Raw genomic sequence first — 115,343 nt, forward strand, 5'->3', positions numbered from 1 at the left:
CTCGTCCGAGGTCACTTCCTTGCCGCCGTTCCGCGCCACGGCGCGCAGTTTGCCGGGGGCGAAGGTGACGTCCCACTGGCGCGGGGAATCGTTCTTCGGTTTGGCTTTCACGCCCAGCGAAGCGTCGTTGAGGAACAGTTCGACCTCCTCGGCATTGCTGTAGACCTGGACCTTGGCATCGTCGTAGGTATGGATGTCGGTCGGGGTCCAGTCAGCGCGCAGCGGCCCGACGCCGCTGTTATCCTGGCTGCGCACAATATGCACCACCGGCTTGCCGGACCACCAGCTGCGGCGCTGCAGGCCGCGCGGCTTCCAGTTGCCTGCGCGGTCGAACAGGCCCTGGTCGTAGGTCGTCATCGGCCAATCGGCTTCGCCCAGGTAGTCGAAGCCGACCCACAGGAACTGGCCTGCCATGAAAGGATTGTCGCGCAACGCCAGCCAGGCCGAAAGCGCATGGTTGTTTTCGGTGCCGATCACCTTGCGCGCCGGCTTGGCCTTGTGCGCCGCCACCAGTTCGTTCTCGCGATAGTTCTGACCGACGATATCCATCATGTCGGCAAAGCCGTTCTCATACACCTTGGAGAGGCCGGGGCGGAACAACGCCATGGTGACGGGGCGGGTCGGGTCCAGCTGGTGCACCAGGTCCTGCTGTTGCTTGTATTTGCGGAAGCCTTCCGGATTGTCCAGGTTGTCGTGGATCTCGTTGCCCACGCTGTACAGGATGATGCTCGGGTGGTTGCGGTCGCGCAGGACCATGGCGCGCGTATCGGCTTCCCACCAGTCGGTGAAGAAGCGGTTGTAGCCTTGCTCGCCGTTGTGCTTTGCCTCGTTCCAGGTGTCGAAGGTCTCGTCCATGACCAGGAAGCCCATCTGGTCGGCCAGGTCCAGGAATTCCGGCGCCACGGGATTGTGCGAAGTGCGGATGGCGTTGACGCCCGCCTCGCGCAGCAGCTCGAAACGGCGCCGCCACGCATCCAGCGGCACGGCAGCGCCCAGAGCGCCGGCATCATGGTGCAGGCAAACGCCTTTGATTTTGAGGTTGACGCCGTTCAGCCAGAATCCGGTATCGGCATCGAACCTGAAATCGCGGATGCCAAAGGTGCTGGTGTGCTGGTCCAGCACCGTGCCGCCATTGCGCAGCGTGGCCACGGCGCGGTACAGCTTTGGCGATTCGAGCGACCAGCGCTGCGGCGCTGCCACTGAGAGGTTCAGCGCGATGTCGGCGGAGGCGCCGGCGGCGATTTGCCGGCGCACCTCGCCGTCCTGCACCGCCTTGCCATCCGGGTCATAGATAGTTACCTGCAGCGTGTATTCGCCGGCGGCGCTGCCGGTGTTGCGGACGTCGGAACGCAGAGCGAGCTTCGCGGCGGCGGCACTGATTTCAGGCGTGGTGACATACACACCGCCGTCGCCGAATTGCACTGCCTCGGTGCTGACCAGCCGCACGTGCCGGTATATGCCGGCGCCAGTGTAGTAGCGCGAGGCCGGCTGGGCGGAGTTGTCGGCACGAACTGCGATGGTGTTGGACTGGCCTTTGCCGAACTTGAGGTGGGGCGTCAGGTCGTAGCTAAAGCTGCTGTAGCCGTAAGGACGCTTTCCAAGCAGTTTGCCGTTGATCCAGACTTCGCTGTTGGACATGACGCCATCGAACTCGATGCGCACGCGGCGCTTCGCTTCCGATGGCGGGAGCGTGAAAGTCTTGCGGTACCAGCCGATGCCGGCGGGCAGGTAGCCGCCGCCACGGCCGCTGGGATTGGCCTGGTCGTACGGGCCTTCGATGCTCCAGTCATGCGGCACAGCCAGGGCGCGCCACTTGCCGTCGTTGAAGGCCGGCTTCTCCGCCCCTTTGGCGTCCGCTTTCAGGAAACGCCAGCCGGCGTCGAAGTTGACGGTGGAACGGCCGTCGGCCAGGGCGTGGCCGGAAAGGGCGGCCGCCAGCAGCGCTGCAAGGAATCTGGTCTTCATGTCTCGTTGGCTTGTTATGGTTTGGTTGGAAGCTGCGCGCCTGCCAGCGCCAGGTTCTGGATGGCCGCAAGGCCCCATTGCGCGGTGTCGTTGGTCGTCATCCATGGCACTTCGCTGACCGGCACCAGCACGTCGGGACCCCTGATCGTGGTGCCGCGCAGCGCTGGCGTGCGGCCGCTGAAGAACTCCTGCCACGCCCTGCGCGCGAGCTCCGCATCCTTGCGGCGCCAGGCCGCGTAGGCGGTCAGGCGCGAATGGCCGACCCGCAGGGCATTGGTGCCGCCATGCGGCCCGCGGAGTTCGCGCTGCTGCTCCGCAGGACTTGCGTTGTAGAGGGCGCAGTAGCGCAGCCACGCTTGCTCGAAGCGCGGCTGGTCGAGCATGGCAATCAGTTCGGCGAAGATTTCCGGCGCGCCGAAGGCGACGTTCAGGTGGCTGGCGGTGACTTTGCCGCCCTGGGTGTTGTGCAGGTGGCCGCTGCTGCGGTCGTAGCCCATGGCATTGGCGCTGAAAAAGCCTTGCGGCATGGCGGCGATGTCGCGCATCCCGGCCAGCAGCATGTCGCGCCAGCGCTTGTCGCCGGTGCGCTCCCATTCCACCAGCCAGGTGCCGGCCAGCGAGCTCCAGTCGGTGCCGAAACTGGCGCGCGCCGTGTACGGTCCTTGCAGCGCGCCTGCGCGTTTGCGCAGCGGGTCGACGGCGGCCAGGCTGGCGTCGGCATCCAGCAGTTCCCGCATGATGTCGCCGATGCGTTCGTCGGCTGTCAGGTAGTAATAGTAGCGGCGGTACAGGGCCTGGCTGATACGCAGCTGCTTGGCGCTGCAGCCCCAGTGCTGCACGTTGTGGCGCGAGCCTAGGCCGGCGAAGCGGCCCAGATGGTAGGTGTCCACTTCGCTGGTGTGGCGCGCCATGGCTTCGGCCAGGCGGAAGATATCGGCTCGGCCGGTGCGAAGGAATGAGTACCAGAGCCACAGGTCGGGCGACAGTTCGGAATTGTCCCAGGCGTAGCCGCCGACGTCGTAGCGCCAGGTGTGGCGGTCGGCGTCGTAGGTGTGCATGACGTCGCCGTAGTCCCAGAAGCCGTACCAGTGGCGCTGTTCGACCTCGTTGCGGTAGAAGTCGAAGCGCTTGTCCAGCTCATTTTCGAGCTCCGCGCGGGCGGGGGAGGAGCGGTCGGGCAGGTCCCACATCGGGCCAAACACGCCGGTCGCCAGGTAGCGGGCGGGCGAGACCACCAGTTGCGGAGGCGTTTGCGCGGCGGCGGCCATGCGCACCATCTGCTCGCGCTGCGGCGTCGCGGCCAGCGCCCACAGCGTGATCTCGCTGCTGCGTGCCACGCCGACCGGTGTGCCGAAGCCTTTTTCGTAATCCTCGTAATTGATCTCCAGGCCTTCCAGTTCCTGCTCGTGGGTTTCCATGCCCATGCCGTCGTGATAGAAGCGCAGGTCCATGGCCGGGGCGTCGGGAGACCACATCCACATCGTCACTTCGGCTTTTTCCGTGTGGGCGCTGCGGATGTCGAGCTGGGTGGGGTGACGCTGCCAGAAGTCGCGCAGGCCGAATACGACGCCGCCGCTGGCGCCGCCAACGTAGCCGCAACCGGCGGCGCGACGGCCCCACGCGGCGTTGATCCAGCCGTGGCCAGGCTTGGTGCGCTTGCGGATCTGGAAACCGTCTGCCGACAGTTGCGACAGCGTGTAGTCGCCCCAGGCAGGGATCAGTTGCAGGCGTTCGCTGACCTGCTTGTTCATTTGCCCTAGCGGCGGCACGGGCAGGCCGGCTACCTGGGCCTGGCGGAACGCTGCGCCGGGATCGCGCCGCAAGCCAGTCAGCCCGCGCACGCCTTCACCCCATAGGCCGCCGTCCTCGCCGCTGAAGCGCACGTGCCGGTCGTGCGGGGCGTCGCGCATGGGAACTTCAAAGCGAAGGCCGATCCCGCGCAGGAAGTCCTTGTTTTCGTCTCCGTCGAACACGAAGGTGTGCATGATGCGGATGGATTCGGCGCCAGCGTAGAAGTACAGGCGCACGGTGAAGGGCAGCCAGGCGCGGTTGGCGCTGCGGTGGCGGCCTTCGATCTTCGCGACGGTGCGCAGGGGGCCGCGCTGTTCGATAGTAGTGCGTTCGATGGCGCTGGAGAAATGCTGCTGCCGGGTGGCGCCGTTGCCGGCGTCGGGCTGGTCGTCGCAGAGCGCCACCAGGCGGCACGCCTGCGCGATGGACCTGCAGTCGCGCGTGATGCTGCGGATCAGTTGCTCGCCCCTGCGCGGCAGCACGCAGCGGATGATGCCGGTGTCGATCGTGAACGCGTCCTGCGCTTCCTGCACCACGATGGCGGCGGCAGGACGGGAAGCGGGCTTGCCGGGCCGGACGCTCAGGGAGCCGCCGACGAGGAGGGAGGGCTCGGCCGGCATCGCATGGGCGGTCCACTTCAGCGAGCCGTCGGGCCAATAGGCGAGCGGCCAGCTTTGCATGGGGTGTTCACCGGCAGCGCTGGCGAGGACGAAGGTTTGCTGTTGTTTCTGTTGGCCGCGCGGCCACGGAACGGTAAAGGTCGTGCCAAGCGACAGCGCTGGAGCGGCGCCTTCGAGCCAGCGCAGGGGGACGTCGGGTTCCGAGGCAGCGGCAAGTGCCGCGGCATTCGCGGCCGTGTCGGAACTGTGCGCCGCCCCGCCGGCCCCGCTGGCATCGCCCGCACCGGCAGGGCCGGCGATGCCGGCCAGCGAAGCGAGCGCGGAGGCCTGGATAAACTGTCGTCGTGTCAGCTGCGCCATATCATTGAGCGCCCTTGTACGAGACCTTCAACGGCGACTTGATGCGCGCGGTCTCGGCGGCGATATGGCGATCCCAGTCAGCCTTGCTGGCGAACGGGCTGCCGCGCGACCATGTCGCGCCGGCGTAATAGCGCAAAGGCTTGCCTGAAACGACAGGCGCGGTGACCAGTTCATTCAGGTCGTCCTGCGCGTAACCCTCGGCGGACGGCAGGATGACGGCCACGCCAAACGCACCATTACTTTTCTGCTCGACCCACTGGCTTAGCGAGCCTGCGGCGCGTCCCGTCGTCACGACGGCCTCCTGGCCCTTGTCGGCCGGATTCCGGTTCAGCCCCAGGGCCGCCGTCAGCGAGGGAACGCCGTTGAACGTGAAAGTGCTTTCAACCTGGTCGAAATAGTGTCCCGCGTCGACGGTGAAGCGTTTTGCTTCCGAGACCTTGACGCCGGCGGCATCCCAGCTGTCGTAGGAGAGTTCGAAGACTGCTCGCACCGGTCCGTTTGCCAGCACCTTCCATTTTGCATAATTGCGCGCGGTGGACAGTGTCATGCCATCCCAGATCCCGGTACCGCCGGCCCCGCGCGAGCGGCCGACGTTGTACATGTCCATGCCTTCGCCTTCGTCATGGTGATAATGGTCGTGCCCCTTGTTGTACCAGCGGTCGACGATCGGGTATTCCACGCGTTTGAACCAGATATCGAGACCGCTCGTGACCAGCACTTCCTTGCCGCTGCCCGGTTCTGCCGGCGCGCCCAGCGCTGGCCCGTAGGTGCGGTGCGCCACCTTGTCGTTCTCCCACGCGAAGTCGTCCAGGCGTTCCGGCACGTAGCGCGCAAACACCTTGGAAGGGAACGGGGGCGACACGGCGCCGCTTTTCTCGACGGTGAAGGTAGCGCTACGCTCACCAGCCGCGAAGTCGTGCTGGAAGATCAGCTCACCGTAGGCGATGCCTTTGCCCTCGGGATCTTTCGCTTCCGGCAGAACGTTGGTCACCTGGTAGGGCAAGGCCTTGCCCGACGCATCACGCACCGTGATCTTCTGCAGCAATGCCCCGGGCAGGGCGCGATTGACTTCTGCCCATGGCACAGCGATCGTCTCGGAGGGGCGCGCCTGCGCCAGTTCATGGCTGGCAGTGATGGTGAGGCGTTCGGCGGCATGCGCGCTGCCGGCAGCGGCGAGAATAAGGAACAGTGCTTTGGCGCGCATGGTAGGCTGTGTTAAGGTTGATGTGATCACAATAGTGTTCCGAGTATTGGATTTCGCGCAGGGAGTGTCAACGGAGCAGGGCATAGTAATCATGTAAATGATCAGATACACGCTGAGGGAGAATTGCATGGCCGACCAAACCAACCTTGCAGCGCAAGCAGTGGAGTACTGGACCGACGCCTGGCAGCGTTCGATCCTCTTCATGGACGTGCTGTATCGCCGCGGGACCGAGCGCAATGCGCGCGAACGCGAGACCGCGCCGCATGTGCTCAATTTCGAATTCGAGACCGTTATCGATGGCCGTACGCTTCCGCGGCCGGTGAATTATTCGCTGATGCGGATCATCCCGCCTGAGGGCGTGGAGATCGACGAGAGCAAGCGACCCTTCATCGTCGTTGATCCGCGCGCCGGGCATGGCCCGGGCATCGGCGGCATGAAGCAGGACAGCGAGATCGGCGTCGTCCTGAAGGCGGGCAATCCCTGCTACTTCATCGGCTTCCTGCCGGCGCCGGTGCCGGGGCAGACCATCGAGGACGTCTGCCATGCCGAAGCCCAGTTCATCGAACAGGTGGCCTACCTGCACCCGCAGGCCGAAGGCAAGCCGGCCCTGATCGGCAACTGCCAGGCCGGCTGGCAGATCATGATGACTGCGGCGTTGCATCCCGAGCTGGCTGGGCCTCTGGTGCTGGCTGGCGCGCCCTTGTCTTACTGGGCCGGCGTGCGCGGCAAGAATCCCTTGCGCTACCTGGGCGGCCTGACCGGCGGCACCTGGATGACGTCCCTGGCGGGCGACCTTGGCAACGGCAAGTTCGATGGCGCCCACCTGGTCAGCAACTTCGAAAACATGAACCCTTCCAATACCTACTGGAAGAAGGGCTACCACGTGTATGCCAATGTGGACACCGAGGAAAAGCGCTTCCTCGAGTTCGAGCGCTGGTGGGGCAACCCGGTGCTGCTGAACGCGGAGGAAATCCAGTTCATCACCGACAACCTGTTCGTCGGCAACCGACTGAGCAACGGCACCATCCACGACACGGCCGGGCGCCGCATCGACCTGCGCAATATCCGCTCACCGATTGTAGTGTTCTGCTCCTGGGGCGACGACATCACGCCGCCGCAGCAGGCGCTGGGCTGGCTGCTTGACCTGTATGAAGACGATGCGGCGCTGGTGGCTGGCGGGCAGACCGTGGTGTACACATTGCACGAATCGATCGGGCACCTTGGCATCTTCGTGTCGGCTTCCGTCGCCAACAAGGAGCACGATGAATTCGCGCGCTCGATGGACTTGATCGACGTGCTGCCGCCGGGGCTTTACGAAGCGGTCTTTATCGACAAGGCCGGTGACGGCGTGCACAGCCCCGAGCTGGCAGCGGGTAATTACGTTGTACGCTTTGAAAGGCGCGACTTGAACGAATTGCGCGCGCTGGGCGGCAACGACGATGAAGATGAACGCCGCTTTGCCGCGGTGGCGCGGCTGTCAGAAATCAACCAGGGGCTGTATCGCACTTTCGTCAGCCCGTTCGTGCAGGCCGCAACCAATGAGCAGTCGGCAGAGTGGATGCGGCGCATGCATCCCTACCGCATGCGCTACGAGCTGTTCTCAGATATGAATCCTTTCCTGGGCGGGATCAGCGCCCTGGCCGAGCAAGTGCGCGGGCAGCGCAAGCCCGTTGCGCAGGATAACTTCTTCCTGAGGATGCAGGAGGCGGCTTCCGAGCAGATCGTGGCGGCGTTGGATCAGTACCAGGTGATGCGCGACCAGTCGGTGGAGCAGTTCTTCCTGTCCACGTATGGCCAGCCGCTGCTGCAGACGCTACTGGGCTTGCGCGCCGATTCGGCCAATATTCGCCGCCGCATCGGGCGCGATATTGCGCGCGAGTCGGTGGTGGCCGCGCGGCGCACCGAAGCGGCCAAGCGCCTGGCCAGTGGCGGCGAAAGGGAAGCGGTGGTGCGGTCGATCCTGTATATCGCCCGTAGTCCCGAAGTGCGCGTGGCCGACGAGCGGGCCTTTGGCGTGCTGCGTGAACTGCGCACACTGCTGCCGGCGAAGGAGCGCGTATCGCTGGCCCGCTTCAAGGAAGTGGTGCAGGAACAGAACATGATCCTGCAACTGGATGAAGAGCGCGCCATGTCGGCGGTGCCAAAGCTGCTGGCCGACGTCGACCGCAAGCGCGCGCTGGAAGGCATCCGCCAGATCATGACCGCCTCCGGCGCCCTGTCAGGCGAAGCGGCCCGCCGCATGTCCCGCGTCGAAGAACTCTTCGCTTGAAAGTCGGGGTCAGGTCTGGCAATCCGCCAAAATGGCGGATTGCCAGACCTGACCCCGACTTTCGCTATAATATGCGGCCCTTCTTGTTGACCTTTGCATTATGACCACCCCGATCGCCCCCAAGCCTTCCCGCCGCCTGTCCGTGGCGCCGATGATGGATTGGACCGACCGCCATTGCCGCCATTTCCATCGCCTGATCTCGCAGTACACCTGGCTGTACACGGAGATGGTGACGACCGGGGCATTGGTATACGGCGATGTGGAGCGCCACCTGCGCTTCAATGAGGAGGAGCATCCGGTGGCGCTGCAGCTTGGCGGCTCCGATCCGAAGGATCTTGCCATTTCCGCCAAACTGGGCGAGAAGTGGGGTTACGATGAAATCAACCTGAATTGCGGCTGCCCGTCGCCGCGGGTGCAGAAGGGCGCTTTCGGCGCTTGCCTGATGACCGAGCCGCAGCTGGTGCGCGATTGCGTCAAGGCGATGAAGGATGCGGTCGATATCGAGGTCACCGTCAAGCACCGCATTGGCATCGACCATGAGGAAAGCTACGGCTTCGTGCGCGATTTCGTCGGTACCGTGGCGGAAGCCGGCTGCACGACCTTCGTGGTGCATGCGCGTAACGCTATCCTGAAGGGCTTGTCGCCCAAGGAAAACCGCGAGATTCCGCCGCTGAAGTACGAATACGCTTACCAGCTCAAAAAAGACTTCCCCCAGTTCGAGATCCTGATCAACGGCGGCATCAAGACCCTCGAAGAAATCGATACCCACCTGCAGCACGTGGATGGCGTGATGCTGGGCCGCGAGGCTTACCATAACCCTTATCTGATGGCTGCCTTCGACCAGCGCTACTACGGGGCGAGCGAGCCTCCGCGCAGCCGCCAGCAGGTGCTCGAGGCGATGATGCCGTATATCGAGGAGCAGCTTGCGAAAGAGGGCGGCAAGGGCTTGAAGATCAACACCATCACCCGTCATATGCTGGGCCTGGCCCAGGGTTTGCAGGGCGCGCGCCAGTATCGCCAGACCTTGTCCGATGCCAGCAAACTCGCGGCAGGCGATCCGGCAATCCTGCTCGACGCTTTCAGTCGAACCAAGTAAACGCGAGTTGTCCTGCGTATTCACTTCCGATTTGCGCTGCTGCTGAGCTGTTTCTCCGAAGGAAGTTCAATTGCCAACAGGGTAAGCAAAATTTGCTTGCCCTGTGGAAACCTCACGTCTATAATTTCCTTGATACACACTTGCAATTTGCGGTTCCTACCGCGTTTTTGGGATGAAATACGACAGGTTTCATCCCGCGGCGATAGCGGTCTTTGCATTCGCAGTCATAGTTTGCTACTGTCGATACTTGCGTAGCAGCAAGGGTCAGTGGATGTGGTTAATGTTTCACTAAAGCATCCTTCAGGCAATCGAAAATCTTCTAATTAAGAGCCGAAATGAATTTGAGCAAAATGAAAGTAGGGGCCCGCCTCGCCCTCGGATTTTTCCTGGTACTGGCGTTTCTCGTCATTATCACCATCGTCGGCATCTGGCGCATGGCTCAGATTCAGGACCGCCTGGATCATGTGGTGAGTGTGAATGCTGTGGCTACCCGGCTGGTGGTCGACATGCGTAACAACGTTGAAAACGTCAGCGACCTGAAGATCCTGACGCTGATGTCCGAACCTTCCGACATGGAGCCGGAACTGGCCCGCATCAACAAAGAGCTGAAGGATTACCAGGACGCCGATGCCAAGCTGAGCGCCCTCTACGCCAAGGATGCCACGCCAGAAGAAAAAGCACTGCTGACGCAAGTGAAGGCGCAGGAAGCGCTGGTGCTGCCTGCCGTGAAGAAGGCATCCGAACTGTGGCTGGCCAATGATGCCCTGGCCGCAACCAAGATCTACCTGAAGGAAATCAAGCCGGCGCAGAAGAAGTGGACCGAAGCATTGGTCCAACTGGCTTCGCTGGAAGACAAGATCAACGAAGAAATGAAAGTGGAAGCCGCTGAAGGCTTCTCGTCGGCACGCCTGTTCATGATCGTGGCAGGCCTGGCCGCCACGGTAGTGTCGATCTTCGCAGCCTGGGTCATCACCCGCGGCCTGCTGAAGCAACTGGGCGGCGAGCCTGACTACACGGCGTCGATCGCTGGCGCCATCGCCAATGGCGACCTGTCGGTGCAGATCGACACCTCGTCCACCGACAAGGATTCGCTGCTGGTCGAAATCAAGGAAATGCGCGACAGCCTGGTGGATATCGTTGGCCAGGTGCGCCAGGGTACCGAAACCATCGGCACCGCTTCGCGCGAAATCGCTGCCGGCAATATCGACCTGTCGTCGCGTACCGAAATGCAGGCTTCGTCGCTGGAGAAGACTGCTTCCGCGATGGAAGAACTGACCTCCACCGTGAAGCAGAATGCCGACAACGCCCGCGAAGCCAACCAGCTGGCAGCATCGGCTTCCGACGTGGCGCTGAAAGGCGGCCAGGTGGTATCGCAAGTGGTCGAGACCATGAGCTCGATCAATGCTTCCGCCAACAAGATCGTCGACATCATCGGCGTGATCGACGGTATCGCCTTCCAGACCAATATCCTGGCGCTGAACGCCGCTGTCGAAGCAGCGCGTGCCGGTGAACAGGGCCGCGGCTTCGCCGTGGTGGCATCGGAAGTGCGCAACCTGGCCCAGCGTTCCGCTGGCGCCGCGAAAGAAATCAAGTCCCTGATCGGCGACTCGGTCGAGAAAGTGGAACGTGGTTCGAAACTGGTCGGCCAGGCTGGCGTGACCATGGATGAAGTGGTTGCTTCCGTGCGCCGCGTCACCGACATCATGAGCGAAATCGCCAGCGCTTCGCAGGAACAGAGCGCCGGCATCGAGCAGGTGAACCAGTCCATCATCGAGATGGATGCCATGACCCAGCAGAACGCTGCGCTGGTGGAAGAAGCTGCTGCCGCTGCGCAGTCGCTGCAAGACCAGGCTGGCGAGCTGTCGCGCGTGGTGTCGATCTTCAAGCTGGACGCTGAAACCGAATTTGCGCTGACCGCCGCCAAGCCGGCCGTCACCCAGACCGCTGTTGCCGTGGTGCCGAAGGCTCCGGCGAAACGCGCGGCTCCCGCCAAGCCGGGCGAGCGGCATGCCGCGAGCGCGCCAGCACCGAAGAAAGTGGTGGCCGCCACCGCCGGCAGCGACGAATGGGAAGAATTCTAATAATCGGGGACACACCCGCAGTCTTTTATAAATTTTGATTGGGATTTGAAATGAACAAGCGTCTGATTGGTTTTATCGCAGCATCCATCGTTTCCGTTTCCGCATTCGCGGGCGAAACCCCAGCAGTATTCGATGCCAAGAACTGCAAGGCTGAATACCCGAAAGCTTCCTTGATGAACGAGGAACAGGGCCAGGTCACCATGTCCTTCCTGATCTCGGCTTCGGGCGAGGTGATGGATTCCAAAGTGGATAAATCCAGCGGCTTCAAGAACCTGGACAAGGCGGCAGTCAAGGCCATTACCGCTTGCAAATTCAAACCAGGCACCAAGGACGGCGCCGTAGCCCAGACCTGGACCAAGGTCGACTACGTCTGGTCCCTGTAAATCATTTCTTTTCTCATTCGGTAGGGGAACATCATGATGACCAAGTTGAGTGTTATCACTGCAGCGCTCGCAATGGGCGCATCGGCCTTCGCGGCCGAAGTACCAGCATCGTTCGATGCCAAGAATTGCAAGGCTGAGTATCCAAAAGCGTCCCTGATGAATGAAGAGCAGGGCACCGTGAGCATGTCCTTCCTGGTTGCCGCCAACGGCGACGTCAAGGATTCCAAGCTGGACAAGTCATCCGGCTTCAAGAACCTGGACAAGGCTGCAATGAAGGCGCTGAGCGCCTGCAAGTTCAAGCCGGGCACCAAGGACGGTGCGCCGGCCGAGACCTGGACCAAGGTGGACTACGCCTGGAAGCTCGACTGACCGGTGTTCCTGTACAAGAAAACGGCCCCTCGTGGGCCGTTTTTTGTTAATCTGCGGGTATTACGTCTGGATAGCCCGTATGAAAGTTCTGTTTCTCGTTCCACTAGCCGGCATTTTGCTATCCGGTTGCGCCATGTGGCGCGACCCGAATGACCCGGTGCGCAACAAGCAGTATGTTGTTGTCGTCAATTCCATGACCTGGCCGAATGCGGCGAGCGGCAAGCTGGACGGTACTCGCACCGCCTGGCAGCTCCAGGAATTGAGTAATAACGAGGAAATCTTCCCCTTGGCCCAGCTCAAACATTGCCCGGATGCCCTGCCTTGCGCCTGGGGCGTGCTGCTTGCCTCGCGCAACGTCACGCGCTACGCCTTCGAGCGCGGCGGCATTACGCTCGACTTGGGGCTGAACGTCGACGTGCACCGCCGCCAGCAAGACCGCCGCCGCAACTTCCATACATCGATCGCGGTGCCGGCCGACGTGCCGGCCCTGAGCTACCAGCACGTGTTGCAGGAGACGGTATCCCTGCCGTATGGCAAGGTGTACCGGGTCGACATGGATTATGGGATCACTTACCGGCTATGTGCCCAGCGCGTCGATGCGGCGGGCAAGGCGGTCGACAATTGCGACATCCCGTATATTTGAGTTGCCCGCGGTAAGCATTTGTAAAACCTGCGACATGCGCGCGATTTTTCCCTATAGTTGAATCCTGGGAAGGAGAATGCCATGAAAACCTTGATGATCTTGCCGGTGCTGGCCCTGGGCCTGGCCGGTTGCGCCACCCAACAGCCGGTGCGCTATGCCTCCAGCAATCCATATGAATGGCGGACGGTTTCGGTGACGCCGGTGCCGAACGGTACCGCTGCGCGTTCCGGTTCGCAGGTGACCTATTCGAGCGAGCCGGTGTATGTTGAACAGCAGCCTGTGTATGTTGCGCCGCAGCCAGTCTATGTGGCGCCTGCGCCTTACTATGCGCCAGCGCCGGTGTATGCTTACCCGCCGGTGACAATTGGCTTTGACTTCCTGTTCACCAACCGCCATCGCCACGGCTATCGTGGCCGTCGCTGGTAATCAGTGGAAGAAGAGGGGGATGTGCGTCAGCACGTCCGCCGAGCACAGCAGCCAGGTTGCAGAGGCCACCAGGCTAAGCAGCACAGCGCTGCTGGCAAATGGATGGTGGGACATGGGATGCTCCTGCCTAAGATTATGATCTCATCTTAATCAAGTGCAAACAAAAAAGGCATCGGAGAGCTGCCGATGCCTTTGTAGGACTATTGCTCGTCCGCTATTTTTTACCCCATAACACGACAGGCGCCTCCGGCGCGGTATCCAGGGCGTTGGACAGGTTCAGCCAGTCGTTCAGGCGGTCCGGCTCCTTCAGCGTAATGCCGGCGCCGTCGATATAGCCAACCTGCTCCAGGAACCGGGCATCCATCTTGGCTTTGGAAACGGTCGGCGCCACGGCGACCATGCGATCGTATGCCTTGCGCGCCTTGTTTTCCCATTTGTGCAGGGAGGATTCGTCAAAGCGGTTGGCTTCGAAGTAGATGGTGAGCGAACCGTCCGGGTTGCCAAAGCCGACAATGCCGGCCCCCTTGCGGATGGTGGTGGAATTGGCGAGGTCGAACAGGTCGGTCGGGACGAACACGCCGGCGCGCCCGCCAATGGCAGGCAGGCCAACCGGGGTGTCCTTGCTGTAAGTGGATAGTTCTTTCAACTCAGACATGACTTCTTCCATATTTGCAACGTTCTCTGAGTCGATATTCTATCCCCAAAACAAATGCTGTAGCACAACGAATGTTGCCTAAATTTTCGTGTGGTAACGCAGGCGCGAACGATGCGTCGGTCGCAGCAGGATGCGTTCGGGCGGTTCGCGCAGCAGGTCGCGGGCCGGGTCAGGGAGTGCTTCCAGCGCTGGCGGCTGGCAGCCCGGTGCGGCGCTGCCCAGCCAGACCAGGTGCGGGCCATCGCCGCGCACCGGCAATTGCGGGAAGTTGTTCGGCATGTCGAGCGTGACAAGGGTGCCGGCGTCGCGCCAGCCGGCATCGCGCCAGGCCGCGAAGGCCGGCGCTGCCAGTGCGGCAAAGCGCTCCAGCTGGCCGGGCTTCACCGAACAGAGGACCGCTACCGCTTCGCCCTGTGCGCCTTCAGACTCCAGCACCGGATCGACGGCGGGCATGACGGGCACGCCGCTGCCGGGTTGCAAAGGGCGGAGCAGCAGCACGTTGTCGCTGTCGGTCATCAGCCCGTTCAGCGTGGCTTTGTGCTCCTTCCACACCGGGCCGTAGTAAAACGCGGCGTTGACCACGGCGCGCTGCTCCCAACTGGTGAAGCCGCGCATCCAGAGGAAGCTGTTCGGGTTGCCGCGCTCGGTGAACTGGCCGAGCGCCAGCGCGCCCAGCTGCTGGAAGGCTTCCGGGAACAGGGTTTCGAAATAGCGTGAGAACGCTGCCTGCCCGCCTTCTACAGTCGTGTAGCGGCGGAATTCAATGACGGGGTAGGTATCCATGCCGCCAGCTTAGGCGGCAATGCGGTCGGAATGCGCCCTATTTTCCAGTTCGAATGTGTTGCCAGGTCGGGCCGTACGAGCCGAGGACCACGGGCAGGTTTGTGAGGCTTTGCAGTTCATCGACGAATGCGTCGGCGTTGGCGATGGGCGTGTCGGCGTAGTTGGGGCTCGCAGCGCGCAGCTGCCCGCACAGCGTTTCCTGGTGAACCAGGTCGGGCTGGCCGGAGAGGGGGAGGTCGCGGATTTCACCGCCGTGAAGCTTGTAGCTGTGGGCCCAGCGCAGTTCGGCCCCGCCCCGGAATGCGTCGAGGTGGCTGACCAGCAGGCCTTCGATGCGGCCGGCGGCGGCAAGCGCGTAGCGCAGCAGGACGGCGTCTGGATGACCGCGGCGGAAGGTGCCTTGCCAGCCGCTATCGGCGTTATGCGGTTCAGCCAGGGCTTGCAAAGCCTGGTCTTCGGTCGGCATGGGACCTTGGCCGTGGCGGGTGAGGTAGCTGCGCATTGCTCCGAAATGCCTGATGCGTTCAGAGACGCCGTAGCCGGCCAGAGCGGCTTCGGCGGCAACGGGGCCGGTGCTGCTCCACGTCGTATGCGGGTGGAAGCCGTGCCCCTCATCGAGCAGCATTCCCTGGGCGCCTTCCATCACAATACTGCCAGGTCGCGCTAGTTGTGCGGCGACCTGTTCGGGCGCGGAGGGCGCTACCTTGGCGATAAGGCGTTGTACGTGTTCGAACCACAGCTGCCCGAAACCTGGATCGGCCAGGATTGCCGCGTCTTGACGGTCCAGCGCCGCCGCGCGGGCGGGAAGCGCAGCGCGCAGGTAGTGGCGCATGGCTTCCAGCTTGTTGCGGACGCGTGAGCGATGCAGCAAGTCGCCATAGCGAATCGCCTGTTCGGGCTGGGCCAGTGCATGGCCCACCGTTTCGCCGAAACCTACGCCACAGCTTCCGTGCGCAGCAGCGCCACGTGCGCGTTCGCGCAGGCGGCCGGCTGCCTCGTGGTATGGCGTGGTGACGAGGCAGCGGGCATCGATGAGCAGGCGGTCCAGCGCGTCGCTGATGCCCGCGCGCTGCAGGTAGGTTTCTTCGACCAGCAGCGCGGTCGGATGGACCACGACTGGCGCGGACAAGACGGTCGCAACGCCGGGATTGAACGTGCCGGCGCCGAACTGGGAGAAGGTGTGATGGCGGCCGTCAGGCAGGATCACGTTGTGCCCGGCCTGTGCTCCGCCGTTGAAGCGCATGACCGTGTGCGCCGACCTGGCGCGGCAAAGGTAATCCGTGAACAAGCCTTTACCGCAGTCGCCAAAGGCCAGTCCGATGACCGATACGATCCTACCCTCAACCAAACAGACGCCTCCACCAAGGGCGCTCGCCAAGCGCCACGGCCGGCGACGACACCGGAATGTCATGCGCCGTGCCGTTATCCAGCAGGGCTGCATACGGGCGCAAGGCGCGGACGATAGCGGACACGCGGCCGCCGTCAATGCCTTCGCCGGACAGAACGCCTGGCAAGGAGTCCAGCTTCGGCAAGGCGCCTTCGGTCAGGGCCACGATGGAGGCGGCAACTGCGCAGGCATCTTGCGGCGCTTCCATGCAGATCACATGGTCGCCCAGCAGCTCGCGCCAGCGCGCTTCGCATCGCTGGCGGCGCTGCAGGTCGGGAATCAGGAAGAACAAGTGGAAAGTCTCGGAAGCGGCTGCGATCACCTCTTCAATCGGCAAGTCCTGGTCAAGGCGGTCGCCGACCAGTGCTTCGACCTGGTGGCGCGACACCGCAGGGTAGGGCAGTTCATCGCCGGTCAGGAACAAGTAGCCTTTCTTGCGGCGCTTGGCCCAGCAATCGAGGTCGGTGTGCTGGGCCGCCATGTAGAAGGCCAGTTCATAGCTCTCCTCGCCCGAGCCGCCCCCGCCGCCTTCGATATAGCTCCAGGTCAGCCACTGGTCCATCAATTCCGCGGTCGATTCGAACTGGCCGACCTGCAGAGGCGCATGGTCGGATACCGCATCGCCGATTGCCATGAACTGGATTTGCGGGTCCGGGACGCCGCAAGCCATCAGTAAGCGCATGAAGGTCGGCAGCTCTTTCGTCGCCAGCTGCTGCGGGATGTCGCCCATCGAACCGGTGACGTCGAGCGCGAACACAATGCCCAGCGAATTCGGATGATCGGGATTATCGCGCGACTCGCGCATCTTGATGCCCTTGGGGTTCATCAGCGGATGACAGCTGCGCTGCTGGAATACTTCAGTACGCGATGCGGATGCACGGTCGGCGACCAGGGCGACGTGTGCGGAGAAGGAGTAGTTACCGTGTCCCAATTTGGCTCCTTTGGATACGTTTAGGGTGTTGGGTGAAAATGCAGGAAGCGCGGCGGGCCGAAAGCGGCTGCCGCTGCGCTGGTGACTTCGTAGTGCAAGCCTGCGGCACCTTGCGCCCGCAGCCAGCGGGCGTCGGAACAGGCGCGCTGCAGCAGCTGCGCCAATGGCGCCGGTACCGACGCCGGCAAGGCTGGCGCGTCGTCTCCAGCACGCTGGCCGGCGAGAAGGGCGCGCATGCTCCACGCCGACTGCAGCAAGTCGCGCGACTGGTCGCCAGCCCGCTTCGCGCCTGACCAGCCGATCATGAACACACCATGGTCGGCAGGGTGCACCAGCATATGTTCCAGGCTCACCGCGCCGTGGCTCCAGCCGATGCTGTGCACGTGCGCCAGCGCTTCAAGTACGCGGCGCCACATCCAGACCACATGGCGCGCATCAAGACCGGTTCCATTAAACCGGTGGACTTCGGCCAGGCTGCCCCAATAGCCCGGTGGATGGCGCAGTACGTGTACCGTGCCGCCATTGCCGTCCGGGCCCAGTGCGATCGATTCGGGCAGGCGCTGCGAGAAATATGCGGAGCCCGGCGAGGTGTCCGCCTGCAGTTGGCGCAGGATGTCGCGCTCGCGCCCCAGCTTGACCGCGTCGGCGTATTTCAGCACCACGTGTTCGCCCAGCCGCCCGCAGCGGCGTGCCAGCACGACACGCGAACCGGCGCCTTCGTATAACTGACGGATGATGCGGTAGCGCCGTTCGCCGCAGCGGGCATCCTGGCCGGCCGGGTCGTTCTGGAAGCGCAGGAGCGCTTCGCGGAAGCGCGCCACGTCGACGACGGCATCGGAACGGGTGACGGTGGCGGCGCAATAAGGGCACTCGACGGTGCGCCAAATGGCCTGGCGTGGCAGCACTCCGCCACACTGCGAGCAACTCAAAGACTGGAAGTCCACACGAATCCTGGAGGGTTGTCTGAAATTAATTATATTTCAGGGATGCCAAATTACCAACCGGGGGGCGGAGCGGAGGCCTTAGCCTGGGCGACCACTGCTGGTATCTATGCTTGCCATCTGCAAGATTTAAGATATACTTCGATGTGTACTATTTATTGTACAAGTCTTGGCTGTTCACAATACACCTGCGAATACGACGACACCTGCGATCACTGACTACTGAAAAAGTATTGAACGAACGGAGTACCAAATGAGAATCATCAACTTTTCTGATGCTCGCAACAGTCTACGGGCTGTCATCGACCAAGTGGTTGAGGATGCTGACGTAACGGTTATTTCGCGCCGAGATGCGCCAGATGCAGTAGTCATGTCCTTTGATCATTACAGCAGCCTAATGGAAACTGTACACTTGTTGAGCTCGCCGGCTAACGCGGCTCATCTTGCAAGATCCATCGCGCAGGCCCGCTCTGGCAAGGCGAAGCATCGGGAACTGGTAAACATTTCCGATGTAGAGGAACAGCAAAATGCGCAATCTGAAGTTCACAGATGAGGCTTGGGAAAGCTACATCTACTGGCAAACGCAAGATAAGAGAACTCTCAAACGTATTAATGACCTGATTCAAGCTGCCCGGCGGGAACCTTTTGAGGGCCCCGGAAAGCCTGAGCCACTGAAACATAGCCTGGCTGGTTGTTGGTCAAGAAGAATTGACGAAACGAACCGACTTGTATACGAAGTTTATGACGATGAGTTGGTCATCATTTCGTGTCGCTATCACTATTGATAAACCGGGGGAGCTAAGGCTCCCCTTCTTGTTTCCCCAGTCTGTCGAACAATAGGTTGTGTGGCAGATGAGTTTCAGATTTGCTGGATGCCGCTTCGATTCTCAATGAAATCAAAGGTTAAGAAAATTTAGGGGTGAATAGGCCCCCCACGATGAACTGCAGGGAAACTCCACGAAATAGTTAATCTTCAATCGCTGCGCTGCGCAGTAACACAGCGAATCAGGCCGGAAATTTGTGCCTGCGATACGATATGGCCACCAGCTGCGGCCTTCGCAATCCACATCAGCCCTAAATTGTCGTCCTTGGGAACGCCCGTGCCCTCGACGTAAGCACGGCCCATCCAGTGCATCGCGCTCACATCGCCCTGCTTGATCGCGAGTTCGAGCCAGTACAGCGCCTCCTTGTGCTTCTCTAGGTCACGAAAAAGTAGTGCCAGATCGGACTGGGCCTGCGCATGGCCCGCATCTGCAGCTAATACAAGCTGTAAATCCTCGGCAGTTAGCGTCACCCATAGGTGAGGAAGTATTGAATCCAGCACAACTGTCGATACTTCATTTGCTTTGACATGGTTCTCGGCGCCCCGCTCCACCGAACCGTCGGCAAATCTGCGCCAAAACGTGCGCTTGCTCCAACCGGTCAATGTGATGGCGGTGCTAATTTTGATCTGTTGGTTCATTTCTCATCTTCAGTAAAGTTTGCCAGCGAACATTTCACGAATGTTCTGGGCAGGAACTGACGGGGTAATAGTTGCCATGGCGCATCAAAGGCTGTGCCAAGTCCGGATGATACGCTGATTGTCGTGCCACGCCAAAACGGTGGCGCAGCATGGACCTGCGCCACCGGGCGTGATGCACCAAAGATATTGCCAAAAAACGGCAAAAACATCGCGAATTTGGCCTGGCACGCTCATTGCATAGTATGCGGTGTGCAGCAAAACTTTGAGCCGATGAGGCTCCCAACACTCAACAGGAGAGAAGCATGAAATTCGCACAATACAAGAAGCAAGCACAGCAGGGTTTCACCCTGATCGAACTGATGATCGTTGTGGCGATCATTGGTATTCTGGCAGCTGTTGCCCTGCCTGCTTACCAGGACTACACCGTTCGTTCCCGTGTTGCTGAAGCAATTACTGCTGCCGATGCCGCTAAAGTTACCGTAGCCGACAACGCTGCTAACGGCACTCCGTTCGCAAACGGCCTGAATCCAGGCGCAGCTACGCAAAACATCGCAACTCCACCTGCCGTGTCCACTGCCGGTGCAATTACCGTCGTAACGACCGCAAAAGCTGGTGGCGTAACCATCGTCATGACCCCATTTGATGGCGCTGGCACCGGCGGCACACCAGGCACCGCGCTGGTCGAAGGCACTGTTCCAACCAACCAACTGACCTGGACCTGCCACGTAGTGGACACCACCAAATGGAAGTACGTACCAGCAAACTGCCGTCAAGCTGCTGCTACCGCTCTGCTGTAATTAGCGAAGACTTCTGGTTTCATCAGTCGAGCTGGAGGATGTAATATCTTCCGGTTCGATTCAAAAAATGCCCGCTTTTGCGGGCATTTTCATTTGTCGCCCATAAGGTTGGGCCATGGCAAAGTATTCTTGAGCGTTGGCGGCTGACACATCAGCCTCGGGCAGTCCTGCTATCATAATCGCTATGCCCGGTACGGCAACTACATCGCCCATTTGCCCTGGCACGCTCATTGCTAAAGATCCTGTGTGAAGTAAAACTTTGAGTTGCTGTCGTTCTCAATACTCAGCAGGGGAAATATGAAATTCGCACAATACAAGAAGCAGGAACAGCAAGGTTTTACCTTGATCGAATTGATGATCGTCGTGGCGATCATTGGTATTCTGGCGGCAGTTGCCTTGCCCGCCTATCAGGACTACACCGTTCGCGCGCGGGTGACTGAAGCAATTGCTGTTGCTGATGCCGCTAAAATTGCCGTAGCCGACAACGCTGCAAATGGCACTCCGCTTGCGACTCCGTTTAATGCAGGTCAGGCGACGCAAAACATTGTAACTGCGACTTCCATCAGCGCTACCGGTGTAATTACTGTTAGCACGAGCGCGAAAGCAGGCAGTTTAACGATCACCATGACCCCATTTGATGGTACAGGCGCCGGTGGTGCCCCGGGTGCCCCGCTGGCCCAAGGCGTTATTCCAGCGCGCCAACTGACTTGGGCTTGCAGCGTTAATTCGGCAGATAAATTCAAGTACGTGCCAGCAAACTGCCGTCAAACAGCAGCTAACGCTCTGTTGTAATTGCCGGCTGATTCGGTTTTGGCAAAATGCCCGCTACGTGCGGGCATTTCTTCTTTATGCGGTCACGGCGACGGCAAGGTTAAATTGCTGGACGCCTTGTGTGTCGCACTGTCGCGAAGTATGGACGAAAAAAAGGCCGCAAGCGCGGCCATTTTCATCGTTCGTTTTCAGCTAAAGAAATTGGGGTGGCTGATGGGGCTCGAACCCACGACAACAGGAATCACAATCCTGGACTCTACCAACTGAGCTACAGCCACCACTGAAAACTTCTTTTCCATCGCACCGTAGCGCGACAGAGCCGAGATTATATAGGGACTCCGATAATCTGGCAAATATATTTCAAACGGCCACGGAATCGACCTGAGGATGCAGTCCGAGCAGGCTGGCAAACTGCTGCTTCAGAGCCTCTGCGTTGCCGCTGGTGTAGCCATGCAGGTGGGCTGGCGTGCCTCCTGGACGCAGCAGGCCGGCGCCTTCCAGCAGGCGTGCCAGTTGGCGGGCTACGGCGTCGCCGGTGTCGATCAGCGTGACCGCGGCAGCGTCGCCGCGTGCCGCAACGAGCTGCGCGATGGCGTCCCGCACGAACGGGTAGTGCGTGCAGCCGAGGACCAGCGTATCGGCGCCTTGCTCCAGCAGCGGTTCCACATAGCCCTTCAGCATGGCTGCTGTTTCGTCACCGGTCAGATCGCCCTGTTCGATGCGCTCTACCAGTCCGATGCAGGGCTGCAGCAGGAAGCGCGTACCGTTTGAGCCGGAGATCTGTTCGCGCAACGCCAGGAACTTCTCGCCGCGCAGTGTGCTTGCCGTTGCCAGGACTGCGACCGTGCCGTTGCGGGTGGCGGCGGCGCCAGGCTTCAGGCCCGGTTCCACGCCAACCACGGGCAGAGAAGGATAGGCGGCGCGGACAGCCTTGATGGCGGCCACGGTGGCGGTATTGCAGGCCACCACCAGCGCCTTGGCGCCCTTATCGAGCAGGAAAGCCGTCACCGCAATTGCGCGCTGCACCAGCCATTCGTCCGTCTTGGCGCCGTAGGGGGCAAAGGCGGAGTCGGCGAAGTACAGCACGTGCTCGTGCGGCAGCTGCGCATGGATATGGCGCAGCACGGAGAGCCCTCCGACGCCGGAGTCAAAGACGCCGATCGGCGCGTCGGCGGAGGAGGGGATCGGATGGACCATTTATGCTGGCTGCGCCGCCTTCAGGGACTCGATCTTCACCTGCCACTCTTTCGGGCCGGTGTTGTGCACGGAAGTGCCGGTGGAATCGACGGCGACGGTGACAGGCATGTCGACCACGTCGAATTCATAGATCGCTTCCATGCCCAGATCTTCGAAGCCGACAACCTTGGCGCCCTTAATCGCCTTCGACACCAGGTAAGCAGCGCCGCCGACAGCCATCAGGTAAGCCGACTTGTGCTTCTGGATCGATTCGATCGCGGTTGGGCCGCGTTCTGCCTTGCCGACCATGGAGATCAGGCCGGTTTTCTCCAGCATCATGTCTGTGAATTTGTCCATGCGGGTTGCGGTCGTCGGGCCGGCTGGGCCAACGACTTCTTCACGCACTGGATCGACCGGGCCGACGTAATAGATTACGCGGTTGGTGAAGTCCACCGGCAGTTGCTCGCCCTTGGCCAGCATGTCCTGGATGCGCTTGTGGGCGGCATCGCGGCCGGTCAGCATCTTGCCGTTCAGGAGCAGGGTCTGGCCCGGCTTCCAGGACGCCACTTCTTCCTTGGTCAGGGTGTTCAGGTCGACGCGCTTGGACTTCTCGGTGTCGGCAGCCCAGGTGACATCAGGCCAGTCGGACAGCTTTGGCGGCTCGATGTAGGCCGGGCCGGAACCATCCAGCACGAAGTGGGCGTGGCGGGTAGCCGCGCAGTTCGGGATCATGGCGACCGGCTTGGATGCTGCGTGGGTCGGGTACATATTGATCTTCACGTCCAGCACGGTGGTCAGGCCGCCCAGGCCTTGCGCGCCGATGCCCAGGGCATTGATCTTGTCGCACAGTTCGATACGCAGCTCTTCCAGCTTGTTCTGCGGGCCGCGCTTTTTCAGCTCGAACATGTCGATGTCTTCCATCAGCGACTCTTTGGCCAGCAGCATGGCTTTTTCGGCGGAGCCGCCGATACCGATGCCCAGCATGCCTGGCGGGCACCAGCCGGCGCCCATCAGCGGCACGGTCTTCAGCACCCAGTCAACCAGCGAGTCGGAAGGGTTCAGCATGACGAACTTGGTCTTGTTCTCGGAGCCGCCGCCTTTGGCCGCAACGGCTACTTCCACGGTGTTGCCTTCCACCAGTTCCATATGGACCACGGCCGGGGTGTTGTCCTTGGTGTTCTTGCGCTCGAAGTGCGGGTCGGCCACGATGGACGCGCGCAGCTTGTTGTCGGAGAAGTTGTACGCGCGGCGCACGCCTTCATTGACGGCGTCGGTCACTGTGCCCTTGAAGCCTTCAAAGCGCACGCCCATGCCGATCTTCAGGAAGACGTTCACCATGCCGGTATCCTGGCAGATCGGACGCTTGCCTTCCGCGCACATGCGGGAGTTGGTCAGGATCTGGGCGATCGCATCTTTCGCGGCCGGGCTTTGTTCGGCTTCGTACGCGCGCGCCAGGTGCTGGATGTAATCGGCAGGGTGGTAGTAGCTGATGTACTGCAGCGCGGCGGCGACAGATTCGATCAGGTCGTCTTGCTTGATGATGGTCATGATTGGCTCGTTGGCTAATTAGTGGTGCTTGGAATCGTTGTGCGTCAGGGTGGTGATGCGATCGGTGTACGCAATCGCCATTGCGGACAGCAGGAATGCGATATGGATCACGGTTTGCGCGATCAGGACCTTGGGCTCGTAGTCTTTCGCGTTGATGAAGGTCTTCAGCAGGTGGATCGAGGAGATGCCGATTATCGCCATCGCCAGCTTGGTCTTCAGCACCGAGGCGTTCACGTGCGACAGCCATTCCGGCTGGTCCGGGTGGTCTTCCAGGTGCATGCGCGAGACGAAAGTTTCGTAGCCGCCCACGATCACCATGATCAGCAGGTTGGAGATCATGACCACGTCGATCAGGCCCAGCACCACCAGCATGATCACGGTTTCGGTCAGCTTGGTGGGAGCGCCTTCAGCCCCGTGGAAGGTCACGGCGATAATGTGTTCCAGCGAATGGGCGTCGCCCAGCGCCGCGCCGATCAGGTCCTTCAGTTCGACCCAGAAATGGAACACATAGACGCACTGCGCCAGGATCAGGCCCAGGTACAGCGGCAGCTGCAACCAGCGGGACATGAAGATAAAGGCGGGGATAGGGCTAAGGCGTTTGCCGTTGGAGTTCTGAGGTTCGGTCATCTGGGGATATTGGTGGAGCGTTTGAAAAACAGCCGATATTCTACACTCGCAACGGTGGCGTGGTAGCGGGGCGGCTGTGCTACATTGCCGTTTTGTCTAATTTGCCTGAAGATTATGAAGCTCGATTGGGTGCAGGGCCTGCGCGGGTTCGCCGTGCTGCTGGTGGTCCTGACACATGGCCGCTTTTTCCTGGACGGTACGCCGAATGAAGGATTGGCCACCGCGCTGTTTTTGCCAGGGGCGATGGGCGTCGACCTGTTTTTCCTGCTTAGCGGCTTTATCATGGTCTACACCACCCAAGGCGCAGGCGGCCCGCGCGATGCGGCGCTGTTCGCGGCCAAGCGTTTTGCGCGCATCTGGCCGGCCTATGTGGTGGTGACGCTCGCCTGGATCTTCATCAAGCGCGATGGCCTGTGGTTCTTCCAGGATGCGGAACACCTGCAGGCACTGTTCCAATCATTGACCTTGCGCCCGGTGACGGCGCAGGATGCCCCGTTCTTTGGCCTGGTGTTCCCGCTGGCGTGGACGCTGGCGTTCGAGATGTACTTTTACCTGGTGTTTGGCGCCAGCTTGCTGGCAGGGCGCTTGCGCTGGCTAGCGCTGGCAAGCTGGATGGTGCTGACGCTGATCTTGCTGCCCTTGGCGGCAGGCGGGCCGACGCTGGACGTGCGCCAGTACCTGATGTTTGACACTCCTTACCTGCACCTGATGACCAACCCGATCATCTGGGAATTCGTGGCCGGCATGGGGATCGGCTTGCTTTACCTGAACCCTGGCATCCGCTTCCCCAATGCGGCGCTGGCCTGGCAAGCCGTGGCTTGCAGCGCAGGCTTCGTGCTGTGGTGGGGCTGGTCCGGCGTGGGCGGATTTCACGGGCCGGCAGGGTGGGGCTGGCCGCTGGCACTGATGCTGCTGGTGCTGGCCATCGCCAGCAAAGCGGTGACCTTGTGCACGCCGCGCTGGTTGCAGTGGGTCGGCAACGTCTCCTACTCGATGTACCTCACTCATTTTCTTGGCCAAGTGGTCTTGACCCGCTGGCTGGACCAGCACTACCTGCACACCCGAAGCTGGAATGAGGTCTATCTCGCGCTGTTGCTGGCGATTCCGCTTGCTTCGGCTTCGCACTGGTTGCTGGAGCGGCAGTTGGGCGGATGGGCGCGGCGCAAACTGGTATTGCTGGTCGACCGCGCGCTGCCAGCGCCGCCTGTACCAGAGGGGCAGGATGTGATTAAAATGGCAAAAGTAGCGCCTCGAAAAATGTAAGGGCGCAGTAAGCGACAAGCTCTATTGTTGCAAGCAAACCATCACTAACCGGAGACAAGCATGACCAACCAGGGCGCAGACCAACAGGGACCAATGGAATCGCGTATTTTCGCGCCGCCAGCGGCATTTGTCGAAAAGGCTGCCGTATCGGGCATGGACGCATACAAGGCGCTGTGCGACGAAGCGGAGCGCGACTACGAAGGCTTCTGGGCGCGACTGGCGCGCGAGCACGTGGAATGGCAAACGCCCTTCACCCGCACGCTGAACGAAGACAACGCCCCATTCTACAAATGGTTCGAAGACGGCAAGCTGAATGTCTCCTACAACTGCCTGGACCGCAATATCAAGAACGGCCTGGGCGACAAGACCGCGATCATCTTCGAAGCCGACGACGGCCAGGTGACCCGCGTCAGCTACCAGCAACTTCACGACAAGACCTGCAAGATCGCCAACGGCCTGAAAGCGCGCGGCATCAAGAAGGGCGATCGCGTCGTGATCTACATGTCGATGTCGGTCGAAGGCGTGGCTGCGATGCAGGCCTGCGCCCGTATCGGCGCTACGCACTCCGTGGTGTTCGGTGGTTTCTCCGCCAAGTCGCTGCAAGAGCGCATCATCGACGCCGGCGCCGTGGCCGTGCTGACCTGCGATGAGCAACTGCGCGGCGGTAAGCAGCTGCCGCTGAAAGCCATCGTGGACGAGGCGCTGGCCATGGGTGGCTGCGACACGATCAAGAATGTGGTGGTGTACAAGCGCACCGGTGGCAATATCGCCTGGACCGAAGGCCGCGACATCTGGTTGCACGACCTGGTCGAGGGCCAGGCTGCGACCTGCGAACCTGAATGGGTGGAAGCGGAGCATCCACTGTTCATCCTGTACACCTCCGGCTCCACCGGCACCCCGAAAGGCGTGCAGCACTCGACCGGCGGCTACCTGCTGTGGGCAGCGCTGACCATGAAGTGGACCTTCGACATCAAGCCGGAAGACGTGTACTGGTGCACCGCCGACATCGGCTGGGTCACCGGTCACACCTATATCGCTTACGGCCCGACCGCCGTCGGTGCGACCCAGGTTGTCTTCGAAGGCATCCCGACCTTCCCGCACGCTGGCCGCTTCTGGGAAACCATCGCCAAGCACAAGGTCAACATCTTCTATACCGCACCGACCGCGATCCGCTCGCTGATCAAGGCATCCGACGTGGACCCGAAAGTCCATCCAAAGAACTTCGACATCTCCTCGCTGCGCCTGCTGGGCACCGTGGGTGAGCCGATCAATCCGGAAGCCTGGATGTGGTACTACAAGAACGTCGGCGGCGAGAAATGCCCGATCGTCGACACCTTCTGGCAGACCGAAACCGGCGGCCACATGATCACTCCGCTGCCAGGCGCCACCCCGATGGTTCCGGGTTCGTGCACCTTGCCTCTGCCAGGCATCATGGCCGCCATCGTGGACGAAGCGGGGCACGACGTACCGAACGGCAGCGGCGGCATCCTGGTCGTCAAGCGCCCATGGCCATCGATGATCCGCACCATCTGGGGCAACCCGGACCGCTTCAAGGCCGGCTACTTCCCGGAAGAACTGGGCGGCAAATACTACCTGGCAGGCGACGGCGCAATCCGCAACGCCGAAACCGGCTACTTCACCATCACCGGCCGTATCGACGACGTGCTGAACGTGTCGGGCCATCGCATGGGCACGATGGAGATCGAATCGGCGCTGGTCGCCAACCCGCTGGTGGCCGAAGCCGCCGTGGTCGGCAAGCCGGACGAAACTACCGGCGAATCGATTTGCGCCTTCGTGGTGCTGAAGCGCGCCCGCCCGACCGGCGACGAAGCAAAGCAGATCGCCACCGAGCTGCGTAACTGGGTAGGCAAGGAGATCGGCCCGATCGCCAAGCCAAAAGAGATCCGCTTCGGCGACAACCTGCCGAAGACCCGTTCCGGCAAGATCATGCGCCGCCTGCTGCGCGTCCTGGCCAAAGGCGAAGCGATCACCCAGGACGTCAGCACCCTGGAAAACCCAGCCATCCTCGAGCAGCTGAAAGAAACCTCCTAAGCCTGAGTAGGCGGTGTCAGACCCAATGGGTCTGACACTGGTTTACCGGTTTCAGGAGAAAACCTTTGCACTCTCCAGAAACGCTGCTATAATTCGGGCCTCTCGCGATCAGCGTGAGAATGCAGGAGAGATGGATGAGTGGTTTAAGTCGCACGCCTGGAAAGCGTGTATAGGTTCATAGCCTATCGGGGGTTCGAATCCCCCTCTCTCCGCCAAGGACACCTAGTGCTTGAAGCACTTAAAGAAAATGCCAGCTAGATTAGCTGGCATTTTGCATTTCAAAGGCCTTTATTTTAAGTTGGGCGAGCACTGGGCTCGCGCTCTCCCTTACCCGGCTTCCAGTGAATTCGGAACGAAGCCCTCATCTGTCAGGGCCTTGATGACGCCGCGAAGCAAAACGTTGTTGGTGAAGCAGATCGCGTATTGTCTTGCGTTGGGATGGATTGGTTGAAGCATCTTGGCAGCGACCAGCTTTTTAATTTGGTACGTCCTCTGCGCATCATTAAGTGCTGGCATCACTTTTTGGAGATCTGCGGACTTCGCGGTCTTCAGGCGAACCACCTCTGCCAGCACATGGTATTCGTCAATAGTGATGAGCTGTCGCTCGCGCGAGATTGCTAGCGCAGGGTGAAGGATTTTTTGCTGAAGGTATTCGTACTTGGTCAGCCTGTCGACTTTTTGAAGTTCGAGCAGAATGCCTTCAAGAACGTAGGTACACCACGTATCGATCCCATCGGTCGTTCCCGTGTCCGCTGCGCTCAACATCTGGTAATAGCGTTCCCTGTCATTGCAGAAAACTGCAGTAGGATTCAGCACACGTCCGCCCTCCTTGACGTTAAATCCGTACTTGATCAGCAGTGCGTAGGTGATCAGGCGTACGACCCTGCCATTGCCGTTGGAGAATGGGTGTATCCATCCAAAGCGATGATGAGCAAGTGCAACCTTGATCAAGTCGTACTTCTGTTTCGCGGGTGTGTTGACGAAATCGGTAAGCTCCCGCATGTACTGCGGAACAGACAGCGCATCCGGCGGTAAATGGTTCGACTTCGCGATTTTGACTGGACCTTCGCGGTATGCGCCTGGGGTCTTGTCTCCCTCGCGCTTCAGATCGTCGACGGTCATGCTATGGAGTTCACGAATAAACGTTTCAGTCAGCGGAGCCCCAGGTTCCATGACATCCTCGACGAACTGCATTGCCCGTTCAATGTTCGAGATCTCTTTGATTTGATCGCTCTCGTCGCCCCCCAGAACCGTAGTCTCGACGTAGTCGGCGAGGGTAGTGTGGTTACCTTCGATTCGCGCGGACCCGAGACTTTCGAGCATGTGAAAGATGTGTTTCAATTGAAAAAACACCCCTTCAGGGGTACTGCCCTCGAGGCGCAGTCGCCTTAAGTATTCCAGCTCAGTTACAACATCGACGAGCGGCGAGTCGTACGCCGGGTTGTAGAGCTGGAGATCGAAGTGCTCAAACTTGGGGCTATCCATATCCGAAGGTTTGATTATCTAAGCAGGCCGGTAGGAGGTAACTCAAATTATTGAAAAAAATTGCTGTGTAATCAAATGGTTGTAAATATTCTTGAAGTACGTTATGTGGAATTATGGCATATGTTATGTAGAAAATCCTCCACCGATAAGTGGAGGCCCTGTTCTTGGATGCCAAGTCAGGAGTCCCGTTGGATCCATAGTCGAGTGTGGAAAAGTTGATAGAAATGCACGTAAACGTCGCTAGGGTGAAATCATGCCCCCATGTTTCCCGCACTTCTGGTGCATGGGCTCCCCTTGACACTGATTGGATAGCCTGGTTTCTGCCAACGCCATCCGTCGAAGGCTCTAATCAGACAATACCGCCGAAACAATCGATCTGCGCAGGACAGTCTTCCCGGCATCGATGCCGCGCTGCGAAAACGCCGGCGGTAAGTCGATGCCATGCGCGTCCTTAGCGGCCTCGCCTGGCGCGTCGCTCGGCGGCGCCACTTCTTTTACCAGCATGGTGGCGCTGTTCTGGACCTCGAAATACTCGTCCCAATGAACAGGGACCTGATGTGAACGGCCATCTCCACCGTGGACCGAAACGTAATGGATCCGTTCAACGCTTCCGAAGCCGCTGGCCGTCACGTGCACTTTCTGGGATCCATCGCTCTCCTCTTGCGTGGATGTCTTCAGGATGCTGCGTGAAACGCAATCCGGATGGTTGAACGTCGTCTCCCCGTGGTAATTGGCAATCGCTTCATGCTCCCAGAAACAGGGTTTTTGCGAGTAGGTGTCTTTGTAAATGTCCGCGTGCGACCGATGCTGCTGGTACAGCGGGATGGCAAGCAACGGGGCGATCCCAAAGTAGAACGACTTGAAGAAATCGTTGTGGTAGCCATTGAAGAACCTCCGTGCCTGCGCGAGTTCGTAGGCATGGAACTTTTCCGGCGCGCCGCTGATATCGGTTTGTTGCATATGCCCCGATTCCAGGACGTTGATCATGTGCGCTTTGTCGAACGCAAAAGTGTCGCCATAACCAATCTGGCTATCCTTGAGTAGCTTCAGCATTTCCTGCTGCGCCAACGGCGTGAACAGCAGCCGGAACTGCACTTCATGATTCCGGTCCGTGGCGCCAAATAGTGCATCGAATTCCCGATTGGCCATTACCGTAAAGGCACTTCCATCGTTGACATCACGGGACTTTGCTTCAAGCTTCTTGATGGCGCGATTCTTCCGCCACTTGTCGAATAAGCCGTCGTCCAGCTTGGAAAGCTCCGACGGGCTACGGCTGAACACGAGATCGGGCGCTGCTTCGTTACCGTAGACGATGAAGGTCCGGTATGCGTATTCGGGGAGCGGACGTTCGATCGACGCATGCAGTGTATCGTGGTGGGTTCGCGTTTCCCATTTACCTTCCGAATTACGGTGCTGTTCTGTCCAGGTGATATGGAGGGAGCCGTGGTAGGTCTTACTGCCCATCCAGTGCGACAACGTTCGCGCAAGAATGAAGGGATTGCCGTTCAGTACGCCGCTATGGGAGAACACGATGGATTGGTCATCGCCCAGGTTTCCGGACCAGCGAAAGCTGTTTCGCAGCTCCTCCATGCGCCCGTTGCTGAAATACGAGTCGAATGCGATGCGAGGCACCGTTTTCTGCACCAGCTTGGCCACGATATCCCAGTCGAACAGGCGGTTCAATGGCGCCATCTGGCCCCACGCGAGTGCACGCTTCTCGTCACAGGCTTCCCGCAAGTGATTCAGCTGGGCGTCGGAGTCGTTGATGATGCGGTTTAGCTTATAAATTGCAAGGGCAAAAAGGACTGCTGGAACCAGCAGCCACGGCCACTGGTAATTGGCGAAGACGTAGAGCGCCGCCAGCAGCATGGCCGCGATGGTGATGCCGCGCAGAATCCGCCACCATCTGTTGCTGGAACCCGTGCCCGCAGCCTGCGTTTCTAGCTTTCGTAGTTCCTGCACCGTCTTGATGTTTGCGTTCTCGTCTACCCCGGAACGGCGTACGAGGTCTTCGAAAAAGTCCGACGTGTTCTGGACGTGAGCAGTCTTGAACTGGGAAGAATACTGCTCCAATGGTTCATGGACGTCGTCGATCAAAAGAAGACGCTCCGTGCAGCTGCCTTGGTTTCGGCGGAGGCAGTGAAAGGAATGCGCGTGGTATAACCTGCGCGCGCCGCAACGATCTGCTTGGTCGGCCAGGCAAAGATGTCCTGGTTCCACATTGCGACGGTGTCGTTATAGAGCGTGCGAGCCGCGGTAACCTCCTTTTGAAGGTAACTGTTCTGGCGCATGGCATCCGCGATGACGGCTTGCGCTTTCAGGTCCGGGTAGGACTCGCAGGCCAAGCTGATGCGGGAAAAAATGCTGTCGATTTGCTGGGAAGCCTGGTTGCGTTCAGCATCGGCATTGTGTCCGCTCCGGTAAGCTGCTACCGACTTCATGACATCCTTGTCCAGGTCGATTGCTTTTGCAACCAGGCCAACCACATTGTTCAGGATGACGACGCGCTGCTCGAGGTAATTGTCGATCTCCGACGCATCGGCCTGGATCTTCTGCTGCAGCTTGCGCAGGTACGCCAGGGCGTTGATCTTCATGAACAGGAAAATCAAACCGGGCAGGGTACCCAAAACGAGGAGTCCGAGGCAGTATTCCCGCGGCAATGCGCCGGTCAGCAGTGCCAGGGCGCCGATTGCCGGAATGACAGTCCACAGGGCGATTTCGAAGATCAGCGACCCGATGCCAATTTGAACGGGGATTTGCTTGCTGATGACGTTGATATCGCGCCCATCCTCATTGACCGGGCCAGTTACTTCGTCCAAATCGTTTGCCATGCGTGTCGATCCTTTGTCGTGAGCGTCTTTCGCTCGGTTGCAAAATTTTTCGCTTCCGCCTTACGGCGCTCGGGCGAAATGCAGGTGCGTCGTGAAAGTTGCCAATAATTACTTTTCATTATCATCATATCTTGCTTAATAGGAAACAATCAAGTGCGGCGAAGCCTTTAAACAAAATCCGCGCGGGGATTCCAGCCGATCCCGGAGCGCGCGCGGGCTGCTTGATCTGCAAGCCCGTTCAAGCTGACTACCGGCAGCAGCAAAGCATTGGAACTGCACTCTGGTGTGATCAATGCCGTATGCCGTCGCGGACGTGTGACGCTGGAAGCAGGAATCCCCGTCCGTTAGGGCGGGGTGACGTCAATGCATAGATAGTGCGCATCTGGAGAAAGGCCGCCTTGATGGGCGGCCTTTTCATTCTTATCGATTTATACCAGGTTGATGGCCACATCGATATTCCCGCGCGACATTTTCGAGTACGGGCAAATCTGGTGCGCAGTCTCAACCAGCTCTTGCGCGACTTCGCGCGCCAGGCCAGGCAAGCTCACATTGAGGCGTGCCTGCAGCTGGAAGCCGCCCTCATTGGTACCCAGGTCGACATCAGCGTCGACAGCCGTATCGGCTGGCAGCAGCACGCGTTTGTCCTTGGCCGCGCGTCCCATGGCGCCGATGAAGCAGGCCGACCAGCCGGCCGCGAAGAGCTGTTCCGGATTGGTGCCCGGGCCGTTGGAGCCTGGTGGCGAAAGTTTGATGTCGAGGCGGCCATCGTTGCTGCGTGCGGCGCCATCGCGGCCGCCGGTGGTGCGGGTCTTGCCGGTGTAGAGAACGTTCTCAATCTTGTTCATGGTGTGTGTTCCTTTCGGTTGGTTGGGGGGAATCAGAAATGGTCGACTGCGATCACGGCATCGGCGAAGGCGCGCGGTGCTTCCTGCGGCAGGTTGTGGCCTACGCCGCCCGAGATCAGCAGGTGCTTGTATTTGCCGGTGAAGCGCTTCGCATAGCTCGCCGGATCGGGATGCGGTGCGCCGTTGGCGTCGCCTTCCATGGTGATGGTCGGCACGGTGATGGCAGGGAAGGTCGCCAGCCGCGCTTCCATTGCTTCGTATTGCGCTTCGCCCTGTGCCAAGCCGAGGCGCCAACGGTAGTTGTGGACCGTGATCGCGGCGTGGTCCGGATTTTCCAGAGCGGCGGCGCTGCGGTCGAACGTCTTGTCATCGAAGCGCCATTGCGGTGATGCGGTCTGCCAAATCAATTTGGCGAAGTCGCGATGGTTCTTTTCGTAGCCGATGCGGCCGCGCTCCGTGGCGAAATAAAACTGGTACCACCATTGCTGTTCTGCGCTCGGGGGCAGGGGATTCTTGCCGGCTTCCTGGCTGCCGATCAGGTAGCCGCTGACCGAAACCAGTCCTTTCACGCGCTGCGGCCACAGCGCGGCGACGATGTCGGCGGTACGCGCGCCCCAGTCGTAGCCGGCCAGGATGGCTTTGTCGATCTTCAGTGCATCCATCAGTGCCACCGTATCGGCGGCCAGCGCGGCAGGTTCGCCATTGCGTACGGCATTCGGATCGCGGAAACGCGTCGTGCCGTAACCGCGCAGGTGCGGAATGATCACGCGGTAGCCTGCCTTGGTCAGCCTCGGGACCACTTCGGCATAGCTGTGGATGTCATAAGGCCAGCCGTGCAGGAGGAACACGACCGGGCCATTGGCCGGGCCTTCATCCACATAGCCAACATTCAGCGGGCCGGCGTCGATCTGCTTGATGGCCTCGAAGGTAGCCAAAGCCGGTTTTTCGGCCTGAGCCTGGGCTGCGGCGGGGAAGGAGAGTTGCGTGCTGGCCAGGGCGAACAAGGCGGCGACGATGTGCTTTTTCATCTGCGTGCTCCAAAATTAGTTATCGAGATAATGATTTGCGAGATAACTATATCCCGGTCTGCGCAGCTTTTCAAGTACGATAATCATTATTTCGATAATTAATTTGAGCGGGGTGTCAAATGAGCAATAGGGCCAGGCTCGGCGACTTCATGTGCTTTGCCATTTATTCAACCAACCTGGCGTATTCGCGCGTGTACAAGCCCGTGCTGGAGGAGCTTGGGCTGACCTATCCGCAGTACGTCACCATCATCTGCCTGTGGGAAGAGGACAAGCAGACTGTCAAGGGCTTGAGCGAGAAGCTGTTCCTCGAGCCAAGCACGATGACGCCGATGCTGAAGCGGCTCGAGGCGATGGGCTACGTAACGCGGGAACGTGATAGCGAGGACGAACGCAGTGTGCGCGTATCGTTGACCGAGGCTGGGCGCCAGCTGCGGGAGAAAGCCTTTGACTATCGCGAGACGACGGCAAAGGCGGCCGGACTGTCGCCAGAGGAGTTCCGTGTGCTGCAAAAGGCGATCGTCAATCTGCGCACAAACCTCATGAACGCTGCCGGCCCTTAAGCCTGGATCATTGCAGGCCGGAGTGCTGGCGGGTTACCGCCAGGCGTTGGGGCTATCGGCTCAGGCCATCCAGAAGAAGACCGCCGTCAGGCGCTTGTCTGCGTGGTCGAAACCAAAGTATCCGGTGGCGGAGTGCACCAGGTTTGCCTTGTACAGCAGGATGCGATTGAAGCGATTCTCCACGCGCACGTCCTCCTGCCATGCTTCCGGAGGCAGGCCCTTTACCTTCAAGGCTTCGCGCAGGTTGGCATGCGGCGGCATGCACAGGTTGCCGCCCAGCGTGCCGTTAGGCTGGCGCTGGCGGTAGAACGAGGTTCCGCAATCGGGATCGGGGTCCGGCGTCAGGTAGATCACGCTGGCGTAGCGGCAAAGCTTGGTCGAGTCGGTGTGCGGGCGTGCGCCGGAATCGGGCATGCCAACCAGCTGCGCGTAGTTGTGGTTCAACGACGTGCCTTCGGGCGTCGCTTCCTGCCACAGGCGCTTGGCGCCGGTCATCTTCTTCACCCACGTTTCCACGTACTCCATCTCGGCTGGTGTAAGCGCGTTCGGTGTGCGCTTGCCGGGCCAGGGCTCGTTGGCGTAGGGCGCGCCCAGTTCCCAGTATTCCTGGGTGTAGCAGCGCTGAGCGATTTCTTCGGCGTTGGGCAGGAAGTCGTCCTGCACCCAGTAGTCACGGCCTAACTGGGGTTTGCGGTAGGGGAGGATTGGCAGCATGGCCAAGAGCGTAGCAAGAAAACAGCGTTTTAACGTCTTCTTAACGCGCGTACTGTGTTCGGATTGACACGCCGGTGCGTCGGATTGCAAGATTTGCATGCAATATCGTCCATAACCAGGCCTCACGAGGGCCTTTCCAAGGAGATGACGCACTATGATGAAGTGTTCATTTGCAGCGCTGGCCCTGCTGGCCGCCGCCCATGCCCAGGCAATCACCTACGGCCAGGCCGACGGCAGCAAGCACCCGCAGGTCGGGGCCCTGGTCGATTACGACAGCAAGGGTACGGCTTACGCGTTCTGTACCGGCACCATGATCAGCCCGACCGTCATGCTGACGGCTGCGCACTGCAATCCCGGCGTGGCAACGGTGAAGGTGACGTTCGACAGCAAGGTGCTGAATTCGGCGCTCATGTACATGGGGCAGTATCACGCTCATCCCGAATACCGCGCGCAGCAGAATGATCCGCACGATATTGCCGTCATCGTGTTCGACCGGCCGATTCCGGACGTGGCGCCTGCGCAGTTGCCCACCCTGGGCCTGTTCGATACCCTGAAAGCCAACGGCCTGCTGGCCAACACCAGCTATACGGCGGTCGGCTACGGTGGCCAGGAACGGACTTTCGACGGTAAGGGCGGCTGGACCATCGCCTACCAGGATACGCGTGAATGGTCGGTGTCGGGCTTCGGCACCTTAAACGATAGCTGGTTGCGGCTGTCGCAGAACAATGCGGTCGGCAATGGCGGCACCTGCTACGGCGATTCAGGCGGTCCGAACTTCTTTGGCAGCGGCACGGCCGAATCGAAGATGCTGGCTGGTACCACCATCACTGGCGATACGCCCTGCGTGCAAAGCAATGTGATTTATCGGCTCGACACCCCGTCGGCGCGTTCATTCCTGGGGAATTTTGTGGTGCTGCCATAAGCTAGGCGGCGAGGCGGTCAGGCCCGCGCCTTGCGTTGTCCTGCACCAGCACCTGTGCGCCGGTGCGGGCGGCTGCTTCACGCAGGGCGGGAGTGTCGTCCTTGACCAGCACTTGCACGTTCAGCGATGCGACCTGTGCGAGGACTTGCGTCAGTTCGGCGGCGCCCGCCCCGTGCAGGCTGGCGATGCGTATGGCGTCGACCCGTGCTGGGCCGAGGACGGCCGGTAACTGGGATGGGGTGGCGACTTTCACTGATATACGGAAGCCGTTGCGGCGGTAATTGTCGGCGACGTAGTTCAGCATCCAGTTCTGCCGCGCATTCACTGCGGGCAGTTGCAGGACGATCTGGTCCAGCGGCAGGCCCAGGGAGTCGAGGATGCGGCGGAACGCCATGCCGTGGTTGCTGCTCACGGCGCTGAGAAGGCGGTCATGCACATTCAGGTGCAATGCCTGGCCGTCGACGGTTTCCTTGCTGAAGAAATTGATTGCGTGGAGCGTGCGGCACAGACGGTCCAAGGCGACGGACTCGTCGTCGCTTGCTGCGCCATCGAGGTAGGTCCACAAAGGCAGTCCCTGGTCTTCGTCCGTGACGGCTCGTACGCGGCCGGCATAGCCGCTTACATTTCCGCTTCCGAGTTCGCGGAGCGGGTGGAAGGCGCTTCCCAGCCAGCAGTTGAAGATATGTCCCTGTACTTCGTCGTCGCCGCTTAGGCGCAGGCTGCTGGATGGCGTCTCGTCGGTCGCAAGACGATCCAGGTAGTCATTCAAGGCTGGGTAGCGCATTTGAGGCTCCTCGGGATAACGGGGGAGCCCAGTCTACGCCGCAGCCATCACCCAAGTGAACGAAGGTTTCGGCATATCCAACTGCACAATACTCAGAACGAGCCTGTGCAGGACCGTGCTTGTGGGAGAATACCGCCTGCAATGAAACAGAATCCCCTCACAGAAATCTACCGCGACCAATGGCTGCTGGCGGTGCACAAGCCGGCCGGCCTGCTGGTGCATCGCAGCCCGATCGATCCGCATGAAACCGAATTCGCCTTGCAGTATGCGCGCGAGATGAATGGCGGGGAGTACGTCTACGCCGTGCATCGCCTGGACCGGCCGACCTCCGGCTTGCTGGTCTTTGCGCGCGACCAGCAAACGGCCAGTGTGCTCGGCAAGGCTCTCATGGCGGGCGACGTGCATAAGCGCTACCTCGCCATGGTGCGCGGCTGGGCGCCGGAAGAAGGCCTTATCGACCACCCGCTGCGGGAAGAACCGGAGGACCGCCGCTGCAAGGATGAGGAGGCGCCGATACGCGAGGCAGTGACTCGCTTCCGCCGATTGGCGACGACGGAAATCCCGGTCGCGATTGAAGGCTACAGCAGCAGCCGTTACAGCCTGGTCGAGCTGTTCCCGGAAACCGGCCGCCGCCACCAGTTGCGGCGCCATATGAAGCACATCAGCCATCCGATCATCGGCGACGCCAATCATGGACGGGGGCGCCATAACCGCTATTTCGCCGAGCGCTTCGGCTTTGGCCGCCTGATGCTGGCGGCAGTCGGCATGTCGTTCAGGCACCCGGCGACGGGCGAACTGCTGGAGCTCAACGCCGCACCGGAAGCCAGCTTCCTGCAGGTGCTGTCAATTTTCCCCGGCGACAGCGGCATTCGCGATGCCGTAGGGGACGTGCCCGGTTGGGACGAACTCCCGCGCTGAATCGCAGTGCATGGTCTGGTCGTCGAAGAAGATATCGGCGCCGAAGGCCTTGAGGAAGGCGCCTTTCGGCATCCCGCCGAGGAATAGCGCTTCGTCGATACGGATATCCCAGGCGCGCAAGGTGCGGATCACGCGTTCGTGCGCCGGCGCCGAGCGGGCCGTGACCAGTGCAGTGCGGATCGGCGCATCATCCGCGCCGTGCGCCGCCTGGATCGCGTGCAGTGCCCCGAGGAAGTTCTTGAACGGGCCGCCCGGCATCGGGTTGTGCGCTGCTTCCCGTTCATTACGGGCAAAGGCGTCCAGGCCAAGCTGCTTGTAAATGCGCTCGGAGTCGTCCGAGAACAGCACTGCATCGCCATCGAAGGCAATGCGCAACTGGCCGGTGTCGTCTTCGCGGTGCGAAGGCAGGATGGTTGCCGCGGCGTGGCCCTGGGCCAGCGATTCGCGCACGTCGTCCGGGTTGGTGGACAGGAAGAGCTGCGCGCCGAAGGCTTCCACATAACGGTGCGTGCTGGCGCCGGAGCAGAAGGCGGCGCGCTTGATGTCGAGCTGGTAGTGCTCGATGGAGTTGAAAATGCGGATGCCGGTGTCGGCGCTGTTGCGCGACAGGAGCACCACCTCCACCAGCGGCGATGCCGGCGCGCCCTTGTTCAGGGCCAGCAGCTTGCGCACCAGGTTGAAGGCAGGGCCCGGCTCCAGCACCACATGTTCGTTTTCGCGCTGGTGGGCGCAATACGCCGCCACGCCCTGGGATTCGAAGATGGCATGGCTCTCATCCAGCTGGAACAGGGCGCGCGATGAAATGGCAACGACTAGCTTCATGTTTTCCTCCTTGAGCCTATTTTCGCAGACGCTGCGACAGATTGTGTCGCAGGGCCTGCGACATGGGCTGTCGGAAGCGCGCCCGATACTGCGGCATCTTCATTGAATAGAGGGAGCGCAGTTTGGGAGACGGGACATTCACGATGAACGAGATCGCAGGGGCCATCGATTTTGTGCGTGCGCTGGAGGCGGCGCGCGGCGGCTTGCTGGCCTGCCCGGTGTCGCGTTTGCAGGTCCGGTTCCGGCTTGGCTACCGGCGCGCCTGCGCACTGGCCGGGCGGCTGGAGGAGCTGGACGTGTGGGAGATCGTCGTGACGCCCAGCGGCATGCGGGGCGCGCGGCTTAAATAATTGCTACAATGAAATTCCTGATAACTGAGCATTGATCGGATGGCTTCCAAGGACTCCATGTTCCGGCAGTGGAATATGCTGCGGCTGGTGCCGCGCGCACCATTGAGCATTACGGCCGCAGAGATTACCGAACGCCTGGCGCAGGCGGAATACCCGATCGACAAACGCACGGTCGAACGCGACCTGAAGGCGCTGGAGTCGGTGTTCCCGCTGATGGTCGATGAATCGGCCAAGCCGTTCAAATGGAGCTGGCGGCGCGATGGCGCAATTTTCAGCCTGCCCGGGATGTCGGTGCCGGAAGCGCTGACGCTGACGATGGTGGAACAGCATCTGCACCGGCAGCTTCCGCCTTCGACACTCGATGCCTTGCAGCCGCACTTTTCCGCAGCGGCACAGACGCTGGCGGCGATCGATGAACGCGCGCAAACCAAGGCATGGCTTGGCAAGGTGCGCAGCATTCCGTCGGCGCAGCCTTTGCTGCCGGCGGAAGTGGACGAGCAATGCCAGCGCACGGTCTACGATGCGCTGATGAAGGACCGGCAGCTCAAGCTGCATTACCAGAAGCGCGATGGCAGCGCGCCGACTGTCTACGAATCGGTGCATCCGCTGGCCATCGTGCAGAAGGCCGGCACGGTCTACCTGGTCTGCATGTTTTCCGATTATGAGGATGCGCGCACGATTGCGCTGCATCGCGTGAAGCAGGCGGAAATGCTGTTCCTGCCGGCGCGCCGCAAAGCCGGCTTCGATATCGATGCATTCATTGCCGAAGGACAGTTCGGCATTGCGAACGGCGGCGAGATCCGCCTGCAAGCGGTGTTCGCTCGCGCGGCCGGCGAACACCTGGCTGAAACACCCTTGAGCAAGGACCAGGTGCTGTACAGCGAATCGGCAGACCATTTGCGCCTGATCGCCACAGTGCCGCGAACCCGTGCACTGACCTGGTGGCTGCTGGGTTTTGGGGATGGGGTGGTGGTGTACGAACCGGCCGACCTGCGGGAAGAAATCAAGCAGACTGCCGAGCGCATGGCCGCCGCATATCAGGACCGGCGCTGAGCTGACTTGCCCCGCAGCCGCCGCCACAGGCCGATCAGCCACTCGATGAGGGCTGCCATCGGCTTGCGCAGGAAGGGAATGTCGTAGGACAGCAGCAGCAAGCCGATTGGCACATCTTCCACACCCACAATCGGCATATACGGCGCCACTATCCCAACCGTGATCAACGCCAGGGCGAGGGGAATCCGCACCCAGCGCGCACGGTCCGAGCGCGCCCATTCGATGAAGCGCTTCGCCTTGCTCGGAACCTCATGTTCAAGATCGTCGACCGCATGGTCGAGCTGCTGTTTGCCGTCCTTAGCCATTCCAGAATGCTACCCCTCCTGGACTTTTCAGCGCGCCCGGCTATAAGTACTGAAATGAGCTATATGCTTTTGATCTAGAAACTTCGAAAGAATATATAGGTTTCATATTTCTAATTGCATAGAATGATTTCGGCTTATTTAACGATTGCAACTCGACCATGAAATCATTCGCGAGGAAATGGAAGGCAATAGCTGCGGCGATGCTGGCCGCGCTGTGCATTCCGGCCGCGCAAGCAATCGACATCAAGCAATCCACCATTGGTCCCGGATGGGCCAATAATTCGGTCAACGTGACCGTATTCCGCAAGAATTCCCTCGTTACGCATGATGGCATGCAGTACGCCGCCTATTACGACGCCGAGCGCTACGTGGTGCTGGCCAGGCGGCGTGTGGACAGCAGCGACTGGACGGTCCAGCGCAGCCCATTCCGGGGCAAGGCCGAGGACGCGCACAACGGCATCAGCATCATGGTTGACGGGGCGGGCTACCTGCACGTGGCCTGGGACCACCACGACAATCCCTTGCGCTATGCCCGCAGCAAGGCGCCGGGTGGACTGGAACTGGGCGACCCGTTGGCAATGGTGGGGCGCGACGAACAGGCCGTGAGCTATCCAGAGTTCTATCGCCTGCCCGATGGCGACCTGCTGTTCCTGTACCGCGATGGCGCGTCGGGACGCGGCAACCTGGTGATAAACCGCTATCGCCACGCCAGCGCGAAGTGGGAACGCCTGCAGGACAAGCTGATCGACGGCGAGGGCCGGCGCAACGCGTACTGGCAGGCGCACGCCGACGGCCGCGGCGTGCTGCACCTGTCCTGGGTGTGGCGCGAGTCGCCGGACGTGGCGAGCAACCATGACCTGGCCTATGCCCGCTCGCGCGACGGCGGCAAGAGCTGGGAACATTCGGACGGGACGCCATACAGGCTTCCCATTACTGCGGCCAGCGCGGAATATGCCTTGCGCATCCCGCAGGGCAGTGAGCTGATCAACCAGACTTCGATGGCCGCCGATGCGGAAGGCCGTCCTTATATCGCGACATATTGGCGGGATGCCGGCAGCGCGATTCCCCAGTACCGCGTGGTATTCAATACGGGGCAGCGCTGGGAAGCGCGCACCCTACCGCTGCACAAGACGGCTTTCAGCCTGTCAGGCGGCGGCACCAAACGTATTCCGATGGCACGGCCGCAGTTGCTGCTGGCCGATAAAGGCGGCCTGGTGGTATTTCGCGACGAAGAGCGCGGCAGCAAGGTGTCGGTCGCAGTCATCGAGGATTTCCAGTCTTTCCAGTGGTCTGTGCACGACTTGTCCGAAACTTCGGTCGGCGAATGGGAGCCGACGTTCGACAGCGAGTTGTGGAAATCGCGCGGCATCCTGAGCCTGTTCGTTCAGAAGGCGTCGCAAGTGGACGGGGAGGGCGTTGCGCAGCGGCCGGCAGAACCGGTGCGTGTGCTGGACTGGGAGGTGTCAAAGCAGGTTCGTTAAAAAAGAAGTTAACAAGGGAGACATAAGAAATGAGGAAGAAAGTTCTTGCAACGCTGGTGCCCCTGGCATTGGCAACAGCATATGGCACTGGGGCCATGGCGCAGGAGGCGGCAGAAGCTCCGGCAGCACCGGCCGCACCCGCGGCAGCTGCTGCTTCGGGCGACGTTGCGGCAAACGTGGATGCGGCCAACACTGTGGTGGTGACGGGCTTCCGTTCCAGCCTGCAGAAGGCCCTGAACCTGAAAGCCCAGGCAATCGGCGTGCGCGATTCCATCGTGGCGGAAGACATCGGCAAGTTCCCGGAGTCGAACGTGGCGGAATCGCTGCAGCGCGTGCCGGGCATTATCCTGAACCGCGATGAAAGTTCGGCCGAAGGGCAGCGCATTTCGATTCGCGGCTTGCCGACGGAGTATTCGGTCACCACGCTGAATGGGGCTCCGGTGAACACCACCAGTACCGGTTCCATCGGCAACGCAGCGCGCGGCTTCAACTACGACGTGTTTGCTTCCGAACTGTTCGGCCGCGTGGACTTCTACAAGTCGCCGCTGTCCGAACTGCCGGAAGGGGGCATGGGCGGCGTGGTGGACCTGCAGTCCCCGCGCCCGTTCGATAATCCCAAAGGCGCGGTGCGCTATTCGGTAACGGGCGCGTACAACACCATGTCCGAGAAGACCGATCCGGCGGCATTCGGCCTGTTCTCCAAGACCTGGGGCAACTGGGGCTTCCTGGTCGGCGCTGCGCATTCGAAGGCGATGAACAATCGTTCCGGCTTCGAGGCGACCGGCGGCTATAACAGCTCGGCGCGCGGCAGCAAGACGCCGGTGCAGGGCAACTTCGCGATGCAGCTCGATTACGACGATCCGCGCGCCAACCTGTCGGGCTACACGCGCGACCAGGTGGACAATGCGCTGCTGCCGCGTATCTACCGCTTCTACGGCTCGTCCAATGACCGCAGCCGCGATGGCCTGGTCTCTTCGCTGCAGTACAAAGACAGCACGCTGAACGTCAGCCTGGATACCATGTACTCCAAGCTGAAAAACTCGCGCGACGAGCTGTATTACGGCATCCTGATCCGCAACAGCAAGACCACCAACCCTAGCGCGCCTCCGGGCACGGCCGGCCACAATGGCCTGGTGCCGATCAACGTCCACATCGATCCGGGTTCGAACCTGTTGACCGGCACCTTCGGCAATACCTCGTACAGCAGCGGCGTCACCTACACCGAAGACGAGACGAAGTTCAGCTACGCGTCGCTGAACGCGAACTGGAAAGCCAACGACAGGCTGTCGCTGACCGGTCAGCTGAGCGTCAACAGCAGCAAGGCGCAAAGCTACCAGGACACGCTGTCCGGCCAGATTTTCGGCATCACCTCCACCATCGACTATGGCAGCGACCACGTTTATCCGTCGCTTTCGTCGACCAGCGATTACCTGAACCCGGCCAATTATGCCGGCTTCGGCATCGGCACCGGCCTGACGCGCGAGACCGACCGTGGCCGCCAGGGCCGCGTGATCGCGGACTGGGACTACAACCTGTGGGGCGATTGGACCGGCCACCTGAAAACGGGCCTGGTGTACGTGGAAACCGAGAAGGGCGTCCACAAGCGCAATGCCACGTCAGATATGACGGCCAAGCTGAATAGCCTGGGCAACACCGGCATGCGGCAGGGCATGGTGTTCGACCTGCCGATCAGCAACCTGGACATGGGCGCCGGCTGGCCGCACCAGTTCGGAACCTTCACCCGCAATTACACCTACTCGACTTTCGATCCGCTGGCGTACAACACCGAGGCGACCTTTACCCCGGCACAGAGCTTTACCGCGACCGAGAAAGTGACCTCCGGTTTCGTGCAGTCGGACTTCAAGGGCGAAGTGCTGGGCCACGGCCTGCGGATCAACGCGGGTGTGCGCTATTCGCGCACCGAGCTGGATATCGACAACTTCAAGAAGACCGGCGCCGGCGGCACCTACCAGCCTAACCAGGAAAGCGGCTCTTACCATAACCTGCTGCCGGCCATCAGCGGCGCCTTCGACGTTACCGAAGACCTGATGTGGCGCGCCTCCTTCGGCAAGACCATTTCCCGTGCTTCGCTGTCGATCATCGCAGCGCAGACCGTGGTGCCGAACCCGTTCGACAACTCGGCCACGGCGGGCAATCCGAACCTGCGTCCGCAGCAGTCGAAGAACATGGACACCAGCCTGGAATGGTACTTCCGCAAGGGCAGCCTGCTGTCGGCGGCATACTTCCGCAAGGTGCTGACCGATGCCACCGTGTCCAGCACGACCCAGACCACCTTCGGCGCTTTGGGCCTGCCGGATACCGCGATGGGCGCGATCTTCTACGGACCGGATGGCCGCGTGGACCCGAACCTGCCGATGACGCTGCGTACGTACAGCAACGCCGGACGCCAGGTGCTGAAGGGCTACGAGCTGTCGTACCAGCAGGACTTCGATTTCCTGCCTGCGCCTTACAAGGGCTTCGGCATGCTGGCCAGCTACACCCACATCGATCCGTTCAACAGCGCAAAGTGGATCACCAATGCGGGCAGGGAGATCGAGGTCAACTCGGTGCCGAAATATGCCTACAGCACCACCGCCTATTACGAAAACGGTCCGCTGGCGATTCGCTTCTCTTACAACTACAAGGGACGCAGCCTGCACGGCGACAATCCGAAGAATAACGGCGATGACCTGATCCGCTGGCGCGCGGCACGCGGCTACCTCGATGGCAATATCAGCTACAAGATCAACGACAACCTGGAACTGCGCCTCGACGCGCTGAACCTGTCGAACACCTTGTCGTACGATTATTTCGAGGATGCCACCGGCCAGTACGGCAGCGGCAAGAAGACCCGGATGGACTACGCGAAGTACGACGGCCGGACGATCAAGATCGGCCTGCGCGGCAAGCTGTAACAAACCTGGGGCGGTCTACTCTCTCTCCCGCTCCCGGTCTCCTTCGCCGAAGGCACGCAAGTGTCTTCGGCTTTTTTCGAATATGGACTATCGAAAACATGAAGCTAATCCACACAGTTTTTCTGTTTTTTGCGGCCGCTCTGGGCGGCTGCGCTTCCACACCGACGGCGCCGCAGCGGCAGGAAGTTGTCGGCATCATCGACAAGGTCAACACCTATTGGCAGTCCAACACGCCGGCCAGGGAATGGTCGTTCTGGAATGTGGCGGCCTACCACACCGGCAATATGGAGGCTTACCGCATCACCGGCAACCAGGCCTACCTGAAGTACTCGCTGGACTGGGCGCAGCATAACCAGTGGCAGGGCGCCAAATCGACCGACAAGGGACAGTGGAAGCTGACCTACGGCGAGACCGACGATCACGTGCTGTTCGGCGACTGGCAGATTTGCTTCCAGACTTACGCGGACCTGTACCAGCTCGACAAGGACCCGGCACGCATCGCCCGCGCCCGCGAGGTGATGGAGTACCAGATGTCTACCGTCCGCAACGATTACTGGTGGTGGGCGGATGGCCTGTATATGGTGATGCCGGTGATGACCAAGATGTACAACATCACGGGCAATCCGCAGTACCTGGAGAAGCTGCACGAGTATTTCCAGTATTCGAACAGCATCATGTACGACCAGGATGAAAAGCTGTACTACCGCGACGCACGCTACGTGTACCCGGCCCACAAGAGCGTCAACGGACGCAAGGACTTCTGGGCGCGCGGCGATGGCTGGGTGTTTGCCGGGATGGCGAAAGTGCTGCACGACCTGCCGAAGGACGCGCCGCATCGCGAGGAATACGTGCGCAAGTTCCAGGGCATGGCGGCGGCACTGAAGAAGGCGCAGCAGGCGGAGGGCTACTGGACGCGCAGCCTGCTCGATCCGCAGCATGCTCCTGGTCCCGAGACCAGCGGCACGGCCTTCTTCACTTACGGCTATTTGTGGGGCATCAATAATGGCCTGCTGGACCGCGCCGAATACGCGCCGGTCGCACTGAAGGGCTGGGGCTACCTGGCAAGCGTGGCACTGCAACCGGACGGCAAAATCGGCTATGTGCAGCCGATCGGCGATCGCGCCATTCCGGGGCAGGTGGTGGACAGGAATTCGACCGCACACTTCGGCGTCGGCGCATATTTGCTCGCGGCCGCCGAAATGGTGCGCTACATCGATAAAAGCAAATAGAAGGAGACACAGGATGGAACGACGTAATTTCATGCGCGGCCTGCTGGCTGGGGGAGCAGCGGCCGCAGCTCCGGCGATGGCTCTTGCGGCTGGCGCTGGCGCGGCTGCTGCTGGGGCGCCGGGCGGCGATCGCGCGTACATGGCCGGGCTGCTGCAAAAGATGGCCGATCCGGTGCTGGCCAGTATGTCAAAGGGGGAGCTGAAGAAGAAATTCGCCCTGGAACTTAGCCCTACCTGGGACGGCCGCGATTCCGGTGTGGCCTACCTGGAGTGCTTCGGCCGCCTGATCGCCGGCATGGCGCCCTGGCTGGCGCTTCCCGACGACGACAGCGCAGAAGGCCGCGCCCGCAAGCGCCTGCGCGAACAAGCCCTGCAAAGCTACACGCACTCCGTCGACCCGAAATCCCCGGATTACCTTTCGTGGAAAGTGCACGGGCAGACCCTGGTCGATTCCGCCTACTTCACCAATGCCCTGATGCGCGCGCCAAAAGCGCTGTGGGAGCCGCTGGACGCCGCCACCAAACAACGCATCATCGATGAAATCAAGGGCCTGCGCCGCATCGAGCCGCCGTACATCAACTGGATGCTGTTCGCGGCCATGAATGAGGCCTTCCTGCTCTCCATCGGCGAGCAGTACGACCCGATGCGCATGAACGTGGCGATCCGCAAGGTCAATGAATGGTATGTGGGCGATGGCTGGATCAAGGATGGCGAAACCTTCCACTTCGACTACTACAATTCCTTCGTGATGTATCCGATGCTCGTGGAGATCCTCGAAGTGCTCGCCCGGGCCAATGGGCCGTTCTGGAACGGCAAGCCGGCGGACCTGCTGGCGCAGGCGCAAAAGCGCATGCAGCGCTATGGCGAACACCTGGAACGTTTCATTTCGCCGCAGGGCACCTTCCCGCCGATCGGCCGCTCGCTGACTTACCGTACCGCCGCCTTCCAGCCGCTGGCGCTGCTCGCCTGGCGCAAGCAGTTGCCGGCCAGCCTGCCGGAAGGCCAGGTGCGCGCTGCGATGACGGGCGTGCACAAGGCGATCTGGACGGAGCCAAGCAATTTTACGAAAGAAGGCTACCTGACCATTGGCTTTGCGGGACACCAGCCGGAACTGGGCGACTGGTACTCGAACAACGGCAGCATGTATATCGCCGCATCGAGCTTCCTTGCGCTTGGCTTGCCAGCCGACGATTCGTATTGGACCTCGGCGGCGCAGGACTGGACGCAGAAGAAGGCCTTCGGGGGCAAGAAATTCCCGAAGGACTACCACGTCAGTTATTGAAGGAGACTTAACGCCGGTAGCGCGCCTGCGCGGCATCGCGCAGGGCTACCAGCATGGCTTCCGCGCCCGGCGACAAGCGGTGGCGCTTGCGGGTGACGATGCCGTACATGTCCATGCGCAGGCCAAGGTCCCAGGGCAGCACGGCCAGCAGGCCGGCATCCAGGTAGGGGCGCACGGTTTCCTCCGGCATGGCCGCGATCATGCGACTGCCGGGCAGCAGGTTGACCACCACCGGCATGGCCAGTGTTTCCACCACTTCGGTTGGCGGTTCCAGGCCTTGAGACAGGAACATCGATGTCAGGCGGTCGCGCAGGATACTGCCGGCCGGCGGCAGCACCCAGGGTTCGCGCGCCAGGTCGGCCAGTTGCAGGTCCTTGCGTCCCACGAAGGGATGGTCGGCTGCGGCGATCAGGCTATGCGGCTCGTCGGTGAGCGGCTCGAAATTGAACTCGGAAGCGACGTTGGAATCGAGCAGGCGCCCGATCACCAGGTCGAATTCGCCGGCACGCATGCGTTCGACAAGAATCTTGGAAGTGTCGACGGTAATCGATACCTGCACCTTGGCGGTGCGGTTCTTCAGCAGCTTGACGGCGTCGGTGACCAGGCCGGCGGAAGGCGTCAGCACCGTGCCAATGGAAACGCGGCCGGAAAGGCCCGAGACCAGTTCCATCACTTCCTGGTGCGCCGCATCCATTTCTGCCAGCGCGGTGCCGGCGCGCCGTATCATTACTTCGCCGTACCACGTCGGCACTACGCCTCGCGGCAGGCGCTCAAACAACTGGACGTTCAGTGCGTGTTCGATCTCGCCCAGCAGCTTGGATGCCGCGGGCTGGGTGAGGTTTGCCGCCTGTGCTGCATGCAGGATCGAGCGGTGCCGGCCCAATTCGACCAATAGCACCAGGTGGCGCGTTTTCAGGTGGGACCTTACAAATCGGTCCGAGCGTGGATCTGACATGCGGACAATAATAGGGCCGCTCCCCGGCAGCGTCAATCAGCGGCGTCGTCAAACAGGGACGGGGCCAATCCCTGCACGCCGGGTATCTCGATGGCGTGCAAGCCGCCGTCAAGGGCGCCTGCTGCCAGTTGTTCCAGCCCCAGTCCACCGAAGACCGGGCGCGAGGGTTGTGTTGCCGACAACGGCAGTTCGCGCAACGGCGTGCCGTCGGCGGTGAATTGCGCCAGGCGGCCGCGCCGTCCTTCTTCGCGCAGCGCAATCCATACGTTGCCGCCGGCATCCAGCGCCAGGCCGCCGGCACGGGCATCTCCCAGGCTGGCGAACCGTTTGATTCTACCGACTTCGGCACCTGCCGGGTCATACGTAGTTTCCAGTACTTCGCGGCCGTCGCCGCTGGCGAAGTACAGCGTGCCGCCATCGGGGCTGAAGCCGATTCCATGCGCGGCAACGACTGTCGGCAAGGCCAGCCGGCGCAGGCCGAAACGCCGCGAGAACTGGTAAAAGCTGCCGATGGGAGGAGAGTCGGGATTCAGGTTGGCAGTGCCGAGGACGAAGTTGCCGTGGCGGTCGGCACAGCCGTCGTTGATGCGAGTGCGTGCTTCGGCGGGATCGACGGCGGCGATGGCGAGGGGCAGGCGGCGCGCCAGTTTCAGGGCGCCCGGCGGGGTGCGTTCTGCCAGGTACAGCCATTTGTCGAGGCCAAGCAGCAGTTTGCCGCTGCGGCAGAAGGCGAATGCGGCAAGATGTTCCGGCAAGCGGCTGTTTTCCGGGGCGCCCTTGCCGCCCCAGGCCTTCAGGGCCGGCGTGGCGGCATCGCTCCACCACCAGCAGCTGTCGTGCCAGAGCAGTGCGCCAATGAGGGCGTTGGGCAGGAGCGTTTCAGGCTGGGCGTGCTGTTCCATCCTGCCTCCAGGCGGTGACGAAGGCGTTGGCTCGTTCGGCTACGGCTGCGGCATCCAGGCCTGGCTGGTACAGCGCCGAACCCAGGCCGAAGCCGCTGGCGCCGGCGGCACGCCAGGTGGCCATGCTGCCCGGCGTGACGCCGCCCACCGGCAGCAGCGGCAAGGCAGGCGGAAGCACGGCGCGCATGGCGCGCATGACAGTCGGCGTCACCAGTTCGGCTGGGAACAGCTTGAGCGCATCGGCGCCGGCGTGGGCGGCCGCGAAAGCTTCGGTCGGCGTGGCGGCGCCTGGTACGCAGAACATGCCGGCTGCCTTGGCGGCGCGGATCACGGACGTATCGGAATGCGGCATCACGATCAGCGCGCCACCGGCGTCGCGCACTTCCTGCACGGCGGTGGTAGTCAGGACGGTGCCTGCGCCCAGCACGGCGTCGGCCGGCAGGCTGCGCGCCAGGCGGGCAATGGAATCCAGCGGCTGCGGGGAGTTGAGCGGAACTTCGATCAGGCGGAAACCAGCTTCATACAGGGCGGCGCCGATGGCTTCCACCTCGTGCGGCTGGACGCCACGCAGGATGGCTACAAGGGGCAGCGTCTTGAAGGCGGTTTCGAAAGGTGTGGCGGAAGGTGCGGTCATCTCAATCCTTGAGCATGCCGGCGGCGCGTGCCAGGTGGTACAGGCCGGCGGGAGCGGTGTTATCGAGCAGCAGCGGCGCCGCGGCGTGGAAGCATTGCAGGGCAAGCGCGTAGCGCCGGCACAGGACCTGGCTGCCGACCAGTGCCAGCGGCGCACTCGCCAGGCCGGCCGCATCGCGCCAAGCCAGGCCGGCGCGCAGTTCGTGGCCGACCAGCAGGCCGGAAAGGTAATCAGCCAGGTCGCTGGCCGGCGCGCGGCCGGTGACGCCGAGGGTGCGTGCTGCAAAAATCTGGTGGCTCATGCCGAGATGGCCGTAATCGCGCGCGGCTTCGACGCCGGCGACGAAGGCATGTTCGGCGAAGGTTTCGCTGTCGCCCATCAGGCGGCCCAGCACGGAATGGGTGCGCAGCACGGCAAACAGTTCGCCCGTCATATGGGTCGCGAAGCGCATCAGGCGGCCGTCGTTCACCTGCGCCCATTTGGAATGGGTGCCGGGCATGACGATGCAGGATGCGTCGCGCAGCGCGGGTTGCAGCTGCAGGGCGCCAACCACCTGGGTTTCCTCCCCGCGCATCACGTCGGGCGGCAGGGCGCCGTCGTCGTACAGCATGCCGGGAACGATGCAGATTTCGGCGCCAGGGCTGGCCAGCATGCCGGCTGCCAGCGCGCCGGCGTTGGCGGGGCAGGCAGCGTATGGCACGTCGCGCCAGCCATGCTGGCTGCCGATCATGCCGCAGGCCAGAACCGGCAAGCGCGGATGCGCGGCCAGCCAGTCGCCGGCAATGCCGTCCAGCGCGGCTGCAAAGGCCGTCGCGCCGGACAGCGTGGACGCGCCTTTGCCGTTGCTGCGTTCCGCCAGCACTTTGCCGCCGGGGCCCAGCAGGAAGGCGCGCAGGCTGGTGCTGCCCCAGTCAAGGGCGAGCAGGCTGGCGGTGTTGGCGTTGCTTACCATTCCGCTACGCTGCCGTCAGGATGGCGCCACAGCGGATTGCTCCAGTCGGGCGCATTGCGGCTGGCTTCAATCACGCGCTGTTCGTCGACCACCACGCCCAGGCCCGGCTTGGGCAGCGGCTTGATGTAGCCGTTTTCGATCTTGAAGTCTTCCTTGTTCACCACGTAGTCGAGCAGCTCGCCGCCCTTGTTGTAGTGAATGCCCATGCTCTGCTCCTGCAGCACGGCGTTGTACGACACAAAGTCGACGTGCAGGCAGGCGGCCAGCGCCACCGGGCCAAGCGGACAATGCGGGGCCAGGGCAACGTCGTAAGCTTCCGCCATGCCGGCGATCTTCAGGCATTCGGAAATGCCGCCGGCGTGCGACAGGTCGGGCTGCACGATCGAAATGCCGCCGGCCTGGAAGACGTTCTTGAATTCGAAGCGCGAGAACATCCGTTCGCCGGCCGCCAGCGGGATCGAAGTCGATTCGGCCAGGCGCGGATAGTACTCGGCCTGTTCCGCCAGCACAGGTTCTTCGACGAACAGGGGACGGTAAGGTTCCAGTTCGCGCAGCAGCACCTTGGCCATCGGCGCGGCGACGCGGCCGTGGAAGTCGATGCCGAATTCGATCTGGTTGCCGAAGGCTTCGCGGATCTCGGCGATACGGGTGACGGCGGCATCCACGGCGGCGGAACTTTCGATGATGCCGAATTCCTCGGTGCCGTTCATCTTGAAGGTATCGAAGCCTGCTTCGCGCAGGGTCTTGATGCCGGCGATGACGTCGGCCGGGCGGTCGCCGCCTACCCAGCTATAGGTCTTCATGCGGTCGCGCACCAGGCCGCCCAGCAGCTCGTACACCGGCACCCCGAGGGCCTTGCCCTTGATGTCCCACAGCGCCTGGTCGATGCCGGCGATGGCGCTCATCAGGATGGCGCCGCCGCGGTAAAAGCCGCCGCGGTACATGACCTGCCACAGGTCGTTGATGCGGCGCGGGTCCTGGCCCACCAGGTATTGCGAGAACTCGTGGACGGCGGTTTCCACGGTACGTGCCTTGCCTTCGATGACCGGTTCGCCCCAACCGACTACGCCTTCGTCTGTTTCAATCTTGAGCAGCATCCAGCGCGGTGGAATGCGGTAGGTGGTCAGTTTTGTGATCTTCATTTTTGTTCGTTTGTGAAGTGGTAAGGCAAGTCTATCTTGGCGAGCTAGTTCAGAAATATGAGAAATTTATCGTCTTGTATATCGATTGGGCATAACGCCGACTTATTCCCCCGGGTCCACCAGCTGCGCGCCAACGTAGGCGTTGAAGCGCTTGATGCGGCCCGTCACCTTGTCGTCGCCCTGGCGCGGCGTATAGCGGATGCCGGCCACTTCGACGGTCTTCTCGAGGTCGATCACCAGGCGGTGCGGGTGGGTTGGCGCCGGGGTCTTGCCTGCGAACGCGGTGTGCCAGAAATCGCTGGCCTGGCCGTTGATGGCATTCAGCGCCTGCCCGTCTTCGCGCTTGCCTTCCTCGCTGCTCACGTAGGCGATGGTCCAGGCGGACTGGTTGATCGGCTGGCCCTTGGCGTCCAGCAGCGAGATTTCGGCCACGGCCGCGTATTGCTTACCGTCGAAGGCATCCAGCGATTCGAGGCAGAACTGGCGCCCGCTGACCGGGGCGGCGAAGCGCACGTCCTGCGTGGCGCTGCCGGGCTGGAACTGGCCACTGTAGGCAGGCGTGACGCCTTCCAGCTTGGGCTTGGCCTTGTTCGGAGGGCGGGGCAGGTCGCGTTCCGGTTGCAGGCGGTCGAGAATCGGGGTTTCCAGGCCGCGCAATTCGGCGCGCTGCGGGCCGGTCAGGTCAAGCACCACGACTTCATTGCGGCCCCGTTTCAGCCATGGGCCGGGCAGGTACATGGTTTGCGTCGGGCCGATGCTCCAGTAGCGGCCCAGGCAGCGGCCGTTGATCCAGACAACGCCCTGGCCCCAGGCCGACATGTCGAGGAAGGTATCGGCGGTTTTGGCCGCGTCGAAACTGCCGCGCCAGAAGGCGGGCCCGCGCGCGCGCTGCTGTTTCCATTGCAGCGGCGGCAGCACGCCGTCGGCGTCGAAGTCGATGGCGCGGATTTCCCAGTTTTCCAAGGCGACCGGCGCGGCGCCTTTCGGCTGGTATTGCACCGGGCCGTGCAAACCTTTGCGGTCGTGCACTTCGGGACCGAAATTGACGCGGGCAATGGTGTACAGCAGGATTTCCAGCGTGGCGGGCTTGTCGCGCGCGGGCAGGTCGATGCTGAAGCGGCGGTGCCGGGTGTCGAAGGTCCCGGCCAGCTTGCCGTCGACATGTACCCAGGCCAGGTCGCGCACCTTTGCGGCGGTCAGCTTGCCGGCCGGGCCGGCAGGCAGGGTAACGCGGTAGGACACCATGCCGCGGCTGATGTCGTATTGCTCGATCGGCTGCGGCGATTTGTCGCGTATCGCTTCCTGCGGCAGGCTGGCGAAGACCGCAGCCGATTCCTTGAGCGTAAAGGCGGGAATCGCCATCACAGGCTGGCGCGCCGGTGGCGAAGGCAGTGTTTCGCCGGGCTGCAGGAACGGCTCGATGCCTTTGCGGTAGGCCTGGAATTTTTCGCCGGTCCATCCCGCTTCGCCGATCGGGGCGTCGTAGTCGTAGCTGCTGGTGTCGGGGCGGAAGGGACGGTCGCAGCCGCCCCACAGGCCGAAGGTGGTGCCGCCATGCGCCATGTACAGGCTGAAGGAGCCGCCCACTTTCAGCATCTGCTGGATATCGGCTACGGCCTTGGTGGCGGCGCCGCGGCGGTGCGGGTTACCCCAGGTATCGAACCAGCCGGAATAGTATTCGCCGCACATCAGCGGGCCTTGCTGCACGGCTTTCAGTGCCTTGAAGCCTGCATCGGGATCGGTGCCGAAGTTCGCTACCGAGAACAGTTCCGGGATATGGGTGCGTGAGACGGCATTGGTCGGATTGCACTGGAATAGCGGCACGTCGAACTGGGCGTCGAGCAGGGCCTGGCGCATGCCGCGCATGTATTCCAGATCGTCGCTGAAGAAGCCATATTCGTTTTCGACCTGCACCATCAGGATAGGGCCGCCGCGCGTGACCTGCTGCCCACCCAGCACGCGGCCGACTTCCGCCAGCCAGCGCTTGGCCGGCTTCATGAAGGCTTCGTCGCGGGTGCGCAGGAAGGCGTCGCTGCTGCTCTTTTTCAGCAGCCACCAGGGCAGGCCGCCCATCTCCCATTCGGCGCAGGCGTAAGGGCCGGGGCGCAGAATGACCCACAAGCCCTCCTGTTGCGCCAGGCGGCAGAATTCGGCGGCGTCGCGCTGGCCGCCCCAGTCGTAGCGGCCTTCGCGCCATTCGTGGTAGTTCCAGAACAGGTAGGCGCAGACGGTGTTCAGGCCCATGGCCTTGATGGCTTTCAGGCGGTGCTGCCAGTATTCGCGCGGCACGCGGGCGAAGTGCATTTCTCCGCAGCGGATCTGCAGCGGTTTCCCGTCGAGCAGGAAATCGTCCTTGCCGATGCTGAAGCGCGCGCTGGCGGCAGCATGCACGGTGGCGGACATGGGCAGCAAGGCAGCGCCGGCGCTTGCTGCGGCGCCGGCCAGGACGCGGCGGCGGGTTTGGTTTGTCATTGCGCGGCTCCTTGCGGCGTGATGGTGAACTGGTAGGTGGTTGGCTCCAGCTTGATGCGGTATTGCGTGTGCGGACGGCCTACCTGGCTCCAGCCGGTGTCGCCGCCTACGCCGGTCTGCACCGCGTCAACCAGCAGCGAGCCGTCGCCGTGCGGGCGGATGTCGGAACTATGCCAGGTGCCGCGCGGGCGCGGGTACAGGTCCTCGTATGGGAATGGCAGGGCGTTGACCGAGAGCGCCTGCGTGCCGCGCAGTTGCAGGCCGCTGCCGCCACCTTTCAGCGTCAGCCAGCGCACGCCGGTCTTGTTGCCGCTTTCCTGTGGACGGATGTAGTTGTGGTACTGGTCGGCCAGCTTGCCGCTGTATCGGCCAAGCGGCGCGCCGGTGATGCGGTCGCTATACGATTCCTGTGGGCCGCGGCCATACCATTCCACCGTGTCCAGGGAAGGATTGCTGTCGAAGCGCATGCCGATGCGCAGCGGGTCCGGCAGGTCGCCGCGCAGTGGGGCGAAGGTGGCGGTAACCTGCACGGCGCCCTTGCTGTCCATGCGGTAGGTGGCGTCCCAGCGCGCGGAGCCGGCGCCGAAGATGTATTCGATGCGCACGCCGTCTTTCAGGACATCGAAGGAGCGCACGTTGCGTTCCTCGCTGAACTGCTTCCAGATGGTATGGGTTTTGTTGAGGCCAGTGCCGAGGTCGTTCTCCGTCAGCGCGCGCCAGAAGTAGGGCATGCCGCCGGCCAGCAATTGCTTGCCGCCTGCAGAGTAGGCCAGCTTGCCGCTAGCCGCATCGACCTCCAGCACTGAGCCTCCCGCGCGCAGCTCGACGCTGTTCCCGGCGCGTACGGGCACAACCCAGGCGCCGTTGCCCGCCGTAACGGCGGCAGCGGTTGGCGACTGCAGCACGAACTGGCTGAAGCCGAGCACCATGCCGGCCGGAACGCCGCGAATGGCGCCGTCGCGGGCCTTGGCGCGCAGCGTCAGCACGTACTCGAAGCGCGGATCGCGTTCCAGCCTCGGCAAGTTCAACGATACATCGGCAGACGTCTGTGCGGCTGCCTTGACGCCAGCAAGCGATCCGCCCGCGACTTGCGTGCCGTCGCGCGCAATCGACCAGTCAAAGTCGAACCCGGACAGGTCTGCGAAATCATAGCGGTTGACGACTTTCAGGCGCCCGGACGCCGGATCGCCTTCAAAGACCACCGGCGAGTAAACCTTTTGCACCTCGTAATACTCAGGATCGGGCGTGCGGTCCGCCTGCACCAGGCCATCGCCGACTTCCGACATGTCCTTGCGCGGATTCGGGCCGTAGTCTTCGCCCTGCGCCCAGTAGCTGCGGCCCTGCTTATCCTTGAGCAGCATGGCCTGGTCCACCCAGTCCCAGATAAAGCCGCCCTGCAGCTTGCGGTGCGAGCGGATCACCTGCCAGTAGTCTTCAAAGTTGCCGAGGCTATTGCCCATCGCATGCGCATACTCGCACTGGATCATCGGCTGCTTGTAGCGTGGGTCCTGCGCGTAGTCGATCATTTTTTCGATCGGGTCATACATCGGCGCGTAGATGTCGACGTAATCGTTCGGCAAATGCTCCTCGCCGATGGTGCCATGACCAAGGTAGCTGATCAGGCGTTCCGGATCCTGTTCCCGGATCCATTTGGCCGCGTTCTCGAAGTTCGGCCCGGTGCCCGCCTCGTTCCCCAGCGACCACAGGATCACGCTCGGGTGGTTGCGGTCGCGCTGTACCATGCGGCTCACGCGGTCCAGGTGGGCGGCCGCCCAGTGCGGCTGGTAGCCCAGCTGGATCTTTTCGCGCTGGCCGGGGATGTTGCGCGCGTGGTCGCCCATGCCCATGTACTCGTGCGACTCGATGTTTGCTTCGTCCATCACGTACAGGCCGTACTCGTCCGCCAGGTCGTACCAGCGCGGATCGTTCGGGTAATGCGAAGTGCGGACTGCATTGATATTGGCCTGCTTCATCAGCTCTATGTCCTTGCGCATCGACTCTTCCGACATGACGTGGAAGGTGTGGGGATCGTGCTCATGGCGGTTGACGCCCTTGATCATGATGCGCTTGCCGTTGATGCGCACTTCGCCGTCCTTCACCTCCACGGTGCGGAAGCCGACCATGCGCGAGGTGGAGGACACCAGCGCGCCCTTCGCATCATGGAATTCGAGCAGCAGGCGGTACAGGTTGGGCGCCTCGGCCGACCATTGGCGCACGCCGGGCACGGTGCCGCGCAGCGGCGCAGCCTTGCCGCCGTGGACGCCGCTTTCGAGCGACAGCACGGCCTTGTCGCCGTCCAGCAAGGTGGCGGTCAGCTTGCCCTGTGCGGCGCCCGTGAATTCAGGCTGCAGGGTCAATTCGCCGTCGCGGTAGGCGGCCTTGTCCAGGGTGGCGCGCACCACGTAGTCGCGCAGGTGGGCCTTCTGCTCGGCATACAGGTAGACGCTGCGTTCGATGCCGGAAACGCGCCAGAAGTCCTGGTCCTCAAGGTAGGAGCCGTCCGCGAAACGATACAGCTCGATGGCGATCGTATTGCTGCCGGGGCGCAGGAAGCGCGTCAGCTTGAACTCCGACGGCAGCTTGGAGTCTTCCGAGTAGCCGACCCGCTGGCCGTTGACCCAGATGTAGTAGGCGGCGCCGGCCGCGCCGATGTGCAGGAAGACATCGCGCCCATCCCAGTTGGCCGGCAGGTCGAAGTTGCGGCGATAGGATCCAACCTCGTTCATGCTGTGCAGGATGTACGGCTGGTTGGGCGGGAAAGGGTAGTCGCTGTTGTTGAACAGGGGCTGGCCGTAGCCCTGCGCCTGCATCATGCCAGGCACCTGGATGGTTTTCCAGCGGCTCACGTCGAAGCCGGGCTTGTAGAAATCGACCGGCCGCGATTCCGGATTGCGGGAGTAGGCGAACGACCAGGTGCCGTCCAGCGAGAGGTAATACTGCGAAGCCGCCTTGTCGCCCTTCAGCGCAAGGTCGCGCCGTTCGAAGTTGAAGAAGGTGGTTTTCATCGGCTCGCGGTTCACTTGAACCACTTCCGGTTGCTCCCATTCGGCATACTTGCTTGCGGGAGCGGCGCTGGCGGCCAGGGGGAAGGCTGTCGCCAGCGCACTGGCCAGGGCCAGCAGGGCGGGGAGTCGCGGTGTCGTCATTGGTGCTTGTCTCGTAGTTTTGTGTGTTGGACGGTATCCGGCAGCACAATCCTACGGTTGGCAGCAATAGCTTACCAATGGCTTATTTCGCGGCTCCTATATCGGTTTGATATACCGATCCCTACAACTTGAAGGTCAGGCCGGCATACACCGAACGCCCCATGCCGCGCACCCCGATTCCATAGGGAACGCCGTTCAGCGCCATGGTCATGCCCTGGCCGACATAGGCCCCGCCCAAAGGCAGGTCGTAACGGCGGTCGAACAGGTTTTCCACGCCAAAGTCGAGCTCCACCTTGTTCCACGCATAACTGGTGCGCAGGGCGGCCAGGGCGTAGCCGCCGGTGCGCAGTTCGTTGTGCAGCGACGAGACGCGGTCCTTGGCCTTGACGGCCCGCAGTTCCAGCGCGTTGCTCCACGCACCGAGGCGATGGTTCAGCGCCAGGCCGGTGTTCAGCGGCATCATGTTGTACAGGTTGTCGCCCGTGCTGCGGTTTTCGCCGCGCACGTAGTTGACCAGCATGTCTCCCGACAGCGTGCCGTAGCTGCCCGAGGCCAGCGCCGCGTGCGCCGACACCTCGGTGCCGTACAGCTTCCCATCGACGTTGGCAAAGCGCAGGTTGACGAAGGCGCCGGCCTTGCAGGTGGTGAGGCAGCGCGCGTCGATGTAGTCATCGACCCTGGTGTAGTACGGGGAGATGGCGAACGACCATTTTTCCTGCGCCGGATCGTGCCATTCGATGCTGCCTGTGGCCATGTGCGCCGTTTCCGGACGCAGCGACGGGTCGCCGACATAGCCGTTGCCGTCGCCGGCGATATTCACCATGGCCATCGCCATGCCGCCGGTGGACCAGGTATAGCGCTCGTACAGGTTCGGTGAGCGGGTCTTGCGGGCGTAGCCGAATTTGACCGTCATGTCCTGGGAGGGCACGTAGCGCGCCTGGGCGGTCAGGTCCAGGTTATGGTCGTTGCGTTTGCGGTCAAGGGCGTTGAAGACCGATGCATCCTTGCTGTAGCCGGCGTTATAGCCCTGCACCGTGCCGGTGTCGCTGGTCACCAGTTCGCCGCGCACGCCGAATTGCGTGAACCAGGCCGGATTCCAGCGGCGGTCCCATTCGGCGAAGGCGCCCAGGCGGTCGCGCTGGCCGTCGCGGATGTTCCAGAACGTGTCCGGCGCCATTCCGCCGCCTGAGGGATCCCACCAGTCGTCGAGCCGGTAGCGGCGATAGTCGGCGCCGACGCGCAAGGTGTCGGGCTGCGACAGCGGGATGGTGGCTTTTACCGAAACGCCGGTGTTCTTGCCTTCGGTATCCATCGGCATGCCGGGGATGTTCTTCTTCGCGCCGTACCAGAATTGCTTGTCCGGGCCGAAGTTCATGGCGTGGCGGGTGTGTTCGTGGTAGGCGCGGCCTTCCAGCGTGCCCCAGCCGAAGCGCTCAAGGTAGCGCAGGTTGACCTGTTCGCTGTCGTTGCGGGTGAGGTCCATACGCTGGTTGGGGAAGCCCTGGTAGGGCATGCGCTGCAGGCCGAGCTTGAGCTCCAGCAGGCGCGCTTCGGAACGCATGGCCAGGGTTAATGAATGGTTGCGGGATTCGTAGGCGGAGGAGCCGATTTTTTTGCCGTCGCCATCTTCGTAGTTATGGGCCTTGATCGCGGCGCCGCGATAACTGGCGGAGAACGTGTCGCTGGCCATGGTGGCTGCCAGGCTGGCGTCGCGCACATTGCCGTTGCTGCGGTAGACGAAAGTGGCCTGGCCTTCAAGCAGTTGCGCGCCGGCTTCGGCGAACTTGGGGTCGGCGGAGCGCACGCGGATGGTGCCGCCGATGCTGTCGCCGCCAACGCTGACGGGCGTAATGCCAGGCAGGACCTGGATCGATTCGACTTGCGATGGCGCGATGTAGGACAGCGCGGGATTCATGTGGTTGGCGCAAGCCGAGACCAGATCCATGCCGTCGACCTGGATGCGCAGGCGGTCGTCAGCCAGGCCGCGGATCGACGGCAGGCCGGACACGCCGCCGCCGCTGACCATGCTGACGCCGGCCACGGATTGCAGCAGGTTTGCGGTATCGCTGGGGAAGCCTTTCTTGCTGACGTCTACTTGCATGACGTCGGGATTGGTGCCGGTGATGATGACGCTGGGGAGGGTGGTTTGCGCGTAGCAGGGAAGGGCGGTGGCAACAGACATTGCAAGCAGGTGCTTGCGTAACTGCGGATTCATTTTTATTCTCCGGTGTGACGAGTCGTGCGCCGCCGGGGGCGGCGGCGCATTGGAATAAGAGCAGGTGTCACACTGCGGATGGAGGCCCTCGCGCCAGGTGCGGCAGATGGGATTCGCCATCGTACTGCGCCGCGATGATGGCGGTCCGAGGACCTGTGAGGTCATGCGGTGCGGGAGCAGAGGGCTTGCTGTAGCCGGGAGCCATGGCCAGTGCGCCGCACAGCGTGCACTGGGTGAAGCAGTCCGCCATCCCATGTTGGTCGTGGCCTTCATGATGTTCAGCGCATGCAGCGTGATCCATCATCGGCATCGCTACCTGCGCTGCGGCTGCGTAGCCTTGCAGTGCTACATACAGCAGCAACAGCAGTGTTACGAAGCGGCGAGTGGTGCGGTGCGAGAACATGTGCCCATCGTAGCGATTGGGCTGTTGTCAAACCATGAACTCGGTCAAGTTTTTGCGATCAGCGCATTTTCTCGATCAAGGCCGGCGTGATAACACCGGAGTGGGCCACACGCTGGCCCTGTGCGTCGTACCAGTAGCTGCGCGGTTTCTCGCCGCGCCAGCGTGGATCGATGGCGTAGCGCAGGCGTTCCGGGGCAAGGCCTCCGAAGCTCCAGGCATCGGCCAGCAAGTCGATGCCGGACAGGCGCTTTGCCACCAGTTGCGACAGCGCTGCATCGGACAGCGGGTCGGTGGTGATGGTGACGATGTCGAAGCCAGGATTGGCGGCGCGTGCTTTGGACAGGACGTCCAGGCTGTGCTGGCAGAATTCGCAATCCATGGACCAGACCAGGACCACGAAAGGCTTGCCTTTGTGGCTGGCCGCGATCTGCTCCACGCTTTGCGGTGCGAAGGCTTTCAGGCCCGCATTGCCGGCGGCGTAGGCGCTGGGGGATGCCGCCAGGGCGGAAAGGGCGGCGATGGCAGTCGCCACGACTGCGGCGGCCAGGGGATGGAGCATTTTCATGATCATTCCTCGAGTTTGCGAACAACGATGCCTTCATCGGCGGTGCGCCACAGCAGCCAGAGTTCGGCGCCGCGGCGCATGATGTGGGGATGGTCGGAACTGCCCTCGGTGGTGGCGACGGTGTGCTTGCTCCAGCTTGCGCCGCCATCGGGCGATACCTGCGCGTGGACGCCGGTTGCCGTGCCGTCGAACTCTTTCCAGACGACGGCGACACGCTGGCCGGCTGCCGCAACCTCCGCGTGTTCCGCCTGCGGGCCGCCAAGGCGCATCAACTGTCCGTTCCCGGAATAGAACGCGCCGCCTTCATAACCGGCCGCGCTGAACCAGGCCTGGTGGCGCTGGCCCTTGGAATCGAAAGCCAGCGACGGGCCGTGATGCGGGCAGGCGTCGATCTTCCAGCCGTCCTCCGTAGCGCGCGCCGGCGCGGCTGGTTTGCCGTTGGCCGGCAGCCAGGCTACGGCATGGTCGCGGATATTCGGCTCGAAAATATGGCGCCACATGGCGGCGACCCGTCCATCCGGCGCCACGGCGGTGGCGATGCGGCAGCATTCGCAGGTGTGGTCGGCCAGCTTGGCGTCTTCGCCGAAACTGGCCCCGCCGTCGGTGGAGACGGCGTAATAGATGGCGATACCCCGGTAGGGGCGCTGGGCGGCCTGGGCGGCGTCCTTGTCGCGCTGGTCCAGCCAGGCCAGGAAAATGCGGCCCTGAGGGTCGACCTGGATGTCGTCGAAGCGGTGGCCGATCGGGGCGCGGTCGCGCTGCACGGTGTACGGGGGCGAAAAAGTCCGCCCGCCGTCCAGTGAACGGGTGAAGCGGATGTTGCCGGTGTGGCGTTTGCCCAACGTTTGGGTGTAGCTCAGATAGAGCTGGCCTTGGGGGCCGAAGGCGATCTTGGGGCGCGCTTCGCCGTTCGCCTCCACCGTTTCCGGCTTGGGCAAAACCAGGCGCGGCGGGGTCCAGCTGCGGCCCTCGTCGGCGCTCGATTGCAGCACGATGCCGTTGTCGCCAGTGTGCGCCACCCACAAGCGGCCCTGCTGGTCAAAGGCCCCCGAGGTTCCGAGGGTGGAAGCGGCAAGGGCCGCCAGGAGTGTCAGGTTCATGGTCTGGAGGGCGAGAAGGGTCACTGCCAGTCATAATCCTGCATTTTCCTTACCTCTTTCCATGACCCAGATCAACCAGGGTGACATATCGGTTTTGATATCGAACTTTGATAAAAATTGATTAGTTCGATCTCAATGATTTACCTAAGATGAGTTCAAAGAACAGGTAACTTACAAAAACTATAGTCAGGAGACCCTATGAAGCGCCAAGCATTCGCGCCTGGGCTGGTTGCACCGCGCCGTCCGATCGCACTTAAAGTATCCGTAGCTGCATTGGCCGGCATTGGCTTGTTCAGTACCGTTCCCGCCCTTGCGCAGCAGGCTGCCGAAACCGAGATCGCAGTGGTGCAGGTGAGCGGCGTGCGCGCCGCGGCCCAAAGTTCGCTCGATATCAAGCAAAAGGCCGACAATGTGGTCGATTCCATCGTCGCGGACGATATCGGTAAATTCCCTGACACGAACGTTGCCCAGACCCTGGCCCGCATTCCGGGCATCCAGGTGCGCCGCGACGCGGGCGAGGCGAACTCGGTCCTGATCCGCGGCCTGCCCGGCATCGCCACCATGCTGAATGGTCGCGAAATGTTTACCACCACCGGCCGCTATATCCAGCTGGCCGATATTCCGTCCACCATGCTGCAGCGGGTGGACGTTTACAAATCCCAGAGCCCTGAATTGGTTGAAGGCGGCATTGCCGGCGTGATCGACGTGCGCACCAACCGCCCATTCGACTTCAAGGGCTTCACGCTGAGCGCCAACGGCGGCGTGAAAAACCAGGACAAGGCGCACAAGACCGATCCGGAAGCCAATGGCCTGATCTCCAACCGCTGGAAGACCGAATACGGTGAAATCGGCGCGCTGTTCGGCGTTTCGTATGTGCGCAACAATTTCCACGAAGAGCGCAGCTTCAATACCTTCCCGGTCGAGAAAAGCTGGCTGCTGCCGAACCTGACCGGCCCGGACCTGGTCGGCCTGCAAGGCATCTACGGTGAGCGCAAGCGCACGGCCGAGAACTTCGCCCTGCAATGGCGTCCGAACAAGGATACCGAGATCTACGCCGAAGGCCTTTATTCCCGCTACAAGAACCAGGACGAAACCGACTTCTTCGTCGGCCTGCCATGGTGGGCGCCGGGGGGCGGCATCAGCGGCACCAAGATCCCGGGCACCGACCAGCTGGACGAGCTGACTTCGCATGATGCCAACACCATCCTGTCGACCCAGGCGCGCGCATCGCAGAACACCACCTGGCAGACCGCTGTCGGCGCCAAGTGGCGTGCCGCACCGGGCCTGCGCCTGAGCACCGAGCTGGCCCGCACCAAGTCGAAATACGACTGGCGCAACCCGATCATGGACACGATCGTTACCGTGCCTGACGTCTTCCTGAAGACCAATGTCAACGGCGGCGCCTTCATGCGCTACGGCGGCATCGACATGACCGATCCGAAAAACGTGTACCTGTTCCAGTTGTTCGACCGTTACGGCGACGACAAGGGTGCATCCACCGATTGGCGCGCCGACGCGACCTATACGCCTGACGGCAACGGCATCTTCCAGGAGTTCAGTGCCGGCGTACGCTTCAACAAGCGTAGCGCCGAATCGATCAAGTCGATCGAAGGCAGCATGGGTGCGCCGGATGCTTTCAATGCCGCGACGCGCGTTTCGGCTGCGACCCTGCCTGGCATGAGCTGCACCAACCGCGAGCTGTCTGAAGATTACGGCACGCCATACTGGTACACACCATGCGCCAGCTTCCTGCTGAATAACACCAGCGAGGTTCGCAAGGCAGTTACCGGCTCCACCGCCGCCAAGGCACTGGACCAGGGTTCCTTCTTCTCCGTCAACGAGAAGAACTACGCCTTCTACGGCAAGGCGCGCCTGGGTTGGGAGTGGGGCAGCGTGCCGGTCGACGGCGTGGTTGGCGTGCGTGTCTCCAAGACCGATTCGGACCTGCTGGGCTACAGCATGGTGAATGGCGTTCCAGTCGCTACGCCGAAGGAAAGTTCGGGCACCGATACCCTGCCTAGCGCCAGTTTCAAGGCGACGCTGCGCAAGGACCTGATCGCGCGCCTGGCATACGCCAAGACGCTCAGCCGTCCTGACTTCGCCCAGTTGAACCCGGGGACAGCCTATGTGAACTCGAACGGCAACACCGTGCAGGCTTCTGCGTCGGGCGGCAATCCGGACCTGAAGCCGGTCACCGGCCAGAACGTCGATGCGGCGCTGGAGTGGTATTTCGCGCCGGCGGCAATGGTCAGCGGCACCGTGTTCCGCCATAACTTTGACGGCTATATCGTCAGCCGCGCCCAGCCCGAGGTGTACCAGGGTGTGACCTACCAGACGAGCCGTCCTTTCAATACCGACAAGGGACACCTGCAGGGCGTGGAGCTGTCCTACCAGCAGTTCTACGACAAACTGCCTGGCTGGCTGAGTGGTTTCGGCACCCAGTTGAACTACACTTATATGGAAGGCGGCGTGACGTCGTCGTCCATCGGGCCGGGCGACCTGCCTTTCCCCGGCATGTCCAAGAACTCGTATAACATTGTTCTGCTGTATGAGAAGAATGGCATCTCCGGCCGCCTGGCCTATAACTGGCGCTCGAAGTTCACGCAGATTTATGGCGACGGGTCGGCAATCCAGGGGGCTGCGCCGAGCCGCAACCTGGTCGCAGGTGCCACCAGCAGCCTGGATGGTTCCCTCAGCTACAAGTTCACCCCGAACCTGTCTGTGACGCTGACCGGCACCAACCTGCTGAACTTCAAATACAAGGACTACTGGACCGACGCGAACGTGTATCCACGCGATATCCGCCGCTACGACCGTACCGTTGGCCTGATGTTGAACTGGAAGAACTGATTTACCATGCAAAACCAAAAGATGTCGGTGCTCGAAAAGGCGGGCTTCGGGGCAGGGGATGCGGCACTCAATGTCGTGATCTCGTCCATGATGCTGATTATTACTTTCTTCTACACCGACATCTACGGCTTGCGAACGCAAGACCTGGCGCTGTTGTTCGTGCTGGTGAAGATTGTCGGCGCGGTGGCCGACCTGACGATGGGGCAGATCACCGACCGTTTCACCAGCCGCTTCGGCCGCTATCGCCCCTACCTGCTGTGGCTTGCGGTTCCTTACGGCGTAAGTATTCTCTTCGTGTTCTCCACGCCGGACTGGAGCTACGACGCCAAGCTGGTGTGGGCTTACTCCACCTACATCATCATGACCGTGATGACGGCGGGTGTTGGCATTCCGTATATTTCCCTGCCAAGTGCGCTGACCAGCGATCCGAAGGAAAGCCTGTCGGCCAACGGCTACCGCCTGTTCTTTGCCAAGATTGGCGCTTTCCTGGTGACCATCGTGGTGCCGCTGCTGTCGGAGCGCTGGGGCGAGGGTAATGCCGCCCACGGCTACCAGATGGCGATGGCGGTGATGGCGGTGCTGGGCGTGGCGCTGTTCCTGTTCTGCTTCTTCACCACCACCGAGCGCGTGCACCATGTGGTGGTGCGACAGTCGCTGGGCGAGCAGTTGAAGGTGCTGATGAAGAACGACCAGTGGCTGATCCTGTGCGGCGTGTGCGTGACCGGCACCATCGGCTATGTGGTGCGAGGTTCGGTGGCGATCTATTACGCCAAGTACTATCTGGGCCTCAATACGGCGCAGGTATCGGCCTTCCTGTCCACCGGCGTGGTGGCCGCCATCCTGTCGATGATCGCATCGACTTGGATCACGAAGGTCTACTGCAAGGTCAAGCTGTTCCGCTGGACGCAGTTGATCGTGGCGGGCATCAGCCTGGCGATTTACCTCCTCGTCAAGCCGGGCGATGTGATGCTGGCCTTCATACTGTTCTTCGCACTGTCGTTCATCGTCGACCTGCATGCGCCGGTATTCTGGTCCGCTATCGGCGAGACGATCGACTACGGCCAGGTCAAGACCGGCAAGCGCGTTTCCGGGTTTGCTTTCGGCGGCATTTCGGTCTGCCAGAAGGCGGGCATGGCGATCGCCGGCGGCCTGGTTGGCATCCTGCTCACCTATTTCCATTACGTGCCTAATCAGGCGCAATCCGAATTCGCACTGAACGGCATCGCCCTGATGCTTTCGGTGATTCCTGGCTTCTTCCACCTGCTCATGGGGCTGTTGATGTTCGCCTATCGCATCAGCGATGAGTATTACGGCACCGTGAAAGAGAGCATGAAGTCCAACGGCTATGTAAGCGCTTGAACATGCAAAAACTGTCTCCCTTGATCGAGCAACGCGCCGATCCCTATATCGTTCGCCACAGCGACGGCTATTACTACTTCACCGCCTCGGTGCCGCAATACGACCGCATCGAACTGCGTCGCGCCGCCACCATAGAAGGCTTGCGCGATGCGCAGACCGTGGACGTATGGCACAAGCCGGACACCGGCGCCTACAGTGAATTGATCTGGGCGCCGGAACTGCACTACAACCAGGGCGCCTGGTACGTCTATTTTGCCGCCGCACCGAGCCGCGAGATCAAGTACAAGCTGTTCCAGCACCGCATGTACGCGATCCGCAACCAGAACGCCAATCCGCTGGAAGGGGAGTGGGAGTTCATGGGGCAGGTCGATTCCGGCATCGACACCTTCTGCCTGGATGCGACCACCTTCACCCACAAGGGCAAGCTGTATTACCTGTGGGCGCAGAAGGACAATGAAATCGAAGGCAATTCCAATCTCTACATCGCAGAGATGGAAACGCCGTGGCAGATCAAGGGCAAGCCGGTGATGCTGACCAAGCCGGAGTTCGACTGGGAGATCCGCGGCTTCTGGGTCAACGAAGGCCCGTCCGTCCTGCAGCGCAACGGCAAGGTGTTCATCAGCTATTCCGCCAGCGCCACCGACGAGAATTACGCCATGGGCCTGCTGTGGGCCGATGCCGATGCGGACCTGCTGGACCCTGCCGCCTGGACCAAGTCGAAGGAGCCGGTACTGCAGACCTGCTTCGAGCACGGCATCTACGGCCCTGGGCATAACAGCTTCACCGTGGACGCGGACGGAAACGTGCTGCTGGTGTACCATGCCCGCACGTACACGGAAATCGTCGGCGACCCGTTGTGGAACCCGGACCGCCATACTTTCGTCAAACCGCTGCGCTGGGATGCGCAGGGCATGCCCGTCTTCGGACGGCCCTCAGTTATCGAGTAAGCACACATGATCCAGAGCGCGCCATTCGGCCACGCACCGGACGGCACGCCGCTGTCCCTGTTCACCCTGACCAATGCCCAAGGCATGGAGGTCAGGATCACCAATTACGGCGGGATCGTCACCCATATCCTGGCCCCGGATCGTGACGGCCGCTTGGCCAATGTCACGCTGGGCTTCGACACGGCGGCTGAGTATTTCGGCCGTTCGCCTTATTTCGGCGCGCTGATCGGACGCTGCGGCAATCGTATCGCGCAAGGCCGCTTCACGTTGGACGGCGCCGAGCACCAGTTGGCCGTCAACGATGGCGCCAACCACCTGCATGGCGGCGCGCAAGGTTTCGACAAGGTGGTGTGGGATGCCGACGTGGAAGGCGAGGCCCTGGTGCTGCGCTACCGCAGCCCGGACGGGGAGCAGGGCTATCCCGGCAATCTTGACGTGCAGGCAAGCTACACGCTCAGCGACGATGGCGCGCTGACTGTGGACTTCCGCGCCACCACAGACCGCGCAACGCCGGTCAACCTGACCCACCACGCCTACTTCAACCTGGCCGGCAGCGGCACCATCAACGATCACGAAATGTGGATCGATGCGCCGCATTACACGCCGGTCGACGACGGTTTGATACCAACCGGCGAACTGGCCGCCGTGGCGGGAACGCCGTTCGATTTCCGCGAGCCGCGCGCCATCGGCGATGCGGTCTACGACCATAACTTTGCGCTGGCGCCGGCCGAGGGCATGCGCTGCGCGGTACGGGTGCGCGAACCGCGCTCCGGGCGGCAGTTGGAAGTGCTCACTCACGAGCCGGGCATCCAGTTCTACAGCGGGAATTTCCTTGACGGCTCGCTGGGTTTCCCGCATCGCGGCGGCTTTTGCCTGGAGCCGCAACACTTCCCTGACGCGCCCAATAAACCGCATTTCCCCAGCGTGATCCTGCGCCCGGGAGAGGTCTATCGGAACACCCTGGCCTTCCGTTTTTCTCGATATTGATTTTGATATTGATAGGAACAAATAAGTCATTAGAAATATATTGCTCTGAGCCGTAACATTTCCTCCATCAATAAGCGGAGGAATCCATGTCAGAGACAAAGAAAACGATAAAACTTCGCTCGGCCGAATGGTTCGGGACGCAGGACAAAAACGGCTTCATGTACCGGAGCTGGATGAAGAACCAGGGCATTCCTGATCACGAATTCCGCGGCAAGCCAATCATCGGCATCTGCAATACCTGGTCCGAACTGACCCCGTGCAACGCACACTTCCGCCAGCTCGCGGAACACGTCAAGAAGGGCATCCTGGAAGCGGGCGGCTACCCGGTCGAATTCCCTGTGTTCTCCAACGGCGAATCCAACCTGCGCCCAACCGCCATGCTGACCCGTAACCTGGCCAGCATGGACGTGGAAGAATCCATCCGCGGCAATCCGATGGATGCCGTGGTACTGCTGGTGGGCTGCGACAAGACCACCCCGGCGCTGCTGATGGGCGCCGCCTCGGTCGACCTGCCGACCATCGTCGTGACCGGCGGCCCGATGCTGAACGGCAAACTGAACGGCAAGGACATCGGTTCTGGCACCGCCGTCTGGCAACTGCACGAGCAGGTCAAGGCCGGCGAAATCACCATGCACCAGTTCATGTCGGCCGAAGCGGGCATGTCCCGTTCCGCCGGCACCTGCAACACCATGGGTACCGCATCCACCATGGCCTGCATGGCCGAATCGCTCGGCACCTCGCTGCCGCACAACGCTGCGATTCCTGCCGTCGACGCGCGCCGCTACGTGCTGGCGCATATGTCCGGCATCCGCATCGTCGAAATGGTGTGGGAAGACCTGCGCCTGTCCAAGATCCTCAAGCGCGAAAACTTCGAGAACGCGATCCGCGTCAACGCCGCCATCGGCGGTTCGACCAACGCCGTGATCCACCTGAAAGCCATCGCCGGCCGCATCGGCGTGCCGCTGGAGCTGGAAGACTGGACCAAGGTTGGCAAAGGCATGCCGACCATCGTCGACCTGATGCCTTCCGGCCGCTACCTGATGGAAGAGTTCTACTACGCCGGCGGCTTGCCGGGCGTGATCCGCCGCATGGGCGAAGCAAACCTGCTGCCGCATCCGGATGCGCTGACCGTCAACGGCAAGACCATTGGCGAGAACTGCTCCGAAGCGCCGATCTACAACGATGAAGTGATTCGCAAGATCGACAACCCGCTAATCGCCGATGGCGGCATCTGCATCCTGCGCGGCAACCTGGCGCCGCGCGGAGCAGTGCTGAAGCCTTCCGCCGCCTCGCCGCACCTGATGCAGCATCGCGGCAAGGCCGTGGTGTTCGAGAACTTCGACCACTACAAGGAGCGCATCATCGATCCGGACCTGGACGTCGACGAGAACTCGATCCTGGTGATGAAGAACTGCGGCCCGAAAGGCTATCCGGGCATGGCGGAAGTCGGCAATATGGGCCTGCCGCCAAAGCTGCTGGCCAAGGGCATCAAGGACATGGTCCGCATTTCCGACGCACGCATGAGTGGTACCGCCTACGGCACTGTGGTGCTGCACGTGGCGCCGGAAGCGATGGCCGGCGGCCCGCTCGGCGCCGTGAAGGATGGCGACTGGATCGAGCTCGATTGCGCCAACAACAAGCTGCAGCTCGAGATTAGCGACGAGGAAATGAAGGCGCGCCTCGCCGAGCGCGCCGCGCAGCAGGAGCCGCCGAAGTCCGGCTACCAGCAACTGTATATCGACCACGTGTTGCAAGCCGACGAAGGCTGCGACTTCGACTTCCTGGTTGGCTGCCGCGGTTCGGCCGTGCCGCGCCATTCGCACTAAGGAGAACCCATGCTGCTCGTACAATTCACCAATGAAGCCGGCTCGCGCCGCGTAGCCTCGCTGGACGGCGACGTGCTGCGCGTGCTGGACGGCGTGTCCACCACCTATGAACTGGCGCAGCGCGCCATCGGCAGCGGAAAAGGCCTGGCCGCCGTTGCGCAAGCTGCCATCGGCACCAGTACCGAAAGCTACGAAGCCGTGGCGACCGCCGGCCGCATCCTGCCGCCGCTGGACCACGCCGACCCGGCGCACTGCTACGTCACCGGCACCGGCCTGACCCACCTGGGCAGCGCCGATGCGCGCGACGCCATGCACCGCAAGATCGGCGGCGACGTCGAGTCGCTGAGCGATTCCATGAAGATGTTCCGCCTCGGCGTGGAAGGCGGCAAGCCTGCGGAAGGCCAACGCGGCGTGCAGCCGGAATGGTTCTACAAGGGCGACGGTTCGATCGTTGCCGCCACCGGCCAGGCGCTGACCATGCCCGAGTTCTCGCTGGACGGCGGCGAAGAGCCTGAGATCGCCGGCCTGTACGTGATCGGCGAAGACGGCCAGCCTTACCGCCTCGGTTTCGCCATCGGCAACGAGTTTTCCGACCACGTGACGGAACGCCAGAACTACCTCTACCTGGCGCACTCCAAGCTGCGCAACTGTGGCCTCGGCCCGGCCCTGCGCGTGGGCGAACTGCCGCAGCATATCGACGGCGCCTCGCGTATCGTCGGCAAGGATGGCGCGGTGCGCTGGCAAAAGGCCTTCGTCAGCGGCGAACAGAACATGTCGCACACCATCGCCAACCTGGAATACCACCACTTCAAGTATGGCCTGTTCTGCCGCCCTGGCGACGTGCACATCCATTTCTTCGGCACCGCCACCCTGAGCTTCGCCGACGGCATCTCCGTGCAGGCAGGCGAGACCTTTGAAGTCGAGGCACCGGCATTTGGCCCGGCCCTGCGCAATCCGCTGCGCATCCAGGAATCCCGCTACAAGAAAGTGAACCAACTATGACCATTACCGGCGAAGCACTCATTGGCGGCGTGGCCGTGCGCGGGGAGGGCGCCGCACAGCGCGCCTTCAATCCCGGCCTGGAGCAGCAGTTCGGCGAAGAATTCAACGCTGTCAGCGTCGAGCAGGTAAATGACGCTTGCCGCCTGGCCGGCGCCGCATTCGACACCTTCCGTGCCACCAGCGACACCGCGCGTGCGGAACTGCTGGACGCGATTGCCCGCAACATCCTCGACATCGGCGCGGAACTGATCGAGCGGGCCATGGCCGAAACCGGCCTGCCGCAAGCCCGCCTGGAAGGCGAGCGGGCGCGTACTTGCAACCAGCTCAAGATGTTCGCCGCGTTGTTGCGCGAAGGCTCGTGGTGCGATCCGCGCATCGACGTGGCCCTGCCGACCCGCACGCCGCCGCGCGCCGACCTGCGTTTCCGCCTGATCGGCGTTGGCCCGGTTGCCGTCTTCGGCGCTTCCAACTTCCCGCTGGCGTTCTCTGTAGCCGGCGGCGATACGGCTTCCGCGCTGGCGGCCGGCTGCCCGGTGGTGGTGAAGGCGCACTCCGCCCACCCTGGCACTTCCGAGCTGGTGGCGCGCGCCGTGGTGGCCGCCGTGGCCCAGTGCGGCCTGCCGGCGGGCGTATTCGCGCTGCTGACCGGCAGCGGCAGCCACATCGGCCAGACGCTGGTGGCGCATCCTGCGATCCAGGCGGTCGGCTTTACCGGTTCCCGCAGCGGCGGTACCGCGCTGATGGTTACCGCCGCAGCGCGCAAGCAGCCGATTCCCGTGTACGCTGAAATGAGCAGCATCAACCCGGTCTTCCTGTTGCCGGAAGCCCTGGCTGGCCGTCCTGACAGCATCGCTGCCGGCTTTGCGGCATCGCTGACGCTGGGCGTCGGCCAGTTCTGCACCAACCCCGGCCTGGTGCTGGGCATTGAAGGCCCGGGCCTGGAGCGCTTCTGCGCCAGCGCCGCGCAGGCATTGGGCGGCGTCGCACCTGCGACCATGCTGAGCGCAGGCATCGCCGGCGCCTACCAGCGCGGCGTGCAGGCGCTGGCCTCGCGCAACGACGTTGAAACTGTCACTGCCACCCCGCACGGCGGCTGCAAGGGCGGCGCTGCGCTGTTCCGCACCACAGCGAAGGCCTTCCTGTCGCAGCATGCGCTGTCGGATGAAGTATTCGGCCCGGCTTCGCTGGTGATCGCCTGCCGCGACATCGACGAGATGATCGCCGTGGCGGAACACCTGGAAGGCCAGCTGACCGCTACCCTGCAGATGGCCGACGGCGATGCCGCGACTGCGCGCAAGCTGCTGCCGGTGCTGGAGCGCAAAGCCGGCCGTATCCTGGCCAATGGCTATCCGACCGGCGTCGAAGTCACCAGCGCGATGGTGCACGGCGGCCCATTCCCATCCACCTCGGATGGCCGCAGCACCTCGGTCGGCACGGCGGCAATCTACCGCTTCCTGCGCGCCGTGTGCTACCAGGACTTGCCGGCCTCGCTGCTGCCGCCGGTGCTGCAGGATGAAAATCCGGGCAATACCTGGCGGCGCCGCGACGGCGTCCTCGGCCAGCACTAGAAAAACAGCAATAAAAATATGGAGACACCATGACACAAGCAGCAAACTACCCGAGCCTCCAGGGCAAGCGGGTATTTGTCACCGGCGGCGGCACCGGCATCGGCGCCAGCATCGTCGCGGCCTTTGCAAAACAGGGCGCCCGCGTGGCGTTCGTCGATATTGCGAAAGAGGCCAGCGAAGCATTGTGCGACGCTGTTGCCGCCAGCGGCGCCGAGCGCCCTCAGTTCCGCGCCTGCGACATCACCGACATCGCGGCGCTGCAGCGCACGATGAAAGAGTTTGCGGCGGAACTGGGCGATTTCGACGTGCTGGTGAACAATGCGGCGAACGACCAGCGTCATAGTGTCGAAGATGTGACCCCGGAATACTGGGACCAGCGCATCGCCATCAACCAGCGCCCGCTGTTCTTCACCTGCCAGGCAGTCCTGCCGGGCATGAAGGCCAAGGGCGGCGGCTCCATCATCAACATCGGTTCGATCTCCTGGATCGCCAAGGGCGCCGGTTATCCCGTGTACGCGACCGCCAAGGCCGCAACCCACGGGCTGACCCGCGGCATGGCGCGCGACCTGGGCAAGCACAATGTGCGCGTCAACACGGTCACGCCAGGCTGGGTCATGACCCAGCGCCAGGTGGACCTGTGGGTCGACGCTGCGGCGGAAGAAGAGATCGCCCGCAGCCAGTGCCTGCCGGGCAAGCTGCTGCCGGAACACATCGCTGCCATGTGCCTGTTCCTGGGCGCCGATGACAGCGCCATGTGCACGGCGCAGGATTTTATCGTTGACGCAGGCTGGGTTTAAAAGGAGATTGCCATGATCAAGCTCGCCCTTCCGGCATTGCTGGTGGCAGTCCAGTCGTGGTCCTTCGCGCACGACATCGCCAGCCCTGACAAGCAGGTCAAGGTGCAGTTCGAACTATCGCCGCGCGGCGAGCCGACCTATGCGGTCGCCCGCGCCGGCCAGCCGGTGCTGCTGACTTCCCGCCTTGGACTCCAGTTGCAATCGGCCGACCTGACACGCAGCCTGCGCCTGGCTTCCGCCGGCGCAGTGCAGCGCATTTCCGAAGACTACACGCTCGCTACCGGCAAGCGCCGCAACAACCATTACGAAGCCAACGAACGCCGCTTCTCCTTGCGCGACAAACAGGGGCGCAAACTCGACATCGTGTTCCGCGTTTCCAACGACGGTGTCGCCTTCCGCTACGAGACCGCCGGCGGCACCGTGCGCAGCGAGGCCACCAGCTTCGCCTTCGCGCCAGCTGCCCGCGCCTGGCTGCAACCGATGTCGGTAGCGCAGACCGGCTGGGCGAACACCAATCCTTCCTACGAAGAATACTACCGGGCCGACATCCCGGTCGGCACCGCATCGCCCCTGCCGTCGGGCTGGGTCTTCCCGGCCCTGTTCCGCAGCGGCGACAACTGGGTCGCGCTGACCGAGGCCGGCATGGACGGCAGCTGGCACGCCTCGCGCCTGCAGGACAAGTCGCCTGGCGGCGAATACCGCATTGGCGGCCCGAGCGCTCCGGAAGTGTTCCCCGGTGGCGCGCTGATGGGCAGCGGCGCGGTCTCGCCATGGCGCGTGCTGGCCCTGGGACCATTGGCCACGGTCATGCAGTCGACGCTGGGCACCGACCTGGCTGCGCCTGCGATCCCGTTCGATGCCGCGCTGGTGCAGCCGGGCCACGCTTCGTGGAGCTGGGCCATCCTGAAAGACGATGCCACCGTGTTCGATGTGCAGAAAAAGTTCATCGACTATGCGGTGCAGATGAAGTGGGATTACACCCTGGTCGACGCTGACTGGGACCGCAAGATCGGCTACGACAGGATGCGCGAGCTGGCCCAGTACGCGGCAGGGAAGGGCGTCGGCCTGCTGGCCTGGTACAACTCCTCCGGCAGCTGGAACAAGACCGAGTATTCGCCCAAGGGCAAGCTGCTGACCCGCGAAGCGCGCCGCGCCGATTTCGCGCGCTTGCGCGAAATGGGCATCAAGGGCGTGAAGATTGACTTCTTCGGCGGCGATGGCCAGTCCTTCATCGCCTACTATGTCGACATCCTGAAGGACGCGGCGGAAGCCGGCCTCCTGGTGAACTTCCACGGCGCCACGCTGCCGCGCGGCTGGAGCCGTACCTACCCCAACCTGATGACGGCGGAGGCGGTACGCGGTTTCGAGTTCTCCACCTTTGAGCAGGACGGCCAGGACAAGGTGGTCAAGCATGCAGCCATGCTGCCTTTCGCACGCAACCTGTTCGACCCGATGGACTTCACTCCCATGGCTTTCGGCGACATCCCCAAAATCAAGCGCGCCACGCGCAACGGTTTCGAGCTGGCGGAAGCGGTGTTGTTCACGTCCGGCATCCAGCATTTCGCCGAAACCCCGGACGGCATGGCAACAGCGCCGGCCTATGTGCAGGACCTGCTGCGGCAACTGCCACGCAGCTGGGACGACGTACGCTTCGTCGACGGCGTGCCGGCACGCTACGTGGTGCTGGCGCGGCGCGCCGGCGACACCTGGTACGTGGCAGGTATCAATGCGCAGGACAGCGCGCAGGAAGTAACGGTGGAACTCGGCGCGCCAGGCACGCTGATCACCGATGGCGCCGGCGAGCGCGAATTCAGCCAGCGGGAGGTTGCCGCCGGCAAGCAGAAGATCACGATGCAGCCACACGGCGGCTTCGTTGCGGTATTCAAACAATAAACTAGGAGATGCTATGAAGAAGACGATGATCGCGTTGGCCTTGCTCACCGCAGGCCTGGCGCAAGCTGCCACCACCGTAAAGATCGACACCGCCAAACCCGGTCCGGTCATCAACAAGGAGGTCTACGGCCAGTTCGCCGAGCACCTTGGCACCGGCATCTACGGCGGAATGTGGGTCGGCCCGCAATCGAAGATCCCGAATACGCGCGGCTGGCGCAACGACGTGATCGGTGCGCTGAAGAAGCTGCACGTGCCGCTGGTGCGCTGGCCAGGCGGCTGCTTCGCCGATGAATACCACTGGCGCGAAGGCATCGGCCCGCGCAACAAGCGTCCGGTCAAGATCAACACCACCTGGGGCGGCGTGGACGAGAACAACGCGGTCGGCACTCATGAATTCTTCGACTTGGTCGAGCAGCTGGGCGCGGATGCCTACGTGAACGGCAACCTGGGCACCGGCTCGCCGCAGGAAATGGCGGAATGGCTGGAGTACATGACCTCCGATAACAAGTCGACCCTGCCGGAATTGCGCCGCAAGAATGGCCGCGACAAGCCGTTCAAGGTAGCCTACTTCGCCGTTGGTAACGAAGCCTGGGGCTGCGGCGGCAATATGAAGCCGGAGTACTACACCAACCTGTATCGCCAGAGCGTCACCTTCCTCAAGACCCCGGCCGGCGCGCGTCCGAAAATGGTCGCCAGCGGCGGCAACGACAACGACACCAGCTGGACCGAAGAACTGAGCAAGTCCGCCAAGAATATGACGGACGGCATCAGCTTCCACTACTACACCATCCCGACCGGCAAGTGGGAAGTGAAGGGCGCGGCCACCGGTTTCCCCGACAATGAATGGTTCTCGACCCTGCATGCCACCATGCGCATGGAAGACCACATCCGCAACAACGTGAAGGTGCTGGACAAGAACGATCCGGAGAAGAAGCTGGGCTTCTATGTCGACGAATGGGGTACCTGGTATGACGTGGAGAAGGGCACCAACGCCGGCTTCCTGTACCAGCAGAACACCCTGCGTGATGCAGTGGTGGCCGCGCTGAACTTCAACATCTTCCACGACCATGCCGACCGCGTGCGCATGACCAATATTGCGCAGATGGTCAATGTGCTGCAGGCCATGATCCTGACCGACAATGAGAAGATGCTGCTGACGCCGACTTACCACGCATACGAAATGTACGTGCCGTTCCAGGGCGCGACCACCCTGCCGCTGTCGCTGGAAGGCAACCGCAAGTACAGCTCCGGCGACAAGAGCATCCCGCAGCTCAGCGCTTCCGCCGCACGCGGCAAGGATGGCAAGATCTACGTGGCGCTGGTGAACACCAATCCCGTCGAGGCTGAAGAAGTGAACATCGATGGCGTGGGTGCAGGCAAGGCCAGCGCACGCGTGCTGACCGCCAACGCCATGGATGCGCACAACACCTTCGCCAAGCCGGACGCCGTGAAGCCGGCGCCGATCGCCGTGCAGTCCAGCGGCGGCAAGCTGACCGTGAAGATGCCGGCCAAGTCGGTCGTCGTTGTGGCCGTCGGAGACTAAGATGGAAAACATCTCCGTGCAACGCCGGGCGTTTCTGCGCTCGGCGGCGGCCGGTGTCGCCCTGGCGGGCCTGGGCGGCTGCGGTGGCGGCGGCGGTGGCTCGTCCACCGCCGTGGCCCCGGCGTCGGCGCCACCCGCGGCGTCGCCAGTGCCGCCAACTACGCCATCGGTGACGACGGTCGCCTTCGCCAACGTATCGGTGCATGACCCTTCGGTGATCAAGTCGGGCGACGCCTATTACGTATTCGGTTCCCACCTGGCGGCGGCAAAAACCACCGACTGGATGAACTGGACGAAGATTGCCGATGGCGTCAACGCCGGCAATCCGCTGTTCAACAACGTTACCGTGGCGCTGACGGAAGCGCTGACCTGGGCTCAGTCCGACACGCTGTGGGCGCCGGACGTGGCCAAACTGGATGACGGCAAGTTCTACATGTACTACTGCGCCTGCAAGGGCGACTCTCCGCGCTCCGCACTCGGCGTGGCGGTGGCGGACAAGGTGGACGGCCCTTACGTCAACAAGCAACTGCTGCTGAAGTCCGGTATGTGGGGCGAGGTCAGTCCCGACGGCACCATCTACGACGCCACGAAGCATCCCAACGTGGTGGACCCCAACGTCTTCCGCGACAGCAGCGGCAAGCTGTGGATGGTGTACGGCTCCTACTCCGGCGGCATCTTCATCATGGAGATGGACCCGGCGACCGGGCTGCAGAAGCCCGGCCAGGGCTACGGCAAGCACCTGATGGGCGGCAATCACGCGCGCATCGAGGGCGCGTACATCCTGTACAGCTCTGACAGCAAGTACTACTACCTGTTCGTATCGTTTGGCGGGCTGGATGCAAATGGCGGCTACAACATCCGCGTTGCCCGTTCGCTGAACCCGGACGGCCCGTATGTGGATGCAGCGGGCACCGACATGGCGACCGTCAAGGCCAACCCGGCGTTGCCGCTGTTTGACGACGCCAGCATCGCACCGCACGGGCAGAAGCTGATGGGCAGCCACCAGTTTGCGCTGGCGGCGGGCGAGAGCGGCACGGCGCTCGGCTACGTATCGCCGGGCCACAACTCGGCGTACTACGATGCGGCTGCCGGCAAGTACTTCCTGGTGTTCCATACCCGCTTCCCGGGTCAGGGCGAGGTGCATGAGGTACGCGTGCACGAAATGTTCATCAACGCCGACGGCTGGCCGGTGGTGGCGCCATTCCGCTATGTTCCGCTGTCGAAGAATGCCACCACGCTGTCGGCAGACGTTACTGCGGCTGACGCAGCGGGCACGTACAAGGTGATCAACCATGGCAAGGACATTTCGGCAACCATCAAGCCATCGCAGGTCGTGACCCTGGCCGCCGGCGGCGCCGTCAGCGGTGCGCTGGCAGGCACCTGGACGCACCAGGGCGCAAACAAGGTCGGCATCGTGCTGGCCGACGGTACAGTCTACAATGGGATCTTGTCGCGGCAGTGGAATACCAACGCCGGCGCCTTTGAGGTGACCTTTACGGTGCAGTCGAAGGCAGGCGTATCGCTGTGGGGCGCGAGAACGGGAACTTGAGATGACGATGAAATGGATGTTTGGCGCGGCCCTCGTGCTGGCGCAGGCGGCGATGGCTGCGCAGGTGAGCGTGCATGATCCGGTGATGGCGAAGCAGGGCGATACCTATTACCTGTACTCGACCGGGCCTGGAATTACCTTCTACAGCTCGAAGGACATGCTGAACTGGCAGCCGGAAGGCCGCATCTTCGCGGGCCATCCACCGGCCGCCGCCAAGGCTGCGCCGGGCTTCGACGACCATGTCTGGGCGCCGGACATCCAGTATCACAATGGCAAATACCTGTTGTACTACTCCGTTTCGGCTTTCGGCAAGAACACCTCGGCCATCGGCGTGACGGTGAACAAGACCCTCGACCCGCGCTCCCCAGACTACAAGTGGGAGGACCAGGGCATCGTCGTGCAATCGGTGCCGGGGCGCGACATCTGGAACGCGATCGATTCCAATGTCATCGAAGACGACAAGGGGACAGGCTGGATGGCCTTCGGCTCGTTCTGGGGCGGCATCAAGCTGGTCAAGCTGAATGAAGCCTGGACGCGCCCGGCCGAACCGCAGGTCTGGAGCACCATCGCCGCCCGCGAGCGTCCGGCTTTCGTGAAGGATGACAGCGGCGGCCCGGCGGAGATCGAGGCGCCCTTCATCTTCCGCAAGAACGGCTGGTACTACCTGTTTGTTTCGTGGGGCCTGTGCTGCCAGAAAGAGAAGAGCACTTACCACGTTGTCGTCGGCCGTTCGCGCACGGTCACCGGCCCTTATCTCGACAAGGATGGCAAGGACATGCTGTTTGGCGGCGGGTCGCTGGTCGTGCAGGGTAACGCGGACTGGAAGGCCCTCGGCCACAACAGCGCCTACACCTTCGACGGCATGGATGTGATGGTGCTTCACGCCTACGAAACGAAAGACAAATACCTGCAAAAGCTGAAGGTGATGGAAATGCGCTGGGATCGCGCAGGCTGGCCTGTGGTCGACACCGCAGACCTGGACCATTACCAGAGCGTCCAGAAATGAACGCGCCAAAGTTGGCCCGGGCATTGCAGCGCGGTCTTGCTGTGCTGCTTGCGGCCGGCGCAAGTGCAGCGGCATTGGTGCCGGGTGCTGCGAGCGCCGCCGAACTATTCCCCCTGCAGCACGTCCGCCTCCTGCCTAGCCCCTTCCTGCAGGCCCAGGAAACCAACCGGCGCTACCTGCTGGCGCTCGACGCAGACCGGCTGCTGGCGCCGTTCCGCCGCGAGGCCGGCCTGCCGCTGCCAAAACCATCCTACGGCAACTGGGAATCCAGCGGCCTCGATGGCCACATGGGCGGGCATTACCTCTCTGCGCTGTCCCTGACGTGGGCTGCCACCGGCGACGGCACCGTGCGCGAACGCCTCGACTACTTCGTGCAGGAGCTGAAGAAAGCACAAGCGCCGGACGGCTATCTTGGCGGCATTCCCGGAGGCCGCGCGGCCTGGAACGATATCGCCAACGGCAAGCTCCATGCCGACAACTTCTCGGTCAACGGCAAATGGGTGCCCTGGTATAACCTGCACAAGATCGCCGCCGGCCTGCGCGACGCCTGGCGTTATGCCGGCAACGAAGATGCGCGGCGGATGCTGGTCAGGTTTGCCGACTGGACGGTCGCGATGACCAGCTCCCTGAGCGACGAGCAGATGCAGTCGATGCTGCGCGCGGAGCATGGCGGCATGAACGAGGTGCTGGCGGACGTCTACCAGTTGAGCGGCGACCAGCGCTATCTCGCTGCCGCCAGGCGCTTCTCGCACCAGGCCATCCTGCAGCCGCTGGCGGAGGGCCGCGACGAGCTGACCGGCCTGCATGCCAATACGCAGATCCCGAAAGTGATCGGCTTCGAACGCATTGCCGAACTGACCGGCGAGCAGCAATGGCACAACGCCGCCAGCTTCTTCTGGCGGACCGTGCACGACCACCGTACCGTCGCCATCGGCGGCAACAGCGTCAAGGAGCACTTCCACGACGATAAGGACTTTTCCTCGATGAGCAGCGAGGTGGAAGGGCCGGAAACCTGCAACACCTACAATATGCTCAAGCTCACCGAGCTGCTGTACCAGCGCGACCCGAGCGCGGCGTATGGCGACTATTACGAGCGTGCGCTGTACAACCATATCCTGTCCTCCCAGCGCCCGGAGAGCGGCGGCTTTGTGTACTTCACGCCGATGCGCCCCAACCACTACCGCGTCTATTCGGAAGTGGACAAAGGCATGTGGTGCTGCGTCGGCTCCGGCATCGAGAGCCACGCCAAGTACGGTGAATTCATCTACGCCCGCGACGGCGATGCCTTGCTGGTCAACCTGTTCATCCCCTCACGGCTCGAATGGCGCGAGAAAGGCGTCGTGCTGACCCAGTCCAACAGTTTCCCGGACCAGGCCAGCACCCGGCTGTCCATCGACAGCGGCGGCAAGTTCACCATGAAGATCCGCTATCCAGGCTGGGTGGCGAAAGGAGCGCTGGCCGTGCGCGTCAACGGCAAGGCGGTGACGGTGCAGGGCGCACCTGGCGGCTACGTGGAACTGGCCCGAGTGTGGCGAAAAGGCGACACTGTCGACGTGCGGCTACCGATGCGCACCACGCTTGAGCAGATGCCCGACAAGTCGAACTATTACGCCGTGCTGCACGGCCCGATCGTGCTGGCGGCGAAAACCTCGCCTTTCCCCGGCGAGCAATTGAATTTCATGGCCGACGACTCGCGCATGGGCCATATTGCGCAAGGCCAGGTCTGCCCGCAGGAGGCGGCGCCGGTATTCGTCAGCGATCGCAAGGATTTCCTCGACAAGTTCAAGCCTGTGCCGGGGCGGCCCCTGACATTTACTGCGCCGGGCCTGGTGCAAGGGCAGGGCGCAAGCGTGCTGCGTTTCATTCCGTTCTTCCGCCTGCACGATTCGCGCTACATGATCTATTGGCAGGAGACCACGCCGGCCGGCCTGGCGGCGATGCGCACGAAAGCAGCGGCCGCCGAGGCTGAGCGGCTAGCGCTCGACGCACGGACTGTCGACCAGGTGGCGCCCGGCGAACAGCAACCGGAATCGGATCACTCCTTCAAAGGCGAAGGGGCGGACGCGGGCCTGAATGGCACCCGGCATTGGCGCCATGCCAGCGGATGGTTCAGCTACGAGCTGAAAGACCTTGAAGGCGCGGGCCGCGTGCTGCGCCTGACCTTTGCATCCGGCGACGCTGGCCGCAAGTTCGACGTGCTGCTGAACGGCCGGCTGCTACAGCAGGTCATCATCGAGCGTAAAGGCGATGCATTCTATTCCCTGGACCTGCCGGTTCCGGCCGGCGCCGCGCGCGATGGAAAGCTGGAAGTGAAGTTTGTCGCCCATTCCGGCTCGATGGCTGGCGGCCTGTATGGCCTGCGCCTGCTGAGATAATAAAAATGATATGGGTCCTGCGAAAAAATGAATTAGATCGGCATGACGGATTCTCCTAATATTGATCTACTATAATTTTGGAGACCGGCATGAAAGTCACCCGCAGGACTATCCTCGGCGGCGCGTTCGCCCTCGCCTTTGCTGCTTCGGGCAGCGTGTTCGCAGCCAAGCCTCTGGTAATGGGCTTTTCCCAGGTTGGCGCCGAAAGTGAATGGCGCACGGCCAATACAACCTCCATCAAGGATGCCGCCAAACAGGCCGGCATCACCCTCAAGTTCGCCGACGCCCAGCAGAAGCAGGAAAACCAGGTCAAGGCGATCCGTTCCTTCATCGCCCAGCGCGTGGACGTGATCGCGTTCTCTCCGGTCGTGGAAACCGGCTGGGAAACCGTGCTGCGCGAAGCCAAGGCAGCCAAGATCCCGGTCATCCTGACCGACCGCGCTGTGAAAGTGGCCGACAAGTCGCTGTACGTCACCCTGATCGGCTCCGACTTCGTGGAAGAAGGCCGCCGTGCCGGAAAATGGCTGGTGGACTATGCGGCCAAGCAGAGCAAGCCGGTACTGAATGTGGTGGAGCTGCAGGGCACCGTGGGTTCGGCGCCGGCGCTCGACCGCAAGGCCGGCTTTGAAGAAGCCATCAAGGGCAACGCCAAGCTGAAGGTGATCCGCACCCAGACCGGCGAATTCACCCGCGCCAAGGGCAAGGAGGTGATGGAAGCCTTCCTGAAAGCCCACGGCAAGGACATCAACGTGCTGTACGCGCACAACGACGATATGGCGATCGGCGCCATCCAGGCCATTGAAGAAGCGGGCCTGAAACCGGGCAAGGACATCATCATCGTTTCCATCGACGGTGTGAAGGGCGCTTTCCAGGCCATGATCGCCGGTAAGCTGAACGTGTCGGTCGAATGCAGCCCGCTGCTTGGCCCGCAACTGATGAAGGCGGCGCAGGATGTGGTCGCCGGCAAGCCTGTGGCGCCGCGCATCGTGACCGAGGAACGCGTGTTCCCGGCGGAAGTGGCAGCTAAAGAACTCCCTAACCGGAAATACTGATGATGGCCACCGCAGCGGCGGCCCCGGTGCTGGAGCTGTCCGGCATCCATAAGGCCTTCCCGGGCGTGAAGGCGCTGAGCGAGGCGGGGCTGCGGCTCTACCCTGGCGAAGTGCATACGCTGATGGGGCAGAACGGGGCGGGCAAGTCGACCCTGATCAAGGTGCTCACCGGCGTGCATGCGCCGGACCAGGGCAGCATCACGCTTGAAGGCCGTGCGATCCATCCGCGCTCGACGCTGGAGGCGCAGGAGCTGGGCATTTCCACGGTGTACCAAGAGGTGAACCTGTGTCCGAACCTGTCGGTGGCCGAGAACATCTTCATCGGCCGTTATCCGCGCAAGTGGGGCACGGTGGACTGGAAGGGAATGCGGACGCGCGCGGCTACCTTGCTGCGTGAGCTGGAGATCGATATCGATGTGACGGCGCCTTTGTCGCGCTATCCCTTGGCGATCCAGCAGATGGTGGCGATCTCGCGTGCCTTGAACATTTCCTCGCGCGTGCTGGTGCTGGACGAGCCTACTTCCAGCCTCGACGAGGCGGAGGTGCAGTTGCTGTTCCGCGTGCTGCGCCGGCTGCGCGAGCAGGGCATGGCGATCCTGTTCGTGACCCACTTCCTGGACCAGACTTACGCGATTTCCGACCGCATCACCGTGATGCGCAATGGCGAACGCGAAGGAGAGTATGCCGCGGCCGACCTGTCGCGGCTGGCCCTGGTGAACAAGATGATCGGCAAACCGGCCGACGCCGCCGATCCGGCTGCCAGCGCCGGCCCGGTGGCGGAACGTGGTGACGTAGTGCAGCAACCTGCTGCGGCGCGCGTTGTCCTCGAGACGCGCGGCCTGGGCCGCAAAGGCGTGCTGCAGCCGATGGACATGCAGGTGCGCGAAGGCGAAGTGCTTGGCTTGGCAGGCTTGCTGGGCGCCGGGCGTACCGAGCTGGCGCGCCTGCTGTTCGGCGCCGACCGCGCCGACAAAGGCGATATCGCCATCGGCGACAAGGTCTACGGCACCTTCGCCAACCCGCGCCAGGCGATTGCCGCCGGCATTGGCTTCTGCTCGGAAGACCGCAAGCTGGAAGGCGCGATCCTGTCGCTCTCCGTGCGCGAAAACCTGGTGCTTGCGATGCAGGCCCGCCAGGGCATGCTGCGCGCCATCCCGATGCAACGCCAGCGCGAACTGGCGGAAGAATATGTCAAGGCGCTCGGCATCAAGACTGCCAGCATCGAAACGCCGATCGGCGCACTATCCGGCGGAAACCAGCAGAAGGTGCTGCTGGCGCGCTGGCTGGCCACCGATCCGCGCTTGATGATCCTGGACGAACCAACGCGCGGCATCGATGTGCGCGCCAAGCAGGAAATCATGGATTACGTAACAACGCTGTGCAAGCGCGGCATGTCGCTGCTGTTTATCTCGTCCGAGCTGCCGGAAGTACTGCGCTGCAGCGACCGCATGATTGTCATGCGCGACCGCGCAGCATGCGGCGAATACCAGCGCGGCGAGCTCGATGAAACCACCGTGCTGCATGCCATTGCAGGGGAGGCAGCATGACGCAGAATACCGCCCACCTGGCTGCTGCGCCGGCCTCGCGCGCAGCGAACGCCGGCCCGGGCATGGCTGCGCGCCTGTTGGCCCACCCGCTGGCACGTCCGCTCGGCGCATTGGCCGTGCTGCTGCTGATTAACCTGTTCGCCGTGCCCGGCTTCTTCCACCTGGAAGTGAAGGATGGCCACCTGTACGGCGCCATGGTTGACATCCTGAACCGCGCCGCGCCATTGATGCTGGCGGCTACCGGCATGACCATTGTGATCGCCATGCGCGGCATCGACATTTCGGTCGGCGCCGTGGTAGCGCTGGCCGCTGCCGTCGCCTGCACCGTGGCCGCCGCCGAGCAGCCGCTGTGGCTGGCCTTTGCCGCAGCACTGGGCGCCGCGCTGTTATGCGGCGTCTGGAACGGCCTGCTGGTAGCCAGCCTTGGCCTGCAGCCGATCGTCGCCACCCTGGTGCTGATGGTCGCCGGACGCGGCCTCGCGCAGCTGGTTACCGACGGCCAGATCATCACCGTCTACCGCGAAGATTTCTTCGTGCTGGGCAGCGGCTACCTGCTTGGCCTGCCGGTGGCGCTGTATCTTGCGCTGGCAGTGGTCGCAGCCGTCGCGCTGGCGATGCGCAAGACCGCGCTCGGCCTGTTCACGCAAGCGGTCGGCGTCAACCCGGTTGCGGCGCGGCTGGCCGGCATCCGCGCCGGGGCGCTGATTTTCGCCAGCTACGCCTTCTGCGCGGTATGCGCCGGACTGGCGGGGCTGATCATCAGCTCCAACATCAAGAGCGCCGACGCCAATAATGCCGGCTTGCTGCTGGAACTGGACGCCATCCTGGCCGTCACCCTGGGCGGCACCTCGCTGGCCGGCGGCAAGTTCAACCTGGTCGGCAGCGTGATCGGCGCCCTGATCATCCAGACCCTTACCTACACCGTGTATTCGCTCGGCGTGCCGCCGGAAGTCAACCTCGTCGTCAAGTCGCTGGTGGTGTTCGCGGTATGCCTGTCGCAAAGGAGCAAGGCATGACCCGCGCCCCGTACTTTACTTCCCTCGTTACTGTCGGCCTGTTGCTTGCATTGCTGGTGGCAGGGGGCATCGCCTATCCCGGCTTCCTGTCGCTGCAGGTGATGCTCAACCTCCTGATCGACAATGCCTTCCTGCTGGTGATCGCCGTCGGCATGAGCTTTGTCATTCTGTCCGGCGGCATCGACCTGTCGGTAGGCTCGGTGCTGGCGCTCAGTACCATGGTCGCCGCATGGCTGCTGCATGCGGCGCACTGGCCGCCCGCGGCCGTGATGGTTGCCGTGCTGCTGATGGGCGTCGTGTTCGGCGCCGGCATGGGCGCCCTGATCCACTTTTTCCGCCTGCAGCCTTTCATTGTCACCTTGGGCGGCATGTTCCTGGCACGCGGCCTGTGCTACCTGATCAGCGTGAATTCGATCCCGATCGAGGACCCGGCCTTCGTCGCCATCTCGCAGGCGCAGGTCGGGGTCTTTGACGGCTTTATCTCGCCGGGCGTGGTGATTGCGCTGGTCCTGTTGGCGGTGGCCATGGTGGTGGCGCATATGACGCCGTTCGGCCGCGCCGTGTATGCAGTCGGCGGCAACGAGCAATCGGCCCACATGATGGGACTCCCGGTGGGCGCCACCAAGGTCGCCGTGTACGCCATCAGTGGCGGCTGCGCGGCGCTGGCCGGCCTGCTATTCGCCTTCTACATGCTGTCGGGCTACGGCCTGCACGCGCAGGGCACCGAACTCGATGCGATCGCCGCCGTGGTGATCGGCGGCACGCTGCTGACTGGCGGCTACGGTTACGTGGCCGGCGCCCTGACCGGCGTGCTGGTGCTGGGCGCCATCCAGACCCTGATCGTGTTCGACGGCACGCTCAGCTCGTGGTGGACCAAGATCGTCATCGGCGTGCTGTTGTTCGCGTTCTGCGCGCTGCAACGCCTGCTGGCCTGGAAACAGAAAAACTAAAAGGAGACTTCATGTTCAAGAAATCGGCCGTCGCATCGGCATTGGCGACGATGTGTACCCTGGCGCAGGCAGCCAATCCGCTTGTATCGAATATCTTCACTGCCGACCCGGCGGCACTGGTCGACGGCAACCGCGTCTACCTCTACGTTGGCCGCGACGAAGCGGCGCCGGAAGGCAAGGACTACCTGATGCGCGAATGGCGCGTGCTGTCCTCCTGCGACATGAAGAACTGGACCGACATGGGGTCGCCGCTGAACGTGAAGACCTTCAAATGGGCCAAGGCCGACGCCTGGGCTGCCGACGTCACCAAGCGCAATGGCAAGTACTACTTTTACGCCCCGGTCGAACACGATGCGAGCAAGCCGGGCAAAGCGATCGGCGTGGCGGTGTCGGACAAGCCGACCGGCCCCTTCGTCGATGCGCGCGGCAGTGCCCTGATCACCAACGACATGACCAGGGAAACCGATATTCCCTGGGACGATATCGACCCGGCGGTCTTCATCGACAAGGACGGCCAGGCCTACCTGTACTGGGGCAATCGCGTGCTGAAATACGCCAAGCTGAAGCCGAATATGATCGAACTCGATGGCCCGATCCATACCGTCGGCATCGACAATTTCACCGAAGCGGCGTACCTGCACCGCCACGACAAGACCTACTACCTGACCTATTCGCGCAACTTCCCGGAGGAGACTGCCTACGCCACCGGTCCTAGCGCCACCGGCCCATGGACTTTCCGCGGCAAGATCATGGACATGAACAAGGTGGTGAAGACCATTCACCAGGCGGTGATCGACTTCAACGGCAAGTCCTACATCTTCTACCACAACGACAAGCTGCCGACAGGCGGCGAATACCGCCGTTCCGTGGCGGTGGAAGAACTGCACTACAACCCTGACGGCACCATTGCCTTCATCCCGCAAACGGCTGAAGGCCCGGCCGCCAATCCTGCGCCGGGCTGCAAATGAGGCGCGACTTATTGGTCGATAACGGCGGTGGTATCATGCCTCGCATGACTACCCCGAATCCGAACTGGTTCCTGAAGGCGAGGTTGAAAACTCGTCAACTGCTGCTGATGATCGCGCTGGATGAACACCGCAACATCCACCGCGCTGCGGAAGAACTGCACATGACGCAGCCCGCCGCCTCCAAGCAACTCAAGGACCTTGAGGACATGCTGGACGTGAAGCTGTTCGAGCGCCTGCCGCGCGGCATGGAGCCGACGCTGTACGGCGAAACCATGATCCGCCACGCCCGCATGGCCCTCACCAGCCTGGCCCTGGCGCATGACGATATCGTGACGCTGAAAGCCGGCTTGTCCGGCCAGGTGGAAGTCGGCGTCATCATGACGCCGGCGATGAACCTGCTGCCCAACGCCATCACCCGCGTGAAAAAGGAAGCGCCGCTGCTGCGTATCGGCGTGCAGGTGGAAGCCAGTAACGTGCTGATGGAACTGCTCCAGCGCGGCACGCTGGATTTCATGATCGGACGCATCCTGGAAAAGGAAAGCACGGCGGGCCTGGTGTACGAGGAGCTGACCGAGGAGCCGGCATGCGCCGTTGTGCGCACCGGCCATCCACTGCTGGAGCGCGAGAAGCTGCAATTGAAGGATATCGCCAACCGCCCGTGGATCCTGCCGCCGCAAGGCAGCATCCTGCGCCACCGCTGCGACATGATGTTCCGCCGCGCCGGCCTGGAACCGCCGGTCGACGTGGTCGACACCACTTCCCAGCTCCTGATTACCGCACTGCTGCAGAAGACCGATGCCATCCACGTGATGCCGGTGGAGGTGGCGCGTTATTACGCAGAGCTGAACGTACTGTCGATCCTGCCGCTGGAACTGCCGTTCCGCATGGACGCATTCGGCATCATCACCAAGGCCGACCACCTGATGTCGCCGGGCGCCAACCTGTTGTTGCAGGCTGTGCGCAGCGCGGCGAAAGAGTTGTACTGACTTAGCCGAAGGCGTTGGCCGGCAATCCCGGCACGTCGATGCGGGCGCTGAACAGGGCGCCCGCCAGCGGTTCCTGCGCCAACTGTTCCGCCGACAGGCCTTCCCGCGCCGTGGTGATGTACAGCGTGCGCAGGTCTTCGCCGCCGAATGCCAGCGACGCAGGATGCGATGTCGGCAGCTGCACTTCCGCCAGCAGTTCGCCTTCCGGGCTGAAACGGCAAACGCGTTTGCCGCCCCAGGTGGAAATCCAGATGCATCCTTCGCTATCCGCCTGCATGCCGTCCGGCGAACCGCCGTCGGTATAGCGGCGCCAGGTTTCGCGTGGTCCAAGGCTGCCATCGGCTGCCAGCGGGTAGCGGTAGGTCACGTCGAGGAAGCTGTCCGAGTGATACAGCGCGCTGCCATCAGGCGCGAAGGTCGGGCCGTTGCAGATGTGGTAGCCCTCGTCGGCCACGCGCAGGCTCTGGTCCGGATCAAGGCGGAACAGCTTGCCCACCTTTTGCCGGTAATCGGTATTGTGCATGGAGCCCAGCCACAAGCGGCCGCTCGGGTCGACCTTGGCGTCGTTCAGTCGCTGGCCAGAGGCGCCATCGACTACGCGCACGACCGTCTCGACGCGCAGTTCCGGCTCCAGCCACAGTCGCACTACGCTGTCGCGCAGGCCGGCCATGAAGCCATCGCCGTCGCGGCGCGGCACCAGCCAGCAGATATAGTCAGGCAGCAGCCAGCTGCGGTGCTCGTGGACGCCGGCATCCCACGCATGCAGGATGCAACGCTTGAGATCCACAAACAGCAGGCGATCCTGCCCTGGCAAATAGAGTGGTCCTTCGCCCAGCTCAGCGGCAAGGGGCAGGACGCATTGGGCGGTATAGGATTTCATTCCTGCATTCTATGCGGCGAAGCGCAGGACGCGTGATTCATTTTTTCAGGCCAGCTATAACTAATTTGGCATGGGGTGACGATTGGAGAGAATCAGATGCGTTTTCGCGCACTACAATGAAATACCCAACCAAAGTGTTTAGCCCGCCACTGGCGGGCTCTTTTTTTGCGGCAGCGGAGCGGCAGCGCAAGCCAGCACGGTCAGCGTCAGCAGTCCAATCGCGGCCAGCACCAGCCAGGGCAATGCAGGCGTGTGCACGGCGCGGCTCCAGTCCAGCAGCCAGCCGCCTGCCGTGTAGCCGAACAGGCCTCCCAGCGCAAGCCCGAAACGGCTCAAGCCCATATAGCTTGCCCGCGCGGAGGGCAGCGCGTAGCGTGATACCAGCGACTCGCGCGCCGGTTCGGCCACCAGCGAACCGGTATAGAACACGGCGATACAAACGAACATCGGCAGCAACGCAGCTGCCACCGACATGGCCAGCACCGCGCCGCACATGATGCCGATGCCGGCCAGCAGACGCGCTTCCAGCGTCAGGTAGCGCTCGCCCAGGCGCGCCATCGGGTACAGCAGCATCAGCGCCAGCAGGGCATCCACCGCATACATCCAGGCCACGGTGCGCGGTGTGCCGGAAAGCTCGGTCAGGGTAACCGGCACCAGCATCATCAGCTGCACCGTCATGATGTAATAGCCGCTCAGCGTCAGCACCAGCATGATGAAAGGCTTGTCGCGCAAAGGAATGCGCATGGCTTTGACCGCCGAAGTGCCGGGAGTGGCGACGCGGTAGGCTGGCAGCAGCCAGGCGTTCGCCAGCGCCGCCAGCACGAAAGCCGCACAGCCGCCCAGGCCCACCCACCGGAAATCGACGCCGAGCAGCATGGTGCCGAGCAGGGCGCCAGTCACGGCGGCCACGCTTTCCTGCATCATGAGGACGGAGTAGAAGCGGGGCCGTTCGGCAGCACGGGTCAGTTTGACGACCAGGGCGCCGCGCGCCGGGTCGAACAGGGCACCGCCCAGGCCGGACAGCACGCAGGAGAGCACCAGCATGGCGGGATTGACGGCATAGGCCATCGTTGCGAATCCCAGCGCCCGCAGCAGCATGCCGCCTACAATCATCGGCTTGGCGCCGAAACGGTCGGACAGCGAACCGCCGAACAGCGCCATGCCTTGCTGCGCCATCTGGCGCACGCCGAGGGCGAGGCCGACCGAGGCCGCGGCCCAGCCAAGCTGGCCAACAAAGTGCAGTGCCACCACGGGAAATACAAGATAGAAGCCGGATACCACGAGCATGTGGTCTGTCATAAGGAAACGCTTGCCCAATTTCCTTGCCCGTGCCGCTGCCGCCATGCATGCCTCCGTGAGTGATGCTGACAGTTTAGATAGCGTTAAGACATAATAGAAGCAGTTATCTCATGATATTTCATATTCAAATTTGTTATGGCACTCAACTTTGATGACCTGGCCCTGCTGGTGGAAATCGTGGAGTCGGGCAGCTTCTCGCAGGCGGCGGCGCGGCGCCGCTGGTCGCAGCCGCAAGTGAGCCAGCGCGTTGCAGCGCTGGAAGAGCAATTGGGCGTGCAGCTGTTTACCCGCCATCGCCGCGGCGCCACGCCCACCCCGGCGTGCCAGACCTTCCTGCCTGCGGCGCAGCAGGCGCTCGATGCCATGGCAGCCGGCAAGCTGGCGGTGCAGGGCGCGCCGGCATTGCCGCAAGTGGTGCTGGACTGCGTGCCTTCGCTGGCCTCGCTGGTGTTCGGTCCCCTGTTGCTCAAGCTGGCCGATGCGCCCCTGGAAATCCGCTGCACCACCGATCATTCGCCCGTTATCATGGAAAAGCTGCTGACCGGCCGGGCGCACCTTGGCTTCGTCTTAAAGTGCCCAGCCATCGCAGGCATCCAGCTGGAACGCTTGTATAGTTCGCCGATTGTCGCGGTGGTCCGGCGCGGCCATCCGTTAACGCGGCGCAAAGTATTGAAACTGGCCGATGTGGCTAATGCGCGCCTGGCGCCGCAATTCTGGGGCGAGGCTTGCGACGAACTGATACGCATGCTGCGCGCCCATCGCCGCAACGACAGCGCGATCCATGCCATCCAGCCGGCCAGCGCGGCAATCGAACTGGCGCTGGAACATGGCTTTCTTACTTTCATGCCGGAGATGGCTGCCGCGCGCCAGCTCAAGCTGGGCAGCTTGGTGAAACTGGAGATTGTGGATTTGCCCCGCTGGGAATGGGAGGCGATGGTGGCTTGGCGCAGCGGCAAGCGGCCCGATGCCGCCAAGCTGCGCGTGCTGCAGGCGGTGCGTGAATTAAGCTAGTGGACCGAAGGGCCGCAATTGCGGCGCTGCCCAGGGTAGGCCAGCACGCGCAGGATCACGCTGCGCGGCACGTGCATGGTTTGCATGTAGATCCAGGCGTTGGCCGCGCCCATCCGGGCGAGCAGTTCGATGCCCTTGTCCACCTGGACTGCCATCTGCTGGTCATAGCGCGTATCGCTCATGATGCTCGCCTCTGCGGGATTGTTATCCGGTCATTATCGACCAACGGTGTCAAGCGATCAAGCGCTGGTTTTCGAGGAAGCCGAGCAGCGCCTGGTTGACGTCGGCCGCGTGGGTGATCGGCGCCATATGGCCGCCGGCGGTCAGCGTGAACTGCGCTTGCGGCAGTGCGGCAGCCAGGGTTTCGGCCACGCGGCGGGTGGAGGCCGGGCCTTTGGCGCCGGCCATCACCAGTGCCGGCAGGTCCAGTTGCGCCATGTCTGGCACGCGGGCCGGTTCGCCGAGCAGGGCGACGAAGTCCAGCTTGACCTTGGCGATGCCATTGGTGAAGCGGTGGCGCTGAACTTCCGGCAGGGAGTCGAAGGCGCCGGCGCGGTTCCAGTAATCGATGAAGGTACGGGTGGCGTCTTCCGCGCTTTCCGCAGCGTTGATACTTGCCACCACGGCCTCGATTTCCTGGCGCCCGGCATCGCTGGCTGGCAGCAGGTGGAAGGCGACCGGTTCGAACACGGACAGCGACAGGACGCGGTCGCGCATCTGGCGCGCCAGGCGCAGGGCGGTGGCGCCGCCGTAGGAATGGCCAACCAGGTGGAATTGCTCGCCGGCATCAAGATGGGAAGCCAGGGCGGCCGCCACGGCATCGGCTTCATGCGCCAGGGTGTAGCCGGCGGCAGCAGCTTCGGTCGGGAAGGCGGACTTGCCATAACCCAACAGATCGATTGCGATAAAGCGATAATTGGCTTCTTGCTCGGCCATCAGGGTGGTCCACTGGCTGCGCGAACTAAGCGAACTGTGCAGAAGTACAACGGCGGGGCGGGTGTCTGGCGTAGTGTGCATCTTCTTCTCTGAAACCGATATCCAAAAGACAAGCCCGCTATTATACCGCGCCGCAACATTCACCCGCCGGCTTCAAGCGTTGGATGTCGAAATTCCTTACAGAAATCGAGCAATTCCGCAACGCACGGCCCGGTTCCCCCTGACACATAAGCGTGGCATAGAAACTGCTTTGTTACTTTCAGTGACGATGGAGGCCAACGTGATCATGGAACGCTCAGCCTTGCCCGCGCTTCTACTGACGTTATTGCTCGGGTTGCTTATGCAAGGGATGCTTGCAGGGGTGCACTTTGCCACCGCCCGTTCCGAATGGGTGTACCGCGCCCTCTACCTGGTGGCACTGCTGCTGAACCTGCTGGCGGTGCGCCGCCTGAACCCCGCCAACTTGTCGGCGGCGGTATTGCCCTTGGCGCCCATTGTGATGGCAGTGGCAATCACTTACTTCTCCGTCAGCGATCCGGAGGCCCCTGCCCAGATTACCTTGCTGCTGCTGCCGATCGTGCATGGTGCAGCGGCAGGCTGCATGCTGTTGCTGCCGCTGGACGAGGAGAACAGCCGGCGCTAAGGCTGGCCTTATTTTGCGCTGGCGACCTTGTCGCGAAGCTCGAGGACTTGCCGCGCCATGCGCAAGGTCTGAACATCGATTTTCGGCGAGACGTGAACCGGCGCTTTATTCACCCACTGGCTGCGCGTCTGTTCGGATGGCGGCAGGACGAAATGCTCCTTTTCCAGCATGGGCCGGGCGCCATTCGGCACGTTCTCACAAGGCCGGTCGGTCAGCATGACGACGCCCTGGTTGTCGACGCAGCGGAAGAAATTGTCCTCGGCGGTTGCCGGCAGCGCCATGGCGCACAAGGCGCAAGAGATCAGTAATTGCCGCATGGCCCACCTCCTTTCGCTTGGTGAGGCCAGTATGCGGCGGGCCCTGCTTATGGTCTGTGCGGCGCCTCACCGTGGGCTCGCAGCACAGCGTCCCATGCCGGAACAGCCGCGCGCCAGAAGGCGTCGATATTGTCGGCCTTCACGTCGAGCCCGAGGAATCGCGCGGCAGGCAGCAATGCGCTGCCGAGCAGGCTTTCGGCCGGCGCACCGGTATCGAAGGCTTGCGCGCCGGTCTGCTTGGACAGCTTCTCGCCGTCGGCAGTAACCACTAGTGGCAAATGCAGGTAACGCGGCTGCGGCAAGCCAAGCAGCTGTTGCAGGAAAATCTGGCGCGGCGTCGAGTCAAGCAGGTCGGAGCCGCGCACGATGTCGGTGATGCCTTGCGCGCCATCGTCCACCACGACGGCAAGTTGATAGGCCCAGAAGCCGTCGGCGCGTCGTACCACAAAGTCGCCCACTTCAGCCGTGATGTCCTGGCTGATGTCGCCGGCGAATCGGTCGTGGAAGTGGATCACGCAGTGTGGTTCCTGCGGCGTGCGCAGGCGAAGCGCGCGCGCCGTGCGGCCGGGCGCCAGTCCGTTGCGGCAAGTGCCGGGATAGACCAGGTTGGGGTTGCCGGCTTGGCCCTGGCGCAGTTGGGAATCCGCGATTTCCTTGCGCGAGCAGCCACACGGATAGATGTTGTCGCCCAACTGGCGCAGCGCCGCTTCGTATAGACCCTCGCGTTGGGTTTGCCAGGTGACTTCGCCATCCCATTGCATGCCGCAGCGTTGCAGCGAAGCGAGGATGTGCTGGTCGGCGCCTTCCACGTTGCGGTCGCGGTCAACGTCTTCCACGCGCACCAGCCATTGGCCGCCGTGGACCCTGGCGTCGAGATAACTGGCCATGGCCGCCACCAGGGAACCAAGGTGCAGCGGTCCGGTCGGGGAGGGCGCAAAGCGGCCGATGTAGGGCGAATGATTCATAGGGGCCGTAGAATACCACCCCCGCATCGCGCGCTGCGGCCGCATCATTCCGTCAGCCGCCCGGCAGCTGTGAAAAAAAACTTACTACATCGCTAAACTTTTCTAAAAATCCATGGATATATTGCTTGAGGACATGCGAAATGCTGCCTCAGTAATTGTAAATTTATTAAGATAAGGTAGCCATGGTAGCGGTTGTTAGCGGTAACGGTCTGGGTCTGAATCTGGTGTCGGCATCGACCCTGGGTGGCGGGGTTTTAGGAAATGCCAAGTTGGGCGGGAGCGGCGAAAGGGCCTATGTCAATAGCGCCACCGGCAACCTGGTCTTGCAGGACCGTGACGACCTGATCGCCGGCCATGGCTTCGACATCGCCACCGTGCGCACCTATAACAGCCAGGGGGCACTGGATGCCGCCAACGGCAACTGGCATATCGGCTTCTACCGCAGCATCGTCAACTTTACTGGCACGCTGAATCAGAATGGCAGCACCGTCACTCGCGTCGACAGCGATGGTTCTTCTGCCGTCTACAACTGGGACTATACCCGGTCAGCGTACGTGACCGCCGCAGGCGAAGGCAATTTCGATATCCTGACATTTGCCGGCTCCCCAGACCGCTGGACCTGGACCGACGGCAGCACCGGCGTCACCGAGACCTACGACTGGTTCAATGGCCGTGGCAGGCTGGCTGTGCAAGCCGACCGCAGCGGCAACCAGATTACTTACAGCTACGTTGGCGACCAGCTCAGCGAAGTAGCGAACCAGGACGGCGAGAAGACCGTGCTGGACTACACCAACGGCAAGCTGGCCAGCGTACATTCGGTCGACAAGGCCGGCCTGCCGCATACCCGCGTGCGCTACGCCTATGACGACCATGGCCGCCTGGCCAGCGTCACCGTCGACCTGACCCCGGACGACAACAGTATTGCCGACGGCAAGGTCTACATCACCAATTACTCCTACGATGGCGACAGCCAGCGCATCGCCAGCATTGCGCAGACCGATGGAACGCTGTTGCGTTTCGATTACACCGAATTCAAAGGCGCGTGGCGCGTGAGCAAGCTGCGCCAGATGATCGACGGCGCAGAGCGCGTCACCTCCTATGACTACTCGGACCTGATGAACGCCGTGCCGGCCACGGCGGATGTGGATGGCAGCAAGCTGTCCACCATTGGCGACATCACCAGCAACAACTCCGTCCCGCTCGATACGACCAAGGTCACCACCTCCGAGCCGCAGGCCAATAATGCCGCCGCAGGCGTGGATCGAAGCAAGCTGGTGACTGGGGAAACGAAGGTAGTTGACCTAACCGCGAGCCTTATTGGCGGCAGGTTGTCTACCACCGAATCCCAGGCTGGGACGCGATCTGCAACCATCGACTCCAGCAAGACCTCGAACACCGAGCCGCAAGACACCGACCACACGGTAGCGGTGAATGGCAGCTATCTGTCGACCACCGAGGCGCCGGTCAAGGATCAGAGTGTCAATCTCGACAGCAGCAAGCTCGCCGGCGTCGACGAGCCGCCGTACTATCAGGTCCAGCAGCTCGATACCTGGCCGGCTATTACGCAATACCTGTACGGCACCACGGAACAGGATGCCATTGAAACCCTGCGCAACGCCCTCGGCTATCCAGTCCTGCTGCCAGGCGCCAAGCTGACGATGCTGCCATCGACGCTGGTATATGGCCTCAGCAAAACAGTAGCCCCTTACTTCCTGATCCGCGGCGGCGATACCTGGAACACCATTGCCAATACCCTGTATGGTTCCTACGCGAACGATTTGGCGGCTGCGCTGAAGGATGCACTGGGCAACCCACCTTTGACAGCAGGCACCAAGCTGACCAACCTGCCGGCAACGATCACCTACACCACCCACACGGTGACGGTCCCGACCTACTACCGCATCCAGGAGGGCGACACCTGGGACAGCATCGCGCTAACCCTGTACCGCAGTAGCGACCCGATGCTGGTTGCCGCCTTGAAAAGCGCACTGAATAATCCGCCGTTGATTGCGGGGGGCAAACTGGTCGGCCTGCCGTACTCGTTGGACTACACCAGCGACCGCGTGCCACCTTATTACCGCATCAAAGCTGGCGATACCTGGGCCAGCGTAGCCAGTTACCTGTACGACTCGAGCGCGGCAGCATCCGCGCTGCAGGCCGCCGTGGCGCCGCAAGAACTGGTGGAGGGGGGCAAGCTGACCGGCTTGCCGAGTCCTTTGCGCTATCAAGTGACCCAGGTGGTGCCGGATTACTACGTAGTCCAGCCGGGTGATACCTGGGACAGCCTCATCTTGAAACTGTATGGCACCAGCGAAGCGAGCGCTGTGCAGGAACTGAAAAACCGCATAGGCGGCAACCTGACCACGGGCCAACGGGTGACCCCGCCGGCATCGCTGGCCTACCAAGCCACAACCCAGGTTGCGGTGCCACCGTACTACACGGTGAAAGCCGGGGATACCTGGCAGGGCATCACCTTGGCCTTGTACGCCACCGACCATCCGGCCGCACAGGCGGCTTTGAAGGCGGCGCTCGGCAACCCGGCGCTGACGACGGGCGCCAGGCTGCGCAACGTGCCGGCGCCGCTGCAGTATCAGACCACCGCTTCCAATGTGCAGGTGCCGCCGTATTACCTGGTAAAAGAGGGCGACAACTGGGAATCGATTACCCAGGCGCTGTATCACACCAACCAGGCCAGTGCCATCGCCGCTCTGCGCGAAGCGCTGGGCGATCCGGCGCTGCATGCAGGCGACCACCTGGCCAACCTGCCGGCCAAGTTGGGCTTTGCCCTGGCTTCGCCGCTCGGCATCCAGACCCGCGTCACGGATGCGCTGGGCAACCTCACCACGTTGACCAGCGATGCATGGGGCCGCCTGATCAAGATGCAGGCGCCTGCATTGGCCAATGGCACCAGTCCTTCTGTCGCGTACAGCTATGACGCGGCAGGAAACCTACTGACCCAGGTCGACGGCGTGGGCGCCGTGACCCGCTACGAATACGACGGCGCAGGCAACCAGACTAAAGTCACCGACGCCCTGGGTAATATCACCGAGCGTACCTACAGCAATGGCTTGTTGACCAGCGAATCCATCAGCTTCAACCAGTATGTGTCAACCCCGGGGTACCGCAAACCGCAGACCGCACGCATGGTGTACGACGCGGCACGCCGCTTGCGCTTTGCCATCGACCGCGAAGGCGGCGTCACCGAGTACCGCTACGATGCCAAAGGCCAGCGCATCAGCAGCATCATCTATACCGGCGATGCCTATGCCGCAACCGTATATGGCGAAAACGACCTGGCGAACTGGGTCGCCGGCCGCGACAAGTCGCGCACGACACGCACCGACACCGCCTACGATTTCCGTGGCCAGGTCAGCCAGATCACCAAGTGGAATGCGATCGACGCCAGTGGCAACGGCGTTGCCGACGGCAAGCAGTCGGTCACCAATTTCGTCTACAGCCAGGCCGGCCAACTGCTGCAGACCATCGCGCCGGATAGCGGCACCACCAGCCTGACCTATGATGGCCTGGGCCGCGTACTCAATCGCATCGACGATTCGGGCGCCGTTACCAGCACTGTTTACGACGATGCTGGCCACAAGTCCGTCCTGCGCATGGCTAATGGCCTGGTCACCACCTCGACTTTCAATGAAGCCGGCCTGCTGGTTTCGCTGCTGCAAAGCGACGGCAGCCAGGCCCTGGGCGAGAGCAAGTACTTCTACGATGCCGATGGCCGCCTGCGCGTGACGCAGGGCGCCGACGGAGCCAAGAGCGCCGTATTGTATGACGCGGCGGGCCGCAAGGCAGGGGAGGTGAGCGCCACCGGCGCACTGACCGAATACATCTATGATGCCAACAACCGCCTGGTGCATACGATCCGCTACGCGGCGGCGGTGCAGCCGGAGTTGCTGGTAGCGGCAGGCACCGACCTTGGCCTGGCCGACAACCGTGCCGCGCTGGAGCGCGTGCTGGGCTGGACGGTCGACGCGCTGCGCCCGCAAGCCGGCGCGCAAGACGTGAAATCCTGGAACCTCTATGATGCTCTCGGACGCCTGAACTGGCAGGTCGACGGCATGGGCTACGCCACTCAGACGCTGTACGATGGCGCATCGAATGCCTACGCAGTGAACCGCCTGTCGACGCCGATCGATACTTCGCAACTGGGCGATGGACTGGGGGTGACGCTCAGACTGGGCGGCAACACCACTTCGCTACAACTGGCCGAGATGCGCGGCACGGGCAATACCCGTACTTTCACCGCAATCGTCACCGGCCAGATCCCGGTCGGTACTGCCGGCGCGCCAAGTGGCACCGTTACCTTCTTTGCCGGTTCGACCGTGCTGGGCAGCGCTATCGTGCGCGGTGGCGTGGCCAGCTTTACCGGCACCATTCCGGCCGGCCACAGCGACATCAGCGCAGTGTATTCCGGCGACGGCGGCAACTTTGGCAGCACTTCCAATACCATCGGCGCCGATGCGGCGCCGCTGCCTGCCACTTCCATCACGCTGACTGCCGACAGCGCGAGCGTGCGTTTCGGTTCGCCGCTGCAATTGACTGCCACCGTGGCGGGCGCGGCGCCGGGCGGCGTGGTCGCATTCTATAGCGGCGAAGTGGCGCTGGGCTTCGGCGTCCTGGTTAATGGCGTAGCGCGCCTGAGCGCCACCAATGTGCCGGTTGGGCAGGACAAGCTGACCGCTGTCTACCTGGGCGATGCAGCCAATGCTGGCAGCACGTCGGCCGTAGTGGAGGAGACGGTGGAAAAAGCGCAGCCTGTCATCGTGCTGTCGACTTCCCGCGACCAGACCGAGTCCGGTGCGCGGATTACGTTGACAGCGCTAGTGGATGGCCCCAACCCGCAAGGCACGGTGACCTTCTATGACCAGGCGAATGCCGTCATCGGCACCGCCAACCTGATACGCGGCCGTGCCGAACTGGTGGTAACCAACCTGCCGGCAGGGACCGAGAAGCTGGTGGCGGTCTACAACGGCGACGGCAACAACGCCAGTGTGGCCTCGGCAGCCATCGATGAACGAGTCGCGCGCGCCACCAGCCACACCAGCCTGTACGTGGCGCGCAACGATACGGTATTCGGCAACGTCACCACCTTGTTTGCCCGCGTGACCGGCTTCAATCCGGCCGGCATCGTGTCCTTCTTCGACGCTAACCGCAACCTGCTGGGCACCAGCAAGGTGATCAACGGCGAAGCGCGCTTGAGTGTCGTCAACAGCAACGCCGCCCTGGCCGACTTCACGGCCAGCTACGCCGGCGACGCAGCCAACACGATCAGCACCTCCGACCAGGTGAATCATGTTCGTACCGGCACGGGTTTTACCCACAGCGAACCCAATCCGACCTCAAACTCGACTGTGACGGCGGGTGACGATTTTCATTTCGGCTTTTCGACGGATGGCCCGCGCCCATCTGGCGGCGCCAGCCTGTATGACATGCGTGGCAACCTGCTGGGCAGGGTTGACGGCGAGCTCATTGCAGGCATGGGACTCTACCGCTTCTATATCAAGAACATCGCGCTGCCGGCTGGTGACCATGTCCTGACCATGGTGCAGGATGGCGATGTCAATATCGCCCCGGCCGTCGCCACCGGCGTCCTGCATGTGCGCCGAGGTTCCCTCCAGCTCAAGGCAACCACTTTCGACAACAGCAACGTTGAGGTGGGGCAGACCAAGACTGTGACCGCCACGCTGGACAATTCTGGCAAGCGTCCGATTGGTGGCACGGTCACCTTCACCGACCTCACTACCAACGTGGTAATCGGCTCGGCGCAGGTTGTCAATGGCGTGGCCGCCCTGGCCGTCGAGGCGCAATGGAATGGCGGCAGCCATGTGATCCGCGCAGATTATTCGGGCGACGACTACAACAACGCAGTCGCCATGAACAGCGAGTCTTTGTCGGTGGTGGTGACCGCAGATCCTGCGCCGCCGCTCAAACCGGCAATGACCCTGGCCAGCAATGTCGGCACGGTGATCCAGGGGGGCAATGTGACCCTGACCGCATCACTGTCCGGTCAGAACAACGTCGGCACGCCGCTGGTCGCCGTGCTTTACAGTGGCACGCGCTGGCTGAATAGCCAATCGTTCGCCAACGGTTCGAATACGGTGTCGTGGACCATGCCGCTGGACCAGGTCGGCACGATGCCGCTGCGCGTGGTGTACTACCACAATGACTACAACAGCCTGTCTGGCCAGTACAAGCTGGTGGAGCAGAATGTTTCGAATGAGATCAGCGTCCAGGTCACGCCGAATGCAGCGTACGTGCCAACGGTTAACACCAAGCCGGCGCCGCCGCTTGCCATCAGCATCGATACCAAGAGCGCGGCTGCTGTCGGTGGCGCCTCGATCATTGATGAGCTGATCTTCAAAGCCACCTTCGGCGATGGCTTTACTTCTCGCCAGGGCGAGGTGGTGTCCTTCTTCAATGGCGACAAGCTGATCGGAGTGGCGCAGGCCCAAAACAACGGCGGTACCGCCATCCTGAAAGTTGGCCACCTGCCGCCGGGCGACTATAAACTCACCGCCAGGTTCGCCGGCGACGGCAATGCACGACCGGTTGAATCGCCGGTCATGAATTTCACCGTGGCGCGCGCCGTGACCAGCACTTCGCTGATCGTGGCGCAAGCCGTGAACAGGCCGAAGAATGCCGTCACCCTGCTGGCGAAAGTGGCGGGCCCGCTGACGACTGGCGGCCGCATGAAGTTCTTCAACGGCAGCCAGCTGATTGCCGAAGTGGACGTGAAAGCAGGGCTGGCCAAGCTCGAAACCGTGCTGCCCGACGGTGTGGCAGACCTGCGTGCGGAATATGCAGGCGATGCCGCCAGCCAGGGCAGCGTTTCCAGTTCCGTCAGCCGTGAAGTTACCGGCGGTCCCGCGCAGGTGAGCCTGAGTGCCTCCACCCTGACTAGCGAAGTCGGCGCGCCTGTCATGCTGACAGCGCGCGTGACCGGGAACCAGCCCGGCGGTGCGGTATCGTTCTTTGCAGGTAATAAACTGCTGGGCAGTGCCTACCTGGTTGGCGGCGTCGCAACCCTGAGCGTTGACCAGCTGTCGCTGGGCGAACAGCAATTGGTCGCCGTGTACGGTGGCGATGGCAATAATGCCAGCGCCGCTTCCGGCACGGTGACCGAAACCGTGGTGCGCAGCAGCAAGCCGCTGGTGCTGACGGCTTCCCGTACGAATGCCAACGCGGGCACGCTACTGGCGTTGCGCGCTGCATTCGGCGATGCCAGCGTGACCGGCAAGGTCAATTTCATGAACGGCAACACGTTGCTGGGCAGCGCCGATATCGTCAACGGCGAAGCGGTGCTGGAAGGCGTGCGCGTGCCGGCAGGCAGCAACGCCTTGCGCGCTGTTTATGCTGGCGACGACCTGCATGTTGCCGTCAACTCGGATGTCGTGAAGGAAGAAGCGGCCGCCGTGCCTACCCTGGTGCATTTCACCACCAACGGCCGCGTGCCGTATGGCTCGCCGATCGTGCTGACTGCGCGGGTCGACGGCGATCATCCAACCGGCAAGGTGGTGTTCCACAGTGGCCACTATGGTGACCCGCCATATGGTGAGGCCGAGATTGTTGACGGCGTCGCTACCTTGGTGGTGACCCGGCCGATCAACGTCCAGAACCGTCCAATGGTAACCGCGTATTACCTTGGCGATGCCTACAACGCTTCGAGTGTATCGTGGTCTAATGTATCGGATGTAATTCCGGCGTCGCCGGTGGTGACCATGGCCGCCTCACCGGTATCGGTGCGCCTGGACGAACCGGTAGTGATCACGGCGTCCATGCCGCGCATCGGCGCCATGTACCCTGAAGGAACCGTTTCCTTCTACGATGGCAACACTCTGTTGGCCACGGTGAATACCTCGGCTGCCAGCGGCGTGGTGCAGGTTACCTTGCGTAACCTCGGCGCGGGCAGTCACAACGTCACTGCGAAGTTCACCAAGACACATGCCAACTTCGCCGACTCGCTCATGAGTGCACCGGTTGCGGTGCAAGTGCAGGCAGTGGCGACCACGACGATGACCATGGCTGCCGGTTCCGCCACCGCTGTTGGCGCGAACCAACCGTTCACAGCCAGCGTTACCATCGCCGGCGGGACCTCGCCGTCGGGGCTGGTGACCTTCTCGGTACGCGACAACAAATCGGTACCGGCCACGGTGCGCGTGGTAGGCACCGCTGCCGTGGTGAACGGTGTTGCCAGCCTGACGCTGGCAGCATCGGCATTCTCGACGCCGTCTGGCCAGGCGGCGATCATCGCCAGTTATGCAGGCGATGCGAACAACAAGCCTGCCGTCAATTCGGTTGGCACCGTCTTGGTCACCAACCCCGTTGCCGTGCAACCCGCGGGCGCAGGCGCGGCCACCACGGTGTCGCTGGGCAGTTCCAATCAATCCGCTCCGCACGGTAGCTTGACCGAGCTGGTGGCGCAACTGGGCGCGGTAGACGGAGCCCCGGCTACCGGCACCGTGACGTTCTTCAATGGTACCGACCTGCTGGGCAGCGTCACGCTGGTCGACGGCGTAGCGCGCTTCAAGACCAATGCGCTGCCAGTGGCCACCAACAAGCTGACCGCTGTTTATTCCGGCGATGCGAACTACGCCCAAAGTGTCTCCAACCTCGTGACCCAGACCACGGTGGTTGCCAGCGATAACGCCGAGGTGGAAGTGACGCGCTCGAGCGATAGCGTGAGCACCAGCAGCGGCAAGATATCGTTCAAGGCGAGACTGGTGGGACCGCACCAGAACGGCACGATGGAGATCTATCTTGATGGCAGGCTCGACAGCACGCAGACGATGGTCGACGGCGTCATGCGAAGCTACGAATCGGGCTGGACCTGGGACTATTCCAAATTTGTTGGCGTGGGGCCGCATACGGTCCGCCTCGTGTTCAAGGCCGCTGGCGGTACGGCCACGACGACGACGGATGTCAAGGTCAATGTTGTGCCGAACCTGCCAACGCCAGGGATCACGCTCACACCTTCCGTTCCGGACCCTGTGTTCGGGTCCGAGCTGACCCAGACCATCCGTGTCACGGGCAACAATCCGACCGGCACGGTCTACCTCTGGAATTGGAGCACTTCGAGCTTTGGCGATGTCCCCGTATTAGCGGCAATGGAGTTGGTCAACGGGGTGGCGACGTTTACCACTCGTAATACCGCCGTCAACAACGTGAATGAATGGCAAGTAGCGTACTCCGGCGATGCCAACAACGCCGCTACCTTTATCGGCAGCCGCGGAGCTGTCGCCAAGATCAACTCGTCTGTCACGTCGCTCCAGAGCGAGACGGCAGCGACCGCAAATGGCACGGAACAGCGCCTGACTGCCCTGGTAACGGGCGACCACCCATCCGGTACCGTCACCTTTTACGACCAGTACGGCAACGTCCTCGGCATGGTCGATGTCAAGGAGTCCGAAGCGCGCGGGCAGGGCATTGCGACGCTGACCCTGGCCAATGTGCAGCCGGGCCGCAGCTGTGTCCGCGCCAGCTATTCCGGCGACGCCGCCAACAAGACCAGCGTGGCCAGCCTGACCGATGACCTGCCGGAACCGACTACCCTGACGATCAGCAGTTCGGACCCATTGCCAAGGCAGGGCATGCCGCTCACCCTGAGCGTGCGCGTCGATGGCACGCAGCCGGGTGGTATCGTCCAATTCTACGATGGCACCAACAATCCGATCGGGCGCGCCGAGCTTGTTAATGGCGTTGCCACGCTCACGTTGGACAAACTGCCTGCCGGCCAGAACACCTTCACTGCCCAATACCTGGGGGACCTGAAGAATGCGCTCAGCGTTGGCAGCTTCGTGCAAAACGTAGCGCAGGCGCAGACCCACATCTCGCTCATCACGCCGCACCAAAACTGGCAGCAGGGACAGCCACTGGTACTGACCGCCAAGGTGGAACGCACGGGCGCCGGATTCGCTTCCGGCACTGTCACCTTCTATAACGGCGCCGAGATCATCGGCACCTCGGATGTGTACAACGGCCTGGCTGCCATCACTGTGACCACGCTGCCGGTCGGAGTCAACGCCCTGAGCGTGCGATTCTCCGGCGACAACAATAACCAGGGTTGCGCTTCCGAGCCGATTGCGCAGGCAATCGAACTGGCGCCGCAACCAAGCTCGCTGAGCTTCTCCAGCAGCGTCACCGGGTCGGCGCCGCAAGGCACCAGCATTACGCTGACAGCCAAGGTCAATGGCTCCGCTGGCGTCACCGCGGGCGGCATGGTGACGTTTATGCAGGGCAGCGATGTGCTGGGTACTGCCGCAGTGGTGGATGGGGTGGCCAAGTTCACCTTCGTTGCCAGCAAGGTCGCTTCCGGCGCGCTGGGCGCCGTCTATTCCGGCGATGCGGCCAATGCCGGCAGCGCCATGATGAACAACGCCAGCTACAACCTGCAGGTAACGCTGAAGGCGGGCGCCGTCCTGCCGCCGGCATCCACGGCCACGCCGACCAGTGTCGTGCTGTCGGTGTCCAACACTGCGCCGCTGTATGGCGAAGCGCTTGTCCTGAGCCTGCGCGTGTCGGTGCGCGACGCCGCCAAGCCCGCTACAGGCATGGTGATGTTCTATGACGGCGCCAACGTGGTTGGCTGCGCGATGGTCAAGGACGGCATTGCCACGTTCACCTCGACGACCTTCAGTGGTTCCGACCATTACTTCAAGGCGGCATACTCGGGCGATGACTACAACGCGCCTGTGGTTTCCGGGCAAACGAGCGTGCATGTCAAATACGCCAAGGTCACCCCGACACTGATCCTGTCGAGCGATCACACGAATGCGGGCGAGTTGGTACGCGTGGTGGCGCAGATCAAGGACCAGCCGGGCATTCTCGAACGCCCAAACCTGGGCAATTACGCAGGCGCGGTACACTTCTACCGCGGCAGCACTTACCTCGGTGTTCGCCAGGTCCAGAATGGGCTGGCTTATCTCGACTTCAATAGCGGTATTGCCATAGGTGAACCGATCAGAGCGGAATACGAAGCGAACTGGGTTTGGCGTGCCGACAGCGTTTCGGCGCTAACGCCGCTGGCGACCGACACGTTGCCGACGATCCCACGCATGCGTTATTCGTCCTCGTCGTCGTCGGCCTACGGCACTGCGGTGTCGTTCTCTGCCGAGCTGGTCGATCAATCAGGGGCGACGCGCTCAAACGCCGGCGGTACTTTCACCTTCTACAACGGCAATCAACTGATTGGCAGCGTCAAGGCAGACAACTATTCCCGGGGTACGGTCCTGCTGGAGAACTTGCCGATCGGCGCCAACCAGTTGCGCGTAGTCTATTCCGGCAACGGCAGCGAACAGCCCGTCAGCAGCCTGGTCGTCATTCAGAACGTGACCAAGCCGGAGCCTGATATCCGTCACACGGGACAGGTTGCGCCAGACGGTACCGGAACATATACCGTTACCATCGGGAATGGAAAACAGCCGCTTCCGACGGGTACTGTTACTGTGTTCTCGCGCGAAGGGCGCCAGCGGCTCGGCTCCGCAATTGTCGTTGATGGCAAGGCCCTGGTCACCATCCCAGCGGGCCGCTGGCCCGGCGACGCCAAGTCCCACGGCTCCTACTATTACGACGTCGCTTATTCGGGTGACGAGAACTATGCTGCGCGCACCAGCGGCAATGCCACATATACGCCAGGCCAGTACGGCTCGGCGTCCTTGACCAGTGTTCCAGGTGCAGAACCGGGCACGGTGGTCCTGGCGGCCAAAGTCACCGGCACGAATCCGGGCGGCTATGTGAGCTTCAAAGACCAGTATGGCAATTTCCTGGGCAGTGCGGCACTTAGCAATTCGCTTGCGCGCATCACGGTCAGGAACCTTCTCGGTGATCTGGCGGGGGTGAAGGCCTATTACTCCGGCGACGAAACTAACGGTGCGCTCACGATCAGCTACTCGCCGAACGCCGACGCGACCAGGCAGCCAACCGTCACCACGGTGTCGACTGCGCCGGCAGTAGTGCAGCAGGGCGGCAAGGCGACCCTGAGCGCGCGTGTCAGCGGTGGCAACGGCAACCCTACCGGCACAGTCAATTTCTACGACGGCACGATCCTGCTGGGCGTGGGAACGCTGGTCAACGGTGTGGCGACTATCAGCACTGGCGCACTCGTGGCTGGCCTGAACCAGGTCACCGCCGTGTACTCGGGCGATGCGGCCAACGCGACCAGCATGTCCGGCTCCATCGACCAGACGCTGATGGCGGCCCCGGTTTCCGTCATCCTGAACAAGGTAACGGCGCCGGTGGTGCAGGGCGCTTCGCTGACGCTGACTGCGGCGGTCACCGGCAATGTACCGTCCGGCAAAGTGACCTTCATCAGCGGTAACACCGTGCTTGGTGTCGCAGACGTGAATGCAGGTGTGGCCACACTGTGGTTGCCGCGCGTCGACCTGCCGGCCGGCGAGAATACGATCATTGCCAGCTATTCCGGCGACACGGAAAACCAGGCGAAGCTGTCGTCTTCCTTCACGCTGACGGTTACGCCAGGACTGAAGACCGTTTCGCTGGGCCAGGACACTACCGACCGCAAGGTCCAGCAGTATTTCAACAAGAATGGCCAGGTGCGCGCCACGATCAACGCCGAAGGCTTCATGACCGAGTACCGTTATGACGCGGCCGGGCGCCTGGTGGAGACCATTGCTTACGTCAATGCCCCGCCACCCAAGGCCGTGGACCTGGCTACGTACGATGCGGACCTGTTCAGCATGGCGCCGATCCCGGCCGCCAATGCAGCGGACATCCACAGCTTCGTCTATTACAACAAGAAGGGCCAGAAAGCTGGCGAGGTCAATGGCGAAGGCTACCTGACCGAATACGCGTACGACACCAGCGGCAGGCTGGAAACTACCCGCCGCTACGCCAACAAGGCGCTCGGCACGCCAAGCGCCGCCTCGGCGCTGGATGCACTGCGTCCGGCCGCCAGCGGCGAAGACCAGGTCACGACCAGCAAATGGAACAAGCTGGGCCAGCTGGCCAGCCTGACCAATGCCGACGGCACGATCTCCACGTTTACCTACGACAGCGTTCGTGCGCTGATCGGCACCACGGTGGCGAAGGGCAGCAGCGACGAGCGCACGGTATTGAAGCGCTACGACCTGCAAGGCCACGTCGTGGCCGAACTGCCCGGCACCGGCGTCGCGCTGCTGCGCGGCGACATGGACACCGCGGCGGTGGATGCGGTATGGGCGGCGCACGCCACCACCTACACCTACGACGCCTCGGGCCACCGCACCAGCATGAAGGATGCGCTGGGCAACCGCAGCCTGTTCTTCTACGACGATGCGGGACACCTGCGCTTTGCCATCAACGCCGCCGGCAACGTGACCGAATCCGAGTACGACACCCTGGGCCGCCTCAGCGTGACCACGGCTTACGCCACCAGTGTGCCTGCCGACGTACTGGCGGGCCTGCAGGGCGGTGTGCTCTCCGCTGCCGCAACTGCGCTAGCGGCACTGGCCACGGCGAAATCCGCTGCCTCGGCGCAGAACAGCGTGACCCGCTTTGCCTACAACACCGACAATGAACTGGTGCAGACCACCAGCGCCGCCGGTGGCGTGAACAAGGCTGTCTACAACGCCTTTGGCGAAGTGGTGGCTTCGACGGAGGGCATCGACAACGCCGGCAACGGCGTAACCACGCTACACAACTACGACCGCCGTGGCCTGGAGACCGGCACCAATACCCTGCGTGAAAAGGTCTACCACGCCACCAGCGCGCAATACGACGCCTTCGGCCGCCTGGTACGTTCGGTCGATGCCAACGGCAACGTCTCGCAGCTGGGTTACGATAAGCTGGGCCAGGTGGTCACCACCACCGACCCGCTGAACGGCAAGCGCTTCGCCAGCTACGACGCCTTCGGCCGCGTGCTGACCCAGACCGATGCCCTGTCGCGTGTCACCACCCACAGCTACAACACTGCAGAACGCAGCAGCACTGTGACCACGCCGGAAGGCGTGACCGTGACCACCACGCAGACCCGCTCCGGCCAGGCGCACAGCGTCAAGGATGGCAACGGCAACGTCACCATCTACAGCTACGACCAGGACGGCAAGCTGCTGGCGGTCGACAGTGCGCTGGCAGACAGCAGCTCGGAGTACGATGCGGCCGGCCAACTGGTCAAGAGCCGCGACGCCAACGGCAACGAGGTGACTTACACCTACGACAGTGCGCACCGCCTGTTGACCCGTACGGTCGATGTGGCCGGAATCAAGATGGTCACGCGCTACGGTTACGATGGCAAAGGCCAGCGCGTCAGCGTGACCGATGCCAACGGCACCGTCACCCGCATGGAGTACGACCTGACGGGCCAGGTGATGACCCAGGTGGTCGATCCGGATGGACTGAACCTGACCACCTGCTACACCCACGACGTGCGCGGCAACACGCTGACGGTGACCAGTGCGGGCGGCACCACCATGCAGTATGTGTACGATGACCTGGGCCGCCGCATCAAGACCATCGCCGATCCGAACGGCCTGGCGCTGACCCAGACCTTCAGCTACGACAACAACGGCAACGTCACCGGCAGCCGCGATGCGCTGGGCAACCTGACGCGCTATGCCTACGATGCCAACGACCGCCTGGTCTACACCATCGATCCACTCGGCTATGTCAGCAAGAACGACTACGACGCTGAAGGACGTATTACATCCGTCACCCGTACCGTCAAGCCGCTCAACCTGGCCAATGCAGCCGCACGCCTGTCTGTTGCGGAAGTAAAAACCATGGTCGGCGCGGTAACCCCGCAAGACCAGGTGACCTATAACGTCTACAACAAGGACGGCCAGGTCGCCTACCAGATCGACGCCATGGGCGGCGTGACCCGCTTCAGCTACGACAGCAACGGTAATGTAGTTGCGCGCCGCACGTACATCACCCGCATCGACATGACGAAATGGACGGTGGGGAGCGAACCTGCTGTCGTCGCTAACGACCAGCGCGACGGCCTGCTGCGCACTGTGTACGATGCGCTGAACCGTCCGGTGTTCACGGTGGACGGCAACGGCGGCGCGGTCGAAATGAAGTACGACAGCGTTGGCAATGTACTGGAGCGCATCGCCTATGCCAACAAGGTTCCGGTCACGACCGGTGCAACGATTGCCGCCATGCGCGCGGCACTGGAGTCCGTGGCCGACGCTGGCCGCGATGTCCATGTGCGCAATGTGTACGACAGCGCCAACCGCCTGCAATGGTCGGTCGACAGCCTGGGCCAGGTGACCGGCTTCGGCTACGACATCGATGGTAACCTCGCCAAGCAAGTGCTGTACGCGCAGCGCATTGCTGCCGGTGCCAATCCATCCGGCGTCGTGGCAGGCGAGGGGGACCGCGTTACCCTGAGCAGCTATGACAGCGCCAACCGCGTGGTCCTGCAGGTCGACGAACACGGCATGGTGACCGCGCTGGAATACGACGCCAACTCGAACGTCGTCAAGTCCACTGCATATGCGAAACCGCTGGCTCGCCCGACGGCAGCCAGTGCCGCGCCGACAACCGCTCCAGGAGCGGATGCAGCGCACGACCACGTGGTACGCAAGGTCTACGACATCCTGAATCGCGAGATCTACAGCATCGACAGCATCGGTGCCGTGACCGAGACCCGCTACGACGGCAACGGCCATGCAATCGAGAAGGTTGCCTATGCCAGCCCGATTCCATTGGCAACTCCCGCCAACGCAGCGGCAGTGGCCGCGGCGCTGGCCTGTGTGGCCGACGCCAGCCGCGACGTACGCCTGCGCTACGCCTACGACCTCGATGGCCGCCTGCAATGGAGCGCCGATGCGACCGGCGCAGTGACCGGCTACGCCTATAACAACCTGGGCGAAGTGGTGCGCCGTACCGTGTACTCGGCGCGCTTTGCCCCTGCATTGGGTGCGGACTTCGCGGCCGGCATCAATGCTGCCGCGGTGGCAGGCGCCAATGCGGCGCTGGACGACGGCGCCGTGCGCGTGTACGACAAGAACGGCAGCCTGACCTGGGAAATGGACGCCACCGGCGGCGTGACCCAGTACCGTTACGACGGCAAGGGCAACCAGGTCGAGAAGATCATCTACGCCACCCGCCTGGACCCAGGCAAGTATGTGGCAGGCAGCGACATCGTCGCTCCGGCAGCGAATGCGCAGGACGTGCACCAGTACCAGGTGTTCGATGCGGCCAACCAGCTGTCATGGAGCATCGACGGCATGGGCGGGGCGACCAACTTCACCTATGACGGTGAAGGCAACGTCGTGTCGCGCGTTACCTACGCAACCCCGATCGATATTGCGAAGTGGACGGCTGGCACCGCACCTGCGGTCGTCAGCGACCCTGCGCGCGACAACGTCACGCGCACCGTGTACGACGCCGCGCGCCGTGCGCTGTACACGATCGACGGCATGGGCCAGGTTACCGGCGTGAAGTACGACGGCAATGGCAACGTGGTCGAAAGCCGCGTTTATGCTACACGCATCGCTGTCGCAACTGCTGCCACTTTGGCGGCAGTGCAGGGCGCCCTGGTCGTCGACGACCTGAACGACCTGCGCACGCAGAAGGTCTTCGACGGCGACAACCGCCTAGTCATGGAGTCGGATTCCAAAGGGCTGGTCACGGCTAACAGCCATGACAGCTTCGGCAATGTCGTCAAGACGATCAGCTACACGACGCCGCTGGCAGTAGGCGCGGACATCCATTCCGTGCAGCCTGCAGCGAACGACCGCGTCGCCCTGGTGAACTACGACGCCGATTCCCGCATCGTGTCCACGGTCGACCCGACCGGCCAGGTCACGAAGTTCGAGTACGACGCCAACGGCAACAAGGTCAAGACCACTGTTTATGGAAACCGCGTAACACGGCCTGCTGCCAACAGCACGCCGGCACTGGCCGACACCGTACTGGCGGAAGCGAGCAAGGACCTGGTCGCGCAAAGCGTCTTCGATGCAGCGGGCAACGAGATCTTCAGCATCGACCACACCGGCTTGCTGACCGCCCGCCAGTTCGACTCCCACGGCAACGTGATCGAGTCGGTCACCTACCGCAAACCGGTCGACAGCAGCATCAAGGCCAGCAAGCAAACCTTGTCGGCACTGGCAGCCGCCAATGCCGATGCGGCAAACAACCTGCGCACCCGCTACGTGTACGACAACAGCGGCCGCGAGATCTGGAGCGTCGACCAGGCCGGTACGGCGATCAAGCACGTCTATAACGGCGCAGGCCTGGTCAGCGAGACCAACACCTATACCAGGGTTAGTCCGTCTATCGAGATCACGGCGAATGCGTTGCAGGCAGCGCTCACCAATCCGGCCACCCGCTACACCTGGACCTACGATGCAGCAGGCCGCGTGGCATCGACCACTTGCGCCTTCGATCGTCCGTTCGATTCCGACTTCACCGGCTCCGCCAACGTTACCCGCTACGCCTATGACGGAATCGGTAACGAAACCGGCCGCAAGGTCAGCAACGTCTACGACGGCGCCACCCACAACAGCATCCTGCACACCGTCTACGATGCGCAGAACCGTGCTCTCTACACGCTCGATATCTCAGGCAACGTGGTCGCCTTCAAGCACGACCTGCGCGGCAACGTGATCGAGAAGACCGCGTTCGCAACGCGTGTGTCGACCACCGCGTTGTTCACGTCGCGCGTGATTGACGACTACTTCGGCTTCCTGGGAGATGCGGCGGCAGGTACCGCCAACATCGCCTTCGACGGCGCCACCTCGGCTGCCAATATTGGCAGTGCCGTGGCCGCAGTGGCAGACGCCGGCCGCGACGTGGTGACCCGCCGCGTGTACCACCAGTCCGGCCGCCTGCTGTGGGATGTCAGCAGCGCAGGCCTGGTAACCGGCTTCACCTACGACGTCGAAGGGCACGTCCTGAAGCAGGTGCAGTACGCAACCGTACTGGCTAACAACGCCGCGCCGCAATCGGTGGCCACCAGCCCGATCGACCAGGTACAACTGTTCGCCTACGACAGCGAAGGCCGCCAGGTACTGCACGTCGATCAGCAAGGCTTTGTCACGAGCAAGGCTTACGATGCCGATGGCAACGTCACCGAGACCGTTCGCTATGCCAACCGCACCGCACGTCCAGGCGCTGCAAGCATCGCGCCGCAAGCCGGCACGCTGCCGGTGGCAGCCGATGCGCTGCGCGATGACTGGAGCCGCAGCGTCTACGACGCGGCGGGCCGCCAGGTGTTCAGCTTGAACAGCAAGGGCGAACTGTCCCAGTGGAAGTACGAGGGCAACGTTGTCAAGCAAACGATCTTTGCCAAGACCATTGATCCGGCGACACCGGCCGCGATGGCTGCACTGTCGGCAGCGTCAGTCGCGATTGCCGATGATGCAAACGATGGCCACCTGAGCCAGGTCTTCGGCGCCAACGGGCGCGTGATCGCCGATACCAATGCCTACGGCGGTACCACCAGGTATCGCTACGGCTCCGACGGCCGACTGCTCGAAACGCTTGTGCCGGACGGTGAACCGTCGCTTCAGGGCTATGACCTGAATGGCCAGGTCGTATTCAGCCGGGATTCGAGCAACCGCGAGAAGATGTTCTTCTACGATGCGTCGCACAACCTGGTGCGTACGCAGTCGACCGGCCGCCTGCCGGATGCGGACTGGAGGCTGGACGCGCGCAACTCGACCGATATCGTCAAAGGCATGGTCTACGATGCCGCTGGCCGCGTGATTTGGACCAGCGTCGGCTTCCCGTCGCCATACGAAGCGAGTGCCGCTCGTTACGACGCCCACGGCAATGTGATCGAAAGCGTTGTCTACGCCGATACCCAGGGCCTGTACGAGGCGTCGCCGCTGCCGGTCAATGGCCTGCCGTACAACGAGATGCGCCCGATTGTCGACCTGTCACGCGCTGCCGCCGGCCGCCTGGCGGCGGGCGGCAAGGCCGGCTTCGACCTGCGCACGCACAATGTGTACAACGACAAGAACCAGTTGGTGTACAGCGAGCAGGGCGGCATCGTCACCGGCTACACCTACGACGACCTGGGCAACGTAGTCCGGAAGGTGCAGTCGGCGACCAAGATCGTGCCGGGTTCCGAACCGTCCAGCGTACCGGTGAGCGCGGAAGACCGCATCACCCTGATGGCCTACGACGCCGATCACCACCTGACCTTGCAGGTCAACCCGGACGGCGCCGTCACCTACCAGCGTTTCGATACCTACGGTAACAAGGTGGAGCACGCCGAGTACATGACGCCCGTGGGGGACGTTGCAGCACTGGCTGCGGCGTGGGGCGATACGGCCGTACGTGCGCAACTGCCGGTTGCGCCGTCTACGGGCGACCGTATCAGCCACTACGCCTACGACAGCCAGGACCGTCTGGTGTACAGCGTTGACATGACGGGCGCGGTCAAGCGTACCGAGTACGATGCGCACGGTAATGTGAGCGCCGAGATCCTGTTCGAGGATCATGTCGTGACACGTGCTGGCGCAGGCTTCGCCGACTACAGCCTGGGCGGGCTGGAAGCGTTGTTCAAGGTGGCGGCTTCGCGCGACCATACGTCGAGCTACACCTATGACGCCATGGGCCAGATGCGCAGCGCCACCGACAGCATGGGCGCTACCGATTACACCACCTATGGCGCCAACGGCCGCAGGAACACCTTTACAGACAAGGAAGGCAATGTCTGGGAGTACAAGTATGACGGCGAAGGCCGCCTGTGGATGGAGGTTGGCCCTGCGGTGCCGGCACAGGGTGGAGGCACCTACCGTTCGGTGACCGAGTATGTATACGACGGCAACGGCAATATGGTCGAGCGCAAGATTTCCGGCGCCAATGGCGCTGGAAACCTCGACAGCAACTCGGTCCGTTATGTGTACGACTACGCTGGCCGCGCCAGCGGCACGGAGACTCCGGAATCCCTGAACTGGAACGGAACCGCCTGGGTTTCGACGCCGGTGCAAAAAGGGCCGCGCTACAACGCGCTTGGCCAGGTCCACAGCACCTCGACCGAAATGGGCGGCGGCGTCCGCAGGTTCTATGACGAATCGGGCCTGCTGAAGTACGAGCTTGATTCCTATGGCGGCGTCACTGCTTACAAGCGCAACGTCTTCGGCGACGAGTTGGAGATGACGCGCTATGCGACAGTCGTACCGAAAGAATTGCTGGCGAACTTCACCGCCATGGACACGCCCGCGCTCGACCAGATTGTGGCAGGGCTCGGGAATGAGTACGATCGCACCATTAAGAACACGGTGGATCGCATGGGCCGCGTGCTGGAGTCGCAGGCGCCGCAGGCACTGGTGTACGACCCGTCGGCTCCGGCTGGCCAGCAGCACCATGAAGCCGGCATCAAGACCATTCGCCACTATGACACCTTCGGCAGTTTGCTGACCACGGCGACAATCGATCCATACAGCGGCGCACAGACCGTGGAGGCAAGCTGGTACGACGTGGACGGCAAGCTCAAGGCAACCGTCAGCAATGCTGGCTTCATGACCAGCTACCAGTATGACGCCTTTGGCAACAAGGTATCGGTGACCGAATCGGCCATCGCAATCCCTGGTTGGAAGGGAGACTACCAGCCGATGCCGGTAGCGCCGCAAGACGCACGCGATCGCATCACAGCGTATGAGTACGACGAAGCGCAGCGCATCACCAAGGAGACCCTGAACGACCGCGCCCACCTGGCCATCGCCAACAGCGGTTATGTGAAGACCAGCCAGTACGACAAGAAGGGCAACGTCGTCGTCGCCAACTCGTGGGGCCCAGGCCAGACCGGCTCGAATTCGCCAACCATCATGACGTACGATGGCATGGGGCACGTCATCACCGTGCTGGACGGCATGCGCCCGAATGGCGAAGGCTTGGCGCTGACGGTCAACTACTACGGCCCTGCAGGGCACGTTGTGGAAACCGTGCAGTACGAAAAAGGTGTGCTGGTGGATGGCAAGCCGGTCCCGGCGGACCCGAACTCGCCGGCGACCCGCCGCACCCGCATCGACAACGATTATGCGGGACGTCCGGTACGCATCCTTGACGCAGCAGGACTTACGCACGAGGTGCTGTACGACGCAGGCGGCAACAAGGCTCGCGAACAAGCCACTGGCGCCATCAATAACGGCAATGTCCCTTCGAACTGGACATACGACCTGCTGGGTCGCCTGATGTCCGATTCCGACCAGGGCGTCACCCTGAAGTACAACTCCTTCGGCGAGTTGATCTACAAGAAGCAGGGCGAGCAGGAATTCAGCTACGAATATGACCGTGCCGGCCATATGTGGCGCAGCGACGAATCGGGCCACGTGCAGGTCTTTATGTACGACCTGCTTGGCCAGCGCACGGGGATGCTGGAGAGCGGCGGTATTTCCAACGGCAATTACGACCTGTCGGCCGCCAAATCTGCCGACGCATTGAAAGATGTGAGTAATGTCCGGCGAACGGACTACTACTACGACAGCGAGGGGCGCTGCATCCGCGAGGTGCAGCCAACCCGCCAGGGTCAGCGTCCGGAGTCGATGAAGGTGTACGAT

83 protein-coding genes and 2 tRNA genes (2 of these 85 running past the window's edge) are annotated in these 115,343 nt (G+C 62.5%); 45 read left to right on the forward strand and 40 right to left on the reverse strand.

Annotated elements, in window-relative coordinates; all coding sequences use genetic code 11:
• The 3 genes in view from ACN9MU_RS09105 to ACN9MU_RS09115 are tightly spaced (at most 14 nt apart) and all read right to left on the reverse strand, a layout consistent with a single transcriptional unit that may run on beyond the window.
• Positions 1-1,965: the 5' portion of a glycoside hydrolase family 2 TIM barrel-domain containing protein gene (locus ACN9MU_RS09105; protein WP_426344451.1), read on the reverse strand. 357 nt of this gene lie to the left of the window's left edge; the window shows 1,965 of its 2,322 coding nt (coding positions 1-1,965); the start codon lies at positions 1,963-1,965; its stop codon lies beyond the left edge, outside the window.
• Positions 1,966-1,979: 14 nt separating this feature from the next.
• Positions 1,980-4,736 carry a Tat pathway signal sequence domain protein gene (locus ACN9MU_RS09110; protein WP_426344452.1) on the reverse strand — a complete coding sequence of 919 codons (2,757 nt, stop codon included), beginning with the start codon at positions 4,734-4,736 and terminating at the stop codon, positions 1,980-1,982.
• Between the two features lies 1 nt (position 4,737).
• Complete coding sequence (locus tag ACN9MU_RS09115) at positions 4,738-5,940, reverse strand: DUF4861 family protein (RefSeq protein WP_426169897.1); 1,203 nt, start codon at positions 5,938-5,940, stop codon at positions 4,738-4,740.
• 127 nt (positions 5,941-6,067) lie between these two features.
• On the opposite strand from ACN9MU_RS09115, the gene ACN9MU_RS09120 reads away from it, so the two are divergent.
• The 7 genes from ACN9MU_RS09120 (at position 6,068) to ACN9MU_RS09150 (ending at position 13,207) form a co-directional block, all read left to right on the forward strand.
• On the forward strand, positions 6,068-8,209 hold the full coding sequence (locus ACN9MU_RS09120) for a DUF3141 domain-containing protein (protein WP_426169899.1): 2,142 nt from the start codon (positions 6,068-6,070) through the stop codon (positions 8,207-8,209).
• Between the two features lie 100 nt (positions 8,210-8,309).
• Positions 8,310-9,305, forward strand: coding sequence for a tRNA dihydrouridine(20/20a) synthase DusA (gene dusA, locus ACN9MU_RS09125; protein ID WP_426344453.1), 996 nt, complete (start codon positions 8,310-8,312; stop codon positions 9,303-9,305).
• Between the two features lie 335 nt (positions 9,306-9,640).
• Positions 9,641-11,386 (forward strand): methyl-accepting chemotaxis protein, encoded by a 1,746-nt coding sequence (locus ACN9MU_RS09130; protein ID WP_426169902.1) that lies wholly within the window; start codon positions 9,641-9,643, stop codon positions 11,384-11,386.
• A 50-nt stretch (positions 11,387-11,436) separates the two neighbouring features.
• Entirely contained in the window at positions 11,437-11,769 is a 333-nt protein-coding gene (locus ACN9MU_RS09135; RefSeq protein WP_426169904.1) for an energy transducer TonB, read from the forward strand.
• Between the two features lie 36 nt (positions 11,770-11,805).
• Entirely contained in the window at positions 11,806-12,138 is a 333-nt protein-coding gene (locus ACN9MU_RS09140) for an energy transducer TonB (protein ID WP_426172157.1), read from the forward strand.
• A 79-nt stretch (positions 12,139-12,217) separates the two neighbouring features.
• Entirely contained in the window at positions 12,218-12,781 is a 564-nt protein-coding gene (locus tag ACN9MU_RS09145) for a hypothetical protein (protein WP_426169907.1), read from the forward strand.
• Between the two features lie 81 nt (positions 12,782-12,862).
• Complete coding sequence (locus ACN9MU_RS09150; protein WP_426169910.1) at positions 12,863-13,207, forward strand: hypothetical protein; 345 nt, start codon at positions 12,863-12,865, stop codon at positions 13,205-13,207.
• 214 nt (positions 13,208-13,421) lie between these two features.
• Here the strand turns inward: ACN9MU_RS09150 and ACN9MU_RS09155 are convergent, their stop codons facing one another.
• The 5 genes from ACN9MU_RS09155 to ACN9MU_RS09175 form a co-directional block, all read right to left on the reverse strand.
• Positions 13,422-13,862, reverse strand: a complete 441-nt coding sequence (locus ACN9MU_RS09155; protein WP_426169913.1) for a hypothetical protein — start codon at positions 13,860-13,862, stop codon at positions 13,422-13,424.
• 78 nt (positions 13,863-13,940) lie between these two features.
• Complete coding sequence (locus ACN9MU_RS09160; RefSeq protein WP_426321828.1) at positions 13,941-14,645, reverse strand: NIPSNAP family protein; 705 nt, start codon at positions 14,643-14,645, stop codon at positions 13,941-13,943.
• Positions 14,646-14,682: 37 nt separating this feature from the next.
• Positions 14,683-15,993: an adenylosuccinate synthetase gene (locus ACN9MU_RS09165; protein WP_426344454.1), complete on the reverse strand. Its 1,311-nt coding sequence runs from the start codon at positions 15,991-15,993 to the stop codon at positions 14,683-14,685.
• Positions 15,986-16,963, reverse strand: coding sequence for a VWA domain-containing protein (locus ACN9MU_RS09170; protein WP_426344455.1), 978 nt, complete (start codon positions 16,961-16,963; stop codon positions 15,986-15,988). The genes ACN9MU_RS09165 and ACN9MU_RS09170 overlap by 8 nt, the downstream gene beginning before the upstream one ends.
• Positions 16,964-16,983: 20 nt before the next feature.
• Complete coding sequence (locus ACN9MU_RS09175; RefSeq protein ID WP_426344456.1) at positions 16,984-17,868, reverse strand: protein kinase family protein; 885 nt, start codon at positions 17,866-17,868, stop codon at positions 16,984-16,986.
• 289 nt (positions 17,869-18,157) lie between these two features.
• Between ACN9MU_RS09175 and ACN9MU_RS09180 the strand changes: the two genes are divergently transcribed.
• Together ACN9MU_RS09180 and ACN9MU_RS09185 are read left to right on the forward strand one after the other, a co-directional pair.
• Positions 18,158-18,457, forward strand: coding sequence for a type II toxin-antitoxin system Phd/YefM family antitoxin (locus tag ACN9MU_RS09180; protein ID WP_426321836.1), 300 nt, complete (start codon positions 18,158-18,160; stop codon positions 18,455-18,457).
• Positions 18,432-18,689, forward strand: a complete 258-nt coding sequence (locus ACN9MU_RS09185) for a Txe/YoeB family addiction module toxin (protein ID WP_426321838.1) — start codon at positions 18,432-18,434, stop codon at positions 18,687-18,689. The genes ACN9MU_RS09180 and ACN9MU_RS09185 overlap by 26 nt, the downstream gene beginning before the upstream one ends.
• Positions 18,690-18,877: 188 nt before the next feature.
• Here ACN9MU_RS09185 and ACN9MU_RS09190 read toward each other — a convergent pair whose 3' ends face one another.
• Positions 18,878-19,366 (reverse strand): tetratricopeptide repeat protein, encoded by a 489-nt coding sequence (locus ACN9MU_RS09190; protein WP_426321840.1) that lies wholly within the window; start codon positions 19,364-19,366, stop codon positions 18,878-18,880.
• A gap of 302 nt (positions 19,367-19,668) precedes the next feature.
• Between ACN9MU_RS09190 and ACN9MU_RS09195 the strand changes: the two genes are divergently transcribed.
• Positions 19,669-20,163, forward strand: a complete 495-nt coding sequence (locus ACN9MU_RS09195; RefSeq protein WP_426321842.1) for a pilin — start codon at positions 19,669-19,671, stop codon at positions 20,161-20,163.
• Between the two features lie 60 nt (positions 20,164-20,223).
• On the opposite strand, the gene ACN9MU_RS09200 is transcribed toward ACN9MU_RS09195, so the two are convergent.
• Positions 20,224-20,394, reverse strand: a complete 171-nt coding sequence (locus tag ACN9MU_RS09200; protein WP_426344457.1) for a hypothetical protein — start codon at positions 20,392-20,394, stop codon at positions 20,224-20,226.
• Positions 20,395-20,460: 66 nt separating this feature from the next.
• Between ACN9MU_RS09200 and ACN9MU_RS09205 the strand changes: the two genes are divergently transcribed.
• The gene (locus ACN9MU_RS09205; protein ID WP_426321846.1) at positions 20,461-20,955 is read left to right on the forward strand and encodes a pilin; all 495 of its coding nucleotides are present in this window, start codon (positions 20,461-20,463) and stop codon (positions 20,953-20,955) included.
• 181 nt (positions 20,956-21,136) lie between these two features.
• Here ACN9MU_RS09205 and ACN9MU_RS09210 read toward each other — a convergent pair.
• From ACN9MU_RS09210 to ACN9MU_RS09225, 4 genes are all read right to left on the reverse strand, one after another.
• A tRNA-His gene (locus ACN9MU_RS09210) sits at positions 21,137-21,212 on the reverse strand.
• Positions 21,213-21,294: 82 nt separating this feature from the next.
• On the reverse strand, positions 21,295-22,131 hold the full coding sequence (gene murI / locus ACN9MU_RS09215) for a glutamate racemase (protein ID WP_426321848.1): 837 nt from the start codon (positions 22,129-22,131) through the stop codon (positions 21,295-21,297).
• Positions 22,132-23,658, reverse strand: coding sequence for a fumarate hydratase (locus tag ACN9MU_RS09220; protein ID WP_426169944.1), 1,527 nt, complete (start codon positions 23,656-23,658; stop codon positions 22,132-22,134). It abuts the gene before it with no gap.
• A gap of 18 nt (positions 23,659-23,676) precedes the next feature.
• The gene (locus tag ACN9MU_RS09225; protein ID WP_426169946.1) at positions 23,677-24,285 is read right to left on the reverse strand and encodes a TIGR00645 family protein; all 609 of its coding nucleotides are present in this window, start codon (positions 24,283-24,285) and stop codon (positions 23,677-23,679) included.
• A 114-nt stretch (positions 24,286-24,399) separates the two neighbouring features.
• Here ACN9MU_RS09225 and ACN9MU_RS09230 point away from each other — a divergent pair, with 114 nt between their 5' ends.
• From ACN9MU_RS09230 to ACN9MU_RS09240, 3 genes are all read left to right on the forward strand, one after another.
• A complete protein-coding gene (locus ACN9MU_RS09230) occupies positions 24,400-25,548 on the forward strand; it encodes an acyltransferase family protein (RefSeq protein WP_426344458.1) in 1,149 nt (382 codons plus the stop codon).
• A gap of 93 nt (positions 25,549-25,641) precedes the next feature.
• Positions 25,642-27,600, forward strand: a complete 1,959-nt coding sequence (gene acs / locus ACN9MU_RS09235) for an acetate--CoA ligase (RefSeq protein WP_426344459.1) — start codon at positions 25,642-25,644, stop codon at positions 27,598-27,600.
• Between the two features lie 124 nt (positions 27,601-27,724).
• Positions 27,725-27,815: transfer RNA gene (locus ACN9MU_RS09240), tRNA-Ser, on the forward strand.
• Between the two features lie 112 nt (positions 27,816-27,927).
• On the opposite strand, the gene ACN9MU_RS09245 is transcribed toward ACN9MU_RS09240, so the two are convergent.
• The 5 genes from ACN9MU_RS09245 to ACN9MU_RS09265 form a co-directional block, all read right to left on the reverse strand.
• Positions 27,928-29,085 (reverse strand): Fic family protein, encoded by a 1,158-nt coding sequence (locus tag ACN9MU_RS09245; protein ID WP_426321855.1) that lies wholly within the window; start codon positions 29,083-29,085, stop codon positions 27,928-27,930.
• 345 nt (positions 29,086-29,430) lie between these two features.
• A complete protein-coding gene (locus tag ACN9MU_RS09250; RefSeq protein WP_426321857.1) occupies positions 29,431-31,182 on the reverse strand; it encodes an MAG1210 family protein in 1,752 nt (583 codons plus the stop codon).
• A complete protein-coding gene (locus ACN9MU_RS09255; RefSeq protein ID WP_426321859.1) occupies positions 31,179-31,916 on the reverse strand; it encodes a LemA family protein in 738 nt (245 codons plus the stop codon). Before ACN9MU_RS09255 ends, ACN9MU_RS09250 begins: the two co-directional genes overlap by 4 nt.
• Before the next feature lie 428 nt (positions 31,917-32,344).
• Positions 32,345-32,761, reverse strand: a complete 417-nt coding sequence (locus ACN9MU_RS09260; protein WP_426321861.1) for an organic hydroperoxide resistance protein — start codon at positions 32,759-32,761, stop codon at positions 32,345-32,347.
• Positions 32,762-32,793: 32 nt separating this feature from the next.
• Positions 32,794-33,789 carry an alpha/beta fold hydrolase gene (locus ACN9MU_RS09265; RefSeq protein WP_426321863.1) on the reverse strand — a complete coding sequence of 332 codons (996 nt, stop codon included), beginning with the start codon at positions 33,787-33,789 and terminating at the stop codon, positions 32,794-32,796.
• Positions 33,790-33,908: 119 nt separating this feature from the next.
• Between ACN9MU_RS09265 and ACN9MU_RS09270 the strand changes: the two genes are divergently transcribed.
• A complete protein-coding gene (locus ACN9MU_RS09270; protein ID WP_426169962.1) occupies positions 33,909-34,349 on the forward strand; it encodes a MarR family winged helix-turn-helix transcriptional regulator in 441 nt (146 codons plus the stop codon).
• A 60-nt stretch (positions 34,350-34,409) separates the two neighbouring features.
• Here ACN9MU_RS09270 and ACN9MU_RS09275 read toward each other — a convergent pair whose 3' ends face one another.
• Positions 34,410-35,063: a DUF6445 family protein gene (locus ACN9MU_RS09275; protein WP_426169964.1), complete on the reverse strand. Its 654-nt coding sequence runs from the start codon at positions 35,061-35,063 to the stop codon at positions 34,410-34,412.
• A gap of 154 nt (positions 35,064-35,217) precedes the next feature.
• Between ACN9MU_RS09275 and ACN9MU_RS09280 the strand changes: the two genes are divergently transcribed.
• Positions 35,218-35,985 carry a S1 family peptidase gene (locus tag ACN9MU_RS09280; RefSeq protein ID WP_426321866.1) on the forward strand — a complete coding sequence of 256 codons (768 nt, stop codon included), beginning with the start codon at positions 35,218-35,220 and terminating at the stop codon, positions 35,983-35,985.
• Position 35,986: 1 nt separating this feature from the next.
• On the opposite strand, the gene ACN9MU_RS09285 is transcribed toward ACN9MU_RS09280, so the two are convergent.
• Positions 35,987-36,769 carry an EAL domain-containing protein gene (locus tag ACN9MU_RS09285; protein ID WP_426344460.1) on the reverse strand — a complete coding sequence of 261 codons (783 nt, stop codon included), beginning with the start codon at positions 36,767-36,769 and terminating at the stop codon, positions 35,987-35,989.
• A gap of 141 nt (positions 36,770-36,910) precedes the next feature.
• Between ACN9MU_RS09285 and ACN9MU_RS09290 the strand changes: the two genes are divergently transcribed.
• Positions 36,911-37,687 (forward strand): pseudouridine synthase, encoded by a 777-nt coding sequence (locus ACN9MU_RS09290; protein WP_426344461.1) that lies wholly within the window; start codon positions 36,911-36,913, stop codon positions 37,685-37,687.
• Here the strand turns inward: ACN9MU_RS09290 and ACN9MU_RS09295 are convergent.
• The gene (locus ACN9MU_RS09295; protein WP_426169974.1) at positions 37,613-38,509 is read right to left on the reverse strand and encodes a 5'-nucleotidase; all 897 of its coding nucleotides are present in this window, start codon (positions 38,507-38,509) and stop codon (positions 37,613-37,615) included. The two genes, ACN9MU_RS09290 and ACN9MU_RS09295, sit on opposite strands and share 75 nt — an antisense overlap.
• Positions 38,510-38,652: 143 nt before the next feature.
• Here ACN9MU_RS09295 and ACN9MU_RS09300 point away from each other — a divergent pair, with 143 nt between their 5' ends.
• Both ACN9MU_RS09300 and ACN9MU_RS09305 read left to right on the forward strand, forming a co-directional pair.
• Positions 38,653-38,859: a hypothetical protein gene (locus tag ACN9MU_RS09300; protein ID WP_426169977.1), complete on the forward strand. Its 207-nt coding sequence runs from the start codon at positions 38,653-38,655 to the stop codon at positions 38,857-38,859.
• A 39-nt stretch (positions 38,860-38,898) separates the two neighbouring features.
• A complete protein-coding gene (locus ACN9MU_RS09305) occupies positions 38,899-39,912 on the forward strand; it encodes a helix-turn-helix transcriptional regulator (RefSeq protein ID WP_426344462.1) in 1,014 nt (337 codons plus the stop codon).
• Here the strand turns inward: ACN9MU_RS09305 and ACN9MU_RS09310 are convergent.
• Complete coding sequence (locus ACN9MU_RS09310) at positions 39,897-40,217, reverse strand: hypothetical protein (RefSeq protein WP_426169982.1); 321 nt, start codon at positions 40,215-40,217, stop codon at positions 39,897-39,899. The two genes, ACN9MU_RS09305 and ACN9MU_RS09310, sit on opposite strands and share 16 nt — an antisense overlap.
• A 158-nt stretch (positions 40,218-40,375) precedes the next feature.
• Between ACN9MU_RS09310 and ACN9MU_RS09315 the strand changes: the two genes are divergently transcribed.
• The 4 genes from ACN9MU_RS09315 to ACN9MU_RS09330 all read left to right on the forward strand — a co-directional run bounded on the left by ACN9MU_RS09315 (position 40,376) and on the right by ACN9MU_RS09330 (position 47,124).
• Positions 40,376-41,698 carry a BNR repeat-containing protein gene (locus tag ACN9MU_RS09315; protein WP_426344463.1) on the forward strand — a complete coding sequence of 441 codons (1,323 nt, stop codon included), beginning with the start codon at positions 40,376-40,378 and terminating at the stop codon, positions 41,696-41,698.
• Between the two features lie 29 nt (positions 41,699-41,727).
• Positions 41,728-44,613, forward strand: a complete 2,886-nt coding sequence (locus tag ACN9MU_RS09320; RefSeq protein WP_426344464.1) for a TonB-dependent receptor — start codon at positions 41,728-41,730, stop codon at positions 44,611-44,613.
• A 98-nt stretch (positions 44,614-44,711) separates the two neighbouring features.
• Entirely contained in the window at positions 44,712-45,842 is a 1,131-nt protein-coding gene (locus ACN9MU_RS09325; protein WP_426321880.1) for a glycoside hydrolase family 88 protein, read from the forward strand.
• Positions 45,843-45,855: 13 nt separating this feature from the next.
• The gene (locus ACN9MU_RS09330) at positions 45,856-47,124 is read left to right on the forward strand and encodes a DUF2264 domain-containing protein (RefSeq protein ID WP_426321882.1); all 1,269 of its coding nucleotides are present in this window, start codon (positions 45,856-45,858) and stop codon (positions 47,122-47,124) included.
• A 7-nt stretch (positions 47,125-47,131) separates the two neighbouring features.
• On the opposite strand, the gene ACN9MU_RS09335 is transcribed toward ACN9MU_RS09330, so the two are convergent.
• From ACN9MU_RS09335 to ACN9MU_RS09385, 11 genes are all read right to left on the reverse strand, one after another.
• A complete protein-coding gene (locus tag ACN9MU_RS09335; protein ID WP_426169996.1) occupies positions 47,132-48,079 on the reverse strand; it encodes a LysR substrate-binding domain-containing protein in 948 nt (315 codons plus the stop codon).
• Between the two features lie 32 nt (positions 48,080-48,111).
• Positions 48,112-48,981: an SMP-30/gluconolactonase/LRE family protein gene (locus ACN9MU_RS09340; protein WP_426321884.1), complete on the reverse strand. Its 870-nt coding sequence runs from the start codon at positions 48,979-48,981 to the stop codon at positions 48,112-48,114.
• Positions 48,959-49,615, reverse strand: a complete 657-nt coding sequence (locus tag ACN9MU_RS09345) for a 2-dehydro-3-deoxy-6-phosphogalactonate aldolase (RefSeq protein ID WP_426321886.1) — start codon at positions 49,613-49,615, stop codon at positions 48,959-48,961. The genes ACN9MU_RS09340 and ACN9MU_RS09345 overlap by 23 nt, the downstream gene beginning before the upstream one ends.
• Before the next feature lies 1 nt (position 49,616).
• A complete protein-coding gene (locus ACN9MU_RS09350) occupies positions 49,617-50,567 on the reverse strand; it encodes a 2-dehydro-3-deoxygalactonokinase (protein ID WP_426344465.1) in 951 nt (316 codons plus the stop codon).
• Entirely contained in the window at positions 50,561-51,709 is a 1,149-nt protein-coding gene (gene dgoD / locus ACN9MU_RS09355; protein WP_426170006.1) for a galactonate dehydratase, read from the reverse strand. The genes ACN9MU_RS09350 and dgoD overlap by 7 nt, the downstream gene beginning before the upstream one ends.
• 102 nt (positions 51,710-51,811) lie before the next feature.
• Positions 51,812-54,181, reverse strand: coding sequence for a beta-galactosidase (locus ACN9MU_RS09360; RefSeq protein ID WP_426344466.1), 2,370 nt, complete (start codon positions 54,179-54,181; stop codon positions 51,812-51,814).
• Positions 54,178-57,327: a glycoside hydrolase family 2 TIM barrel-domain containing protein gene (locus tag ACN9MU_RS09365; RefSeq protein ID WP_426344467.1), complete on the reverse strand. Its 3,150-nt coding sequence runs from the start codon at positions 57,325-57,327 to the stop codon at positions 54,178-54,180. The genes ACN9MU_RS09360 and ACN9MU_RS09365 overlap by 4 nt, the downstream gene beginning before the upstream one ends.
• 121 nt (positions 57,328-57,448) lie before the next feature.
• Positions 57,449-59,542: a TonB-dependent receptor plug domain-containing protein gene (locus ACN9MU_RS09370; protein WP_426344468.1), complete on the reverse strand. Its 2,094-nt coding sequence runs from the start codon at positions 59,540-59,542 to the stop codon at positions 57,449-57,451.
• Between the two features lie 67 nt (positions 59,543-59,609).
• Complete coding sequence (locus tag ACN9MU_RS09375) at positions 59,610-59,945, reverse strand: hypothetical protein (protein WP_426337189.1); 336 nt, start codon at positions 59,943-59,945, stop codon at positions 59,610-59,612.
• Between the two features lie 58 nt (positions 59,946-60,003).
• The gene (locus ACN9MU_RS09380; RefSeq protein ID WP_426344469.1) at positions 60,004-60,510 is read right to left on the reverse strand and encodes a TlpA family protein disulfide reductase; all 507 of its coding nucleotides are present in this window, start codon (positions 60,508-60,510) and stop codon (positions 60,004-60,006) included.
• Positions 60,511-60,512: 2 nt separating this feature from the next.
• Positions 60,513-61,634 carry a sialidase family protein gene (locus tag ACN9MU_RS09385; protein WP_426344470.1) on the reverse strand — a complete coding sequence of 374 codons (1,122 nt, stop codon included), beginning with the start codon at positions 61,632-61,634 and terminating at the stop codon, positions 60,513-60,515.
• Between the two features lie 174 nt (positions 61,635-61,808).
• On the opposite strand from ACN9MU_RS09385, the gene ACN9MU_RS09390 reads away from it, so the two are divergent.
• The 19 genes from ACN9MU_RS09390 (at position 61,809) to ACN9MU_RS09480 (ending at position 87,831) form a co-directional block, all read left to right on the forward strand.
• Positions 61,809-64,460: a TonB-dependent receptor gene (locus ACN9MU_RS09390; protein WP_426170022.1), complete on the forward strand. Its 2,652-nt coding sequence runs from the start codon at positions 61,809-61,811 to the stop codon at positions 64,458-64,460.
• 6 nt (positions 64,461-64,466) lie between these two features.
• Positions 64,467-65,819: an MFS transporter gene (locus tag ACN9MU_RS09395; RefSeq protein WP_426170024.1), complete on the forward strand. Its 1,353-nt coding sequence runs from the start codon at positions 64,467-64,469 to the stop codon at positions 65,817-65,819.
• Positions 65,820-65,821: 2 nt separating this feature from the next.
• Positions 65,822-66,766 carry a glycoside hydrolase family 43 protein gene (locus ACN9MU_RS09400; RefSeq protein WP_426170027.1) on the forward strand — a complete coding sequence of 315 codons (945 nt, stop codon included), beginning with the start codon at positions 65,822-65,824 and terminating at the stop codon, positions 66,764-66,766.
• A 6-nt stretch (positions 66,767-66,772) separates the two neighbouring features.
• Positions 66,773-67,753 carry an aldose epimerase family protein gene (locus ACN9MU_RS09405; protein ID WP_426337191.1) on the forward strand — a complete coding sequence of 327 codons (981 nt, stop codon included), beginning with the start codon at positions 66,773-66,775 and terminating at the stop codon, positions 67,751-67,753.
• Positions 67,754-67,839: 86 nt separating this feature from the next.
• The gene (locus ACN9MU_RS09410) at positions 67,840-69,579 is read left to right on the forward strand and encodes an IlvD/Edd family dehydratase (RefSeq protein WP_426170032.1); all 1,740 of its coding nucleotides are present in this window, start codon (positions 67,840-67,842) and stop codon (positions 69,577-69,579) included.
• A gap of 9 nt (positions 69,580-69,588) precedes the next feature.
• Positions 69,589-70,581 carry an AraD1 family protein gene (araD1, locus tag ACN9MU_RS09415; protein ID WP_426321907.1) on the forward strand — a complete coding sequence of 331 codons (993 nt, stop codon included), beginning with the start codon at positions 69,589-69,591 and terminating at the stop codon, positions 70,579-70,581.
• A complete protein-coding gene (locus ACN9MU_RS09420) occupies positions 70,578-72,149 on the forward strand; it encodes an aldehyde dehydrogenase (NADP(+)) (protein ID WP_426321909.1) in 1,572 nt (523 codons plus the stop codon). Before araD1 ends, ACN9MU_RS09420 begins: the two co-directional genes overlap by 4 nt.
• Before the next feature lie 29 nt (positions 72,150-72,178).
• The gene (locus ACN9MU_RS09425) at positions 72,179-72,946 is read left to right on the forward strand and encodes an SDR family NAD(P)-dependent oxidoreductase (protein ID WP_426321911.1); all 768 of its coding nucleotides are present in this window, start codon (positions 72,179-72,181) and stop codon (positions 72,944-72,946) included.
• A gap of 12 nt (positions 72,947-72,958) precedes the next feature.
• A complete protein-coding gene (locus ACN9MU_RS09430) occupies positions 72,959-74,839 on the forward strand; it encodes a glycoside hydrolase family 97 catalytic domain-containing protein (RefSeq protein ID WP_426344471.1) in 1,881 nt (626 codons plus the stop codon).
• Between the two features lie 13 nt (positions 74,840-74,852).
• A complete protein-coding gene (locus tag ACN9MU_RS09435; protein WP_426344472.1) occupies positions 74,853-76,382 on the forward strand; it encodes an alpha-N-arabinofuranosidase in 1,530 nt (509 codons plus the stop codon).
• 1 nt (position 76,383) lies between these two features.
• Positions 76,384-77,931 carry a glycoside hydrolase family 43 protein gene (locus ACN9MU_RS09440; protein ID WP_426321917.1) on the forward strand — a complete coding sequence of 516 codons (1,548 nt, stop codon included), beginning with the start codon at positions 76,384-76,386 and terminating at the stop codon, positions 77,929-77,931.
• A 7-nt stretch (positions 77,932-77,938) separates the two neighbouring features.
• Complete coding sequence (locus ACN9MU_RS09445) at positions 77,939-78,937, forward strand: arabinan endo-1,5-alpha-L-arabinosidase (RefSeq protein ID WP_426321919.1); 999 nt, start codon at positions 77,939-77,941, stop codon at positions 78,935-78,937.
• The gene (locus ACN9MU_RS09450; protein ID WP_426344473.1) at positions 78,934-81,312 is read left to right on the forward strand and encodes a beta-L-arabinofuranosidase domain-containing protein; all 2,379 of its coding nucleotides are present in this window, start codon (positions 78,934-78,936) and stop codon (positions 81,310-81,312) included. Before ACN9MU_RS09445 ends, ACN9MU_RS09450 begins: the two co-directional genes overlap by 4 nt.
• An 89-nt stretch (positions 81,313-81,401) precedes the next feature.
• The gene (locus ACN9MU_RS09455) at positions 81,402-82,364 is read left to right on the forward strand and encodes an ABC transporter substrate-binding protein (protein WP_426321923.1); all 963 of its coding nucleotides are present in this window, start codon (positions 81,402-81,404) and stop codon (positions 82,362-82,364) included.
• On the forward strand, positions 82,364-83,911 hold the full coding sequence (locus tag ACN9MU_RS09460; protein ID WP_426321925.1) for a sugar ABC transporter ATP-binding protein: 1,548 nt from the start codon (positions 82,364-82,366) through the stop codon (positions 83,909-83,911). Before ACN9MU_RS09455 ends, ACN9MU_RS09460 begins: the two co-directional genes overlap by 1 nt.
• 62 nt (positions 83,912-83,973) lie before the next feature.
• Entirely contained in the window at positions 83,974-84,927 is a 954-nt protein-coding gene (locus tag ACN9MU_RS09465; protein WP_426172158.1) for an ABC transporter permease, read from the forward strand.
• The gene (gene yjfF / locus ACN9MU_RS09470) at positions 84,924-85,877 is read left to right on the forward strand and encodes a galactofuranose ABC transporter, permease protein YjfF (protein WP_426170059.1); all 954 of its coding nucleotides are present in this window, start codon (positions 84,924-84,926) and stop codon (positions 85,875-85,877) included. Before ACN9MU_RS09465 ends, yjfF begins: the two co-directional genes overlap by 4 nt.
• 11 nt (positions 85,878-85,888) lie before the next feature.
• Complete coding sequence (locus ACN9MU_RS09475) at positions 85,889-86,845, forward strand: glycoside hydrolase family 43 protein (protein ID WP_426170062.1); 957 nt, start codon at positions 85,889-85,891, stop codon at positions 86,843-86,845.
• A gap of 44 nt (positions 86,846-86,889) precedes the next feature.
• Entirely contained in the window at positions 86,890-87,831 is a 942-nt protein-coding gene (locus ACN9MU_RS09480; protein WP_426172160.1) for a LysR family transcriptional regulator, read from the forward strand.
• Position 87,832: 1 nt separating this feature from the next.
• Here ACN9MU_RS09480 and ACN9MU_RS09485 read toward each other — a convergent pair whose 3' ends face one another.
• Both ACN9MU_RS09485 and mdtH read right to left on the reverse strand, forming a co-directional pair.
• Positions 87,833-88,711 (reverse strand): SMP-30/gluconolactonase/LRE family protein, encoded by an 879-nt coding sequence (locus ACN9MU_RS09485; protein WP_426344474.1) that lies wholly within the window; start codon positions 88,709-88,711, stop codon positions 87,833-87,835.
• 138 nt (positions 88,712-88,849) lie between these two features.
• Positions 88,850-90,055 carry a multidrug efflux MFS transporter MdtH gene (mdtH, locus tag ACN9MU_RS09490; protein ID WP_426344475.1) on the reverse strand — a complete coding sequence of 402 codons (1,206 nt, stop codon included), beginning with the start codon at positions 90,053-90,055 and terminating at the stop codon, positions 88,850-88,852.
• A 90-nt stretch (positions 90,056-90,145) separates the two neighbouring features.
• Between mdtH and ACN9MU_RS09495 the strand changes: the two genes are divergently transcribed.
• On the forward strand, positions 90,146-91,021 hold the full coding sequence (locus ACN9MU_RS09495; protein ID WP_426321933.1) for a LysR family transcriptional regulator: 876 nt from the start codon (positions 90,146-90,148) through the stop codon (positions 91,019-91,021).
• On the opposite strand, the gene ACN9MU_RS09500 is transcribed toward ACN9MU_RS09495, so the two are convergent.
• Positions 91,018-91,203, reverse strand: coding sequence for a hypothetical protein (locus ACN9MU_RS09500; RefSeq protein WP_426344476.1), 186 nt, complete (start codon positions 91,201-91,203; stop codon positions 91,018-91,020). The two genes, ACN9MU_RS09495 and ACN9MU_RS09500, sit on opposite strands and share 4 nt — an antisense overlap.
• 49 nt (positions 91,204-91,252) lie before the next feature.
• Positions 91,253-92,038: an alpha/beta fold hydrolase gene (locus tag ACN9MU_RS09505; RefSeq protein ID WP_426321935.1), complete on the reverse strand. Its 786-nt coding sequence runs from the start codon at positions 92,036-92,038 to the stop codon at positions 91,253-91,255.
• A gap of 259 nt (positions 92,039-92,297) precedes the next feature.
• On the opposite strand from ACN9MU_RS09505, the gene ACN9MU_RS09510 reads away from it, so the two are divergent.
• A complete protein-coding gene (locus tag ACN9MU_RS09510) occupies positions 92,298-92,600 on the forward strand; it encodes a hypothetical protein (RefSeq protein ID WP_426321937.1) in 303 nt (100 codons plus the stop codon).
• A gap of 8 nt (positions 92,601-92,608) precedes the next feature.
• Here ACN9MU_RS09510 and ACN9MU_RS09515 read toward each other — a convergent pair whose 3' ends face one another.
• Both ACN9MU_RS09515 and gluQRS read right to left on the reverse strand, forming a co-directional pair.
• The gene (locus ACN9MU_RS09515; protein WP_426170077.1) at positions 92,609-92,917 is read right to left on the reverse strand and encodes a DUF4124 domain-containing protein; all 309 of its coding nucleotides are present in this window, start codon (positions 92,915-92,917) and stop codon (positions 92,609-92,611) included.
• 47 nt (positions 92,918-92,964) lie between these two features.
• Positions 92,965-93,882 (reverse strand): tRNA glutamyl-Q(34) synthetase GluQRS, encoded by a 918-nt coding sequence (gene gluQRS, locus ACN9MU_RS09520; RefSeq protein WP_426344477.1) that lies wholly within the window; start codon positions 93,880-93,882, stop codon positions 92,965-92,967.
• Between the two features lie 182 nt (positions 93,883-94,064).
• On the opposite strand from gluQRS, the gene ACN9MU_RS09525 reads away from it, so the two are divergent.
• Positions 94,065-115,343, forward strand: the 5' portion of a protein-coding gene (locus tag ACN9MU_RS09525; RefSeq protein ID WP_426344478.1) for an Ig-like domain repeat protein. The gene runs 5,190 nt beyond the window's last position; 21,279 of the gene's 26,469 nt are visible here — the first part of the coding sequence; the start codon lies at positions 94,065-94,067; its stop codon lies off the right edge, out of view.

This window comes from Pseudoduganella sp. R-32, from assembly GCF_049913245.1.
In the GTDB taxonomy this organism is placed as follows: Bacteria; Pseudomonadota; Gammaproteobacteria; order Burkholderiales; family Burkholderiaceae_D; genus Rugamonas.

Coding starts and splice junctions, on each gene's coding strand:
- ACN9MU_RS09115 (WP_426169897.1), bottom strand. CDS start 5,940: ATGCGCGCCAAAGCACTGTTCCTTATTCTCGCCGCTGCCGGCAGCGCG.
- ACN9MU_RS09160 (WP_426321828.1), bottom strand. CDS start 14,645: ATGGATACCTACCCCGTCATTGAATTCCGCCGCTACACGACTGTAGAA.
- murI (WP_426321848.1), bottom strand. CDS start 22,131: ATGGTCCATCCGATCCCCTCCTCCGCCGACGCGCCGATCGGCGTCTTT.
- ACN9MU_RS09140 (WP_426172157.1), top strand. CDS start 11,806: ATGACCAAGTTGAGTGTTATCACTGCAGCGCTCGCAATGGGCGCATCG.
- ACN9MU_RS09260 (WP_426321861.1), bottom strand. CDS start 32,761: ATGAACAAGATTGAGAACGTTCTCTACACCGGCAAGACCCGCACCACC.
- ACN9MU_RS09375 (WP_426337189.1), bottom strand. CDS start 59,945: ATGTTCTCGCACCGCACCACTCGCCGCTTCGTAACACTGCTGTTGCTG.
- ACN9MU_RS09340 (WP_426321884.1), bottom strand. CDS start 48,981: ATGGAACAGCACGCCCAGCCTGAAACGCTCCTGCCCAACGCCCTCATT.
- ACN9MU_RS09515 (WP_426170077.1), bottom strand. CDS start 92,917: ATGCGGCAATTACTGATCTCTTGCGCCTTGTGCGCCATGGCGCTGCCG.
- ACN9MU_RS09195 (WP_426321842.1), top strand. CDS start 19,669: ATGAAATTCGCACAATACAAGAAGCAAGCACAGCAGGGTTTCACCCTG.
- ACN9MU_RS09480 (WP_426172160.1), top strand. CDS start 86,890: ATGACTACCCCGAATCCGAACTGGTTCCTGAAGGCGAGGTTGAAAACT.
- ACN9MU_RS09380 (WP_426344469.1), bottom strand. CDS start 60,510: ATGAAAATGCTCCATCCCCTGGCCGCCGCAGTCGTGGCGACTGCCATC.
- ACN9MU_RS09430 (WP_426344471.1), top strand. CDS start 72,959: ATGATCAAGCTCGCCCTTCCGGCATTGCTGGTGGCAGTCCAGTCGTGG.
- ACN9MU_RS09435 (WP_426344472.1), top strand. CDS start 74,853: ATGAAGAAGACGATGATCGCGTTGGCCTTGCTCACCGCAGGCCTGGCG.
- ACN9MU_RS09280 (WP_426321866.1), top strand. CDS start 35,218: ATGATGAAGTGTTCATTTGCAGCGCTGGCCCTGCTGGCCGCCGCCCAT.
- ACN9MU_RS09335 (WP_426169996.1), bottom strand. CDS start 48,079: ATGTCAGATCCACGCTCGGACCGATTTGTAAGGTCCCACCTGAAAACG.
- ACN9MU_RS09390 (WP_426170022.1), top strand. CDS start 61,809: ATGAAGCGCCAAGCATTCGCGCCTGGGCTGGTTGCACCGCGCCGTCCG.
- ACN9MU_RS09440 (WP_426321917.1), top strand. CDS start 76,384: ATGGAAAACATCTCCGTGCAACGCCGGGCGTTTCTGCGCTCGGCGGCG.
- yjfF (WP_426170059.1), top strand. CDS start 84,924: ATGACCCGCGCCCCGTACTTTACTTCCCTCGTTACTGTCGGCCTGTTG.
- ACN9MU_RS09325 (WP_426321880.1), top strand. CDS start 44,712: ATGAAGCTAATCCACACAGTTTTTCTGTTTTTTGCGGCCGCTCTGGGC.
- ACN9MU_RS09505 (WP_426321935.1), bottom strand. CDS start 92,038: ATGCACACTACGCCAGACACCCGCCCCGCCGTTGTACTTCTGCACAGT.
- ACN9MU_RS09345 (WP_426321886.1), bottom strand. CDS start 49,615: ATGACCGCACCTTCCGCCACACCTTTCGAAACCGCCTTCAAGACGCTG.
- ACN9MU_RS09120 (WP_426169899.1), top strand. CDS start 6,068: ATGGCCGACCAAACCAACCTTGCAGCGCAAGCAGTGGAGTACTGGACC.
- ACN9MU_RS09200 (WP_426344457.1), bottom strand. CDS start 20,394: ATGAGCGTGCCAGGGCAAATGGGCGATGTAGTTGCCGTACCGGGCATA.
- dgoD (WP_426170006.1), bottom strand. CDS start 51,709: ATGAAGATCACAAAACTGACCACCTACCGCATTCCACCGCGCTGGATG.
- ACN9MU_RS09270 (WP_426169962.1), top strand. CDS start 33,909: ATGAGCAATAGGGCCAGGCTCGGCGACTTCATGTGCTTTGCCATTTAT.
- ACN9MU_RS09265 (WP_426321863.1), bottom strand. CDS start 33,789: ATGAAAAAGCACATCGTCGCCGCCTTGTTCGCCCTGGCCAGCACGCAA.
- ACN9MU_RS09255 (WP_426321859.1), bottom strand. CDS start 31,916: ATGGCAAACGATTTGGACGAAGTAACTGGCCCGGTCAATGAGGATGGG.
- mdtH (WP_426344475.1), bottom strand. CDS start 90,055: ATGGCGGCAGCGGCACGGGCAAGGAAATTGGGCAAGCGTTTCCTTATG.
- acs (WP_426344459.1), top strand. CDS start 25,642: ATGGAATCGCGTATTTTCGCGCCGCCAGCGGCATTTGTCGAAAAGGCT.
- ACN9MU_RS09365 (WP_426344467.1), bottom strand. CDS start 57,327: ATGACGACACCGCGACTCCCCGCCCTGCTGGCCCTGGCCAGTGCGCTG.
- ACN9MU_RS09110 (WP_426344452.1), bottom strand. CDS start 4,736: ATGGCGCAGCTGACACGACGACAGTTTATCCAGGCCTCCGCGCTCGCT.
- ACN9MU_RS09310 (WP_426169982.1), bottom strand. CDS start 40,217: ATGGCTAAGGACGGCAAACAGCAGCTCGACCATGCGGTCGACGATCTT.
- ACN9MU_RS09295 (WP_426169974.1), bottom strand. CDS start 38,509: ATGAAGCTAGTCGTTGCCATTTCATCGCGCGCCCTGTTCCAGCTGGAT.
- ACN9MU_RS09220 (WP_426169944.1), bottom strand. CDS start 23,658: ATGACCATCATCAAGCAAGACGACCTGATCGAATCTGTCGCCGCCGCG.
- ACN9MU_RS09460 (WP_426321925.1), top strand. CDS start 82,364: ATGATGGCCACCGCAGCGGCGGCCCCGGTGCTGGAGCTGTCCGGCATC.
- gluQRS (WP_426344477.1), bottom strand. CDS start 93,882: ATGAATCATTCGCCCTACATCGGCCGCTTTGCGCCCTCCCCGACCGGA.
- ACN9MU_RS09145 (WP_426169907.1), top strand. CDS start 12,218: ATGAAAGTTCTGTTTCTCGTTCCACTAGCCGGCATTTTGCTATCCGGT.
- ACN9MU_RS09400 (WP_426170027.1), top strand. CDS start 65,822: ATGCAAAAACTGTCTCCCTTGATCGAGCAACGCGCCGATCCCTATATC.
- ACN9MU_RS09245 (WP_426321855.1), bottom strand. CDS start 29,085: ATGGATAGCCCCAAGTTTGAGCACTTCGATCTCCAGCTCTACAACCCG.
- dusA (WP_426344453.1), top strand. CDS start 8,310: ATGACCACCCCGATCGCCCCCAAGCCTTCCCGCCGCCTGTCCGTGGCG.
- araD1 (WP_426321907.1), top strand. CDS start 69,589: ATGCTGCTCGTACAATTCACCAATGAAGCCGGCTCGCGCCGCGTAGCC.
- ACN9MU_RS09445 (WP_426321919.1), top strand. CDS start 77,939: ATGAAATGGATGTTTGGCGCGGCCCTCGTGCTGGCGCAGGCGGCGATG.
- ACN9MU_RS09465 (WP_426172158.1), top strand. CDS start 83,974: ATGGCTGCGCGCCTGTTGGCCCACCCGCTGGCACGTCCGCTCGGCGCA.
- ACN9MU_RS09360 (WP_426344466.1), bottom strand. CDS start 54,181: ATGACAAACCAAACCCGCCGCCGCGTCCTGGCCGGCGCCGCAGCAAGC.
- ACN9MU_RS09320 (WP_426344464.1), top strand. CDS start 41,728: ATGAGGAAGAAAGTTCTTGCAACGCTGGTGCCCCTGGCATTGGCAACA.
- ACN9MU_RS09315 (WP_426344463.1), top strand. CDS start 40,376: ATGAAATCATTCGCGAGGAAATGGAAGGCAATAGCTGCGGCGATGCTG.
- ACN9MU_RS09130 (WP_426169902.1), top strand. CDS start 9,641: ATGAATTTGAGCAAAATGAAAGTAGGGGCCCGCCTCGCCCTCGGATTT.
- ACN9MU_RS09500 (WP_426344476.1), bottom strand. CDS start 91,203: ATGAGCGATACGCGCTATGACCAGCAGATGGCAGTCCAGGTGGACAAG.
- ACN9MU_RS09450 (WP_426344473.1), top strand. CDS start 78,934: ATGAACGCGCCAAAGTTGGCCCGGGCATTGCAGCGCGGTCTTGCTGTG.
- ACN9MU_RS09290 (WP_426344461.1), top strand. CDS start 36,911: ATGAAACAGAATCCCCTCACAGAAATCTACCGCGACCAATGGCTGCTG.
- ACN9MU_RS09185 (WP_426321838.1), top strand. CDS start 18,432: ATGCGCAATCTGAAGTTCACAGATGAGGCTTGGGAAAGCTACATCTAC.
- ACN9MU_RS09395 (WP_426170024.1), top strand. CDS start 64,467: ATGCAAAACCAAAAGATGTCGGTGCTCGAAAAGGCGGGCTTCGGGGCA.
- ACN9MU_RS09495 (WP_426321933.1), top strand. CDS start 90,146: ATGGCACTCAACTTTGATGACCTGGCCCTGCTGGTGGAAATCGTGGAG.
- ACN9MU_RS09285 (WP_426344460.1), bottom strand. CDS start 36,769: ATGCGCTACCCAGCCTTGAATGACTACCTGGATCGTCTTGCGACCGAC.
- ACN9MU_RS09405 (WP_426337191.1), top strand. CDS start 66,773: ATGATCCAGAGCGCGCCATTCGGCCACGCACCGGACGGCACGCCGCTG.
- ACN9MU_RS09475 (WP_426170062.1), top strand. CDS start 85,889: ATGTTCAAGAAATCGGCCGTCGCATCGGCATTGGCGACGATGTGTACC.
- ACN9MU_RS09180 (WP_426321836.1), top strand. CDS start 18,158: ATGAGAATCATCAACTTTTCTGATGCTCGCAACAGTCTACGGGCTGTC.
- ACN9MU_RS09230 (WP_426344458.1), top strand. CDS start 24,400: ATGAAGCTCGATTGGGTGCAGGGCCTGCGCGGGTTCGCCGTGCTGCTG.
- ACN9MU_RS09330 (WP_426321882.1), top strand. CDS start 45,856: ATGGAACGACGTAATTTCATGCGCGGCCTGCTGGCTGGGGGAGCAGCG.
- ACN9MU_RS09305 (WP_426344462.1), top strand. CDS start 38,899: ATGGCTTCCAAGGACTCCATGTTCCGGCAGTGGAATATGCTGCGGCTG.
- ACN9MU_RS09205 (WP_426321846.1), top strand. CDS start 20,461: ATGAAATTCGCACAATACAAGAAGCAGGAACAGCAAGGTTTTACCTTG.
- ACN9MU_RS09155 (WP_426169913.1), bottom strand. CDS start 13,862: ATGTCTGAGTTGAAAGAACTATCCACTTACAGCAAGGACACCCCGGTT.
- ACN9MU_RS09275 (WP_426169964.1), bottom strand. CDS start 35,063: ATGCTGCCAATCCTCCCCTACCGCAAACCCCAGTTAGGCCGTGACTAC.
- ACN9MU_RS09455 (WP_426321923.1), top strand. CDS start 81,402: ATGAAAGTCACCCGCAGGACTATCCTCGGCGGCGCGTTCGCCCTCGCC.
- ACN9MU_RS09190 (WP_426321840.1), bottom strand. CDS start 19,366: ATGAACCAACAGATCAAAATTAGCACCGCCATCACATTGACCGGTTGG.
- ACN9MU_RS09425 (WP_426321911.1), top strand. CDS start 72,179: ATGACACAAGCAGCAAACTACCCGAGCCTCCAGGGCAAGCGGGTATTT.
- ACN9MU_RS09485 (WP_426344474.1), bottom strand. CDS start 88,711: ATGAAATCCTATACCGCCCAATGCGTCCTGCCCCTTGCCGCTGAGCTG.
- ACN9MU_RS09420 (WP_426321909.1), top strand. CDS start 70,578: ATGACCATTACCGGCGAAGCACTCATTGGCGGCGTGGCCGTGCGCGGG.
- ACN9MU_RS09135 (WP_426169904.1), top strand. CDS start 11,437: ATGAACAAGCGTCTGATTGGTTTTATCGCAGCATCCATCGTTTCCGTT.
- ACN9MU_RS09225 (WP_426169946.1), bottom strand. CDS start 24,285: ATGACCGAACCTCAGAACTCCAACGGCAAACGCCTTAGCCCTATCCCC.
- ACN9MU_RS09370 (WP_426344468.1), bottom strand. CDS start 59,542: ATGAATCCGCAGTTACGCAAGCACCTGCTTGCAATGTCTGTTGCCACC.
- ACN9MU_RS09350 (WP_426344465.1), bottom strand. CDS start 50,567: ATGGTAAGCAACGCCAACACCGCCAGCCTGCTCGCCCTTGACTGGGGC.
- ACN9MU_RS09150 (WP_426169910.1), top strand. CDS start 12,863: ATGAAAACCTTGATGATCTTGCCGGTGCTGGCCCTGGGCCTGGCCGGT.
- ACN9MU_RS09410 (WP_426170032.1), top strand. CDS start 67,840: ATGTCAGAGACAAAGAAAACGATAAAACTTCGCTCGGCCGAATGGTTC.
- ACN9MU_RS09510 (WP_426321937.1), top strand. CDS start 92,298: ATGCAAGGGATGCTTGCAGGGGTGCACTTTGCCACCGCCCGTTCCGAA.
- ACN9MU_RS09300 (WP_426169977.1), top strand. CDS start 38,653: ATGAACGAGATCGCAGGGGCCATCGATTTTGTGCGTGCGCTGGAGGCG.